The sequence below is a fragment of the Amycolatopsis sp. NPDC041971 genome (assembly GCF_055588925.1).
In genome coordinates, this window is sequence record NZ_JBVJCE010000008.1 from 54,406 (window position 1) to 164,895 (window position 110,490).

At 68.9% G+C, this 110,490-nt stretch carries 119 protein-coding genes, 3 tRNA genes and 1 pseudogene (1 of these 123 only partly in view); 74 read left to right on the forward strand and 49 right to left on the reverse strand.

Annotation, left to right across the window (positions count from 1 at the left end; translation table 11 throughout):
• The first annotated feature begins 201 nt into the window (after positions 1-201).
• Positions 202-912: a hypothetical protein gene (locus tag ACZ6DT_RS17810; protein ID WP_465595838.1), complete on the forward strand. Its 711-nt coding sequence runs from the start codon at positions 202-204 to the stop codon at positions 910-912.
• 7 nt (positions 913-919) lie between these two features.
• Here ACZ6DT_RS17810 and ACZ6DT_RS17815 read toward each other — a convergent pair whose 3' ends face one another.
• Both ACZ6DT_RS17815 and ACZ6DT_RS17820 read right to left on the reverse strand, forming a co-directional pair.
• A complete protein-coding gene (locus tag ACZ6DT_RS17815) occupies positions 920-1,582 on the reverse strand; it encodes a response regulator (RefSeq protein ID WP_465595841.1) in 663 nt (220 codons plus the stop codon).
• Complete coding sequence (locus ACZ6DT_RS17820) at positions 1,579-2,838, reverse strand: sensor histidine kinase (protein ID WP_465595844.1); 1,260 nt, start codon at positions 2,836-2,838, stop codon at positions 1,579-1,581. Before ACZ6DT_RS17820 ends, ACZ6DT_RS17815 begins: the two co-directional genes overlap by 4 nt.
• A 132-nt stretch (positions 2,839-2,970) precedes the next feature.
• Between ACZ6DT_RS17820 and ACZ6DT_RS17825 the strand changes: the two genes are divergently transcribed.
• From ACZ6DT_RS17825 to ACZ6DT_RS17860, 8 genes are all read left to right on the forward strand, one after another.
• The gene (locus ACZ6DT_RS17825) at positions 2,971-3,654 is read left to right on the forward strand and encodes a DUF998 domain-containing protein (RefSeq protein ID WP_465595847.1); all 684 of its coding nucleotides are present in this window, start codon (positions 2,971-2,973) and stop codon (positions 3,652-3,654) included.
• Positions 3,605-4,477, forward strand: a complete 873-nt coding sequence (locus ACZ6DT_RS17830) for an ATP-NAD kinase (protein WP_465595850.1) — start codon at positions 3,605-3,607, stop codon at positions 4,475-4,477. Before ACZ6DT_RS17825 ends, ACZ6DT_RS17830 begins: the two co-directional genes overlap by 50 nt.
• A gap of 71 nt (positions 4,478-4,548) precedes the next feature.
• The gene (locus ACZ6DT_RS17835; RefSeq protein ID WP_465595852.1) at positions 4,549-5,808 is read left to right on the forward strand and encodes a GAF domain-containing protein; all 1,260 of its coding nucleotides are present in this window, start codon (positions 4,549-4,551) and stop codon (positions 5,806-5,808) included.
• Positions 5,809-5,875: 67 nt separating this feature from the next.
• Positions 5,876-5,998, forward strand: coding sequence for a hypothetical protein (locus tag ACZ6DT_RS17840; RefSeq protein ID WP_465595855.1), 123 nt, complete (start codon positions 5,876-5,878; stop codon positions 5,996-5,998).
• 8 nt (positions 5,999-6,006) lie between these two features.
• Positions 6,007-7,134, forward strand: a complete 1,128-nt coding sequence (locus ACZ6DT_RS17845) for a sensor histidine kinase (protein WP_465595858.1) — start codon at positions 6,007-6,009, stop codon at positions 7,132-7,134.
• Positions 7,131-7,769, forward strand: coding sequence for a response regulator (locus ACZ6DT_RS17850; RefSeq protein ID WP_465595861.1), 639 nt, complete (start codon positions 7,131-7,133; stop codon positions 7,767-7,769). Before ACZ6DT_RS17845 ends, ACZ6DT_RS17850 begins: the two co-directional genes overlap by 4 nt.
• Positions 7,770-7,875: 106 nt before the next feature.
• Complete coding sequence (locus ACZ6DT_RS17855) at positions 7,876-9,270, forward strand: hypothetical protein (protein WP_465595864.1); 1,395 nt, start codon at positions 7,876-7,878, stop codon at positions 9,268-9,270.
• Entirely contained in the window at positions 9,270-10,235 is a 966-nt protein-coding gene (locus ACZ6DT_RS17860) for a glutamate ABC transporter substrate-binding protein (RefSeq protein WP_465595867.1), read from the forward strand. The genes ACZ6DT_RS17855 and ACZ6DT_RS17860 overlap by 1 nt, the downstream gene beginning before the upstream one ends.
• 42 nt (positions 10,236-10,277) lie before the next feature.
• Here the strand turns inward: ACZ6DT_RS17860 and ACZ6DT_RS17865 are convergent, their stop codons facing one another.
• The 5 genes from ACZ6DT_RS17865 to ACZ6DT_RS17885 form a co-directional block, all read right to left on the reverse strand.
• On the reverse strand, positions 10,278-11,759 hold the full coding sequence (locus ACZ6DT_RS17865; RefSeq protein ID WP_465595870.1) for a hypothetical protein: 1,482 nt from the start codon (positions 11,757-11,759) through the stop codon (positions 10,278-10,280).
• A gap of 19 nt (positions 11,760-11,778) precedes the next feature.
• Positions 11,779-12,318: a DUF3558 domain-containing protein gene (locus tag ACZ6DT_RS17870; RefSeq protein WP_465595873.1), complete on the reverse strand. Its 540-nt coding sequence runs from the start codon at positions 12,316-12,318 to the stop codon at positions 11,779-11,781.
• Complete coding sequence (locus ACZ6DT_RS17875; protein WP_465595876.1) at positions 12,318-12,869, reverse strand: DUF3558 family protein; 552 nt, start codon at positions 12,867-12,869, stop codon at positions 12,318-12,320. The genes ACZ6DT_RS17870 and ACZ6DT_RS17875 overlap by 1 nt, the downstream gene beginning before the upstream one ends.
• A gap of 11 nt (positions 12,870-12,880) precedes the next feature.
• On the reverse strand, positions 12,881-13,297 hold the full coding sequence (locus tag ACZ6DT_RS17880) for a hypothetical protein (RefSeq protein WP_465595879.1): 417 nt from the start codon (positions 13,295-13,297) through the stop codon (positions 12,881-12,883).
• A 94-nt stretch (positions 13,298-13,391) separates the two neighbouring features.
• Complete coding sequence (locus ACZ6DT_RS17885) at positions 13,392-14,144, reverse strand: ESX secretion-associated protein EspG (protein WP_465595882.1); 753 nt, start codon at positions 14,142-14,144, stop codon at positions 13,392-13,394.
• 186 nt (positions 14,145-14,330) lie between these two features.
• Between ACZ6DT_RS17885 and ACZ6DT_RS17890 the strand changes: the two genes are divergently transcribed.
• Entirely contained in the window at positions 14,331-17,012 is a 2,682-nt protein-coding gene (locus ACZ6DT_RS17890) for a serine/threonine-protein kinase (protein WP_465595885.1), read from the forward strand.
• Positions 17,013-17,079: 67 nt separating this feature from the next.
• Here ACZ6DT_RS17890 and ACZ6DT_RS17895 read toward each other — a convergent pair whose 3' ends face one another.
• The 6 genes from ACZ6DT_RS17895 to ACZ6DT_RS17920 form a co-directional block, all read right to left on the reverse strand.
• The gene (locus ACZ6DT_RS17895; protein ID WP_125787390.1) at positions 17,080-17,664 is read right to left on the reverse strand and encodes a PaaI family thioesterase; all 585 of its coding nucleotides are present in this window, start codon (positions 17,662-17,664) and stop codon (positions 17,080-17,082) included.
• A 9-nt stretch (positions 17,665-17,673) separates the two neighbouring features.
• Complete coding sequence (locus ACZ6DT_RS17900; RefSeq protein ID WP_465595890.1) at positions 17,674-19,089, reverse strand: MFS transporter; 1,416 nt, start codon at positions 19,087-19,089, stop codon at positions 17,674-17,676.
• 213 nt (positions 19,090-19,302) lie between these two features.
• Entirely contained in the window at positions 19,303-19,764 is a 462-nt protein-coding gene (locus ACZ6DT_RS17905) for a hypothetical protein (RefSeq protein WP_465595893.1), read from the reverse strand.
• Positions 19,765-19,768: 4 nt separating this feature from the next.
• Complete coding sequence (locus ACZ6DT_RS17910; RefSeq protein ID WP_465595896.1) at positions 19,769-20,326, reverse strand: SigE family RNA polymerase sigma factor; 558 nt, start codon at positions 20,324-20,326, stop codon at positions 19,769-19,771.
• Positions 20,327-20,677, reverse strand: coding sequence for a hypothetical protein (locus ACZ6DT_RS17915; RefSeq protein WP_465595899.1), 351 nt, complete (start codon positions 20,675-20,677; stop codon positions 20,327-20,329).
• Positions 20,678-20,823: 146 nt separating this feature from the next.
• Positions 20,824-22,062: a L,D-transpeptidase gene (locus ACZ6DT_RS17920; protein ID WP_465596565.1), complete on the reverse strand. Its 1,239-nt coding sequence runs from the start codon at positions 22,060-22,062 to the stop codon at positions 20,824-20,826.
• A gap of 419 nt (positions 22,063-22,481) precedes the next feature.
• Between ACZ6DT_RS17920 and ACZ6DT_RS17925 the strand changes: the two genes are divergently transcribed.
• Positions 22,482-22,685: a cold-shock protein gene (locus ACZ6DT_RS17925; RefSeq protein WP_003097368.1), complete on the forward strand. Its 204-nt coding sequence runs from the start codon at positions 22,482-22,484 to the stop codon at positions 22,683-22,685.
• A gap of 117 nt (positions 22,686-22,802) precedes the next feature.
• Here ACZ6DT_RS17925 and ACZ6DT_RS17930 read toward each other — a convergent pair whose 3' ends face one another.
• Complete coding sequence (locus ACZ6DT_RS17930; protein WP_125779723.1) at positions 22,803-23,222, reverse strand: hypothetical protein; 420 nt, start codon at positions 23,220-23,222, stop codon at positions 22,803-22,805.
• Positions 23,223-23,770: 548 nt separating this feature from the next.
• On the opposite strand from ACZ6DT_RS17930, the gene ACZ6DT_RS17935 reads away from it, so the two are divergent.
• The 6 genes from ACZ6DT_RS17935 to ACZ6DT_RS17960 all read left to right on the forward strand — a co-directional run bounded on the left by ACZ6DT_RS17935 (position 23,771) and on the right by ACZ6DT_RS17960 (position 26,568).
• A complete protein-coding gene (locus ACZ6DT_RS17935; RefSeq protein ID WP_020633070.1) occupies positions 23,771-24,028 on the forward strand; it encodes a hypothetical protein in 258 nt (85 codons plus the stop codon).
• 126 nt (positions 24,029-24,154) lie between these two features.
• Positions 24,155-24,934 carry an SCO6745 family protein gene (locus tag ACZ6DT_RS17940; RefSeq protein ID WP_465595903.1) on the forward strand — a complete coding sequence of 260 codons (780 nt, stop codon included), beginning with the start codon at positions 24,155-24,157 and terminating at the stop codon, positions 24,932-24,934.
• A gap of 145 nt (positions 24,935-25,079) precedes the next feature.
• Positions 25,080-25,152 (forward strand) — tRNA-Glu (locus ACZ6DT_RS17945).
• 28 nt (positions 25,153-25,180) lie between these two features.
• Positions 25,181-25,254 (forward strand) — tRNA-Asp (locus ACZ6DT_RS17950).
• 31 nt (positions 25,255-25,285) lie between these two features.
• Positions 25,286-25,359 (forward strand) — tRNA-Phe (locus tag ACZ6DT_RS17955).
• A 387-nt stretch (positions 25,360-25,746) separates the two neighbouring features.
• Complete coding sequence (locus ACZ6DT_RS17960; RefSeq protein ID WP_465595906.1) at positions 25,747-26,568, forward strand: arylamine N-acetyltransferase family protein; 822 nt, start codon at positions 25,747-25,749, stop codon at positions 26,566-26,568.
• Positions 26,569-26,571: 3 nt separating this feature from the next.
• Here ACZ6DT_RS17960 and ACZ6DT_RS17965 read toward each other — a convergent pair whose 3' ends face one another.
• Both ACZ6DT_RS17965 and ACZ6DT_RS17970 read right to left on the reverse strand, forming a co-directional pair.
• The gene (locus ACZ6DT_RS17965) at positions 26,572-26,871 is read right to left on the reverse strand and encodes a GNAT family N-acetyltransferase (RefSeq protein ID WP_465595909.1); all 300 of its coding nucleotides are present in this window, start codon (positions 26,869-26,871) and stop codon (positions 26,572-26,574) included.
• Entirely contained in the window at positions 26,868-29,645 is a 2,778-nt protein-coding gene (locus ACZ6DT_RS17970) for a sensor domain-containing protein (RefSeq protein ID WP_465595912.1), read from the reverse strand. Before ACZ6DT_RS17970 ends, ACZ6DT_RS17965 begins: the two co-directional genes overlap by 4 nt.
• A gap of 245 nt (positions 29,646-29,890) precedes the next feature.
• Here ACZ6DT_RS17970 and ACZ6DT_RS17975 point away from each other — a divergent pair, with 245 nt between their 5' ends.
• A complete protein-coding gene (locus tag ACZ6DT_RS17975) occupies positions 29,891-30,421 on the forward strand; it encodes a serine/threonine protein kinase (RefSeq protein ID WP_465595915.1) in 531 nt (176 codons plus the stop codon).
• Here the strand turns inward: ACZ6DT_RS17975 and ACZ6DT_RS17980 are convergent.
• Entirely contained in the window at positions 30,418-30,687 is a 270-nt protein-coding gene (locus ACZ6DT_RS17980; RefSeq protein WP_465595918.1) for a solute carrier family 23 protein, read from the reverse strand. The two genes, ACZ6DT_RS17975 and ACZ6DT_RS17980, sit on opposite strands and share 4 nt — an antisense overlap.
• Before the next feature lie 230 nt (positions 30,688-30,917).
• Between ACZ6DT_RS17980 and ACZ6DT_RS17985 the strand changes: the two genes are divergently transcribed.
• Together ACZ6DT_RS17985 and ACZ6DT_RS17990 are read left to right on the forward strand one after the other, a co-directional pair.
• A complete protein-coding gene (locus tag ACZ6DT_RS17985) occupies positions 30,918-32,132 on the forward strand; it encodes an NAD(P)/FAD-dependent oxidoreductase (RefSeq protein ID WP_465595922.1) in 1,215 nt (404 codons plus the stop codon).
• 33 nt (positions 32,133-32,165) lie between these two features.
• Positions 32,166-32,885, forward strand: coding sequence for a Clp protease N-terminal domain-containing protein (locus tag ACZ6DT_RS17990; RefSeq protein WP_465595925.1), 720 nt, complete (start codon positions 32,166-32,168; stop codon positions 32,883-32,885).
• A gap of 96 nt (positions 32,886-32,981) precedes the next feature.
• Here the strand turns inward: ACZ6DT_RS17990 and gndA are convergent, their stop codons facing one another.
• Complete coding sequence (gene gndA, locus ACZ6DT_RS17995; RefSeq protein ID WP_465595928.1) at positions 32,982-34,421, reverse strand: NADP-dependent phosphogluconate dehydrogenase; 1,440 nt, start codon at positions 34,419-34,421, stop codon at positions 32,982-32,984.
• Between the two features lie 192 nt (positions 34,422-34,613).
• Entirely contained in the window at positions 34,614-34,994 is a 381-nt protein-coding gene (locus ACZ6DT_RS18000) for a hypothetical protein (RefSeq protein ID WP_465595931.1), read from the reverse strand.
• A 521-nt stretch (positions 34,995-35,515) separates the two neighbouring features.
• On the opposite strand from ACZ6DT_RS18000, the gene ACZ6DT_RS18005 reads away from it, so the two are divergent.
• Genes ACZ6DT_RS18005 through ACZ6DT_RS18015 form a run of 3 tightly spaced genes read left to right on the forward strand, consistent with a single transcriptional unit; the run spans position 35,516 to position 38,053 of the window.
• Entirely contained in the window at positions 35,516-36,373 is an 858-nt protein-coding gene (locus ACZ6DT_RS18005) for a helix-turn-helix domain-containing protein (RefSeq protein WP_007030807.1), read from the forward strand.
• 1 nt (position 36,374) lies between these two features.
• Complete coding sequence (locus ACZ6DT_RS18010; protein WP_465595934.1) at positions 36,375-37,190, forward strand: SAM-dependent methyltransferase; 816 nt, start codon at positions 36,375-36,377, stop codon at positions 37,188-37,190.
• Between the two features lie 14 nt (positions 37,191-37,204).
• On the forward strand, positions 37,205-38,053 hold the full coding sequence (locus ACZ6DT_RS18015; protein WP_465595937.1) for an SAM-dependent methyltransferase: 849 nt from the start codon (positions 37,205-37,207) through the stop codon (positions 38,051-38,053).
• Positions 38,054-38,059: 6 nt separating this feature from the next.
• Here the strand turns inward: ACZ6DT_RS18015 and ACZ6DT_RS18020 are convergent, their stop codons facing one another.
• Both ACZ6DT_RS18020 and ACZ6DT_RS18025 read right to left on the reverse strand, forming a co-directional pair.
• Positions 38,060-38,320 (reverse strand): hypothetical protein, encoded by a 261-nt coding sequence (locus ACZ6DT_RS18020; RefSeq protein WP_125779696.1) that lies wholly within the window; start codon positions 38,318-38,320, stop codon positions 38,060-38,062.
• A gap of 4 nt (positions 38,321-38,324) precedes the next feature.
• The gene (locus tag ACZ6DT_RS18025) at positions 38,325-38,597 is read right to left on the reverse strand and encodes a hypothetical protein (protein WP_465595941.1); all 273 of its coding nucleotides are present in this window, start codon (positions 38,595-38,597) and stop codon (positions 38,325-38,327) included.
• A 349-nt stretch (positions 38,598-38,946) separates the two neighbouring features.
• On the opposite strand from ACZ6DT_RS18025, the gene ACZ6DT_RS18030 reads away from it, so the two are divergent.
• A complete protein-coding gene (locus tag ACZ6DT_RS18030) occupies positions 38,947-39,201 on the forward strand; it encodes a DUF397 domain-containing protein (RefSeq protein ID WP_465595944.1) in 255 nt (84 codons plus the stop codon).
• A 155-nt stretch (positions 39,202-39,356) separates the two neighbouring features.
• On the opposite strand, the gene ACZ6DT_RS18035 is transcribed toward ACZ6DT_RS18030, so the two are convergent.
• The 7 genes from ACZ6DT_RS18035 to ACZ6DT_RS18065 form a co-directional block, all read right to left on the reverse strand.
• Entirely contained in the window at positions 39,357-39,896 is a 540-nt protein-coding gene (locus ACZ6DT_RS18035; protein ID WP_465595946.1) for a hypothetical protein, read from the reverse strand.
• Positions 39,889-41,022, reverse strand: coding sequence for a hypothetical protein (locus ACZ6DT_RS18040; RefSeq protein ID WP_465595949.1), 1,134 nt, complete (start codon positions 41,020-41,022; stop codon positions 39,889-39,891). Before ACZ6DT_RS18040 ends, ACZ6DT_RS18035 begins: the two co-directional genes overlap by 8 nt.
• 19 nt (positions 41,023-41,041) lie before the next feature.
• Positions 41,042-41,458 carry a FixH family protein gene (locus ACZ6DT_RS18045; RefSeq protein WP_465595952.1) on the reverse strand — a complete coding sequence of 139 codons (417 nt, stop codon included), beginning with the start codon at positions 41,456-41,458 and terminating at the stop codon, positions 41,042-41,044.
• Complete coding sequence (locus ACZ6DT_RS18050) at positions 41,455-42,903, reverse strand: hypothetical protein (RefSeq protein ID WP_465595955.1); 1,449 nt, start codon at positions 42,901-42,903, stop codon at positions 41,455-41,457. Before ACZ6DT_RS18050 ends, ACZ6DT_RS18045 begins: the two co-directional genes overlap by 4 nt.
• Before the next feature lie 130 nt (positions 42,904-43,033).
• Complete coding sequence (locus ACZ6DT_RS18055) at positions 43,034-43,888, reverse strand: oxygenase MpaB family protein (protein ID WP_465595958.1); 855 nt, start codon at positions 43,886-43,888, stop codon at positions 43,034-43,036.
• A complete protein-coding gene (locus ACZ6DT_RS18060) occupies positions 43,885-44,433 on the reverse strand; it encodes a TetR/AcrR family transcriptional regulator (protein WP_465596568.1) in 549 nt (182 codons plus the stop codon). Before ACZ6DT_RS18060 ends, ACZ6DT_RS18055 begins: the two co-directional genes overlap by 4 nt.
• Entirely contained in the window at positions 44,430-45,851 is a 1,422-nt protein-coding gene (locus ACZ6DT_RS18065; RefSeq protein WP_465595961.1) for an amidase, read from the reverse strand. Before ACZ6DT_RS18065 ends, ACZ6DT_RS18060 begins: the two co-directional genes overlap by 4 nt.
• Before the next feature lie 74 nt (positions 45,852-45,925).
• Between ACZ6DT_RS18065 and ACZ6DT_RS18070 the strand changes: the two genes are divergently transcribed.
• The gene (locus tag ACZ6DT_RS18070) at positions 45,926-46,930 is read left to right on the forward strand and encodes a D-cysteine desulfhydrase family protein (protein WP_465595964.1); all 1,005 of its coding nucleotides are present in this window, start codon (positions 45,926-45,928) and stop codon (positions 46,928-46,930) included.
• A 78-nt stretch (positions 46,931-47,008) separates the two neighbouring features.
• Here the strand turns inward: ACZ6DT_RS18070 and ACZ6DT_RS18075 are convergent.
• A pseudogene (locus tag ACZ6DT_RS18075) lies at positions 47,009-47,560 on the reverse strand (DUF998 domain-containing protein); the annotation flags it as partial.
• A 53-nt stretch (positions 47,561-47,613) separates the two neighbouring features.
• Entirely contained in the window at positions 47,614-48,387 is a 774-nt protein-coding gene (locus ACZ6DT_RS18080) for a hypothetical protein (RefSeq protein ID WP_465595966.1), read from the reverse strand.
• 61 nt (positions 48,388-48,448) lie between these two features.
• Here ACZ6DT_RS18080 and ACZ6DT_RS18085 point away from each other — a divergent pair, with 61 nt between their 5' ends.
• On the forward strand, positions 48,449-48,658 hold the full coding sequence (locus ACZ6DT_RS18085; RefSeq protein ID WP_004559389.1) for a sigma factor-like helix-turn-helix DNA-binding protein: 210 nt from the start codon (positions 48,449-48,451) through the stop codon (positions 48,656-48,658).
• Positions 48,658-49,182: a Clp protease N-terminal domain-containing protein gene (locus ACZ6DT_RS18090; RefSeq protein ID WP_465595969.1), complete on the forward strand. Its 525-nt coding sequence runs from the start codon at positions 48,658-48,660 to the stop codon at positions 49,180-49,182. Before ACZ6DT_RS18085 ends, ACZ6DT_RS18090 begins: the two co-directional genes overlap by 1 nt.
• A gap of 13 nt (positions 49,183-49,195) precedes the next feature.
• Here ACZ6DT_RS18090 and yczE read toward each other — a convergent pair whose 3' ends face one another.
• The gene (gene yczE / locus ACZ6DT_RS18095) at positions 49,196-49,906 is read right to left on the reverse strand and encodes a membrane protein YczE (RefSeq protein WP_465595972.1); all 711 of its coding nucleotides are present in this window, start codon (positions 49,904-49,906) and stop codon (positions 49,196-49,198) included.
• A 61-nt stretch (positions 49,907-49,967) separates the two neighbouring features.
• On the opposite strand from yczE, the gene yczR reads away from it, so the two are divergent.
• Positions 49,968-51,422 carry a MocR-like transcription factor YczR gene (gene yczR, locus ACZ6DT_RS18100; protein ID WP_465595975.1) on the forward strand — a complete coding sequence of 485 codons (1,455 nt, stop codon included), beginning with the start codon at positions 49,968-49,970 and terminating at the stop codon, positions 51,420-51,422.
• Positions 51,423-51,938: 516 nt separating this feature from the next.
• Here yczR and ACZ6DT_RS18105 read toward each other — a convergent pair.
• Positions 51,939-53,030 carry a hypothetical protein gene (locus tag ACZ6DT_RS18105; protein ID WP_465595978.1) on the reverse strand — a complete coding sequence of 364 codons (1,092 nt, stop codon included), beginning with the start codon at positions 53,028-53,030 and terminating at the stop codon, positions 51,939-51,941.
• A 365-nt stretch (positions 53,031-53,395) separates the two neighbouring features.
• Here ACZ6DT_RS18105 and ACZ6DT_RS18110 point away from each other — a divergent pair, with 365 nt between their 5' ends.
• Positions 53,396-53,869 (forward strand): RNA polymerase sigma factor, encoded by a 474-nt coding sequence (locus ACZ6DT_RS18110; protein ID WP_465595981.1) that lies wholly within the window; start codon positions 53,396-53,398, stop codon positions 53,867-53,869.
• A 12-nt stretch (positions 53,870-53,881) separates the two neighbouring features.
• Here ACZ6DT_RS18110 and ACZ6DT_RS18115 read toward each other — a convergent pair whose 3' ends face one another.
• Positions 53,882-55,045 carry a pyridoxal phosphate-dependent aminotransferase gene (locus tag ACZ6DT_RS18115; protein ID WP_465595984.1) on the reverse strand — a complete coding sequence of 388 codons (1,164 nt, stop codon included), beginning with the start codon at positions 55,043-55,045 and terminating at the stop codon, positions 53,882-53,884.
• Between the two features lie 29 nt (positions 55,046-55,074).
• On the opposite strand from ACZ6DT_RS18115, the gene ACZ6DT_RS18120 reads away from it, so the two are divergent.
• Positions 55,075-56,373 carry a DUF445 domain-containing protein gene (locus ACZ6DT_RS18120; RefSeq protein WP_465595987.1) on the forward strand — a complete coding sequence of 433 codons (1,299 nt, stop codon included), beginning with the start codon at positions 55,075-55,077 and terminating at the stop codon, positions 56,371-56,373.
• A gap of 419 nt (positions 56,374-56,792) precedes the next feature.
• Here the strand turns inward: ACZ6DT_RS18120 and ACZ6DT_RS18125 are convergent, their stop codons facing one another.
• Entirely contained in the window at positions 56,793-57,293 is a 501-nt protein-coding gene (locus ACZ6DT_RS18125) for a CGNR zinc finger domain-containing protein (protein WP_465595990.1), read from the reverse strand.
• Between the two features lie 61 nt (positions 57,294-57,354).
• Between ACZ6DT_RS18125 and ACZ6DT_RS18130 the strand changes: the two genes are divergently transcribed.
• Genes ACZ6DT_RS18130 through ACZ6DT_RS18140 form a run of 3 tightly spaced genes read left to right on the forward strand, consistent with a single transcriptional unit; the run spans position 57,355 to position 58,799 of the window.
• On the forward strand, positions 57,355-57,723 hold the full coding sequence (locus ACZ6DT_RS18130) for a VOC family protein (protein WP_465595993.1): 369 nt from the start codon (positions 57,355-57,357) through the stop codon (positions 57,721-57,723).
• 33 nt (positions 57,724-57,756) lie between these two features.
• Positions 57,757-58,140, forward strand: a complete 384-nt coding sequence (locus tag ACZ6DT_RS18135; RefSeq protein WP_465595996.1) for a TFIIB-type zinc ribbon-containing protein — start codon at positions 57,757-57,759, stop codon at positions 58,138-58,140.
• A gap of 2 nt (positions 58,141-58,142) precedes the next feature.
• On the forward strand, positions 58,143-58,799 hold the full coding sequence (locus tag ACZ6DT_RS18140) for a P-loop nucleotide/nucleoside kinase family protein (RefSeq protein ID WP_465595999.1): 657 nt from the start codon (positions 58,143-58,145) through the stop codon (positions 58,797-58,799).
• Here ACZ6DT_RS18140 and ACZ6DT_RS18145 read toward each other — a convergent pair.
• Positions 58,764-59,894 carry a methyltransferase domain-containing protein gene (locus tag ACZ6DT_RS18145; RefSeq protein WP_465596002.1) on the reverse strand — a complete coding sequence of 377 codons (1,131 nt, stop codon included), beginning with the start codon at positions 59,892-59,894 and terminating at the stop codon, positions 58,764-58,766. The two genes, ACZ6DT_RS18140 and ACZ6DT_RS18145, sit on opposite strands and share 36 nt — an antisense overlap.
• Positions 59,895-60,045: 151 nt before the next feature.
• On the opposite strand from ACZ6DT_RS18145, the gene ACZ6DT_RS18150 reads away from it, so the two are divergent.
• The 5 genes from ACZ6DT_RS18150 to ACZ6DT_RS18170 all read left to right on the forward strand — a co-directional run bounded on the left by ACZ6DT_RS18150 (position 60,046) and on the right by ACZ6DT_RS18170 (position 63,526).
• On the forward strand, positions 60,046-60,453 hold the full coding sequence (locus ACZ6DT_RS18150; RefSeq protein ID WP_465596570.1) for a helix-turn-helix domain-containing protein: 408 nt from the start codon (positions 60,046-60,048) through the stop codon (positions 60,451-60,453).
• Complete coding sequence (locus ACZ6DT_RS18155; protein WP_465596005.1) at positions 60,450-61,127, forward strand: hypothetical protein; 678 nt, start codon at positions 60,450-60,452, stop codon at positions 61,125-61,127. Before ACZ6DT_RS18150 ends, ACZ6DT_RS18155 begins: the two co-directional genes overlap by 4 nt.
• 86 nt (positions 61,128-61,213) lie before the next feature.
• A complete protein-coding gene (locus ACZ6DT_RS18160) occupies positions 61,214-61,507 on the forward strand; it encodes a DUF2516 family protein (RefSeq protein WP_465596008.1) in 294 nt (97 codons plus the stop codon).
• Positions 61,508-61,520: 13 nt separating this feature from the next.
• Positions 61,521-62,075, forward strand: a complete 555-nt coding sequence (locus ACZ6DT_RS18165; RefSeq protein ID WP_465596011.1) for a YbaK/EbsC family protein — start codon at positions 61,521-61,523, stop codon at positions 62,073-62,075.
• The gene (locus ACZ6DT_RS18170) at positions 62,072-63,526 is read left to right on the forward strand and encodes an aromatic amino acid lyase (protein ID WP_465596014.1); all 1,455 of its coding nucleotides are present in this window, start codon (positions 62,072-62,074) and stop codon (positions 63,524-63,526) included. Before ACZ6DT_RS18165 ends, ACZ6DT_RS18170 begins: the two co-directional genes overlap by 4 nt.
• Here ACZ6DT_RS18170 and ACZ6DT_RS18175 read toward each other — a convergent pair.
• Positions 63,465-64,181, reverse strand: coding sequence for an ABC transporter permease (locus tag ACZ6DT_RS18175; RefSeq protein WP_465596017.1), 717 nt, complete (start codon positions 64,179-64,181; stop codon positions 63,465-63,467). The genes ACZ6DT_RS18170 and ACZ6DT_RS18175 overlap by 62 nt on opposite strands.
• Positions 64,178-64,861 carry an ABC transporter permease gene (locus tag ACZ6DT_RS18180; RefSeq protein ID WP_465596573.1) on the reverse strand — a complete coding sequence of 228 codons (684 nt, stop codon included), beginning with the start codon at positions 64,859-64,861 and terminating at the stop codon, positions 64,178-64,180. The genes ACZ6DT_RS18175 and ACZ6DT_RS18180 overlap by 4 nt, the downstream gene beginning before the upstream one ends.
• Positions 64,862-65,010: 149 nt before the next feature.
• Here ACZ6DT_RS18180 and ACZ6DT_RS18185 point away from each other — a divergent pair, with 149 nt between their 5' ends.
• The 3 genes from ACZ6DT_RS18185 (at position 65,011) to ACZ6DT_RS18195 (ending at position 67,617) form a co-directional block, all read left to right on the forward strand.
• The gene (locus tag ACZ6DT_RS18185) at positions 65,011-65,931 is read left to right on the forward strand and encodes an ABC transporter substrate-binding protein (RefSeq protein ID WP_465596020.1); all 921 of its coding nucleotides are present in this window, start codon (positions 65,011-65,013) and stop codon (positions 65,929-65,931) included.
• 149 nt (positions 65,932-66,080) lie between these two features.
• Positions 66,081-66,515 carry an SRPBCC family protein gene (locus ACZ6DT_RS18190; protein ID WP_465596023.1) on the forward strand — a complete coding sequence of 145 codons (435 nt, stop codon included), beginning with the start codon at positions 66,081-66,083 and terminating at the stop codon, positions 66,513-66,515.
• Positions 66,516-66,618: 103 nt separating this feature from the next.
• A complete protein-coding gene (locus ACZ6DT_RS18195) occupies positions 66,619-67,617 on the forward strand; it encodes an NADP-dependent oxidoreductase (RefSeq protein ID WP_465596026.1) in 999 nt (332 codons plus the stop codon).
• Positions 67,618-67,692: 75 nt separating this feature from the next.
• On the opposite strand, the gene ACZ6DT_RS18200 is transcribed toward ACZ6DT_RS18195, so the two are convergent.
• From ACZ6DT_RS18200 to ACZ6DT_RS18220, 5 genes are all read right to left on the reverse strand, one after another.
• Positions 67,693-68,322: a pyridoxamine 5'-phosphate oxidase family protein gene (locus ACZ6DT_RS18200; protein WP_465596029.1), complete on the reverse strand. Its 630-nt coding sequence runs from the start codon at positions 68,320-68,322 to the stop codon at positions 67,693-67,695.
• A 178-nt stretch (positions 68,323-68,500) separates the two neighbouring features.
• On the reverse strand, positions 68,501-69,385 hold the full coding sequence (gene purU, locus ACZ6DT_RS18205) for a formyltetrahydrofolate deformylase (protein WP_465596032.1): 885 nt from the start codon (positions 69,383-69,385) through the stop codon (positions 68,501-68,503).
• Positions 69,363-70,022: a DedA family protein gene (locus ACZ6DT_RS18210; protein ID WP_465596035.1), complete on the reverse strand. Its 660-nt coding sequence runs from the start codon at positions 70,020-70,022 to the stop codon at positions 69,363-69,365. Before ACZ6DT_RS18210 ends, purU begins: the two co-directional genes overlap by 23 nt.
• Before the next feature lie 63 nt (positions 70,023-70,085).
• Positions 70,086-70,883: a class I SAM-dependent methyltransferase gene (locus tag ACZ6DT_RS18215; RefSeq protein ID WP_465596037.1), complete on the reverse strand. Its 798-nt coding sequence runs from the start codon at positions 70,881-70,883 to the stop codon at positions 70,086-70,088.
• Positions 70,865-71,362, reverse strand: a complete 498-nt coding sequence (locus tag ACZ6DT_RS18220; protein WP_465596040.1) for a DUF2505 domain-containing protein — start codon at positions 71,360-71,362, stop codon at positions 70,865-70,867. Before ACZ6DT_RS18220 ends, ACZ6DT_RS18215 begins: the two co-directional genes overlap by 19 nt.
• A gap of 26 nt (positions 71,363-71,388) precedes the next feature.
• On the opposite strand from ACZ6DT_RS18220, the gene ACZ6DT_RS18225 reads away from it, so the two are divergent.
• The 7 genes from ACZ6DT_RS18225 to ACZ6DT_RS18255 all read left to right on the forward strand — a co-directional run bounded on the left by ACZ6DT_RS18225 (position 71,389) and on the right by ACZ6DT_RS18255 (position 78,847).
• Positions 71,389-72,453, forward strand: coding sequence for a UDP-N-acetylmuramate dehydrogenase (locus tag ACZ6DT_RS18225; RefSeq protein ID WP_465596043.1), 1,065 nt, complete (start codon positions 71,389-71,391; stop codon positions 72,451-72,453).
• Positions 72,454-72,677: 224 nt separating this feature from the next.
• On the forward strand, positions 72,678-73,853 hold the full coding sequence (locus tag ACZ6DT_RS18230) for a L,D-transpeptidase (RefSeq protein WP_465596046.1): 1,176 nt from the start codon (positions 72,678-72,680) through the stop codon (positions 73,851-73,853).
• Between the two features lie 168 nt (positions 73,854-74,021).
• A complete protein-coding gene (locus ACZ6DT_RS18235) occupies positions 74,022-74,834 on the forward strand; it encodes an alpha/beta fold hydrolase (protein ID WP_465596049.1) in 813 nt (270 codons plus the stop codon).
• Between the two features lie 21 nt (positions 74,835-74,855).
• Positions 74,856-76,160 (forward strand): D-inositol-3-phosphate glycosyltransferase, encoded by a 1,305-nt coding sequence (gene mshA / locus ACZ6DT_RS18240; protein WP_465596052.1) that lies wholly within the window; start codon positions 74,856-74,858, stop codon positions 76,158-76,160.
• Complete coding sequence (locus ACZ6DT_RS18245) at positions 76,157-76,672, forward strand: type III secretion system chaperone family protein (RefSeq protein ID WP_465596055.1); 516 nt, start codon at positions 76,157-76,159, stop codon at positions 76,670-76,672. The genes mshA and ACZ6DT_RS18245 overlap by 4 nt, the downstream gene beginning before the upstream one ends.
• Positions 76,673-76,739: 67 nt before the next feature.
• Positions 76,740-77,663, forward strand: a complete 924-nt coding sequence (locus tag ACZ6DT_RS18250; protein ID WP_465596058.1) for a DUF4349 domain-containing protein — start codon at positions 76,740-76,742, stop codon at positions 77,661-77,663.
• 434 nt (positions 77,664-78,097) lie between these two features.
• A complete protein-coding gene (locus ACZ6DT_RS18255) occupies positions 78,098-78,847 on the forward strand; it encodes a phosphoglyceromutase (RefSeq protein ID WP_465596061.1) in 750 nt (249 codons plus the stop codon).
• Positions 78,848-78,916: 69 nt separating this feature from the next.
• On the opposite strand, the gene ACZ6DT_RS18260 is transcribed toward ACZ6DT_RS18255, so the two are convergent.
• Complete coding sequence (locus ACZ6DT_RS18260; RefSeq protein ID WP_465596064.1) at positions 78,917-79,834, reverse strand: hypothetical protein; 918 nt, start codon at positions 79,832-79,834, stop codon at positions 78,917-78,919.
• Positions 79,831-80,478: a DNA-binding response regulator gene (locus tag ACZ6DT_RS18265; protein ID WP_465596067.1), complete on the reverse strand. Its 648-nt coding sequence runs from the start codon at positions 80,476-80,478 to the stop codon at positions 79,831-79,833. The genes ACZ6DT_RS18260 and ACZ6DT_RS18265 overlap by 4 nt, the downstream gene beginning before the upstream one ends.
• A gap of 292 nt (positions 80,479-80,770) precedes the next feature.
• Between ACZ6DT_RS18265 and ACZ6DT_RS18270 the strand changes: the two genes are divergently transcribed.
• From ACZ6DT_RS18270 to ACZ6DT_RS18320, 11 genes are all read left to right on the forward strand, one after another.
• Complete coding sequence (locus ACZ6DT_RS18270) at positions 80,771-82,003, forward strand: sensor histidine kinase (protein WP_465596070.1); 1,233 nt, start codon at positions 80,771-80,773, stop codon at positions 82,001-82,003.
• Entirely contained in the window at positions 82,000-82,689 is a 690-nt protein-coding gene (locus tag ACZ6DT_RS18275; protein ID WP_465596073.1) for a response regulator, read from the forward strand. Before ACZ6DT_RS18270 ends, ACZ6DT_RS18275 begins: the two co-directional genes overlap by 4 nt.
• A 232-nt stretch (positions 82,690-82,921) precedes the next feature.
• The gene (locus ACZ6DT_RS18280) at positions 82,922-83,911 is read left to right on the forward strand and encodes a Ppx/GppA family phosphatase (RefSeq protein ID WP_465596076.1); all 990 of its coding nucleotides are present in this window, start codon (positions 82,922-82,924) and stop codon (positions 83,909-83,911) included.
• A gap of 105 nt (positions 83,912-84,016) precedes the next feature.
• Positions 84,017-85,690 (forward strand): hypothetical protein, encoded by a 1,674-nt coding sequence (locus ACZ6DT_RS18285; RefSeq protein ID WP_465596079.1) that lies wholly within the window; start codon positions 84,017-84,019, stop codon positions 85,688-85,690.
• A gap of 22 nt (positions 85,691-85,712) precedes the next feature.
• A complete protein-coding gene (locus ACZ6DT_RS18290) occupies positions 85,713-86,510 on the forward strand; it encodes a sugar phosphate isomerase/epimerase family protein (RefSeq protein WP_465596082.1) in 798 nt (265 codons plus the stop codon).
• 141 nt (positions 86,511-86,651) lie between these two features.
• Positions 86,652-87,482: a thioesterase family protein gene (locus ACZ6DT_RS18295; RefSeq protein WP_465596085.1), complete on the forward strand. Its 831-nt coding sequence runs from the start codon at positions 86,652-86,654 to the stop codon at positions 87,480-87,482.
• Between the two features lie 24 nt (positions 87,483-87,506).
• On the forward strand, positions 87,507-88,322 hold the full coding sequence (gene proC, locus ACZ6DT_RS18300) for a pyrroline-5-carboxylate reductase (RefSeq protein ID WP_465596088.1): 816 nt from the start codon (positions 87,507-87,509) through the stop codon (positions 88,320-88,322).
• 193 nt (positions 88,323-88,515) lie between these two features.
• Positions 88,516-88,731, forward strand: coding sequence for a helix-turn-helix domain-containing protein (locus ACZ6DT_RS18305; RefSeq protein WP_016330918.1), 216 nt, complete (start codon positions 88,516-88,518; stop codon positions 88,729-88,731).
• Between the two features lie 142 nt (positions 88,732-88,873).
• Positions 88,874-88,975 carry a 30S ribosomal protein bS22 gene (locus tag ACZ6DT_RS18310; protein WP_007030867.1) on the forward strand — a complete coding sequence of 34 codons (102 nt, stop codon included), beginning with the start codon at positions 88,874-88,876 and terminating at the stop codon, positions 88,973-88,975.
• 286 nt (positions 88,976-89,261) lie between these two features.
• Positions 89,262-90,311, forward strand: a complete 1,050-nt coding sequence (locus ACZ6DT_RS18315; protein WP_465596091.1) for an NAD-dependent epimerase/dehydratase family protein — start codon at positions 89,262-89,264, stop codon at positions 90,309-90,311.
• Positions 90,308-91,411: a lysophospholipid acyltransferase family protein gene (locus tag ACZ6DT_RS18320; protein WP_465596094.1), complete on the forward strand. Its 1,104-nt coding sequence runs from the start codon at positions 90,308-90,310 to the stop codon at positions 91,409-91,411. The genes ACZ6DT_RS18315 and ACZ6DT_RS18320 overlap by 4 nt, the downstream gene beginning before the upstream one ends.
• A 302-nt stretch (positions 91,412-91,713) precedes the next feature.
• Here the strand turns inward: ACZ6DT_RS18320 and ACZ6DT_RS18325 are convergent, their stop codons facing one another.
• The 3 genes from ACZ6DT_RS18325 to ACZ6DT_RS18335 form a co-directional block, all read right to left on the reverse strand.
• Positions 91,714-92,616 (reverse strand): HAD family hydrolase, encoded by a 903-nt coding sequence (locus ACZ6DT_RS18325; RefSeq protein ID WP_465596097.1) that lies wholly within the window; start codon positions 92,614-92,616, stop codon positions 91,714-91,716.
• 95 nt (positions 92,617-92,711) lie between these two features.
• Entirely contained in the window at positions 92,712-93,800 is a 1,089-nt protein-coding gene (locus ACZ6DT_RS18330; RefSeq protein ID WP_465596100.1) for a DUF5667 domain-containing protein, read from the reverse strand.
• A gap of 109 nt (positions 93,801-93,909) precedes the next feature.
• Complete coding sequence (locus ACZ6DT_RS18335; RefSeq protein WP_465596103.1) at positions 93,910-94,620, reverse strand: sigma-70 family RNA polymerase sigma factor; 711 nt, start codon at positions 94,618-94,620, stop codon at positions 93,910-93,912.
• A gap of 293 nt (positions 94,621-94,913) precedes the next feature.
• On the opposite strand from ACZ6DT_RS18335, the gene ACZ6DT_RS18340 reads away from it, so the two are divergent.
• The 8 genes from ACZ6DT_RS18340 (at position 94,914) to ACZ6DT_RS18375 (ending at position 103,615) form a co-directional block, all read left to right on the forward strand.
• Positions 94,914-96,398, forward strand: a complete 1,485-nt coding sequence (locus tag ACZ6DT_RS18340; RefSeq protein ID WP_465596106.1) for an AMP-binding protein — start codon at positions 94,914-94,916, stop codon at positions 96,396-96,398.
• A gap of 48 nt (positions 96,399-96,446) precedes the next feature.
• Positions 96,447-96,683 (forward strand): glutaredoxin family protein, encoded by a 237-nt coding sequence (locus ACZ6DT_RS18345; RefSeq protein ID WP_465596109.1) that lies wholly within the window; start codon positions 96,447-96,449, stop codon positions 96,681-96,683.
• 58 nt (positions 96,684-96,741) lie between these two features.
• On the forward strand, positions 96,742-98,277 hold the full coding sequence (locus tag ACZ6DT_RS18350; protein ID WP_465596112.1) for a molybdopterin-dependent oxidoreductase: 1,536 nt from the start codon (positions 96,742-96,744) through the stop codon (positions 98,275-98,277).
• A 177-nt stretch (positions 98,278-98,454) separates the two neighbouring features.
• Positions 98,455-99,282, forward strand: coding sequence for a redox-sensing transcriptional repressor Rex (locus tag ACZ6DT_RS18355; RefSeq protein WP_465596115.1), 828 nt, complete (start codon positions 98,455-98,457; stop codon positions 99,280-99,282).
• Position 99,283: 1 nt separating this feature from the next.
• Positions 99,284-100,594, forward strand: coding sequence for a glutamyl-tRNA reductase (locus ACZ6DT_RS18360; RefSeq protein WP_465596118.1), 1,311 nt, complete (start codon positions 99,284-99,286; stop codon positions 100,592-100,594).
• Positions 100,591-101,538 carry a hydroxymethylbilane synthase gene (gene hemC / locus ACZ6DT_RS18365; RefSeq protein WP_465596121.1) on the forward strand — a complete coding sequence of 316 codons (948 nt, stop codon included), beginning with the start codon at positions 100,591-100,593 and terminating at the stop codon, positions 101,536-101,538. Before ACZ6DT_RS18360 ends, hemC begins: the two co-directional genes overlap by 4 nt.
• A gap of 60 nt (positions 101,539-101,598) precedes the next feature.
• Positions 101,599-103,131 carry a bifunctional uroporphyrinogen-III C-methyltransferase/uroporphyrinogen-III synthase gene (locus tag ACZ6DT_RS18370; protein ID WP_276366159.1) on the forward strand — a complete coding sequence of 511 codons (1,533 nt, stop codon included), beginning with the start codon at positions 101,599-101,601 and terminating at the stop codon, positions 103,129-103,131.
• Positions 103,132-103,267: 136 nt separating this feature from the next.
• Positions 103,268-103,615: a hypothetical protein gene (locus tag ACZ6DT_RS18375; protein ID WP_465596125.1), complete on the forward strand. Its 348-nt coding sequence runs from the start codon at positions 103,268-103,270 to the stop codon at positions 103,613-103,615.
• Positions 103,616-103,704: 89 nt separating this feature from the next.
• On the opposite strand, the gene ACZ6DT_RS18380 is transcribed toward ACZ6DT_RS18375, so the two are convergent.
• Positions 103,705-104,991: an Nramp family divalent metal transporter gene (locus tag ACZ6DT_RS18380; RefSeq protein WP_465596128.1), complete on the reverse strand. Its 1,287-nt coding sequence runs from the start codon at positions 104,989-104,991 to the stop codon at positions 103,705-103,707.
• Between the two features lie 139 nt (positions 104,992-105,130).
• On the opposite strand from ACZ6DT_RS18380, the gene hemB reads away from it, so the two are divergent.
• From hemB to ACZ6DT_RS18400, 4 genes are all read left to right on the forward strand, one after another.
• Entirely contained in the window at positions 105,131-106,102 is a 972-nt protein-coding gene (hemB, locus tag ACZ6DT_RS18385; RefSeq protein ID WP_465596130.1) for a porphobilinogen synthase, read from the forward strand.
• An 82-nt stretch (positions 106,103-106,184) separates the two neighbouring features.
• On the forward strand, positions 106,185-106,730 hold the full coding sequence (locus ACZ6DT_RS18390; protein ID WP_465596133.1) for a hypothetical protein: 546 nt from the start codon (positions 106,185-106,187) through the stop codon (positions 106,728-106,730).
• Positions 106,727-107,179 (forward strand): hypothetical protein, encoded by a 453-nt coding sequence (locus tag ACZ6DT_RS18395; RefSeq protein ID WP_465596135.1) that lies wholly within the window; start codon positions 106,727-106,729, stop codon positions 107,177-107,179. The genes ACZ6DT_RS18390 and ACZ6DT_RS18395 overlap by 4 nt, the downstream gene beginning before the upstream one ends.
• The gene (locus ACZ6DT_RS18400) at positions 107,157-107,540 is read left to right on the forward strand and encodes a hypothetical protein (protein WP_465596138.1); all 384 of its coding nucleotides are present in this window, start codon (positions 107,157-107,159) and stop codon (positions 107,538-107,540) included. Before ACZ6DT_RS18395 ends, ACZ6DT_RS18400 begins: the two co-directional genes overlap by 23 nt.
• Here ACZ6DT_RS18400 and ACZ6DT_RS18405 read toward each other — a convergent pair.
• Entirely contained in the window at positions 107,533-108,024 is a 492-nt protein-coding gene (locus ACZ6DT_RS18405; protein WP_465596142.1) for a TspO/MBR family protein, read from the reverse strand. The two genes, ACZ6DT_RS18400 and ACZ6DT_RS18405, sit on opposite strands and share 8 nt — an antisense overlap.
• A gap of 122 nt (positions 108,025-108,146) precedes the next feature.
• On the opposite strand from ACZ6DT_RS18405, the gene hemL reads away from it, so the two are divergent.
• The 3 genes in view from hemL to ACZ6DT_RS18420 are tightly spaced (each overlapping or abutting the next) and all read left to right on the forward strand, a layout consistent with a single transcriptional unit that may run on beyond the window.
• On the forward strand, positions 108,147-109,451 hold the full coding sequence (gene hemL, locus ACZ6DT_RS18410) for a glutamate-1-semialdehyde 2,1-aminomutase (RefSeq protein ID WP_465596145.1): 1,305 nt from the start codon (positions 108,147-108,149) through the stop codon (positions 109,449-109,451).
• Positions 109,448-110,080, forward strand: coding sequence for a histidine phosphatase family protein (locus tag ACZ6DT_RS18415; RefSeq protein WP_465596149.1), 633 nt, complete (start codon positions 109,448-109,450; stop codon positions 110,078-110,080). Before hemL ends, ACZ6DT_RS18415 begins: the two co-directional genes overlap by 4 nt.
• Positions 110,077-110,490, forward strand: partial view of a TlpA family protein disulfide reductase gene (locus tag ACZ6DT_RS18420; protein WP_465596152.1) — the 5' portion only. 168 nt of this gene lie beyond the right edge of the window; 414 of the gene's 582 nt are visible here — the first part of the coding sequence; its start codon is at positions 110,077-110,079; the stop codon falls past the right edge of the window. Before ACZ6DT_RS18415 ends, ACZ6DT_RS18420 begins: the two co-directional genes overlap by 4 nt.

Here is a 110,490-nt window from a genome sequence, read left to right on the forward strand (position 1 = left end):
TTTTTGTTTTTGGGGTTTTTTTTTTTTTTTTTGGTTCGGGTGTTTCGGGGGACCCCCCCCCCCCCCCCCCCCCCCCCCCCCCCCCCCCCCCGACCCGCGGGCACCCACAGTCCACGCGGTCCCCGATCCTGCCGAAAGTCGGGGCCTCCGCCTGACCTTCGTGCGCTGCCCCGCGTCGCCCTGACCGGCGACGATTCCGCCATGAACGGGAAAACCGGCCGATGGATCGGCGGAGTGGCCCTGATCCTCGCCCCGCTCGTGTGGTTCGCGGGCCTGTTGCTGCGGCATCTGGTGCTCGAGGACTTCACACCGGAGCAAGTCGCTTGGTTCGACCAGCAACCCTTCGCCGCGCCCGGGCAGCTGGCCGCGTACGCCGCGAACCCCGGCTTCGTGACGGCCGCGTACTCGGTCTTCCTGCTCGGAGCGGTTCTCCTGCTGCCGGCTTTCCTGATGCTGGCGAAGATCGTCGCGGCAAAGGCACCGGCACTCGCCGCCTGGGGGTTCCTGCTGCTCGCGTTCGGCCTGTTCGCGCGGGTCTACTTCGCCGGTGTCGACCTGACGGCCTTCGAGCTCGTCGACAAGCTCGGCCTGGACCAGGCGAGGAAGCTGGTGATGGACGACTATGTCGACCTGTCCTACGGGTTGTGGCGGATCCCGGTCACCGCGTCGGTCGGCCAATACGCCGGCGGGCTGTTGCTGGCCATCGGGGCGTTCCGGGCGGGTACCTTCGGCACCGGGCGGGCGCTGCTGTTCCTTTGGCCGTGCACGCTTTGGATGGGGGTGCTCAAGGAAAGCGAGTTCCTGAGCATCGTCACCGCCGTGGCCCTCGGCCTGGCGCTCGTCCCGCTCGGCGTCCGTGTGCTGTCCGATCGGTGGCCCACCGATCGGGAGCCTCGGGCGCTTTCCTGGTAGGCGCCTCTCAGCTGGGGGAGACGAGTCCCGCCTCGTAGGCGAGCACGATCGCCTGTGCCCGGTCCCGTAACCCGAGTTTCGCCAGTATCCGGCCCACGTAGGTCTTGATGGTCTGCGCCGAGAGCACGAGATCCGCGGCGATCTCCGGATTGGACCGTCCTTTCGCGATCAGCCGCAGCACGTCCCGCTCGCGTTCGGTGAGCACGTCGAATCTCGCCGGGGACGGCCGCGGCACCGGTGCGCTCGCCACGAAGTTCGTGATGAGCCGCTTGGTGACCGCGGGGGAGAGCAGCGCGTCACCGGCGGCGACCACTTCGATGGCGTTGATCAGTTCGGCCGACGGCGCGTCCTTCAACAGGAACCCGCTAGCACCCGCCCGCAGCGCCTCGTAGACGTAGTCGTCCAGGTGGAACGTCGTCAGGACGATCACTTTCGGCTTTTCGCCGTCGCCTTCGAGCAGCCGCCTGGTCGCTTCGAGACCGTCCATCACCGGCATCCGGATGTCCATCAGGACCACGTCCGGTGGCGTGGACAGGGCGGAGAGGCCGGCGAGCGCCGCGATTCCGTCGCCTGCTTGGCCCACCACGTCCAGACCCGGTTGCGCGTTCAGCAGACCGGCGAAGCTCTCCCGCACCAAGGCCTGGTCGTCGACGATGAAAACGGTCGTCACGCGTCGTCCACCCCCGGGAGATCCAGCTCGACGGCCACGCGGAAACCGCCGTCGGCCCGCGGCCCGGCCTCGTACGAACCGCCGATCAGCGTAACGCGTTCGGCGATCCCGGCGAGGCCGGTGCCGTCGTTGGAAGTAGACCCGGCAGGCCGTGTCGGCGGCCCGTTTTCGACGAGGATTCCGAGTCCGTCGGGGTCTCGCCGCACCTCGACGTCCACTCGTGCTCCCGGGCTGTGCCGGGCCGCGTTGCTGAGCGCCTCCTGCAGGATCCGGTACGCGGCCAGTTCGATCAGGGCGGGAACGTCGTCGCCGCCGGAGATCTCCGCGCGGATCTCGATCCCGGAGGCCCGGCAGCCGTCGATCAGCGACGGCACCTCCGCGAGCCCCGGCTGCGGTTCGTGCTCCGGCTCGGCGTCGGTGTCACGCAGCACGCCGACCAGCCGCCGGGCCTCGTCGAGCGCTTCCCTGGCCGCGACCCCGATGGCGCGGAACTCCTCCTCCGCGGCCTCGGACACGTCCGGGACGCGGTAGCGCGCGCTGTCGGTCCGCAGCGCGATCAGCGAAAGGTGATGGCCGATGATGTCGTGCAGTTCCCTGGCGATCAACGCGCGTTCCTGCAACGTGGCCCGTTTCGCCCGCTCCTCGACCGTCGTGCGCTCGGCCGCGTCGGCCTGCTCCAGCGCCCGGCGGCGTTGCTGCATCCCGTAGCCGGCCAAGATCGTCGCGGCCACCACGATCAACGACAACACCAAGCTCTTCGTGCCCGCGCGGGGTAGCTGGGCGATGCCGGCCGCGACCGCCAGCGTCACGGCGATGATCGAGATCCCCCGGCCCTGCCCGGGTTTCGTGCGGGCGAGCGTCATCGCGAGCACCGGCAGATACGGCAGGACCTGGACCTGCAACGGCCATTCCGACAAGGTCCGGCCGAACAGCGCGTAGTCGGCGGGGAAGAGGATCGCGATGATCGCGCTGACCATCCCCGCCGCCGCCACCCGGACGGCGGTCAGCGGGAGCTTGACGACCAGCAACGGCGGCACGATCTGCAGGATCAGCAGGAAGAAGATCACCGGCACACTGCCGCCGCCGAGGTAACGCGCCCACGTGCCGTAGGTCAGGCCCAGCAGCACCGCCAGCGCGGTTCCGGCGAGGACGGTCTTGACCCAGACCGGGCCGCGCCACCAAGCCGAGGGCGGTTCCAGATCGGCGTCGCGTCCGGTGAGGAGCGCCCATCCCAGTGAGCCGCCGTACGAGTCCATGATTCGACGCTAACGACGCCGCGGACCGGGCACATCCCCTCGTGGGGGACACCGGGAGTCCCCCACGAGGTGACGCGGACTGCTCGCCCGGGCGGGATGTGCGGGACGGTGGCGCGGGCTCAGGCTCGGCTCATGAACGACATCAGAGGGCTGATCCGGTCGTCCGCGTTCGCGTGGCTGGCCGCGGGACTGGTCATCGCGGTCTACGTCGAGATCGTCAACGCCGGCGCGGTCGATCCGCTCGCCACCACCTTCAGCGAGTACGTCCACGTCGGGCAGGGCGCACGGCTAGTCGGGGTCGCCATGCTGGCCACCGGCTTCGGCGCGCTGACCATCGCGGGCGGCGTCCGTCTCACCGGGGCGGTGTGGGGGGCCAGGCTCGTCGCCTTGTTCGGTGTCGGGCTGTGTGTGCTCGCGGTGTTCCCGCAGGAGCCGATGGACCAGCCGCTGACCTGGCACGGCGCGATCCACCGGTATGTCGCGCTCGCCGCTTTCACCGCGTTGCCGCTGGCAGGACTGGTTCTCGGCGGGGCCCGGCGGTTGTCCTACGCCACCTTGGCCGCGCTGGTGGTCTTCGTGGCGACGTTCCTGGTCGACGCCCGTGCGGTGAGTGGGCTGGCCGAACGGATCCTCCTGATCCTCGAACTCGCGTTGCTGGTCACCTTCGTCCGCGGCGGTGGCTTTGCGATGCAACCTCGTGCAACTCTTCCTTTCGCGGCCTCGACGTCGTTTCCTTGTAGGGACTTGGCGCGGCAGCGGAGGACATGTGGGCGAAGCGGTTGCGGGGATCGTGGCGAACCCCGCTTCGGAGCGTGATATCCAGAGCCTGCGTTCGGCACTGAGAGTGGCCGGGGTCGGCCGTGTGATGGTGTGGACCGAGGCAGGGAAGATCATCGGCACCGTCCGCCGGATGGTGGACGCGGGCGCGAGTGTGCTCATCTGCCTGGGCAGCGAGGGCATGATGCGGGCCGCCGCGGCCGCCTGCGGCGACGTGCCGCTGCTCATGCTGCCCGCGGGGAGCACCGACGAGTCTTCTGTAGCCGGGCTCGCCGCCGGGCTGCTGGCCACCCATCAGGTCGACACGGACCTGGTCACGAATCGCGCGACTGTGCTCGAAGTGGTGACGAAGGCCCGTCGCGAGATCGCGCTGACCGACGTCAGCGTGTGCTCGGAGAGCCGGTGGGATCCCGCGTCGCTGACCGAGCTGTATTGCACGTTCGCCGTCCCGGACGGGGTCGGGTTGTCGAGCATCCCCGGACGGCTGTGCCCCAGCCCCAAGTCCACTGTGGACGGTGTCGCGGTCTCGCTCGGGCCGGTCGACGAGACGCCGTACGTCGTGCAGGCACCGATCGCGCCCGGTGAGGTCCGCGCGGTGGGCGTACGGGGCTGGAGCGTGCTGCACGCCGGGGTCCGCGTCGACCTCGCCGCCGGTGGTGGCTCCATCGCGCTCGACGGGCAGCCGCACTTCGTGCTGAAGCCGGGAGAGAGCGCTTTCGTCGAGCTGAAGCCCGACGGCCCGTGGTGCGTCGACGTCCGCGCCGTGATGGCCGAGGCCACCAGGACCGGTTTGCTCCTCGGCCGGAAGCCGACAGGGTCCTTTCCCGCGACCCACCTGGTGGACGCACGCTTCAGCGGATAAGCCCGCCCTGGTCACAGAGGCCTTCCGCACGCCGGGGCCGCCGGGCACACTGGCCGAAACGGACCAAAGGAGTGGGCCAGGTGCGGTTGGAGGCGGCTTTGCCGGCCGGCGCGGATCCGCGCCGGCACGCGCGCGCCCTCGCCAAGGTGCACGAAGCCGCCCTCTCCGGTCGCGCGCTCCCGAGCCATCCGCGCGCGGTCATCGGCGCGTCCTGGCAGCGTATGCGCCGACTCGGCATGGACCCGGACCGCGGCTCGCCGGTTCCCGCGCTCGCCCCGGAACAGCTGGAAGCCCGCCGTCGCGAGAGCGGCCTCGCCGCCGTCCTGCCCGCCCTGCGCGGCGGCCTGATCAGCCTCGCCGAACAGGCCGCGCACATCGTGGTCGTCGTCGACGCCGGCGGCCGCGTCCTCTGGCGCGACGGCAGCACCGCGGTCCGCCGTCGAGCCGACGGTCTCGGATTCGTCGAAGGCGTCGACTGGCGCGAGAACTCCGTCGGCACCAACGCCATCGGCACCGCGCTGGTCACGAGACATCCGGTGCAGGTCTACTCGGCCGAGCACTACGTCCGTGACCAGCACGACTGGACCTGTGCCGCCGCGCCGCTGCACGATCCGAGGGACGGCAGGCTGCTCGGCGTCGTTGACCTCTCCGGCCCGGCCTCCACCGTGCACCCGACCACCCTCGCGCTGGTCGACACGGTCGCGAAACTCGCCGAAGCGCAGCTGCGCACCACCCACCTCGCCGAGCTCGAACGGCTGCGCGGCTTGGCGTCACCCCTGCTCACCAAGGTGAAGGGCAAAGCGGTGATCGCCGACCCGCACGGTTGGATCGCGGCTTCGGCGGGACTCGCCCCGGTCGGCCGGATCGCGCTGCCGAACGACGCGACCGCGGGCCGGACCTGGCTGCCCACCTACGGGAACTGCCTGCTGGAACCGCTGCCGGGAGGATGGCTCGTCCGGCTCACTGAAGAGGAGGACGCGCCGCCGACGCATGTCGTGCTCGACCTGAGGTCGGCGCGGGAGAGCACGCTGCGCGTCTCGGGCGCGGCGGGCACGTGGTCGCATCGGCTGAGCCCGCGGCACGCGGAGATGCTGTACGTCCTCGCGCGTCATCGCGAGGGAAGGTCGGCTTCGGAACTGTCGCGCGACCTGTTCGGCGACGCCGGCCGCACCGTCACCGTCCGCGCCGAGATGTCCCGGATGCGGCGGCATTTCGGCGGGATCCTGCTGGGCAGGCCGTACCGGTTCGCCGACGACGTCGAGGTCCTCGTCGAGCGGCCCGCCGACGGCGACGTCCTCCCGTATTCCGTCGCGCCCGCCGTCCGCGCCTGAACCTCCACCCCCGGTTCCACCCGGCGATGGTCCCGGTCCACCCCTCGGCGTGCCTAACGTCCGTGTCATGGGAAAGATGAGCCTGAAAGGCCTGGTGGCGCTGGTCGTCGTAGGGGTCGTCGTCCTGCTGGGATTCCTGGCCTACCGGCTGATCCTGGTGGAGATGATCACGCGCCTGAGCGATCACTGAGGGGGGAGATGGCGAAGCGGGAGAGGCCGCTGCTGCCGGACACGATCGCGCCCAGCTGGCTGGTCGTCCAGCTGCTCGGCACGGCCGCGGTCGCGGTGGTGCTGCTGACCGCGAGTGAGTCCAGTGCGTGGATCTGGACGGCCTACGGCGTCTGCGGGGCCTGCTGGCTGGGTTTCGTCGCGGCCTCCCCGCGATTCCCCCTGCCGGCGACCGTCCTGCTCGCGGTGGCGAGCGTCGCGCCGTCGCTCGCGCTCGGCTGGGCGGAGGACTCCTCCGCCATCGTGCTGGCGGTGGTCACGGTCAGCCGGTTCGCCACCCTGACCGAGCCGTCGGTGGCCGCCATCATGGGGGTGGTCGGGCTCGACGCGGGCCTCGCGGCGGTCACCGGCCTGGTCGCGGGTGCGTCCGGGCCGGTGGTGCTCGGCAACGTCGGCGTGCTGCTCGTGCTGATGCTGCTGGGGTTGAACCGGCGGCAGTACGAGGTGCAGGCGGCGCAGGCGGCCGCGCTGCTGGAGCAGACCAGGCTGGCGCAGACCGAACACGCGCGGGCGGCCGCGCTCGACGAGCGCACGCGGATCGCCAGGGAGATCCACGACGTCCTCGCGCATTCGCTGGGGGCGTTGGGAGTCCACCTGGAGGTCGCCGAGGCGCTGCTGGCCGAGAAGTCCGATGTGGACGGTGCGCTCGACAGGGTCCGGTTGTCACGGCGGCTGGCCGCGGACGGGCTCGCCGAGGCGCGGGACGCGGTCGCCGCCTTGCGCAGCGACGTCCCGTCGCTGGCGGAAGCCTTGCGGCTGCTCGCGGACGCGCATCACGACGGAGTGTCCTTCGAGGTCGAGGGGGAGCAGCGGCCACTGCCGTCCGCCGAGGTGGTCTCGCTGGTGGGTGTCGCGCGGGAGGCCTTGACCAACGCGGCCAAGCATGCCGCCGGGCGGCCGGTGTCGCTCCGGCTGCTCTTCGCTCCGGCGGAGGTTCGCTTGCGGGTGTGGAACGAACTCGGCGAAACCAGCCGATCGGCGGGCACCGGCGGATTCGGTCTCACCGGGATGAGGGAGCGGCTCGCGCTCGCCGGTGGCACGCTGACCGCGGGCGCTGACGACGGGCGCTGGACGGTGGAGGCGGTGGTGCGGGCGTGATCCGGGTGGTCGTGGTCGATGACCAGCAGGTCATGCGCGAAGGGCTCGTCGCCCTGCTCGGGTTGATCGACGGCATCGAGGTCGCCGGCTCCGCGGGCGACGGACGGCAGGCACTCGACCTGCTCCGCCACACCGCGGCCGACGTCGTACTGATGGACTTGCGCATGCCCGTCCTGGACGGGGTCGCCGCGACCAGACTGCTCAAACGTGATCACCCGGACATCGCTGTCGTCATTCTCACGACGTACGCGGACGACGCTTCGATCGCCGACGCGCTGCGCGCCGGAGCCCGGGGTTACCTGACCAAGGACGCCGGGCGCGCCGAAATCGGGGCGGCCCTCCGCTCCGCCGCCAACGGCCAGGCGATCTTCGCCGCCGAAGTCTCCGACAGACTCGTCGCCGCGCTCGACGCCAGAACGGTCACGCGGGTCAAGGCCGAACTCCCGGACGGCCTCACCGCCCGCGAAGGCGAAGTGCTCGGCCTCATCGCACGCGGGCTGTCCAATCCGGAAATCGCCGCCGAACTGTTCATCGGCGAGGCCACCGTGAAAAGTCACATCAACCACACCTTCGCCAAGATCGGTGTGCGCAATCGTGCGGAGGCCGTGCGGTACGGCCTCGAAAAAGGTCTTTGATCCGGCCCGGAGATCACGTGCAGATGACACACGCCGGTGTCACTGGCTGCGCTGATCCCGACTCGGATACCTTCTTTGCGGGTAGAACCAATGGGGAGGATCGGCGATGACGAGCACTGTGACCCGGCCGGGGCCGCCGGGGAGCCCCGCGCCGCCCCCCGCGCCGGAGGGCCGCGGCGGGATCGCCGGGCTGCTCGAACTGCCGGGGAACGGGATTCGCGCGATCGTCCGGTCCGCGGCGACCACGCCGGGCAGGCTGTCGGTGATCGCGATCGGGCTCGTGCTGCTGTCGCTGGTCGCGGGGCTGTTCGGCACGCTGGCCGCGCAGGACAAGAAGGACACGATCAACGGCCTGATCGACCACCGCGAACCGCTGGCCGCCGCCGCGCAGCAGGTCTACCGCGCGCTTTCGGACGCCGACGCGACAGCGGCCAGTTCGTTCCTCTCGATCGGCACCGAGCCGCTCCCGATGCGCCAGCGGTACGAACGCGACATCGCGGAAGCCGGTGCGGCGCTGGCGAAAGCGGCATCGGATTCCTCCGGTGTCGACGAAGCCGCCGAGCAGATCAACATCCTCGGCCGTGAGATTCCTGTCTACACAGGACTGATCGAGACCGCCCGCGTCTACAACCGGCAGGGCTATCCCGTCGGTGCCTCATATCTGCGTGAGGCCTCCGAGCTGATGCGGGCGAAAATCCTTCCCGCCGCACAGGATCTGTACCGCATCGACACCGACCGGCTCGCCGCCGAACAGGACGACGCGACCGGATTCCCTTGGCTGGCAACGGCTTTGATGCTCGCCCTACTCGCCGCGCTGATCGTCACGCAGGTACATCTGACGCGGAAGACCAACCGGCTGCTGAACGTCGGGCTCGTCGTCGCGACCGTGTCGGTGGTGGTCGCCCTGCTGTGGGGCGCGGTGGCGCTGATCGTGCAGAGCAGCCTCGTCGGCAGCGGCGAGGAAGACGGCTCGCACCAGGTGGACGTCCTCGTCCGCGCCCGCATCGCGGCGCTGCAGGCACGAGCCGACGAAACGCTGACCCTCGTCGCCCGCGGCGACGGCGCGGCGTACGAAAAGGACTTCGGTGACCTCGCCGCGCAACTCGGCGGGACCGACGGGCAAGGTGGCCTGCTGGGCGAGGCACGCGGTCTCGCGGCGGGCGGCGCGGCCGCCGAGAAGGTGGACGCGGCGATCCAAGCGGCGTCGGCGTGGTTCAAGGCGCATGCCGAGGTGCGGCGCCAGGACGACGACGGCTTCTACCAGGACGCCGTCGGAACGGCCATCCGCGACGACAAGAAGGACGGCGCCGCCGGGGCGTTCCTGCGACTCGACGAGAACCTGGTGGCCGCGATCAACGTGGGACGGCAGGAATTCCTCGACGACACCCGCGGCGCCGAACGCGCGCTGACCCTGCTCCCGCCGGGGATCGCGGTGCTGGCGTTGCTCGCGGCGGCGGGGTCCGCGTTGGGAATCCGTGAACGGCTGAGGGAGTACCGGTGATGCGAAACGGTCTGCGAGGGGCCGTGCTCGGCGCGGTCCTGGTGCTGGTGACGGCTTGCGGCAGCGCGGGGGCGCCGGTCGACCCGGCCCCCGTCGGCGACGTCGCGCCGCCGTTGCCCGCGAACGTCGGCGGCGCCGACAACGCCGGCGGTGGCGGGACGACCGACACGAGCTGTAACCCGTTGGCCAGCCTGCGGCCGACCAACGGCACGTCGATCACCAGCGGCTCGACGATGGCGAAGATCAAGGAGAACGGCAAACTGATCGCCGGCGTCGACCAGACGACGTTCCTGTTCGGTTTCCGGAATCCGACGTCGGGCCAGCTCGAAGGCTTCGACATCGACATGGTCAACGAGATCGCGAAGGCCATTTTCGGCAGCGCGGAAGGCCGCGTGCAGTTCCGGGCGATTCCGTCGAAACTGCGGGAAGAAGTGCTCGAGAAGAAGCAGGTCGACATCGTGGTGCGGACCTACAGCATCACCTGCGGCCGGCTGAAGAAGGTCAACTTCTCGACCGCTTATTACCAGGCGGGGCAACGGATCCTGGTCGAATCCGGCTCGAAGGTCACCCAGCTTTCGGACCTCGGCGGGCGGCGGGTGTGCGCGACCAAAACGTCGACCTCGCTGACGAAGATCGCGTCGGATCCCTCGAAGCCGGTGCCGGTCTCGGTGGACAACTGGTCCGATTGCCTGGTGATGCTGCAGCAGAAACAGGTCGAGGCCGTGTCGACGGACGACGTCATCCTCGCCGGGATGCTCGCGCAGGATCCGACGCTGAAGATCGTGGGGGGCCGGTTCACCGAGGAGAACTACGGCATCGGTATCCCCAAGGAGAACGAGGACATGGTGCGGTATGTGAACGCCGTGCTGGAGAACGTACGCGGTGGCGCGTGGCAGACGATCTACGCGAAATGGATCGGGAACAAACTCGAAGGCGGGACGCCGCCTTCACCGGCGTACAGGTGAGAACGGGCCGTTCGGGATCGCTCCCGAGCGGCCCGCCTCCGGTCAGGGGGACTTGTCGCCGATCACCGGCGGCACCGGCTTCATCTCGCCTTCGTAACCGCCGAACAAGACGTCGGCGTCCTCTTCCTGCAAGTAGTCCGGGGCCTTCTTTTCCTTGTCCTCTTCCTTCTGCCCCTTGCCACCGGGAGCGCCCGCGCCCAGGGCGCCCGGCCCGCCGCTCTTGCCCGCGGCGGCCGCACCACCCCGCGTGACGCGCTCCTCCGGCAGCTTGCCCGCCCCGGACCCGCCACCCTTGCCCGCGAGTTTTTCGGCGTCACCGGCCGAAACCTTGCCACCCGCGAGCCGCTCGGCGACATTGCCCGACCCGCCGTTGCGCCCGAACCCACCGCCCCCGCCACTGGTCAACCGGCTCGCCGCACTGCCACCGGGCCCGCTCGGCGTCCGGCCGGGCTTCCCGCGATACTGCTCGCTGCCCAGCCGTCCGAGACCGGTGGGACCAGGCCCGTTCACCGCCGCCAGCCCAGGCGTCGGCCCCGGCCGGAACGACCCCGGCGGCCCGCTGAACGGCTGATTCGGCCCCGGCACCCCGGTGTGCCCGCCGCCCGTGGTGATCCCCGGCCCCGGCGTCGGCCCGCCCGGACCACCACCCGGCCCGGGCATCCCCGGACCAGGACCACTGTTGGGCCCCGGGCCACCGCTGAAGCCCCTGGCTTCAGTCCCCCCGGAAAACCCGGACGCCGTCGTCGAATCACCCATCTCCGGCGGCGGGGCGAACGTGGGCTGCTTGGAATTGACGTCGAAAAGCGACTGGTCGTAGGTGTGCATCACCTGCGCGGCCTGCTGATGCGCCTGGAACGACTGCTCCTGCTTGGCCGAGATGTTGCCGACCGTGTCCAGCGCACCCGCGTAATTACCCGACGCGAGCTGGCCGAGGGCGTTCTTGTATTCGGTGTTGCGGTCGAAAGGAACCTCTTCGGGCATGGAGTTCTTCGCGGTGGTGGCCGCTGCCGCCGACTGGGAGAAGCGATTGGACGCGAGATACGCGCCGTCGCCCGCGGTGTCGGCCCACTTGCTGATGTTGGTGAAGAAGTCGGTGACCGACTTGGCGCCGTCCCCCTGCCAGTGCTCGCCCTCTTTGCCGATCGCGTCGCGGACGGCGTTGCTGAAGGTGTTCAGGGAGTTGCCCTGGTTGTTCCAGAGCACACCCTTCTCGTCGATGTCCTGCGGATCGAGGTCCTGGGTGACCATGTTCTTCAGTTCGCCATGCGGAACGGCTTCATAGCGCTGTTCCGACGGATTGAGACCGGCACGGAACTGCTGACCCTGCGCGAGCGCCGCGGCCTGGTCGGCCGAGTACTGGCCGGCCTGCGCCTCGGCTGTCAGCCTCGCGGTAACGGAGTTGCCTCCGGGACCGGCGTTGGCCTCGTTGTACGTGTCGGAATACCGCTTGGCCTCGTACGTCCGGCCGGGGTTGCCCATCGCCGAAAACTTGCTGTCGAAGTCGTCTTGCCCGACGTTGACCATGGTCCCTCTCGTTCCGTAGTCAGTTGCCTCTAGGCAGTTTCGGTTCGGCGGCCGTCGCGATCTCCCGGGAGAGCGCGCAGGCTTCTTCGTTGGTTCCTGTTTGTTCGAGCGTCGTCGACGCCGTCATTCGCGCGTCAGGGCCGACGGTTACAGCGACTGTGCAGGCATCGGTTCCCGCGTCGCCTGGGATTTCGACCGCATCACGCCCGTTCACTTTCGCGGGGACTTTGGTTCCTTGTCCAGGCGACAGCTTGTCGATCCCAGCGTCGGGGACAAGGTAGATGCTGACCGAGGCGTAACCGCGTTTTGCGGTCCCACATCCGTTGTCACTCTCGTATCGTTCAATTTCCGGAGCGGCGAAGCCCTTGGGCGTCGTAGTGGGTTCTAGAAGATCGCATGTTTCGAGGTGACCGAATACTTCACCTGACCGGTTGTCCGAGTTCGCCGGTGCCGCGCTCGGTTCCGAGGCGATGGCGCTGCCTGGAAGCTCAGACGAGCAGCCACTCGCCGCAACCGCGAGTACCGCGATCAGCGAACCAAGGCGGACACGGGACGTCATCAGCTTCCCTTGGGCAGTTTCGGTTCAGCGGCCGTGGCGATCTCCCGGGAGAGTGCGCAGGCTTCCTCGTTGGTCCCCTTGTTCAGACCGGTCGATGCCGTCATCCGGGCGTTCGGGGTGACGGCGATCGCCACGGTGCAGGCCTGTTTCCCCGCGTCGCCAGGAATTTCGACGGCGTCTCGTTCGCCGACCTTGGTCGGGATCTTGGTTCCTTGGCCGGCGGACAGTTGGTCGATCCCGGCCTCGGGAACGAGGTAGAGGGTCACCGAGCCGTACCCGTACTTCCGTGTGCCGCAACCGTTGTCGCTCTCGTAGGTTTCCTCGGCAGGTGGGTCGAAGCCCTTGGCTGTGCTCGTCGGCTCCAGCAAGTCGCAGGCTTTCAGCTTTGCGAAGACGTCCTCAGGTGCGGTGCTCGCCGATGCCGACGTACCACCGGGCCGTGTCTGCACAGGTGTGGCGTTGCCGGGTTTCTCTGTGGAGCAGGCGGAAAGTCCCACAGCGAGAAGGGCCGACAAAGAAACGACGAGCAGGCTCTGTGATTTCGTGATCATGTCGATCTTTGTCAGTCCTTTTGAAGAGATTTCAGCTGGTCGGCGTTGGCGGTATCTCGCTGCAAATACTTGGACTTGGCCAAATCGATGGCTTCTTCGGCGCGGTTGAGGACGTCGCGCAGCGCGTCAAGCTGGGTCTTGGCGGACAACTCGTCACCGTCAGCCACCAGGATCGCGTGCTGGCCGACTTGCTGCGCGAATGGGCCAGTACCCAACTTGGGCGTTTCCGTAAGACGTTGGAACCGGATCTGGTTGTATACCCAGTCGGTGATGTATTCGTTGATGGCGGTCTTTAGCGCCTCTCCCGCCTCTTCGCTGACCTTGAAGTCCCCGTCCTTCGCGGCCTTCACCATCCGATCGGCCTGAGCCGAGAAGTCGCCCAGAATGTCCGAGAAGTTGCCCGGCGGTCCGCCGGTGCCGTCAGTCATGGTCTCTCCCCTGTACCAAGTCCCGGTTACTCGTAGCGCTCGTCAGATCACGATATCAGCGGAACCGGCCCCGAAGCCCGCCTTCCGGCGAGGATCACGCGCTGTCGACGCGGGCGGCTTCGACCAGGTCGTGGACCCATCGTGCCAGGTGAGAGCCACTCGTCGGGGTGAACGTGCGGCGGACTTCGCCGTCAGGGAAGCGGTCGGTGGCGAGCATGAAGCGCCCCTGGACGCTGTCGAACCACTGGACACTCTTCTGCAGCGGTTTGCCCCGATCGTCGCGCAGGGTGAGGCTGATCGTGCCGAGTCGCGCGAGCGGGTGCTCGAAAAAGCGGCCGGCCGCGCCGAGGCGGAGGTTGTTCGGGTCCTCGTCGAACGGGTCGTCCGGTCTTTTGGACGGCGGGAGAGTGCTGGACGTCGTCACCCGTCCGGGGAATGGCTGAAGTGACGGCAGATAACCGAGCAGGGTCGCGACGACCTGTTCGGGGTAAACCGGCTCGAAGAGGATGTCGAATCCGCGTTGCTGGCTCACGACGCCCGAACTGCTGTTCCAAACGCCCCGGTAGAGGTATTCGGCGTCCTGCTCGACTTCGTGCGCGTCCAGGGTGACGACGAAGTCCCCGGTGGCCCAGAGCCGGAGCGTCTGTTCGTAGTCGCGCAGGAGTTCGCGGTCGCGGGCGAAGCCTCGATCGGACAGCTCGGCCCAGATCTCTTCGCAGTGCCGCTCGCGTTCCGTGATGGTGGCTCCGACGGTCGGGATTTCGAAGGGCAGCACGAATCTGCCGAGCCCGAGTTTGTCGAGTACGACGTCGAGCTGGGTCATCGACATCGAAAATGACGCAGGCACCGGTCTCTCCCCCTCATCACCTGCTGAATCGGTTCTCTCTCGCACCGTAGCGGGTTCGACCCGGCGCGGGCACGACCTGCCTGCACTTCTAGTCCATCCATACCCCGCCGCCGCCCTCGACAGAGGAGCCGCGCTCCCAGGCCTAGACTGAGTGCGACGCTGTCGCGGGGATTTCGGGAGGTACCAGTGTCGGAAGAGCCGCGCCGTCCTCGGCACGCAGCGCCGGACGACGCCACGCCGGAGCGCGAGGCGGAGTCCGCCTCCTGGACGCCGCCGGCGCCGGTCCGCTGGGAAACGCCCGAACCGTCCATTTCCGGCAGGCTCGATCTGAACGAGCCGCCGCGCCCGAAGCAACGGCCCGAGCCGGAGAAGGACGCCGAGCGCACGATCTATCACGCGCCGGTCCAGCGTCCGCAGACTTCGCCGCGCGGCCGGCAGCGGCCGATCCCCGGCGCCGAGGATCCGACGCGTCCGCCGGGCGACATGGCCCCGGTGAGCCCGCAGACCCAGGTCGTCCGCCCCGCGTGGCAGGTGCCCGCCGGCGCGCCGCAGCCGACCAGCGTGCTCTCCTCGCCGACGCCGGAGACGCAGAGCATCATGCCGCCGACGCCGCGCGTCGACCACGGTCCGGGACCGCTGCCGGACCCGGGTACGGAAAGCGTCCTCCCCGAACGTTCCAGCGAAGGCCGGGGGACCGGCACCGGCACCGGATCGGGCAGCCGGGGTACCGGAACCGGCACGGGAACAGGCACGGGTTCGTTCCCCGGCACCGCACGCCGGACGTCGTCTCGCACCTCGCGCCGCGGCCGTCTCGGCGCCGGGCTCGTCGACGTTCCGCAGGTGCCGTATCGCGACCCGGCGTCAGCGGTCCTCGAGAACCCGATGGTGTCGGAGGAGAAACGCTTCTGCGGCGGCTGCAGTGCCAAGGTCGGCCGCGGCAAGGACGGTGAGCCCGGGGCGCCCGAGGGCAACTGCGAGAAGTGCGGGAACCCGTTCTCCTTCGTTCCGAAGTTGCGGCCGAACGAGATCGTCGGCGGCCAATACGAGGTGCTCGGCGCGCTCGCGTACGGCGGGCTCGGCTGGATCTACCTCGCGCAGGACCACAACGTCAGCGACCGCTGGGTGGTGCTCAAGGGCCTGATCGACACCGGTGACGCCACCGCGATGGCGGCCGCCGCGAACGAGCAGCGGTTCCTCGCCGAGGTCGAGCATCCCAACATCGTCAAAATCCACAACTTCGTGCAGCATCCGGACGGCGACACCGGAAACTCGGTCGGTTACATCGTCATGGAGTACGTCGGCGGCCAGTCGCTGCGCCAGCTCGCGCTCGCGCACCACCGTGAGACGAAGCGCCCGGAGCCGCTGCCGATCGGCCAGGTGATCGCCTACGGGCTCGAGATCCTGCCCGCCATGGGCTACCTGCACAGCCAGAACCTGTTGTACTGCGATCTCAAGCCGGACAACGTCATCCAGACACACGAGCAGCTCAAGCTGATCGACCTCGGCGCGGTCCGCCGCGTCGACGATTACGAGAGCCCGTTGTTCTTCACCACCGGCTACAGCGCGCCCGAGCTGGCGACCCATGGCGCTTCGGTGGCATCGGACCTGTACACGGTCGGCCGGACGCTCGCCGTCCTCAGCTTCGAGTTCTCCGGCTACACCAGCAAGTACAAGACGACCCTGCCCGGTCCGGACGTCGTCCCGTTGTTCGCGCTCTTCGGTTCGTACCACCGCTTCCTGAAGCGTGCCACGCACTCCGACCCGGACCGCCGGTTCATCGCGGCCGAGGAGATGGCCGACCAGCTGACCGGGGTGCTCCGCGAGATCATGGCGCTGGGCACCGGGAAACCGCGCCCCGGCGCGTCGACCGTCTTCGGTCCGGAGACCCGCACGTTCGGTGTCGACATGGTCGTTCCGGAGCACGGCGGGAGTGTGCCGCTGCCGGATCCGGGCGAGGTGGTCTCGGGGTTGCCGATCCCGCAGGTCGACACGGACGACCCGGCGGCGGGCGTGCTCGCGTCGACGGTCGCGCTCGATCCCAAGGGCGCGATCGAGTCGCTGGCCGGGGCGCCGCGCGAGTCGATCGAGGTCCGGTTGCGCATCGTCCGGGCCCGCATCGAGCTCGGTGAGCTGGTCGAGGCGCAGCGGCAATTGCAGGCCGCGCAGTACCTCGCGATCAAGGCCGGTTTCCCGCACGACTGGCGGATCGACTGGTACCGCGGCCTGATCGAGCTCGCCGGTGGACGGTCCCGCGTCGCGCACGTCGCGTTCGAAGCGGTGTACGACGACCTTCCGGGCGAGATCGCGCCGAAGCTGGCTTTGGCCGTCAGCGCGGAAGGGGTCGGCGACTACTTCGGCGCCGCGCGCTACTACGAGCTCGTGTGGCGAACGGACCGGTCATACGTCAGCGCCGCCTTCGGGCTCGCTCGCGTGTACCTCGCGCAGGGCGCCAGGGCCAGCGCGATCGAGGTGCTGGAGGCCGTCCCGGCGTCGTCGTCGCATTACGTCGCCGCGCAGGTGGCCGCGATCAAGATCAAGACCAGGATCAACGGCGGCGGCAAGGACCCGGTGATGGTGTCCGAGCGGGATCTCGTCGACGCCTCGACGCGCCTGGAGCGTTTGCAGCTCGACGCCGAACGCCGCACGCGGTTGTCGGCGGAGGTCCTCGAAGCGGCGTACGGCTGGCTCAACTCGCAGAACCAGCCGACGCCGGGGTCGACGGTGCTGGGCTGCGCGCTGGACGAACGCGACCTGCGGTTCGGGCTCGAGCGCTGCTACCGGACGTTGGCGCGGCTGGCCGGAACGGTCGACCAGCGGGTCGAACTGGTCGACAAGGCCAACGCCATCAGGCCGAGGACGCTCACCTGACCCCGCATTTCGTCCTCTGAACGCGGTAGTTCCGAATACGAACCACCGCGTTCAGAGGACGAAATGCTCAGGGGTTGATGTCCCATTCGCGGGCGCGCTGGGCCTTTTCGTGCGCGGCGGCGAGCTTCTGCAGGGCCTCGGGATCCCCGTGGGTGCTGAAGTGTTCGAACTCGACCCGGACGAACAACGCCCGCGCGCGCACCGCGACGGGGCCGTCTTCGGCGTCGAGCCGTCCGTCGGCGCTCACGTAGATCTTCCGGCCGGCGACGCCGTCCAGCTTCGTGGCGATGTAAAGGGTCGAGCCGACCGGGACCGGCCTGAGGAAGTCCGTCTCCAGTTTCCCGGTGACGGCGGGCCGACGCAGCAGGTTGCCGACGGTCGCGCCGAGCGCCTCGTCGAAGGCGCAAGCCAGCAGGCCGCCATGGGCGAGGCCGGGCGCACCCTGGTGAGCAGAGGTGACGGTGAACTTCGAGTACACCGTCGTCCCTTCGCCCACCGTCGAATGCAGGTGGAGCCCGGCCTCGATCTCGTCGCCGCACCCGAAACACTCACCGTAGTGAATACCGAGGTGGCTGCCCTGTTTCGGGGCTTCCGGGTGGACGGTCGCCGGTTCGACTTCGACCGGCGGCCACGGCTGCGAGATACGGCTCATGGACAGACGTTAACTCGCGGGTAGCTCGGAGGGATCGCCGGGAGTGACCGTTTCCGGCTTTCGGCGTCGCACGATCCGCGAACTCACGATGCCGCGCAGCGACACCCCGGCCGTTTCCGGCAGCAGCAGGATCGGGATGGCCGCGATCGCCGCCGCGCCCATCAAGTAGTAAGCCGGCCACAGGTTGTCGCCCGTCTTGTTCACCAGGGTGCCGATGACGTACGACGCCGTGCCACCGAACAACGCGGTGGAAACGCTGTAACCGATGGAGAAACCGCCGTAGCGTTCCTGCGTCGGGAACATCGCCGGCAGCGTCGCCGCCAGCACGGCGAGGATGAGCACCAGCGGCACCGCGATCATCACCAGGCCGAGCATGAGCTGCCCGGCGTTCCGATCGTCGGCGGCCGCGCCCATCAGCGAGAACGCCGGGATCGGCAGCACCAGGAAACTCGCACAGCTCGCGATCAGGATGGGTTTTCGCCCGATCCGGTCGGACAGCATGCCGATCGGCACGATCAAGATCAGCATCAACGCGATGGTCGCCAGGATGATCAGCAACGGCGTATGCCCGCTGAAACCGACCACGTCCTTGAGATAGGTCTCCAGATACGTGATCACGATGTAGTCGGCCACGTTCAACATCACCACGATGCCGACCAGGTGCAGGATCGACGTCCAGTGCTTCTTGAACAGCGCCTTCAGCGGCGACTTCTCGACCTGCTGCTTCTGTTCGATCTCCTGGAACAGCGGAGTGTCTTCCAGCTTGTTCCGCAGGTAGAGACCGACGATGCCGAGCGGCCCGGCGATCAGGAACGGCAGCCGCCAGCCCCATTCGCGCATGGCCTCGTCGCCGAGGACGACGGTGAAGATCGTGACGAATCCGGCGCCCATCGCGAAACCGACGAGCGTGCCGAACTCCAGCCAGCTGCCCCAGAAACCCCGGCGCCGCGCGGGCGCGTACTCCGCGATGAACGTCGCCGCGCCGCCGTACTCGCCGCCCGCCGAGAAACCTTGGACGGTGCGCAGCAAAATCAGCAGGACCGCCGCCGCCGGCCCGATCGTCGCGTAGGACGGCAACAGGCCGATGATGAACGTCGACCCGGACATCAGGATGATCGTCAGCGCGAGCACCTTCTGGCGCCCGATCTTGTCCCCCAGCGGACCGAACACGAAGCTGCCGAACGGCCGCACGATGAAGGTGATCGCGAGGACCGCGAACGTCGCCAGCGCGCCCTCTGAAGTGCTCGAAGCGTTGAAGAAGACCTGCCCAAGGATCGCAGGCATGAAGCCGAAGACACCGAAGTCGTACCACTCGATGCAGTTACCCATCGCCGCTCCGGCGACGGCCTTTCTGATCTGCTCGGGTGGGGCCTCCGCCGGTTCCCCGTTTTCCTGATGCGCCTCGCTCAGCGCCTCTTCGGCCATGGGTTTGACCTCCCGACCCACCCGTTACTTACCCATCGTCGAGGGTTTGTTCCCCCGACCGTAGGCGTTCAAACGTGCTGATGCGGCGCTGTGAATCGGTCGTGCGAGCGTCGTTCCCCCAACCCGGTGACGAACCACCAGGTGAAGCCGAGGTCGGAGAGTTTCCGATTACTCTGAGTCATAACTCGGGAATCGGATGTTCCGGACAGCAGGTCAGTGCGTCGTGACCGCGGTCGGTGGCTCGCTCGGTTCCTTCGTCGGAGTGGGCCCGCGCGGAGGGACGGCCGTCGTCGTACGGCCGGGCTGCGGGTTCTTCGGTGTCGAGCGCGTCTGATCGTGCTTCGGGGCCGTAACCGGGGCGGACGACGAATTCCCCGGAGTGACCTCGGGGCGAGGAGTCGTCTCGGAAGGCGCCGGTGAGACCGGTAAGGGGGCGATGGTCGACAGGCCAGGGCCGGCGGGTCGCACCGGCGCGGATCCCTCACCGCCGCGGCCACCGACGACGATCGCGCCGAACACGATCACCGCGACCGTCGCCAGCGAACTGCCCGCCACGGCCAGCCGTTTGCGTCGTCGCCGGATCCGGTCACCCTTCTCGATGATGTCCGCCGCCCGGATGCCCAGCGGGGGACCGCTCGCCCCGTGCGAAAGCACGCCCTTGATGTCCTCGTCCATCTCCTCACCTCCCATCGTCGTGCGCTCCGCTCAAGGCCAGTTCGCTGAAATGCGGCCCGAGCCGCTTGCGCAGGGTCGCCAGACCCCGCGCGCTCTGACTCTTCACGTTCCCGGTGCTGCAGCCCAGCGCCGCGGCCGTCTCTTCGACGCTGAGATCTTCGAAATAACGCAGGACGAGGACGGCCCGCTGCTTCGGGGCGATGCCGGACAGGGCATGCCTGACCAGCATCTCCTGCTCCGTGCCGCCCGCTTCGCCCGCGACTTCGGGAAGGTCGTCGGTGAGCTTCTCCCGTTTGCGCCAGACCCGCCGATGCTCGGAGAGGAACGTCCGCAGCACGATCTTGCGCGCGTAGCCGTCGAGCGCGTCGTGCCGGGAGAGCCTCGGCCAAGCCAGGTACAGCTTCAGCAGCGCGGCCTGGGTGATGTCCTCGGCCTGGTGCCAGTCCCCGCACAGGAGGTACGCGGTGGCACGCAGGCTGTGCGCGCGCTCGTCGAAGTACCGGGCGAACTCGCCGTCCCACGGCGAGCCCGTCCCGGTCTTCGACGAGCGGCTCGACGACACCTAGTTACCGGCTCCTTCGACGATGGCGGGGAGGTTCAGATCACCGGTCGGCCCGGCGGGGACGACCTTGGGCACGCGGTGCTCGCCCGGCTTCACGACGCCGGGACCGATCTTCGGCGGAGCCGCCTCCGGACGCGCCGGGGCGGTGGTGGCCCGGGTCGGTTCGCCCGGTGCCGCGGTGGGCGCGTTGGTCGGCTGGGGCGCCTGAGTGGTCGTCGGCGACGGGGCGCTCTGATCGGCCGACGCCAGCGACGTGGTCGCGAAAGCGGCGCCGCCCGCCAGCAGCAGCGCGCCGAGGGAAAGAGCGATACGAGTACGCAAGAGAGTCTCCTCGATCCGGGCGCCGCTCATTGGCCGCGGCGCCTCACGTCGTTAGACATGCGTCCCGCCCGCCCTGGGGTTGCATCGAATCTTTCGCCGGAACCACCAAGGCCGACTGGACCGGCAAGATGACCGGCAGACCGTCTCCCGGGAGCGCGTCAGCGCGACGGGAGACTTCAGCGCAGGGCAGAAAGACGCTGCCACTCTTCCCAGGAGTAGGTCCAGTCGCTGTAGTCGCGCGCCCGGTTGATCTTCACCGTGCTGCCCTCGATCTCGACGGGGTCCCCGACCAGGGCGCCGTCCATGTACGCCTTGGCGTTCGCCGGCGCCAGGTTCACGCAGCCGTGCGAGATGTTCTTCTTGCCCTGCGCCCAGATCGACGGCGCGTAGCCGTGGATGAACTCGCCGTTGGTCGAGAAGCGCACCGCGGACGGGACGACGATGTTCTCGTAGTCGTAGCGCTCGTTGGTCATCGAGTACGTGTCGTGCTTGGACATCACCACGTGCGTGCCGCTCGGCGTGACGCGGCCCGGGTCGGCGTCGAGGCCGTAACTGGCCGCGTAGTCCGCGATCTGCCGGCCGTCACGGATCACCATGAGCCGGTGGGTCTGGGTGTTGCCCTTGACGATCTGCGAGCGGCCGATCGTGAAGCTCGCCGAGCGGTCTTCCTTGCCGTAAACGCCCTCACCGATCTTGACGCCGTAGATCTTGGCGTTGAACTTCACCGTGGTGCCGGGCTGCCAGTAGGCCTTCGGTCGCCAGTGCACCGAGGTGTCGTCATGGACCCACGCCCAGGCCCCCTCGGTCTTCGGCGTGGTCTCGACCGAGAGCGCCTTCTCGACCGCGGCCTTGTCGGTGACCTTGCTCGGGAACGTCAGTGTGATCGGCATGGCGACGCCGTAGGTCTGCCCGTCGAAGACGTTGATGTTCGCGCCCACCTGCTTGCGCGGTTTGACCGTGGTGAACGCCCCGCCGATCTCGACGGGCTTGCCGTCGGTGCCGGTGGCCTTGCCGGACCACGTATACGCCTTACCGTAGCCGAGCTGTTCGGTGGTGGACCAGCTCTTCTTGTCCTCGGTCGGCTGGCCCGCGACCTGTTTGCCTTCAGGATTGGTCAGTACGACCTGGTCGAGGGTGCCGTCGGCGACGCTGACCTTGATGGGCTGGCCCGGCGCGACGTCCTGCGCGCCCGTGGCGGGCTCGTACGTCAATTTGGCGGGGGCGGGCGCCTTCCCGCCGGTGTCGCTGCTGACCGGCCCGCCGCCATCCGGCCCGCTGGCCGAGACGGTCGGCTCGCTGCTGCACGCCCCCAGCGTCAGAACGGCCACCAGCCCCAGTGCCGCGAACGTCGCCCGGCGGCGCGCGGTTTCCGTGAATCTCAAAGCTTCCCCTTTGCTCCCCTGTACACCGACCATGACGTCCGGACCGCCCCATACGTTGACCCGATCGGGAGTGATGCGGGTCACAATCGGGTGAATCGTCGTTCACGATCGGGGCATGACCGACTTCGGTCCGTATTCGGCGAAGACCGGAGGTCGGCGTGCGGCGACAGGCTAGCGAGGGGGTCCGACAGAAGACGGTGCCTTATACGACGTTCCGGTGACCTTGGTACTCGGGGGTGCCCAGAGTCCGATCACGGGCTTCAAATATGGCCAGATCCCGGTACTCTTCCCTCAGGCCGTCGTTTTGCGTGTTCGTGGCTTCACACTCGCGGAACTTCTGACGCGAGCCATGAGCCGGTGACGCTTATCGCTCGACTCGTTGGAACCGCCCGGGACGGTCTGGGTGTCGCTTCGGAGGCACTCGAAGCGGATGTGCAACGAGGAGTACAGCGGTGGCGCAAGGCACTGTGAAGTGGTTCAACGCGGAGAAGGGCTTCGGCTTCATCGCGCAGGATGGCGGCGAGGGCGACGTCTTCGTTCACTACTCGGAGATCGAGGGTCGCGGTTTCCGCACGCTCGAGGAGAACCAGCGAGTGGAGTTCGAGGTCGGTCAGGGCCAGAAGGGCCCGCAGGCCCAGAAGGTTCGCGCGATCTGAGTCCGCCCTTCAGGCGTTGCTCAGACTGATCAGAAAGGCCCCCGGCGATTCGCCGGGGGCCTTTCTCTTGCCTTGAAGGCTACTTCCGGTGTGCTGTTCCGTTCCGGCGCGGCGGGATCAACGGGGGACGGGCTGCTCCCACGCGTTGGCGTCGAAGCGGAATTCGTCGGTGTGGGCTTCCTCGTGGCGGCGCTGCTGGGCCGAGTTGGCCTGCGACTCCCACGAGAGGCGCTCGAGGATCCATTCCTGCGCCAGCGCCTGCGGCGACAGGTTGCGCTCGGCGGCGGCGTCCTTGAGTTGTTCGCAGGCGATGAGGTTCATCCGCAGCTGGAACACCTGCGCTTCGCCGAAGCGCTTACCGGTGCCGGTGCTTTCCGGGTCGTTCTCGGGCGCGAGGGCACGAAGGTAGCTGGTCAGCTCCGTGTCTTCGACGACCGCATCGGCCTCTTTGGTGGCGGAGTTGCGGTGACGGCCCGGGTTGACCGGCTTCAAGTTCGTACGGCTGCCGCTACGACGGCTCAAGGAAGGAAGGGGCACCGGGCCACGATAACGGTTCGGTCTCGGCAAACCAACCACAGTGAGCCACGACACACCCCTTTCTTTTCCCCGAACGGCCCAACGCCCACAAATCAAACGTCACCGATGATCACCAACAGCGATCAAGAACCGAAACGAGACCCTCCACGACACCTGAGATGAGCTACTCAACCGCCACCGGTGCGGGGCTACCAACCCCCGCCGAACGGACCCTGGGGGTCTGGGGGGTGGCCCCCCAGAACACGGAGCGACCCCCGCGCCAGGGGGAGGAACGCGGGGGTCGGAGGGGATCTCCACAGGCGCTGACCGGGGGTGTGTCAGCAAAACGATTGTCGCACGGTTTGCTGAGAAGGGCGAGTGGGCGCGGGCAGAATTCCGGTCGGGGCGCCACCTGTGGTTCGCCTGTGGTTCATGTGGCGCGGGTGTGCGCGTGATCGCTCTGCGTTGTGCGGAGCGTGGCGACAGGTTCACTCTCCGGGGGGCTGTGTGTCGCGGCCGGCTCTGGCTAGCCTCGCGGCCAAGCTGTTCGTTGGCCGTCTGGAGGAACCATGGGTGGGTCTGTGGAAGTTCGACAGTTCCTCCTTCGGTACGAAGGTGCCGATGGGGGAAGCTCTACGACGTTGGCCGGTGGTCTGCCGGCGCAGCGGACGGGTCAGGGGGATGCCCAGCGGGTGTCCGATGACCAGGTGCGGCGTGCCCGGCTGGCCGTGGCCAATGGGGCGCTGGGTGTCGATGACTGTGTCCAGTTGCTGGACATGCTGGGGTTGACGCTGGATGAGGACGGGCAGGCGCCCGTTCAGCGCTGAGATCGTTCGCGAGAGCCCGGTCGTGTGGTGCGTGCACCACGCGGCCGGGCTCTCGTTCGTCTTGGCGAGCCGCACGCCAGTTGTGTAACACTGTTACCAATCAACTGGCGGGAAGGTGTGGCGACTATGGCCGACGAAGCGGCGATCGCGGTGGCCCGGGAGATCCGGGGCGCGGTGCAGGTGCTGGGCGGAAAATTCATGACCTCTCCGGAGCTCGCCGAAGTCGAAGCCGAAGTGGGACTGTCGCCGCGCATGTTGTACTTGCGAGGGCGTTCGGCGGTGCTGGGTGACCCACCGCCGAAGGTGGTCGCGGAGCTGTTCGGCATCTTCCCGTCTTGGCTCTTCGAGTTCGCCCTGCCGCCCGCGATGGCGGCCCTCGACGCGGCCTCCGCGGTCCGCGCCTACTCGCGGTCATCGATGGCCTGGGCGCGCGTCAATCTTTCGGGTGCCGACAACCCCGGCCGCCCGGCCGATCTGCTGTTCCGTCTCGTGGACGCCGCGGACGCGAGCGGTCTCGCGCTGTTCGCCGGATGGCAACTCGCCGAACGCCCGGAAGACGAAGTCGAGCGGCTGGCGTTCGCGCTCATGGTGTTCCGCGAGTTCCGCGGCGGTGTCCACTTCGCGGCCCTTCGCGCCGTAGGCCTGACGGTGCCCGAGGCCGTCGTCGCGGATCCGGAAGGCGGACGCGGCCGCCTCCTGCGCACCGCGTGGTCCGAGGAGGCCGCGGACGCGCTGATCGCCGCTGCGGAGGCCAAGACCGATCTGCGGCAGCGGTGGCGGCACGCCGAGCAGCTGACCGACCAGCGCGTGGCCGAACTCCTCGCCGGCACTCTCACCGACGATGAGCGAGACGAGCTTCGGCGGCGTCTCGGCGCCCTGCGGGACGCCTCGGCCCTGATATCCTGAACTCACCGCGTTCTCGCAGGTCCCAGCCCTGTGAACAACTAGGGGACCCCCTGTGCGGAAGCGGAAACGGGGGTGTCCTATAGTTATGTTCGCTCCCGGGGACACCGGAGAGCGCGGGTCGGTCGGTTCGCCGAAACCGAACCGGGCTCCCATCGTCCAGCGGCCTAGGACTCCGCCCTTTCAAGGCGGCAACGCGGGTTCGAATCCCGTTGGGAGTACGCAGTACAGTTATAAAGCAGTATGCAAGGCCCTGTGGCGCAGTTGGTTAGCGCGTCGCCCTGTCACGGCGAAGGTCGCGGGTTCGAGTCCCGTCAGGGTCGCAAGATCGTTCGGCTCCTTGCCGGCGTTCCCGGCCAGGTAGCTCAGTTGGTACGAGCGTCCGCCTGAAAAGCGGAAGGTCGCCGGTTCGACCCCGGCCCTGGCCACCGCTCGCGAACCGCCTTGACTCAGGTCAAGGCGGTTTTTCCATGTCCGGGGCCGAAATCGATTCCGTCACCGCGCGGTGCGGAAAATCGGCGTTCTACTTGCCGGTCTGTCGCGTGATCCAGTCGGAGAACGCGGTCACGTCGGTGTAGCTGCCCGGCATCTCCGGCAGGCGGTCTGACCGCGGCTGGTGGCGCCGACCAGTGTCCACTTGTCGCCCGCCTTCACCACGGCGTGCCGCCCGAGTCGCCGTGCGCCACGGCGTTGTCGAACTGACGGAAGTCGGTGGCTGTTGCCGGTTACCAGTCGGCTCAACGGGTTCCCGGCGTCCGTGACCGGTCACTGCGCGACCTTGACCTCCAGCAAGGTCGAGGTGTCAGGATCGAGACATGACACTCGCACCTGAACAAATCGACGAATGGACTGTCGACACCCTCGACCTCGACGCGTACCTGGGACGGATCGGCCAGTACCGCGCGAGACCTTCCGCCGCCGCCTTGCGTGAGCTGGCGAAGGCGCACATCCTGGCTGTCCCGTTCGAGAACGTCGACGTCGTTTTGGGGCAGCACAAGGGAATCGCGCTCGAAGACGTGATCGGCAAGCTCGTCCGCCGTCATCGCGGCGGCTATTGCTACGAGCACGGCAGCCTGTTCGCCGCGGCAGCCGAGCAGCTCGGCTACCCCGTGCGCCGCCTGGTCGCGCGGGTGCAACCGCAGAAGAACGGGCCGTACACGCATATGACGCTCGTGGTCGAGGCGGACGGCGTCCCGCATCTGGTCGACATCGGTTTCGGCGCCGGGATGCTGGTGCCGATGCCGCTGGTCGACGGCGCCGTGGTGGATCAGGCAGGTTGGCCGCATCGGCTCGTCGCCGACGGGAGCTGGTGGCGCCTGCAGAAACTGGAGGACGGCGACTGGACCGACCTGCACACTTTCACGCTCACGCCGATGCACCGGATCGACTACGACGTCTACCACCACTACACGTCGACGCATCCGCGATCGCCGTTCACCGGGCAGCTGGTGGTCATGCGCCTGGAGGAAGGGCTCAGCCGCAAACTGGTCGGCGACGAGTTCATCGTCGAACGCCCGGACGGGACCAAGGAGACCACCAAGATCCCGTCCGAGCGGCTCGACGCGACACTGCGCGAGCTGGACGTCGTCCTCACCGAGGAAGAACTCGCGAAACTGCTGACGATCTACCCGGGTTGAGGCTCAGAGTTCGAATTCCGCGCGCTTGTCCTCGGGGACGAGATCCTCGTACTCGCGGTGCTTCGCGATGAACGAGCGCACGTACGGGCAGTAGGGCAGGACGGGCCTGCCCTGCGACCGGACGTCGTCGAGCGCCGCGGTCACGAGCTTGCCCGCCAGTCCCTGGCCCGCGAAATCGTCCGAGATCTCGGTGTGCAGGAACAGGATCGCGTCCGGGCGGGTGCGGGTTTCCAGGAACCCGGCGGGTTTCCCGTCCACGACGATGTCGTAGCGGTTTTCTCCGGCTTTGATCTCGACACTCATTCGACGGCTCCGAAAAGTTCGTCCGGCGGCGCGGGGCGACCCAAATGGAAGCCTTGCGCCTGGTCACAGCGCAACTCACGGAGGACCGCGAGCTGTTCTTCGTCTTCGACACCTTCGGCGACGACGATCAGGTCGACGGCGTGCGCCATCGCGACGATGCTCTTGACGATCGCGGCCGCGTCGCGCGATTCCGCGATGCCGGTGACGAAGGTGCGGTCGATCTTGAGCGTGTCCAACGGGAGCCGTTGCAGCTGCGCGAGCGACGAATAGCCGGTACCGAAGTCGTCGATCGCCAGCGAGACACCGAGATCACGTAACGACGTCAGTACTTCGGCGGCCGCGGCCTGGTCACGCATCAGCGCGCTCTCGGTGACCTCCAAGGTCAGCGCGTGCGGCGGGAGCCCGGTGGTCTTCAGCGCGTCCTGCACGCCCGCCACCAGATGCGGGTCGTCCAGCTGCCGGGCCGACAGGTTGACCTTGAGGTTCAGGTCGATGCCGAGTTGTTCACGCCGCCGGGCGATCTCGCGGGTGGTCGTGCGCAGGACGTGTTTGCCGATCAGGTTGATGAGGTCGCTTTCCTCGGCCAGCGGGATGAACTCGGCAGGCGAGATCGTGCCGTGCGCCGGATGTTTCCAGCGCAGCAAGGCTTCCACGGCGACCATCTCACCGGATTCGATGTCCACGACCGGCTGGTACGCCGTCCAGAGTTCCTCGTTCTGCAGGGCGTCGCGCAGGTCCTGCTCCATGCGCAGTCGCCGCTGCATCCGCTCGCGCAGCTCGACGTCGAAGAACTCGTAGCGCGCCCGGCCGAGCGTTTTCGCCTGGTACATCGCGACATCCGCGTCCCGCAGCAGGTCTTCGGCGGTCCGGGTGTCGTCGTTGGCGGCGGTGACGATGCCGATGCTGGCGTCGATGTGCAGCTGCCTGCCGTTGACGGTGATCGGTTCGGTCAGCGCCTCGCGCAGATGTTCGGCCAGTGCCTTGATCTCGTGCGGTTCGGTGATCTCCGCGGTGACGACGACGAATTCGTCGCCACCGAGCCTGCCGACGAGATCGGTTTCGCCGATTCCCCGGCGCAGCCGTTCGCCCGCGATGCGGAGCACCTTGTCACCGACCGAATGGCCGAGGGAATCGTTGATCACCTTGAACTTGTCGAGATCGATGAACAGCACCGTGGTCAGCTCGGCGCGGCCCGCGCCGGAGAGCGCCTCGGCGAGACTGTCCAGCACCAGCGTCCGGTTCGCGAGTTCGGTGAGGGGATCGTGCGTCGCCTCGTGGGCGAGCCGCTTACCGATGGCGCGGCGTTCGGTGATGTCGGTGAACGAGGCGACCACCGCCAAGGCCGACGGATCCTCAGGGGTCAACAGCCGCGAGGTCAGCGAGATCCAGACGTCTTCGCCGTCGGGCCGCCGTAGCCGCAGCACGAGACCGGTCAGCGTGGCCCCGGTGCGCCGGGTCACCACCGGCGGCATCCGGGCCGGCGGGAGGCGCCCCTGCTCGTCGTACAGCTCCAGCGTCACGCACGGGATGCCGATGAGATCGTCGTGGTCGACGCCGATGATCCGGCACGCCGCGGGGTTGGCCGATTCGATGAGGCCGCCGGGACCGATCACGACCACGCCTTCGTCGAGTGACGCGACCACCGTGCTGTAGTGCTGCTCGGCGCGCCGCCGGGCCGTTTCGTCGGCACAGACCAGGACGAAGCCGTCGTTCATCTCCGCGGCCGAGATGCGAATGGCCAGTGTCGAGCCGTTGCGATGGCGGTGGGTCATCTGCATGACGCCGCCCCGGCGCAGCACCGTTTCCGGGTCGAGCGCGGCGCCGACGAGGTCGCTCACCGTGCCGCCGATCGCCTCGCCGGCCGTCCAGCCGTAGACGTTCTCCGCGGCCGGGTTCCAGCTGGTCACCACGCCGGTCCGGCTGGTCGCGATGATCGCGTCACTGACGTGGCTGATCAGCGCGGCCTGATAGCGAAGCGTCGCCTCGGCGGCCTTCTGCGCGCTGATGTCGCGCATGATGACCTGGAACGCGGGCCTTCCTTCCCAGGTCGTGCGTACCGAAATGCTCTGGACCAGGTATTTCGTGCCGTCGAGACGGAGCATGACGGTGTCGGTGGGAGCGGTCGACGCGCCCTGGCGGTGCAGCGACGCGATCCTGTCCAGCAGGGCGGGCAGTGACTCGTCGGCGACGAAATCCATGATCGGCCGCCCGATCAGCTCGGCGGTCGACGACGCTCCCAGCGCGGTGACGGCGGCCCGGTTGACGTAGATGACAACGCCGGCTTCGTGGACACAGACCGCGTCGGGACTGAGTTCCACCAGAAGCCGGTAACGGTCAGTGAGATCTTCGAGGGCCTGGCGGTTCTCGCGGACGTCGGTCACGTCGGTGGCGATGCCGAGCAGTCCCGTCGAGCCGATGTCGTCGCCGAGGGTGCGGGCGCGCAGGCGAACCCAGCGGACTTCGCCCGCCGGGTTCCGGAACGACTGCTCGAGTTCGAATTCGCGCCAAGCCGGGGAAGTGCGGGTGCCGGAGGTCAACGGGGCCACCAGATCGGCGAGCCTGGACTCGATCTCGGCCTCGGTGAGCGCGGCTCCACCCAGCACATTCTCCAGTCCTGGCAGCCAGGACAGCTTCTCGCCCCCGAAGTCGTACGACCAGATGGCGGCGTGGTCGCCCGCGAGGCCGAGGTCGCCGACCGGCTCGTTTTCGAGCGGGGCGCCCGCCGGACGACCGGAATTCCCGGCTCCGGGCACGGCGAGGGCATCAGCCTCCATGATCCGTCCGAACCCCCTCTTCCGGTGCTGGCACCGTCGATTACACCACCCGAGGAGGGCGCTGTATACGCGAGCCGAACGTCGGCCGACGCCGATATGCGCGAAAGCGTATGAATACACGCTCTGTGACTGGCATACGCTGGCTTGTGCCATGGGGTGAATAATTTTTGGTTAACTTCACCCATTCGGCGGTGAGTTGCGGTAAAACTACTCTTCGCTCGTTCCGGTGCGAAAGGTTTCAGCTGGTGAATGACGACGACGTTTCGGTCGCCGACCTGCTCATTCGCGAGGGCTGGGACGACCACGAGGAGTCACGGGCGAAGTCACGCTGGAGAGTTATCGCGGTGGTGATCGCCGTGGTCGTCGCCTGCGGCGCCGCCGCAGTTCTCGTCGGTTTCGATTCGGATCCCGAGCCGATCGCGCAGCCGAACCAGATCGGCGTGATCGAGATGCCGGCGCGGCCTTCGGAAAACCGGGGAGCCGGCGCGACGTCGGCGGTTCCGGGCACCGAGACGGTCGAAACCGGCGAGGGTGGGACTTCATCCCAGCCCGGCAGGACGACCTCCAGCCGTCGCGCGTCGAGTTCGGCCGTGTCGACGTCCGATTCCCCGGACCCCACCAGGCCGACGTCGCCAACGGCGCCGAACAAGCCCGCCGATCCGCCGCGTACGACCGGGTCCACGGTCGTTCCGCGGCCGTCCAACCCGACCCCGCCGCCGCCCTCCACCACACCCACCGAAGAGTGCAACCTGTGGCCGAAGTGGCTTTTCTGCTAGAGCGCTTGAAGTAGATCCGGCTCTCGGCGTTCGCCGAGGTGGCTGAACAGCAGGTTGAGGGTGAAGGCGACGATCGCGGACGTGACCACCGCGACCGCGCCGATCACCGGTTCCGGCACGGCCGCGACGATCGCGCCGACCCTCGGCATCAGTCCCATCAGCACGAGCAGGCCGCCCGCCATCGCGCCCACCCACCGGCCGCGCACCCCGGTCATCTGCAGGAGGCCGACGTTCTGCGCGTAAGCGGTGTCCGGGAACGAGTTCATCGCGCGCCGAGGATGGCCGAGAGGCCGTCGGTGGGGACACCGCGCGAGGTCGGAGTCCGGTCGGCGGCCGTCCGTTGATCTCACCGGCCGCGACCAGGTCCGCCGAGCAGACCAAAACGCCCGACGCGAGCATCGCGCCGTCGACGGCCGTGAGGATCACGTTGCGGAAGGGCGGTCGAAAGGGCCGGAGCTGTGTTGAATGGACACCGGGTACAACGGAAGGAGCGCCGATGCAGACCGTTCTCGTCGTAGGAGCCGGACAGAGTGGGTTCGGAGTGGCGACCTCGCTGCGGGACAAGGGGTTCGACGGGCGGGTCGTGCTGATCGGGGACGAACCCGGCCTGCCGTATCAACGGCCTCCGCTGTCGAAGGGCTATCTCGCCGGGACGGCGGGTGACGCCCAGTTGCGCTTGCGGCCCGAGGCCTTCTTCGCGGAGAAGGGTATCGAGCTGATTCCCGGCCGTGTCGCGTCGGTGGATCGCGACGGCACGAAGGTGGTGCTCGAGGACGGGAGCGCCCACGAGTACGACCATCTCGTCCTCGCGACGGGAGCGGACAACCGCGTTCTCCCGGTTCCCGGGTCCACTTTGGACGGTGTATTCACCTTGCGCACCAAGGACGACGCCGACGTTTTGCGTACCGCGCTGGAAAGCGCGGCGAACGTGGTCGTGGTCGGGGGCGGGTTCATCGGGCTCGAATTCGCCGCGCACGCCGGGCGGCCCGTGACGATCGTGGAGGCGCAGGGCAGGCTGATGGCTCGCGTCGCGACTCCAGAGGTCTCAGCGTATTTCGCCGCTTTGCATGAGGGAGCAGGGCATACGATCCTGCTCGGCACGGGTGTCGCCGCGCTGCACGGTGACGGCCGCGTGGCCGAGGTGGAGCTGAGCGACGGCAGTCGGCTGCTGGCTGACCTGGTGTTGGTCGGGGTCGGCGTGGAGCCGCGGACAAGGCTCGCCGAGGAGGCGGGGCTCGTCGTGGCGAACGGCGTCGTCGTGGACGAACACCTGCGCACGAGCGACCCGAAGATCTCGGCGGTGGGGGACTGCGCGAACTTCCCGAGTGTCCAGGCGGGCACGGCGACCCGGCTCGAGTCGGTGCAGAACGCCGTCGATCAGGCTCGGGCGGCGGCCTCCGACATCGCCGGCGAACCCGCGCCCTACGACAGCCTGCCGTGGTTCTGGACCGACCAGCTCGGTGCGAAACTGCAGATCGCCGGGCTCCTGACCGGAGCGGACAAGACCGTCGTGACCGGGGATCGGGAGGGCGGGAAGTTCTCGGTGCTGTCGTTCCGCGACGGCGTGCTCGCCGGGGTGGAGTCGGTGAACCGGCCGCCGGATCACATCGCCGCGCGCCGCCTGTTCGCCGCGGATCCGGAACCGCGCTTCGAAACGCTGGAGGCGCACGGCTTCGACCTCAAAGCGACCTTCGCGTCAACCCACGGTTGACGATCGAGCTATCGTCAACCTAAGGTTGACGATATGACGAACCCAGTCCGGCTCGACGACCTCATCTCCCGCATCAAGCAGCAGCATCCCGACGGCGACGTGCTCGGCCAGCTTTCCGACGCGGTCTTCCTCGGCGAGCACCTCGGCGAAGTGGCCGACCACCTGATCGGCCACTTCGTCGACCAGGCGCGGCGCTCCGGCGCGTCCTGGACCGAAATCGGCAAGAACATGGGGGTGTCCAAACAGGCCGCGCAGAAGCGCTTTGTCGACTCCAGCGGGTCTTCGCTCGAAGACCTGGTGAAGGTGTTCGGCCGCTACACCGATCGTGCACGACACGTCGTCGTCGCCTCGCGCGACGAGGCAGTCGCGGCGAAGAGCCCGCAGATCGAGCCCGTGCACCTCGTCCTCGGCCTGCTCGCTGAGCCGGCCGCGCTCGCCGCCGGGGCGATCGTGGCGCAGAAGGTGACGCTTGACGCGGTCCGCGAAGCGGCGGTGGCAAGGTTGCCGGAACCCGCCCCCGAACCGGCGGAGGCGGCGAAGATGGCGTTCGGCGCGCAGGCCAAGAAGGCGCTGGAACTGACCATGCGGGAGTCGCTGCGGCTCGGGCACAACTACATCGGCACCGAGCACATCCTGCTGGCCCTGTTCGAACTCGAGAGCGATTTGCTCGTTGGGCTTGGGCTTACGAAAGAAAAGACCGAGGCGCTGATCCTGCAGGCGCTGACGGAGATCGTCGCGGCGCGCGGGGTATGACACGGGTCGCGCTCACCGTCCTGGTGTTCGTCGCCCTTGTTCTGTTGGCCGCGTGACGGCCCCTTTCCTCACGGTCGGGGGCCGTCACGGAACCCGTCAGGCTGAGGACTCGGGACGGCCGTCGGCCGCCCACGCGGTGTGGAACGAACCCTCGCGGTCGACACGGCGGTACGTGTGGGCACCGAAGTAGTCTCGCTGCCCCTGCACCAGCGCGGCGGGGAGCCGCTCCGCGCGCAGACCGTCGTAGTAGGCCAGCGCGGTCGAGAATCCCGGCGTCGGGATGCCGAGCCGTACCGCCGTGGAGATCACCGAACGCCAGGAGTCCTGTGCGTCCTCGACGGCCTTGCGGAAGCCGCCGGAGGTCAGAAGCGTCGGCAGCGCGGGCTCATCGGCGTACGCGGCCGTGATGTCGTTCAGGAACTTCGCGCGGATGATGCAGCCCCCGCGCCAGATGGAAGCGACCTTGCCGAGGTCGATGTCCCAGCCGTACTCGGCGCCGCCGGCTTGGATCTGGTTGAAGCCCTGGGCGTACGCCACTACCTTCGACGCGTAAAGCGCCTGCTCGACGTCGTCCGCGAAGGTGTCCAAAGCAGACCCTGTCAGCGGAGCGCGCGAGGGACCGCCGAGACCGCGTGAGGCCTCACGCAGGTTCGACGAGCCGGACAGGGAACGCGCGAAAACGGCTTCGGCGATACCGCTGATCGGCACGCCCAGGTCCAGTCCGATTTGGACGGTCCAGCGGCCGGTGCCCTTCTGCTCGGCCTGATCCGCCACGATGTCGACGAACGGCTTGCCGGAAGCGGCGTCGGTATGGGCCAGCACCTGCGAGGTGATCTCGATCAGGTACGAGTCCAGCCGTCCCGAGTTCCAGGTCTGGAAGACCTCGGCGATCTCGGCGGGGGAGTAACCACCCGCGCCGCGCAGCAGATCGAACGATTCGGCGATCAACTGCATGTCGGCGTACTCGATGCCGTTGTGCACCATCTTCACGAAATGCCCGGCGCCGTCCGCGCCCACGTGCGTGCAGCACGGTTCGCCGTCGACCTTCGCCGAGATGTCCTCGAACAGCGGTCCGAGCGACTGGTACGACTCCTTGGATCCGCCCGGCATGATGCTCGGCCCGTGCAGCGCGCCCTCCTCGCCGCCGGACACCCCGGTGCCGACGAAGTGGATGCCCTTCTCGCGCAGCGCTGCCTCGCGGCGCCGGGTGTCCGCGAAGTGCGCGTTGCCCGCGTCGACGATCACGTCGCCCTTCTCGAGAAGCGGGACGAACTCGTCGATCACGGCGTCCGTCGGCGCACCGGCCTTGACCATGATCACGACCTGGCGCGGCCGCTCCAGCGCGTCGACGAACTCCTGCGCCGAGTACGCCGGGATGAAGTCGCCTTCGTCGCCGAACTGTTCGACCAGTTCCTTCGTCCGCTGCTCGGAGCGGTTGTGCAGGGCCACCGTGTGCCCATGCCTCGCCAGGTTCCTGGCCAGGTTGCGGCCCATGACCGCCAGACCGGTGACCCCGATGCTCGCCTTCTTGCTCATCCGCACCCTTCCGCTTCGATTCCCCTGCCGAGCCTATCCCCGTTGAGGGATACGGCGCCGGGGCGAGAGGGGAGCAACGGCGAGTTGTCCACAACTTGGCCTTCCTGTGGACAACTCGGCGCAAGAGCTGGGTCGTGCGTGGTACGGGCAGGGCAAGCGGCCTGGTGGCGGACACCTCAAGAGACCCAGCCCTCAAGAGACCCAGCCCTCAGGAGGAGCACCGGATCGGGGAGCCGTTGAAGGTGACCATGTCCGCCAGCGCGGCCCGAGGTCGATCGGCCCGCCCCACTCGAGACCGTCCAGTTCGGCGTAGGCCCGGTGCAGGTTCGCCGGCAGCCGCTCCTGTTCGGACAGTTCCGCGTAGGGCCCGAGATCCGCTTCGCGGGCGGCTTGCAGGAGCGTCAGTCCGGCGGCCTTCCCGTACGACGCGAGTTTCTGCAGGAAACCCAGGTACCCGTCGACGACGTCGATCGCCTCCGGCCCGCATACCGGGCCGTGGCCCGGCACGATCGTCTCCGGTTCCAGTTCCCGGACCAGGTCCAGTGCCTTGCGCCAGCCGGCGGGAGAACCCATCAGCGCGAAGGGGCTGCCGCCGTGGTGATCCCGGTCGCGACCATCACTTCGCGTGTCTTCCGGCGCCCGACGATCGTCGCGCCGGTCGCCAGGTGGTCACCGGCACCCCGCCCGTCGACTCCGCCGTCGCCAGCAGCGCCCTAATGCGCCCTAATGCGCCGTTCGGTCGAACAAGTGTCGATCACCACGGTGTGATCGCCCGCGGCGACGAAGCCGCAGTTGTTATCCACTACGACCCGTCGGGTGGGACGTACCCGAAGACACCAACGGTGACCTGCCTGGCGAAGGGGGATTGGTCCACCCGGTCACCATGGCCGAGGAAGGTGGCCGAAATGTGACGCGATCGTTCCGCCACCAGGGTGACACAGCAGGTGACTGGTGTTTTCGGCCGTTTCCTGGAACGCTGCGCAATGTCATCATCGAACCCCGCAAGGTGAAGTACCCTGGGTGGGTTCGAACATTCGCGCGCAGGACGGCGGGCAGCCGCGGTCCTGGCTATGTGGTCCGGGAGAGCAAGGCTGATGGCCAGCACCGTCACCTCGCGCCGGAAGCAGCTCGGGAACGAGCTCCGGCATGCCCGCAACGCCGCGCGGATGACACAGCAGCAGGTCGCCGAGGTTCTCGGCTGCACCCAGGGCAAGGTCAACAAGATCGAGTCCGGTGCCGTCGGGGTCAAGCTCGGGGATGTGCGATCGATGCTGAACGCGTTCGGGATCAACGGCGACGAGGCCGACACGCTGATGAACCTGGCCCGCGCCGCGGCCGGGCAGCGCGGCCACTGGTCCGGTTACCGATCCGTGGTGCCGCACTGGTTCCGCACGTTCACCGATCTCGAACCCGCGGCCGCGGAGATCCTCACCTGGCACGGCGAGCGCATTCCCGGCCCGTTGCAGTCCGAGCACTACATGCTCAAGCAGTTCACCGAAGCGGGCGCCACCGACGTCACTTCGCTGGTCCGCAACCGGCTGGACCGCAAGGCCGTCTTCGAACAACAGCAGCCGCCGTACTACCGGTTCATCATCAGCGAAGGCGCCCTGCGCCGCGCTCCCGGCGGCTCCGCCCCGGCGGTGATGCTGGACCAGGTCGAGCATCTGTTGGCGCTGGAGAAGCATCCGCGCGTGTATGTGCACGTGTTGCCGTTCGGCGCGCGGCTCGCCGCCGTGCCCAACGACTTCACCATCATGCGTTTCCCCGATCGCACCAGGGATTTCGTCTACATCGAGCATTCGGCGGGCGGGCTGTACCTCGACGACGTCAAGGACTTCAACATCTTCGTCGATTCCTGGGACCGGTTGCGCGGCGCCGCGCTGGAACGCCAGGAGACCCGGCAGTTCCTCAAGGAGCTCGCCGAGTTGTACCGGACGCAGATGCAAGCCTGAGATGGACCCGAAGTACCTCCCCGAGGGTGTGGATCTCGAGCGGCCCAACGCCGCCCGGATCTACGACTGGGCGCTCGGCGGCACCGCGAATTGGGCGGTGGACAGGGAATTCGGCGAACAGCTGGTCAAGGCCTTCCCGCTCATCCGCACCCTCGCCAGGGCCAACCGGGCCTTCCTCGGCCGCGCGGTGCGGCACTGCGTCGAGAACGGCGTGCACCAGTTCCTGGACCTCGGTTCCGGCGTGCCGACGGTCGGCAACGTCCACGAGATCGCCGGTGAGGTCGACGGTGACAGCCGGTGCGTGTACGTCGACAACGAACCGGTCGCCGTCGCGCACGCCAGGATCCTGCTGGAGAAAAGCGGCGATCCCGCCAGGCACGCGGTGCTGGGCGGCGACCTGCGGGACGCGGACGACATCTGGGAACGCGCCTTCGACACCGGCGTGTTCGATCCGGCGAAACCGGTGGCTCTGCTCACCGTAGCGGTGCTGCATTTCGTGCCGGAGCCCGAACTCGCCGCCGTCATCGCGCGGTACCGCAGACTGCTGCCCGCCGGTTCCTTCTACGTTCTTTCCCATGTCACGATGTCCGGCGTGGCGGGAGCCGAGCTGGAACAGATCCAGCGCGTCGTGAAGCAGTACGAACGGTCGAGCACGCCCGCGTCCTTCCGCGACAAGAAAGAGATCCTCGGTTTCTTCGGGGATTTCGAACTCGTCGCGCCGGGTCTGGTCCCGGTCGGCGCATGGCGGCTGGACGACCCCCGCTCGCCCGCGCTTGACTCCGCCCTCGGCGGGGTCGCCCGCAAACCCGGTTTCTGACGAGGTGTGACGGTATGACGACGCAGCACGACCCCGAAGCTCCCGAAGGTGTCGATCTCGAACGACCCAATGTGGCCAGGGTGTACGACTGGTTCCTCGGCGGTTCGGCCAACTGGGCCGTCGACCGCGAGTTCGGCACGCAGGTCCTCAACCAGTTCCCGGAGGTCAAGACCTTCGCCAGGGTCGGCCGCGACTTCCTCGGCCGCGGCGTGGGATACCTGGCGCGCCAGGGGATCACGCAGTTCCTCGACATCGGCTCCGGGGTGCCCACCGTCGGTAACGTCCACCAGATCGCGAGCGCGATCAACCCCGACTCGCGGGTCGTGTACGTCGACATCGAGCCGGTCGCCGTCGCGCATTCCCAGTTGCTGCTGGAACGCGAAGGGCTGCTCGGGCGGCACGCGGTCCTGCAGGGCGACGTGCGGGATCCCGCCGACATCTGGAAGCGCGCCCTCGAAACCGGCGTGCTCGACCCGCGTCAGCCGATCGGGCTGGTCATGGTCGGCCTGCTGTACTTCCTCGGCCCGGACGAACCCGTCCACGAGATGGTCAAGCGCTACCTCGCCCTGCTGCCGTCGGGTTCGTACTTCCTGTCCTCGCATCTGACCGAAGACGGCGTCACGCGCAAGGAAGGCGACAACCGGGAGAACGTCCAGGAGCTGTACAAGAAGACGAGCGCGCCGTTCCATCTGCGGTCCCGCGCGGAGTTCGCCGCCTTCTTCGACGGATTGGAAATGGTGGAGCCGGGCATCGACTGGATGGCCACCTGGCATCTCGACGAAGCGGCTTCCCTGGCGAGCGACCGGTTCGCGGACGACCCGACCTTCACCGGCGGGCTCGGCGGACTGGGCCGCAAGCCCTGAGGCGGGTCAGGCCCGGCCGGTCAGATGCCCGATCAGGGGCGTCAGCTCGAAATGGCTTTCGAGCGGCCGGCCGGTCCTGATCAAATCCCGGTGCGCGCCGGGCGAATCGATTTCGGAGTTCCACGGTGGCTGCTTGCGCAACGGGGCCTGGATGAGGCTGAACCCGAAACGCTGACGCAGTTCGAGCCCGATGGTGCGGTGGTGCTTCGCCGAAGCCATGCGTTCGTCCTCACGGCGGAACAACAGCGTGGTGAGGCGGACGGCCATGGCGTCACACCCCCCGGCTCGGCCGCGGCAACCGCGTCTGGTCGGCCGAGCCGGCCAGGCCGAGACAACGCTCACAGGGCATCCCCGAACCGACGGGGATCCATTCCAGATGGTCGTAGGGCATCGCCGCGCCACATCGGGAGTGCAGGAATTCGGGGTACGAACCCCTGGAGTGCAAGTCGAAAAGATGCGCGGAGCGGCGGCTTTCGCCCGCTGTTCCGGCCATGAGCCTGCCGACGGCGAGTACCGTCGCCGGCATGGTGTCCTGAATGATCACGCTGATCCTCCCCCACGAGGTCGGCGGTGGGTGTCATGCGCCGCGGGGTGGTGCCCCTGCCGGTCACCTGCCGTCGGTGGCCTGCCGGAACGGTGGAATTCCCGTCGAACGCCGCCCGGTGGCCTCTGCCGCCGAGATCCGCGCGTGCTGCGAGCGATTCACCAACAACCGAGCCCCGGCCGCTGCGATTAATCCTACTCCTGGAATAATCTTCATGTCGAGGGTGGGCGGAGTTGATCACCCACTTGGCCGTGCGGGATAGTCCTGTTGAGGCAGGGAGAAGCTGGGGACGTGACGGTTCGCGCAGGTCGCGTCCCGCACCCCCGACCGACGTTCGGAGGTACGACCAATGGCCGATTATCCATCGGCGGCGGATTACGATCCGACCACGGCCGTGTCGCTGTTCGACGACGCCGCGTGGGAGAAGTCCTTCGCGAGCGAGCCCAACGGAGGGAACTGCGTCGAGGTCAACCTCGGCAGGGAAGGCCTGGTCGGGGTCCGTGACACCAAACTGGACCGGAGTCCCGTCTTCGTCTTCGATTCCGGTGAGTGGAACGCCTTCCTCAAGGCGGTCAAAGCCGGACAGTTCGATCTCAGCCCCTGACTTGACCACAAGGTCTCCCAAGGGCGCTCTGCGCCCGACGGAGACTTCACGTCGCGCGCCTCTTTGAGCCGAAGGCCGACGGAAAACACGATGAAGGGGCGCCTATCTGGTCAACTGGGCGTTGACACAAACGGCGCCCCTCCGGCGGGTTTTCGTCAGTGCGCGACAGAGAGGCGCAGCCTGGATTTGGTGCGCCGCCAGGCGATGGTGATCAGGACGGCGAGCACGATCAGCGGGATCAGGCTGATCGACCAGCTCACCGCCATCGGCGGCCCCGGCTGTTCGAGCACCGCCAGATCACGGAGTTCCCCCGCGCCCTTGCCCGCGGGGCCGTCGATCTCGAACCGGAACGTCCACGAGCCCTCCGTCTGCAGGGCCCGGATGTCCAGTCCCCACACCTCCAGTTTCCGCGGATGCTTCGCCAGCGGCTGACCACGGCCCAGCCGCCCGGTCTCCGGATTGACGAACGCGAGCGTCCCCGACTTCCCGGCGATCCCGTCGTCGGGGATGAACGTGAAGTCCAGCGATTGCATGGCTCGCAACGGCCACGTGCTGAAGCCGACCGTCATCCCGTACGGACCGACCTGTACCCGTTCGGTGTGGACGATGTTCACCGGTTCGTAGGCGTTCGCCGTGGGTGTGGTCGCGAACAGCAATCCGATCGCCGCCGCCAAGGCCAGCAGTGTCTTACGCATGCGCGTTGTCCCCCTTCGCCGGGGCCAGCAGCCTCAGCATCCCGCCGAACCGCCACCCGGCGAACCCGCCGAGCAGCCCGAACACCGTGCCGACGGCGGCCGTCGCGAATACGACCGGCCACCTGACCGAGTCCGCCCCGTAGACGATCGCGTTCTGGATCGGCATGCTCGCGCCGACCAGGAATCCGCCGATTCCGCCCGCCAGCACCGAAACGCGGCCGGCGGACCAGCCACGCCGCGAAAGCAGATACACCGCTTCGAGTACGGCCGCGATCGGCAACAACGCCATCGGCATCATCGAAGGCATCGCGGGCACGCCGTCGATGTAGTCCCGCATCGGCAGGCCGACCGCACTCGCGTACGCCTCGGCGGCCCACGGTGAGAACCACCAGGTGATCGCCTGGATGACCGCCAGCGCGGCGGCGACCCGGATCGCGCCGCCGGGCCGCCCCCAGAATCCGGCGCCCGCCGAGACCAGCAGCACCGAAAGCAGCGCGATGCCGACGGAAACGACGTCGATACCGTCGACGTCGATCTGCTCCAGCCCCAGCACGGTCACCGTGCTGAACGCGATCAGCACGCCGAGGCTGCCGACCACGCCGACGGTGCCCCAGCGGTGCTCCCGCGCGGCCGCGAACACCATGACCGTGCCGATGATGCTCAGCGTGATCGACAGCAGCAGCCCGATGTGCGGCGGCGAGTCGATCACCGCGTCGAAGCCGTACAGGCCGTGCCACCACTGGTCCCACAGGCCGTACAGCAGGAACATCGCCGCGCCGGCCCCGGTCACCAGGTAGCCGGCCGGTGCGGCGAAGACCTTGCCGAAGACGTTGATCGCCCGGCCGCCGACCCGGGCGTCGATCGGACGGCCCGCCCGGCGCGCGACCGTGGTCATCAGCACGACCACGAGGCTCGCGAGCCCGGAGATCGCGCTGCCCGAATACAGGAACAGATGCGGCATCGTGAAGAACGTGTCCGGGCCGACGTCGCCGTGCCACTGGATGTCCCAGGTCAGCCCGACCAGCGAGATCACCGATCCGGCCAGCACCGTGCCCGCCGGTACGAGACCGGTGCGTTCACTTCGTGCCACCGAGGCGACCCTCGCTCCTCCCGCGGTGAGATCCATACCCCCCGACCTCCCTCTCTTACTTGACCAGCAAAGGAAAAACGTGCTGCGACGCGCCGGACGGCCCGCGCAGTGAAACGGTGATCTCCCATTGCCCCGACATCGGCAGCAGAACGTCGCCGGTGCGGAACACCCCCGGTGCCTCCGCGATCGCGGGCGACGGGGCGAGCGCGTGACCCATCTGCGGCATCACCGGTTCGAGGGTGACGACGTCCGGTGTGGCACCGGTGACGGTCAGCGCGAAGACATTCCCGCCCTGGTGCGGATCTTCGACCGACAGCTGCACCGTGTACGGGCCCTGTGTCGAGCGCTGGACCTGGGCGCCGCCGCTGCTCGGCCAGACCAGCCAGGCCACGATCACCACCATGAGCACCGAAACGACGGAAATCAGCAGGACGGGTTTGCGTCTGTCCACTGTGGATCGACCTGTGGTCATCGTGGTGCCCCTTCCGCCGGGACCTCGAGCTGCATGGGCACGGTCAGCACCGTGTACTCTCGCTCGGCCTGGAGCCAGATCCGGTACTTGCCGGGGGTGGCGAAGGTGTAGGTGAACGGGACGTCGGGGCCATACGCGGCGACGGTCTCGTCCGGCTTTCCCGGCATCCCCGGCGATTGCGGGATCATCGAGTGCACGTGAGCCCAGGTCGGCGCGACAGCGGCGACCGCGCCGACCCGGCTGTCGTCGGTGATCGGGCCGACGACGATCAGATGGCCGAGCATGCCCAGCCACGGCTGGAGATCCGCCCGGCCGAACCGCGCGGTGATCGTGGTCGGCGTACCCGGTTTGACGTCGACGTCGATCGGGTTCCCGTTCACGACCCGCTTCCCGGCGCCGCCGGGGACGGGGTCGGCGGGGGAGTCCGTGCCGGCCGCGACAGCCAGTGTCGAGCGGACCAGTTGCACGCCGCCGCCTCGACGGGCGAGTTCCGCGGCGACGGCGTAGGTTCCGGCCTCGGGCGGTGTGAACTTCACCCGATAGTCACCGGGGCCGACGCGCACCGGATGCAGATGCCAGAGCCTGCCCGTCGGCGAAATGACGACGAGATGGATCAAGGCGTTGTCGTGCACCAAAAGGTCGTCGACGGGGCGGCCGGTCGCGCCGTCGGCGATGGCGAGCCGGACGTCGGTGAGGACACCCGATCGCGCGTTCGGGGCACGTACGGCCAGATTCACCGGCGGTCGCGAGAAATCCACAGTGGACATCTGCGCGTTCGCGTACGGGTCGCGGATGTTGTCGATCGTCGGATCCAGGGCGGTGCCCGGCGCGGGCGGTGGCGGGGTCGACGCGGAGAGCATCGCGCCGGTGATCGCGACCGCGAGCGCGGCGACCATCCCACCGGCGGGGATCAGCGCGAGCTGTGGCCGCCGCACGCGCATCGCGACGACGAGACCGAGTACCAGGAACACGCCCGCGGCGACGAATCCGCCGAACGTGGCCTTCTCCCACGGCGGGATGACCCTGGCCGGGACGATGAACGGGATCGAGGCGGTGTCCGTCCCGTCGTCGAGGCCGAGCTCCCACGGCCCCGGCTGGTCGACCCGCAGCCGCGCGGAATGCGCGCCGGGTTTGCCGTCCAGCCGCACGGTGGTTTCGGAAAACGTCGTCCCAGCGGTGGACGCGCGCAATTTCAGCGTTCCCGGCGCGCTTCCGGCGTGCGTGACGACGTCGACGTGCAGCGGTCCTGGCGCGATGTCCATCCGCCGCAGGATGACCGTGAGATCACGGGTGCCGAGCGTCTGCGCGACCTGGACGTCCGCGCCGCTCGACACGCCGTCCGCTCGCGCGGTGCCGCCCAGCAGCAAGGACGCCAGCGCGCAGAGCACGAGTACGCGGGCGATGACCAACGGCGCCGCGCGCCGCCCCCTCGGTGAATTCCCCATCCCGGCTGAAGTTAGCGACGGCGGCGGGGGAAAGCGTCACGGCGCGGGGTGAACCGGGGTCCCCCGTGAAGGGGATGATGACCCTTACCCCAAGTAGGGTCCCCGCATTCAGTCCTCTGAATGCGGGACTTCAGCCGCCCAGGAAACGATACGCCCGCGGATGCGCCCGGAACCAGACGTTGAGCCTGCCGATCCGGCGGACGAGCGAGGAACGCGACGACACCGGCACCAACGTGCCCGCGCTTCGCACCACGGCGCGAAACCGGTCGAATCGGCGCTGGTCCCGGTCTGTCCACTGTAGACCAAGGCGGTTTCGCAGTGCGGGCGGCAGCGTGCCCCGGATGACGAACATCTGCCCCTGGTACTGCCATCGCCGAAGCCGTGTCCAGTGCTTGTCGGGCAGCCATCGCCACGGTTTCTTCACCGTCCGGATCGTTTCGAACAGCGTCGAAATCGTCTCGTTCGGGCCGAAGCCGTCGATCATGTCCGCGTAATACCGCTCGAATTCCGGCCACGTCGGCGGCGTGTCCTGTTCGCGCAGGCCGAGAAGCCGTCCGACGTCGCACATCTGCGCGTAGTACTCGTCCAATTCGGACGGTGTCATCGGGGTTCCGTAGAACCGTTGTGTGTCAACGGGAACCATTACGAGCGTGGCGTGTACCCAGGTGTACGCCCGCGGGTTCAGCGCACTGTACCGGTGGCCGTCGGCGTCGACACCGGTGAACGACCGGTGCAATGCGCGCAGCCTGTCCGCCTCGTATCGCGCGCCCCCCGCGCCGCCGTAGATGTAGATGGACAGCGAAGCGGCCGTGCGCATCAGCCGCGTCCACGGATCCTCGACGTAGTCGGAATGATCCCGCACCCCGGCCGCGACCACCGGATGCGCGACCTGCAGGACCAGCACCTGGCCGGCCAGCAGCCCGGCCCGGAAGTCTCCGAAGTACTTCCACGCCGCCGTCCCCTTGACGATCGGCGGGCCGGTCATGACGCGCCGCGGACGAGCATCATCAACGACTGCGCCACGCCGACGCCGTCGTCACCCGTGGCCAGTCTGCGCAACTGGAGCCCGGCGATCAGCGCGACGACCGGACCGGTCAGCCGCTCCGGGGACGGCACGCCGAGCGTCCGCAGGATCACCAGCGCCAGCTCGTCGTAGGCGGCGAAGCAGCGCGAGGCCGCGTCCTGGAGCCCGGGGTCACGAGCGGCCTGGAGATACAGCTCGTGCGCGCCGAGTTCGTCGGTGCCGAATGGAAGCCGCGCGATGACCTGCTCGACCACCGACGCGGCCTGCTCGACACTCAGCCCCTGCTCGCGGTAGGCGTCGACGAACCCGGTCAGCTTCGTGGTCTCTTCTTCGACGAACAGCAGCATCGCCTCGCGCAGCAACGCGGTCTGGCTGGGGAAGTGGTAGGTCAGCGTGCCGAGCGAGACCTCGGCCTGCCGCGCGATCCGGCGGTTGGTCAGCCCGCCGACGCCCTGTTCCCCGACCACCTTGAGCGCGGCGTGGAGAATGGCCTCGCGGGTGTTCACCAAACGGTCTCGGGTTTGCGGTCCTGCCACCGTTCGACCTCTTCCAGTTGCGCGGCCAGCGAGATCAGCCGTTCCTCGGCGTGCGAGGGGCCGAGCAGCTGTCCGCCGAGCGGCAGGCCTTCGGGGCTCAGCCCGGCGGGGACGTTGACCCCCGGCCAGCCCAGCACGTTCCACGGCCAAGCGTAAGGGCACGCGGCGATCATGGCCTGGTCGGTCTGCCAGCCGGTGAGCTCGTCGAAGGCGCCGATCCGCGGTGGCGGCGTCGCGGTGGTCGGCGTCAGCACGACGTCCACCCGGCCGAACACCGAGCCGATCTGCCGCTGCAGCAACGGTTCCGTGGCGCGGGCGAGGCTCAGCGCCGGCCCGGACAGTGCCGAGCCCTGCCGTGCGTTGGCGCGGGTGCGCGGGTCGAGCCGCGCCTGGTCCGGGACGCGACGGGACCAGTCACGCACGCCGGCGAGTGAACGCGGCAGGAAAGTGAGGCCGATCAGCCGGTAGTCGGGTTCGACCTCGACGATCTCGTGGCCGAGTTCGGCGAACCGCTCCGCGAGCCGGACGACGGCCGTGTGTGCCTGCGGATCGAGTCGGGTTTTCGTTGCGGTGAAAGGGATCCTGGTGGACAATCCGATCCGCATCCGGCCCGGTTCGCGGCGGGCGGCCGCCTGGAACGCGGTCCCGGTCCCGGCCGCGACGTCGAGCAGCAGGGCCGCGTCGGCGACGGTGCGCGCGAGCGGGCCGACCACGGTCAGCCCGTGGAAGAGTTCGCGTTCGGTCGGGACACGGCCGCGCTGCGGTTTGATCCCGACCAGATCGGTCCACGCGGCCGGGATCCGGATCGATCCGGCCCCGTCGGAACCCAGCGCGGCGGCGATCACCCCCGACGCGATGGCCGCCGCCGCGCCGCCGGAGGAACCGCCCGGGGTGCGTTCGGTGTCCCACGGATTGCGGGTCGCGCCGAACGCCGGGCCTTCGGTGAACGGCCACTGGCCGAGTTCCGGGGTGTTGGTCTTTCCGATGAGCACCGCGCCCGCCTTGCGGAGCGCGGCGACGGGCGGGGAGTCCGCCGTCGCGACGGAAAAGTCGCCTTCGCAGCCGAACGCCGTCGGCAGCCCGGTGACGTCGAGGTCGTCCTTGATCGCGGTGGGCACGCCGAGCAGGGGAGCGGTTTCGCCGGAGGCCAACCTCCGGTCGGCCTCCTCGGCCTCGCGAAGGGCTTCTTCGGCGCGAAGGCATTTGAAGGCGTTGAGAACCGGCTGACTTGCCTCGGCCTTTTCGAGCGCCAAACGCGTGAGCTCGACTGAGGTCGTCGCTCCGGTGGCGAGCATCGAGGCCTGTTCGGCCAGGCCGGTGAACGCGAGGTCCGAGGCGCTTTTCGCCGCTGAGGGCCCGTCGACGAGGTCCGGTTTCGAGGTGGTCATGGCTCCCCCTGCACGTCTCGTTCGTTCAAACGAACGATACCACTGGGTAAGGTCGATGTGGTTACGTGACTTTCATGAACCTCGATCGCTTCCCCCGCGTCGACCTCGGCGGCTACCCCACGCCGCTGCATCCGGCACCTCGGCTGGGTGAGGCCCTCGGTCTGCCGAACCTGCTGCTCAAGCGGGACGACGTGCATCCACTCGGCGTGGGCGGCAACAAACTGCGCAAACTCGAGTTCCTGCTCGGCGCGGCGATCGAGAACGGCGCCGACACGGTGATCACCTTCGGCGCGCTTCAGACCAACCACGGCCGTCAGACCGCCGCGGCCTGCGCGAAGCTGGGTTTGCGGTGTGAGCTCGTTCTCACCGCGAAGGTCCCTCGCGACGGCGACGCGTACGAACGGTCCGGCAACGTGTCCCTCGACCATCTCTTCGGCGCGAACGTGCACATCTGCCGTGACGGCGAGGAGACCGGAAGGACCTACGAGCGGCTGATCACCGAGGCCGCGGCCGAGGGGCGCTCGGTGGCCACGCTCCCGGTCGGCGGGTCCGACGGCCTCGGGGCGCTCGGCTACGTGGCGGCCGCGCGGGAGATCGCCGGGCAACTCGCCGACCTGGGCATCACCAAGGCGCGGCTGGTCGCCCCGCACGCCAGCGGCGGGACCTCCGCCGGGCTCATCGTCGGAACGGCGAACCTCGACTGGCTGACGCTCGACATCGCCTGCGTCAGCCATCCGGTCGTCGAGGCCCTCGACAATCTGGCCGATCTCACCATCTCGGCCTCCGTACTGCTGGGGACGGAACCGCCGTCACTCGACGGCCTGCGCATCGACGACCGCACGATCGGCCCCGGCTACGGCGTCCCGACCGCCGGAACGTGGGACGCGGTGCGGCTTTTCGGCCGTACGGAAGGGATCGCGCTCGATCCCGTGTACACCGGCAAAGTGGGCGCCGCGCTGATCGACTGGGCAGCCGAAGGCCATTTCGCGCCCGACGAGCACGTTGTCTTCCTGCACACGGGCGGTCTGCCCGGCCTCTACGGTTACGCGCCCGAATTCACCGACGCGGTGAGCCGCTGACGCGACCTTCAGCATCCCGGCGATCAGGACCACGTGCGCCACCAGCGAAACCCGCTGCATGACACCGACCGGCGCGATGTCGGTCAGGGTCTTGAAGAACGGGATGTCGGACAGGCGCACGAAGATGAAACTGAACCCGAAGACGATCAACCCCGCCGCGCTGCCCCACGCCAGGCGGCCGACGACCCTGGCCGCGGGCGTGCCGCGCAGGTTGTCGCGCAGGGTGAATCCGGCGGCGGGCAGGCTGAGGAACGCGATGAGGCACGCGTACAGGTGGATCTCGCCGCTGACCGGATCCGGAAACTCGGGGTAGCTCGCCGGGAAGATCGCGGCCGCGGCCAGCCCGAGCGACCACAGTACGAACAGCAGTTTCGTGGTGCGGCTGAGCGTGATCCCGGCCGCGGCCAGTGCGCCGAGCGCGGTGAGCGAGCCGATGGACAGGGAAAGCACGCTGGCGCCGAGCATGCCCGTGCCGCGGTCCACGTAGGCGTAACTGGACAACGTGTCGAACACCGGATCGCGTGAGCTGATCAGATGGAGCACGACCATGGTGACCAGTGCCCAGCCGATGGCCGCGCCCGACGCGATCAGCCAGGGCTTGGTCCTCGATCTCTCCCCAGGGAACGTCATGCGTTTAGCGTGCTCGCGCGGGCACGGATTTCCGATCCGGGAAGCCCCCGGTTTTACCCTGGGGCTACCCCGAAGTCGACCAGTACCAGTAGCTGGTCATCGTGCCTTTTCGCCCGGGGCCAGCGCTCGCCGTCCGGGTCCTGTTTCTCCGCCGTGCGCACCGCGTCGAGGACCGCGTCCGGACCACGCTCCCGGCTGATGGCGAGCACCTCCGGCCAGTCGAACAGCTCGTATTCGTCGACCCCGATCGCGACGCCGTCCGTCGCCAGCAGCAGGGCTTCGACCTCCGAGCGCGGCCAGCTCCGGCGCACGGCTTCGGCGGCCGCCTTCGGTTCCGCTTCGGCGACCCAGAAGCCGTCCGGCGCGTTGCGTTTCGCGCGGACGTCGGCGCCTGTGCGGAGCTGGCCGTCTTCGCGCAGCGAGACCAGCCTGTCGTCGGTGAGCGGGTCAGCGCCGGAAGGGCCGAAAGCGATGATCGGGCTGTCGGCGAGTACCAGCCCGTCGACGGTGTCGTCCGTCCAACGCGCGATCGCGACCGTGCTCGACGGCGATCGCCCCGGCTCGAGGCCTTCGCGACGTGCGACGTCGGCGATCGACTCGGCCAGCAGCACCGCGAGATCCGTCTGGGGCTCCGCGCTCAGTGCCCGCGACAGGCTGTGCACGAGCAGACTCGCGTACCAGCCACCGGACGGCAGATCCGGCCGCGGCGCGGTCGCCCCGTCGAGCACCACCACGGCGTTGCCGAGTACGGCGACATGGTCTTCGGTCGGGCGCGTCGCTCCGTCCGCGCCTACTCCGTCCCTTTCCGCCACTGAGATTTCGGGCATGTCCCGACCCTAACTGTCAACCGAGGTTGACGCGGGCGTGATGTCAACGTAGGTTGACGTCATGACCGAAGCGACAGACCTGGCCGCGCGAGCCGGTGACCGCGATCCCCGCGTGGGATTGCGCGCCGTCGCCGCCTTGCGCCGGCTGTTGGAACAACTCGAGGCCGTGCAGGTCCGCAGCGCGCGGGTGCACGGCTGGTCCTGGCAGGAGATCGCGGCCGAGCTGGGGGTCAGCAGGCAAGCGGTGCACAAGAAGTACGGGAGGCACTGATGTTCGAACGCTTCACCACCGAAGCCCGCGAAGTCGTCGTCGAAGCCCAGCGCGTCTCATCGGATGAGGGGTCCGGGAACGTCGACCCGCTGCACCTGCTGACGTCCCTCGCCCGGCACACCGGCGTGCTCACCGCACTGGGCTGCCCGCCGGAGGAACTCGCTGACGACCTTCGGCGAGTACGCCGCCGCGGCGGGATGAGCGACGCCGACGTCGAAGCACTGAGCGGCTTCGGCATCGACGTCGAGCACATCGTCGAGCGGGTCGAGCAGACGCACGGCCCCGGCGCGCTGACCGGCGGCGGTCGTGCCTGGCGAGGCCATCGGCCGTTCACGCCGGAGGCGAAGAAGGTGCTGGAGAAAAGCCTTCGCGAAGCCATCGATGTCGGCAGCAAGCGCATCGAAGGCGAGCATCTCCTGCTCGCGCTGACCGCCATCCCCGGCGTGGCCGCCGACGTCCTCGCCCAGCGGGGCATCGACTACCTCGCCGTCCGCCACCTGCTGGAGCGGCGGGAGGCCAGCTGAGGGCCGTCTTGGGTCACCGTGGTCGTGAGTGGCGTTTCGGGTTAGAAGCCGAGTCGCCACTCACGACCACCTGTACCGAACGGCCACCTTCGCCTGACCCCTCACGAGCCCGCCAGATGACGAACGGCAGGAAGGCTTGCGTCAGCGGCCCGATGGCGAGTGCGTAGAGAACCGTGCCGACGCCGACGGTGCCGCCGAGCAGCCAGCCCGCCGCGAGAACGGTGATCTCGATGAGGGTCCGGACGAGGCGGATCGACTTGCCCGTCCGGGCCGACAGGCCGGTCATCAGTCCGTCGCGAGGACCCGGGCCGAGCCGCGCGCCGACGTAGACCGCGGCGCCGAGACCGTTGAGCACGACACCGGCGACCAGGTTGAGGAGCTGCCAGCCGAGCACGTCCTGGTCGGGCAGGAAGAGCCGCACGAAATCGACGGTGAGCGAGATGACCACGATGTTGGCGACGGTGCCGATCCCGGGCCGCTGCCGCAGCGGGATCCACAGCAGGAGTACCAGGACCGACGCGATCGCGGTGACCGTGCCGAACGACAGGCCGGTGATCTTCATCAGGCCTTCGTGAAGCACGTCCCACGGGTCGAGGCCGAGTCCCGACCTGGTCAGCATGGCCATGCTGCCGCCATAGAGGACGAGTCCGGCGACGAGCTGGATCGAGCGGCGGGTGGTGTCTTGGGAGATGCCGACGGGTCGGAGATCGAGTTTCAGTGCCACGAGTACACCATCGGGGGTAAGTGGCTATCTTGACCATGGCCAATCTGGAACAATTGGCCTCATGGAACCGCTGATCCCGCTGACTGGACGCGTTTCAGGGCCGAAATTGGCCATTTTGCTGGGGAACTGGCGGCAGAGTGGTTCTCGACACGGTGCGGCGGATCTCGCGGCCGCCGTCGAGCTGTTGGTCCTCGACGGCAGGCTCCCGCTCGGCACCAAACTCCCGGCCGAACGGGAGCTCGCCGACGCCCTGGAGGTCAGCCGCACGCTGATCGGGGCCGCGCTGGACAAACTGCGGGCCGACGGCCTGGTCGCCAGCCGTCGCGGGGCCGGTTCCTGGATCGCGTCGCCCGGCGGCCGCGGCCGGGACCCGATCCTGCCGACCGGCGAGGACCTCATCGACCTCGCGCAGGCCTGTCCGCCTGCCATCCCCGGCCTGGTGCCCGCCGTGGACGCCGCGCGGAAGGCGCTTGTGGACCACCTCGGCGAGAGCGGCTATCACGTGCGCGGCCTGCGGATCCTGCGTAAGCGGATCGCCCGCCGCTACACCGAACGCGGACTGCCGACGAACGCCGATCAGGTGATGGTCACCAACGGCGCACATCACGCGTTCGTGCAGGTCCTGCGCATGCTGGCCGGTCCGGGCGACCGGGTACTGGTCGAGCAGCCGACGTACCCGAACTCGCTGGAAGCGATCGGCGCCGCGCACGCCATTCCGGTACCGGTGCCGATGGACCCGGTCACCGGCTGGGACATCATCGGGATCGAGGCCGCGCTGCGGCAGTCCGCGCCGAGGCTCGCGTACTTCGTCGCGGACTTCCAGAACCCGACCGGCCTGCGCCTGGACGCCGTGGGCAGGGAGCGGCTGGCGGCCGCGCTGAGCCGCGCGCGGACCCCGGCGATCATCGACGAGACACTGGTCGAGCTGGATCTCGAAGGCGATCCGGTCGACGGGCCGCCGCCGCTGGGCGCGTTCGCGGGTGATCTCGGCATCACGATCGGCTCCGCGGCCAAGTCGCATTGGGCGGGCCTGCGGCTCGGCTGGATCCGCGCTTCCGAGGACGTCATCGGCAGGCTGATCGCGGCCCGGTTCGCCGTCGACCTGGGGTCGCCGGTCTTCGAGCAGCTCGTCCTCGCCGAACTGCTCGACGACGGCGGGGCCGCGCTGGCGCACCGCCGCCAGGAGACGCTGGCCCTGCGTGACGCGCTGACCGGGGCGTTGAACTGGTATTGCCCGGACTGGACGTTCACCGTGCCGCCCGGTGGGCTTTCGCTGTGGTGCCGTTTGCCGGAGCCGATGAGCACGCGGCTGGCCGTCGCGGCGGCGGGGCACGGGGTACAGGTGGCGCCGGGCTCGCGGTTCGGCGTCCACGGTGGACTGGAGCGCTGGCTGCGGCTGCCGTACGCGCTTCCGGCCGACCGGCTTTTCGAGGCGGTGCGGCGGCTGGGCGCGGCCGCCGCTTCGGTGGCCGCGACACCCACGACGGTCGCCCCGGTGGCCGTTCAGGTCACCTGACTCCCCGCATTTCGTCCTCTGAATGCGGTACTTGCGTATGCAACTACCGCATTCAGAGGACGAAATGCGGAGGTCGGAAACGGAAATAGCCGGTGCGCCGGCGGGGCGGCCGATGCTCCAGGGAGGGCATCGGCGCCGCACGACCGGCGCACCGGCTATCCGGCCCGCCCCGAGGCCGAGACCTCGGGGCGGGCACCGCGGCGGTTACCCGGCACAGCCCCTCGACGTGCCGGGAACCGCCCGCGGTTCAGGCGGGCTTCGAGCTTGGCCGGCTCCTGCTCGGCGCGGTGAGCAGGAGCCCCCGAAGTCCACCCGGTGCTGGTCCCGGCGCCGCAGGGGCAGCGCGGCGCCGGGGCCGGGATCCGAACGGGCCGGGCGCGGTCGGCCGTTCGGAAAGACAAGGGGAATGCCTGAAAGAGGGCAGGCGAAAGCGGCTTGAGCCAGAGGATTCAGCGGACGTCGAAAACCGAAGTTGATCTTGGTTTGGACGTACTTCTCCCCGGCGACCCGGTCAGGTCAGTCGGGGGAGGTGGCGGGAAGCGCGGCTTCCCTGCCGGTGCGCTCGCCTTCGCGGTCGCAGCCGGTTCCGAGGAGTTTCAGCTGCGTGGCGGGGATTCCGGAGTCGAGCACGGCGAGCGGCCCGCGGCCGCCGCCGGCGTTGTCGTGCCCCGGCTGGGCGGTCGTCGTCGGCGCGATCGGGGCCACCGGGGTGTTCGGCAGGCCACCGCCGCCACCCGAGCCACCGCCGCCGCCGGAGGACGCGTGCGTGTCGGATTCGGCGGGCGCGGCCGGAGCGGACTGTGCGTCGGACGACTTGACCCGGACCGGCAGGGTGACGCGGTGGTTCTGGGCCGCCGTCGCCGGAACGGGTGCCTCGGTGGGAGCGGTCGGCCTCGGCGCCGGGGTGTTCGGCGCGGGCGTGTTCGCCGTGGCGGCCTCGGCCGGGACGGCGATGGCGACCGAGCCGCTCGCCGACTCGCCCGAGCCGCCGCCGAAAACGGGGTCGAGCATGTCGCCCGTGCCCGGCAGGATCACCGGGTCACCCGCGGCGCAGCACGGATTCGGCATGAGGATCGGCACGACGACCTGGTCGCCGATGCCGCCGACGACCCCGTTGACGGTTTGGACGACGCCACCGACCGTGTTCGTGACGACGTCCAGCACGCCGCCGATGAGGCCACCCAGCAAGCCATTGGCCGCCTGAGTCTTAGCGGACTTCGTCGCCGGCTCCGGAGAGGAGGTCTTCTCGACGGAACTCGCGCTCGAAACAGCCTCTTCCTGAACAGTGGCCTCGGGCTCCTCGTTCATGACGGGAGCGGGCTCTTCTGCCGGGGGTTCGCTGGTCTTAGGCGGTTTCGGGGTCTCGGTCTCGGTGGAGTCCGAAGTGGACTCCTTCGGAGTAGTCGTTTTCCCGGATCCGGTTTCGTCCGCGGGCTGGACCACGGAGGTCTCCGGCGTTGCGGGAGGCTGCTCGTCGGCCGAAGCCGAGGTGCTCAGGACAGCGCCGAGGATCCAGCTGGAGAGCGCGAGCCCGCCCGCGAAAAGGATTCGCGCCCCGGTCTTCGGTGCCCTGAGGCCGCGACGGTGCACGACTGCCGGACCACTCACAGCACTCACCACCGTCCGCGCCTGAAACCCACGTTCTCCGCGTGAGTTCGATCTTGCTTGGGGTCTCTTCCGGTCAGGTCGCAGTTCCCCCGGGGCTGCACCAGTTTTAGCACCGGAGGGGAGTGTTTCACCTCAGCCGCCGTCGATCCAGCCCGTTAGGCGGAACGACGCAACCGGCTCCGGTGCCTGGAGTACCGAAGTCGATCACTCTGGGTATGTGCCAGGCGGGCATCGGGGGGCGGGTGGAACTACTCAAATCCTCGGTGACCTGACCTTTTCCGGATCCTTGCTGCGGTGAGTGCCGTCGAAGTCGCGTTCGGTGATCGGCGCGGCGGACGCAAGCCGCCGGGAGGGGAGAGTCCGGGATGTGGGACGTGAACGCGGTGTCGGCGGCGGTGCTCAAGGCGCTGAAGACCTACCGCTTGAGTGAAGCCGACGCCAGGGACGTCTGTCAGGACGCCTGGCTGGAACTGCTTCGCGCACCTGGCGCGCTACGCGACGAAGCGAAGCTCGGAGCTTGGCTGGCGACCACCGCGCGGCGCCGCGCGCTCCGGATGATCACCAGGAACAGGCGCGAAACACCGCGTCCGCTCCCCGGTGCGGAGGCGACCCCGGAGACCGAAGTCATCCGGGCCGAACGTGACCGCGCGCTCTGGGCGGCGGTCGATCGCCTCCCGGACTCGCATCGGCGGCTGATCCGCCTGCTCGCACACCGGCCTGAGCTGTCTTACGCCCAGATCGCCGGGGAGCTGGGCATCAGTCCGGCCAGTGTGGGCAGGCTGCGACGACGGTGTCTTGACCGGATCGGCCGGTCGCTCGAGAAGGGCGGCTGGGCGTGAACATCGGACGAGTCACCGGAGTTTGCGCAGACGGGTGACCGCTTCGTCGATGACCTCGTTACGTTTGCAGAACGCGAAACGCAGCAGGTGTTTCCACTCTTCCGGGTGGTCGGTGAACACCTTCACGGGCACGGCCGCCACGCCCACCCGTTCGGGGAGCTCCCAGGCCAGTTCGGCGGCGTCGTCGAAGCCGAGCGGGCGGACGTCGGCGCAGACGAAATACGTCCCGGCGGTCGGCCGGACCGCGAATCCCGCGTCGGCGAGGCCCGCCGCGAGCCGGTCCCGTTTGCCCTGCAGGCTCGTGCGCAGCTCCTCGGCCCACGGCAGTTCGTGGTCCAGCGCGTGGGCGACGGCCGGCTGGAACGGGCCGCCCGAGACGAAGGTGATGAACTGCTTCGCCGCCTTCACCGCCGCGACCAGTTCGGGGCTCGCGCAGACCCAGCCGATCTTCCAGCCGGTGCAGTTGAACAGCTTGCCCGCGCTGGAGATGGAGACGGTCCGTTCGCGCATACCGGGCAGGGTCGCCAGCGGCAGATGCTCGGCGTCGTCGAAGACCAGGTGCTCGTACACCTCGTCGGAGATGGCGATGAGATCGTGCGTCACGCAGAGCGCGGCGACGGCTTCCAGCTCGCCGCGCGTGAACACCGTGCCGGTCGGGTTGTGCGGAGAGTTGATCAGGATCGCCCTGGTCCGGTCGGTCACCGCGGCGCGCAGGCCCTCGATGTCCAGCGCGAACCGGCCGTCACGTTCCACCAGGCCGACGACACGCCGCTCCGCGCCCGCCATGGCGACCGCGGCCGCGTACGAGTCGTAATACGGCTCGATGACGATGACCTCGTCGCCCGCCTGGGTCAGCGCGAGCAACGACGCCGCGATGGCCTCGGTGGCGCCGACGGTGACCAGGATCTCCGTGTCGGGGTCGTACGCGGTGCCGTACCGCAGCCGGTGCCGCGCGATCGCCGCGCGCAGCTCGGGACGCCCCGGACCCGGCGGATACTGGTTCGCGCCGCCGAACAGCGCGTTCTTGGCGGCTTCGAGCATTCCGGCGGGCCCGTCGGTGTCGGGAAAACCCTGGCCGAGGTTGACTGCTTCGTGGCGGACGGCCAGTGCCGTCATCTCCGCGAAGATGGTCGAGGTGAAGGGCTGGAGGCGGGGTACGAGGACAGGTTCGCGCACGATCAGCCATCCTCACGGACAATGGCGGTGTGGAGCAACTGACGCCCGCCAAGGTGACCCCAGCCGATCCCCCCGGTGGAACCGCCGCGGAGGAGGAGAAGCGCCGCGGCCTGCGCAAGATGAAGATGGTCGCGCTGTCGTTCCTGCTCGGCGCGACGGTGATCTTCCTGCTGACCAGCTGGGCCGAGGCCGAGGGCTGGCCGGGCTGGGTCGGCTACGTCCGCGCGGCCGCCGAAGCCGGGATGGTCGGCGCGCTCGCCGACTGGTTCGCGGTGACGGCGCTGTTCCGGCATCCGCTGCGGATCAAGATCCCGCACACCGCGATCATCCCGAACAAGAAGGACGCGCTGGGCAGCAGTCTCGGTGACTTCGTCGGCTCGAACTTCCTGTCCGAGTCCGTGATCCGCGAGAAGCTGAGCCGGGTCGAGGTCTCGAAGCGGCTCGGCGGCTGGCTTTCGCAACCCGCCAACGCGGAGCGGGTGACGTCCGAACTGGCCACCGTCGTGCGGGCCGCGGTCAAGGTGCTCCGCGACGAAGACGTCCAGGCGATCATGGAACAGGCCGTGGTCAAGCGGATCGTGGACAAGCCGTGGGGTCCGCCGCTCGGCAAGATCCTGGAAGGCGTGTTCGCCGACGGGGCGCATCACAAGCTGGTGGACCTGATGTGCGACCGCGGTTACGAGTGGGTGCGGGACAACCACTCGACGATGTTGCGCGTGGTCTCGGACCGGGCGCCGAGCTGGTCGCCGAAGTTCGTCGACGAGATGCTCGCGGACAAGGTCTACGGCGAGGTGCTGTCCTTCGTCTGGGCCGTGAAGACCGACGTCAACCACCCCATGCGGCTGGCGCTGGACAAGTTCCTCGGCGAATTCGCCCTCGACCTGCAGACCAACCCCGAGGTGATGGCGCGCGCCGAACAGGTCAAATCCCAGATGCTGGGCCATGGCGAGGTGCAGAAGCTGATCGGCTCGGCGTGGGCGACGGCCAAGGAGATGCTGCTCAACGCCGCCGAGGATCCGTCGAGCGAGCTGCGGCGCCGGGTGCGGACCGGCCTCGAAGCCCTCGGCGGGCGGCTGGTCTCCGACGACCACATCCGGTCCAAGGTGGACACCTGGGTGGAGGGTGCGGCGGCGTACCTGGTCACCCACTACTCCCAGGAGATCACCACGATCATCACCGAGACCGTGGAACGCTGGGACGCCGAGGAGACCTCGCGCAAGATCGAGCTCCAGGTGGGCCGGGATCTGCAGTTCATCCGGATCAACGGCACGGTGGTCGGCGCGCTCGCCGGACTCGTCATCTACGCGGTCGCGCAGCTGCTCTTCTGAGCGTTGGCGCATATACCACACTTCGGAGCCCTCACCGCGAGTTGTCCACAGGAAGTGGAGTCATCCCCAGGGTTATCCACAGCTTTTCACGTTTTTGGCCTAACGCTGTGCACAATCCCTGGGGGTGACTCGGGGGTGGGTGACCCCAGAAGTTGTGGTCGCGGGATTCGGCGGCGGGCGGTGAAGGAGCGCTTTCGGGGCGGAAAGGATCCGGGGCGGGAGCGGGTGGAGAGGCTCGCACGGCTCCTGCCGACCGGCCGGATCACGCGTGTGCCTGGACGGAAGACGCGTGTCTGGAGCCGGATCTCGCGTGTCTGGAGCCGGAAGACGCGGTGCGATCCGACTGCCTCGGGCGAGTTCCGTCTCCAGTCACGCGAGTTCCGTCTCCGATCACGCGTGTGCGGCCTCCGATCACCGGCTCAGGTCGAGACGTCCGCCGTCCGTGCCCGCCAGGCCCGCGCCTTCTCCCGGTTCCCGCAGGCCCGCATCGAGCACCACGTCCTCGACCGGTTGCGCGATTCGTCGTAGAACGCCCACAGGCACTCGTCCGCCGGGCAGATCTTGAGCCGGATCCATTCGCCGAGCACGGTCAGCCGGGTCGACGCCGCCATCACGGCTTCGGTGACCGTTTCCGCGACCAGGAGCGGACCTTCCGGGCCGAGGATGAGCTCCGCCGGCGCGCGCAGGCCGAGCCGAGGCAGTCTCGGGTCGCCGATCGCGGCGCGCAGCGCGTCCCGGGTTTCGCGTGCGGCCGCGGGGGTATCCGCTCGCAGCCGGTGATCCCTGGCCCAGCGTTGCCAGGACTCCAGATCGTCCAGGAGGTCCGTGCCGCGTTCGACGTTCACCGTGTTCAGAAACTCGACCACCAGGGACGCGTCGGTGTTCACCTCGCCCAGTGTACGGGCGAGACCTGTTGTCATCGGCTCCGATAACCAGCATACTCGATTCACTGGTTATTCGATGATTCCTGGAGGCTGAACCATGGGTGCGGTACCGACCTTCGGCGCGGTGGCCCTCGACTGCCCGGATCCGGTCGCGCTGGCGGAGTTCTACCGCGAGCTGCTCGGCTGGGAGCCGGCCGAAGTCGCCGAAGACGGCCACTGGGTGACGCTGCGGAATCCGGCGGGCGGTGCGCGGCTCTCGTTCCAGCGCGTGCCGGACCATCGGCCGCCGGAGTGGCCGTCCGCGGAGCACCCGCAGCAGGCGCACGTCGATCTCGACGTCACCGACATGGAAGCCGCCCACGAACGGGCGCTGAAGATCGGCGCGAAGCTGCTCGACGACGCCCCGGAGACCTTCCGGGTGTACGCGGATCCGGCCGGTCACCCGTTTTGTCTGTGCGCCTGCTGACCTCGGACCCGAAAAATGCGTAATCTCTGATACGTGATTTGTCCGAAGTGCCAGAACGCCATGAAGACCGTCGACAAGAACGGTGTCCACATCGACCAGTGCCAGGGATGCCGCGGCATCTTCCTGGACAGGGGCGAGCTGGAGGCCATCGCCGGTGCCGAGAACTCGTACTACGGCGGAGGGCATCAGCCGCCCCCGCCGTACCAGGGAGGTGGCCACGCGCCGGCGCCGCACTACGGCCGTCCGGACTCCCCGCGACCGCACCGAGGGGGGTACGCCGACTCGCCGAAGGGCTACCGGGGTGGTGGTTACGGGGATTCGCCGAAGGGCTACCGCGGCCATGCCGACTCCCCGCACGGGTACGGCCACCACGGCAAGCGTCGTAAGGGCGGCTTCCTCGAGGGCCTCTTCGACTGACCGTGGTCCTCGATCTCAAGATCTGCCCGGCCTGCGGTGATCGCGCCGACCGGCCACGAGTCGAGAGCGGGCTGCTGGTGTGCGCGGCGTGCGCGCACCGGTGGCCGTTCCGGCGGCTTCCGCTGTTCGCGCTGACCGGGCCGAGCGGGGCGGGCAAGTCGACGGTCGGGCCGCGGCTGGCGGAACGGCTCGGCGATCTCGCGCTCGTGGTCGAGCAGGACGTGCTGTGGACCGGGGCGCTGCGCGACGACGTCCCCGGCCATCCCGCGTTCCGCTCGACCTGGTTGCGGATGGCGGCGATGCTGCACCAGAACGGCCGTCCGGTCGTGCTCTGCGGCACCGTCGCGCCGCCTGAGTTCGAGCGGCTGCCCGAGCGCGTCTTCTTCTCCGACATCCACTACTTGGCGCTCGTCAGCGAGCCCGACGCGCTGCGCAAGCGTTTGCTCGCGCGGCCCGCGTGGCGCGAGTGGGACGAGGATCGGGTCGAGGAGATGCTCGAGTTCAACGAGTGGCTGCAAGCGGAAGCGCCCTCGATGGATCCGCCGGTCGAGTTGTTCGACACCACGAACCTTCCGGTGGACGACGCCGTCGACCACGTCGAGAAGTGGGTGCGTGGCCTGCTTTCAGGGGCGCAACGGCCAAGTGCGGCCATCGGGTGAATCCAGCCAGATCACCTGGTCCTCGCCGTCGAGGCTGAGCCCGAACCGGTCCCGACCCGGCTCGCCGAGTTCGCGCCATTCCTCGTGCGCGCTTTCGACGATCTCCCACAGCCGCCGCGGGCCGCCTTCGGCCACTTCGAACTCTCGGCCCCTCTGCCGATGTCGCATCCATGAGCCGTCCGGGTGAATCAGGGTGATGCTCTGGCCTTCCCGTGCGGCCGTCACGCCTGGAAGCTGGAGACCGGCGAAGAACTCGAAGCGGCTGCGGACCTCGGTGATCACTTTCATCGGCAGCCGGGTGGGCCGCCAAGTGACGTCGCCTTCGAGCGCCTTCGACGGCTTGAAGCGGTGGGCGCGCAGCGGCATGAAGCGGCCGTCACGGGCGAGCACCCGCCCGTGACCCGTCGCGCCTTCACCGGCGACGATCCGGACGAGCCCGCCGCCGATCGGCCGGTTCAGCGTGGTGACGATCAGTCCGCCGGGCACCGTCTGCTCCAGCCAGGCGGGCGGGATCGACGACACCGAGCACGTGCACAGCACCCGGTCGTAGAGCACGCCCGCCGGATAGCCCTCGGCGCCGTCGGCGGCGGCGCAGGAGGGCGCGAACCCGATTTCCGCGAGCCGCTTGCGTGCGGAGTCGACCAGTTCCGGGTCGATGTCCACTGTGTACACGAGCCCGGAACCGAGCCGATGGCACAGCAGGGCGGTGTTGTAGCCGGTGCCCGTGCCGATCTCGAGTACGCGGTGCCCGTCGGCGACCCGGAGCTCTTCGAGCATGATCGCCATGATCGACGGCTGGCTGGACGAACTCGTCGGCGTTCCCGGCTGCGCGCCGAGATAGCGCGCCCGTTCCCAGAGCCCGGAGTCGTCGTCGAGCTGGACGACCAGCACGTCGGGAGAGTAGACGCGGCGCAGCCACCCCTCGTCGCCGTGCTCCATCGCGGCCCAGCCGTTCGCCGCCGGGACGAAGAACCGCGGCAGGAAGACGTGCCTCGGCACGGAGCGGAACGCGGACATCCAATGCGCGTCGTGCAGCACGCCCTCGGCGAGCAGATGCTCGACGAGGCGCCGCCGCAGCCGCGTCGCGTTCGACATCCCTCCACGGTAGCGGGGTGAGCACCACCACACCCGATGGTTGCAAGCAGAGTGCTTGCAATAGCTAGCACTCGGGCGTAGCGTTGAAGACGTCGCGAGGAGGTGACCGATGTCAGACACCGACCGGGACCAGCCCCCATCGGGCGGGCCGATGGAGAAGGTCGCGGACATCGCTTCCGACATCGGCGAGTACATCCGCCAGCAGCGCAGCAACGCGAAGATCTCCTTGCGGCAGCTGTCGAAACTCGCCGGCGTGTCCAATCCGTACCTGAGCCAGATCGAGCGCGGGGTCCGCAAACCCAGCGCGGAGATCCTGCAGCAGATCGCCAAAGGCCTGCGAATCTCGGCCGAGGCGCTCTACGTGCAAGCGGGCATCCTCGATCTGCCCACGGGCGGCCCGGTCGGCGACGCGATCCGCGCCGACCTCGAGCTGACCGAACGGCAGAAGCAGGTCCTGCTCGACGTCTACGAATCGTTCCGCCGCGAGAACGCCGCCGCGAAGCCAGAGCCGGCGGCGACAACCCCAGAACGAGCCGCCGAAACCAAGGAGTCAGCATGACCACGGCCACGAACAAGACCGACCGCAAGAACACCGCCCTCGACCAGGTCCGCACCCCGCTGCTCGCCGCCCTCGGCGCCGGGAACCTGGCGGGCCAGGCCGTCGTCGACGCCGTGTCGAAGGCCAAGGAGCGCGTCGTCGTGGGCGGCGAGACCGCCCGCAAGAACATCGAGGAGCTGCCGCACGACGTCGAGGGTCTCCGCGAGAAGCTGGACCCGGCCGAGCTGCGCAAGGTCATCGACGAGTACACCGAGGCCGCGCTGAAGCTGTACAACAAGCTGGCCGAGTCCGGTGAGCAGGCGTGGGACAAGATCGCCGCGCAGCCGCAGGTCAAGAAGGCCATCGTGCAGCTCGAGGGCGCCCTGGGCACCGCGCAGGACCGCGTCGAGGACGCCACCAGCGAAGCCCGTGAGCGCATCGACACCGTGCTCACCAAGGTCACCAAGGGCACCCGTTCGGTCGGCGAGAAGGCCGCCCGCAAGGTCTCCGACGCCGCGATCGACATCGCCGGTGAGGTCGAGGAGATCGGCGACGACCTCGCGCACGAGACCCGCTCGGCTTCGCGCAAGGTCGCCAACAAGACCGCGCCGAAGACCACGGCCCCCGCGCGCCGCACCCCCACGAGCCCGGCCGTCAAGAAGCCGGCCACCGCGCCGAAGACCACCGAGAAGTAAAGGTCCGCGTGGACTCCCGGGCCCCTGGCACCGACTTCGGTGCCAGGGGCCCGGGTCATTCGACCGGTTTGACGTAAGCTGACTTCGTGTTCGTTGCCACCTGGATCCTCATCGCCATCCACTGGGGCGGCGCATTCACCGGCCTGTTCGCGTTCGTGCACGCGCTGCTGCAGCGCGCGGACGCGTATTCCGCCGCCGATCGCAAGACCAAGCCCATCTGGATGCTCATCACCGGCGGGGCCACCGTGGTGCTGACCTTCTTCGAGTTCTACGGCGGCGGCATGATCCTGTGGCTGCCCGCACTGGTCGCGGTCCTGGTCTATCTCGTGGACGTCCGTCCCAAGCTCATCGAGGTCCAGCGCGGCGGCCGCAACTGGTGATTATGGTGGCGGTGTGACTGACTGGACCATCGCCGGAACCCTCACCGTCGTTCCCGCCCTCTCCCGCACGGACCTGCTCGCCGAGCCCGTGGCCAAGGCGCTCGCCGCCCTTCCCGATCCGGACGCCGTCGGCGTCGTCGAGATCGACGCGGGCCTGGCCGACACCGCCGCCTTCTGCGAGGCGTACGGCTCACCGCTCTCCGCGTCCGCGAACTGTGTCGTCGTCGCCGGCAAACGCGCCGGCGAGGTCCGCTTCGCCGCCGCGATGATCCTCGCGACCACTCGCGCCGACGTGAACGGCGTCGTCAAGCGCCACCTCGACGTCCGTAAGGCCTCCTTCGCCCCGATGGACGAGGCCGTCTCGCTCACCGGCATGGAGTACGGCGGCATCACGCCGGTCGGCCTGCCGGAAGGCTGGCCGATCCTGATCGACCAGCGCGTCGCGGACGAACCCGAACTCGTCATCGGCAGCGGCATCCGCGGCGGCAAGCTGCTGATCTCGGGCGCGACCCTCGCGTCCCTGCCCGGTGCCGAAGTGCTCGACGGTCTCGCGCGTCCCGTCGAGTGAGACTGTCCACTGAGGACTTCTCGCTGGCTTCGGCGTTCGAGGCCGAATTCCTCGAGATCGACGCCGCGTTGCTCGCCGGCCTCGGTGAGCAACGTGCCCGCGTCCTCGCCGCGCTGTCCGACCGCCCTGTCTACGGAGTGAACACCGGGATGGGGCGGCTCGCGGGAATCGCTTCGCCCGCATCGAGTGCGCACCAGCGGAACCTGCTGATCGGCCGGGCCGTCGGCGGTCCGCCGTGGCTCTCGGCCGACGAAGTCCGGTGGCTTCTGCTGGTGCGCCTGCGGGATCTGCTCGCGCCCGAGGCCGGCGCGAGCCCGGAACTGGTGACGTTCCTCGTCGACCGGCTGAACGAAGGGTTCACGCCCGCCGTGCCGAGGACGGGACTGGGCAGCGCCGGCGAGATCATCCCGCTGGCGCATGCCTTCCAGACCTTCCTCGGCGTCGGGACCGTGCTGGCGGACGGCTTCGAGACACCCGCGTCGGAGGTGCTGGCGAAGCCGTACGAGCCGGGTCTCAAGGAGGGCGCGACCCTCATCCAGGGCTCGCCACTGGCCGAGACCCTCGCGGCCTTCGCGCTCGCCGAGGTCCGGCGGCTCATCGACGCGCAGACGCGGGCCGCCGCGATCGCGATCGACGTTCTCGGTGCGCCGCAAGCGGTCTATCGCCCTTCGCTCGCGGGAGACGATCAGGTTCTCCGCTCGGTCCTTCTCGAAGTGAGCGGACTGATCCAGGGTGCCGTGGAACGACCCGAGGTCGTGCAGGCGCCCGTTTCCGTGCGGGTCGCCCCGCGTGCGATCGCCCATCTGACGCGGGTCGCGGAGGAGCTGGACGAGGTGCTCGGGCGCTGGGCGCCGACCGATTCGCCCGTGTTCCTCGACGGCGAATTCGTGTCCACGACAGGGTTTCACGCCGTCGAACTCGGGCTGCGGATGGACGCGGTGACCGCGGCGCTGGTGCATCTCGGCGAAGTGAGCGTGCAGCGGACGCACCGGTTGCTCGACGAGCGGTTCAGCGGCCTGCCCGCACAGCTCGCGGGGGCTCCGGGGCCGCGGGCGGGGCTGGTGCCGTTGCACAAACGCGCGGTGGGGGAACTGCACGCGCTGCGGCGGCTGGCCACGCCCGCGACCTTGGGATCCGTCGACACTTCCGCCGGACAGGAGGACGTGCAGGCGTTCGCCTGGGCGGCGGGGAATCAGCTTCGCGACGCTTGCGCGCGGATGTTCGCCATCGCGGCCTGCGAGCTGATCACGGGTTCGCAGGCGCGGTGGCTGGCGCCAGGGGAGGGAGCTTCTGAGCTTCGCGCGACCTACGGGTGGCTGCGGGGACTGGTGCCGCCGGTGACCGAGGATCGGTCCTTGGGGCCGGCGGTGGCGGCTTTGGTTTCGGTGCTCAGGAACGGGTTTCCGCGCGGGACTGGATCGCCAGCCCGCGTGGGGTCACCCAGCGAGTGACGAGCGCGAACACGCCCTCGCACACCAAAGCCAGTACGACGACGGCGATGCCGCCCGCCAGGATCTCGCCGTGGCCCGGATCGCCGAGTGCGAAACCGTCCACAATGTACCGCCCGAGCCCGCCGCCGTCATTGACGATCGCGCCGATCGCGACGGTCGCCACCAGTTGCAGGAACGCGACGCGGGCACCCGCGAGGATGACCGGCGACGCGAGCGGCAGCTCCAGGCGCAGCATGATCTGCCACTCGCGGTAACCGGTTCCGCGCGCCGCGTCGACGGTCTCCTGCTCCAGTTGCAGGACGCCCGCGTAGGTGTTCGTGAACAACGGCGGCAGTGCCAAGGCCACCAACGCGAGCATCAGCGGCCAGAACGTCGTGTCGACCCCCAGCCGGGAAGCCAGGAACCAGAACAGGATCACCAGCCCGAAGCTGGGAATCGCCCGGCCGATGTTCACCGCGCTCGTCGCGAGGAACTGCGCGCGACGGTAGTGCGCCAGCCACAACGCGGGCGGGATCGTCAGCACGGCCGAAATCGCCAGCGCCAGCAAGGAGAACTGGAGATGCTCGACCGTCCGGTACGGCACGCCCGCCGGATCGGTCCAGCTCCAGCGATCCGGTTCACCCAGCCACTCGATGGCCTGGTCGATGATGCTCATCGCGCCGCCTTCCGCGACCACGGCGCGAGCGCGCGCCCGCCGAGCCACAGCAGCAGATCCACCACCACGGCCAGTACCACGGAAAGCCCGACACCGACGATGATCGACGTCGGGTTCGGCGTCGCGGTCTGGATCCCGTTGCGGATGAAGTACCCGAGCCCGCCTTTGCCGAGCATGGAAGTCACCGTCACCAGCCCGATCGTGGTCACCGCCGCGACCCGCAGCCCCGCGATCACCACCGGCAGCGCGAGTGGCAGTTCGACCTGCCACAACAACCGCGAACGTGTGAAACCCATGCCTATGGCGGCTTCCCGGACTTCCTGGGGCACTTGTTCGACCCCGGTGACGATGTTGCGGATGAGGATCAGCAACGTGTACGTCGCCAAGGGGATGACCGCGGTGGTGAAGGACGTCAGGCCGGTGAAGGGCACCAGTACGGCGAAGGCGCCGAGACTCGGGATGACGTACAACGAACCCGCCGCGCTCAGCGCGACGACGTAGAACCACCGGCGACGCAGCGAAACCACGGAAACACCGATCGACACCACCAGCCCGATGGCGAGCGCCGCCGCGGTCAACGTGATGTGCTCGCCGAGCCGTTCGAAGATCTCGTCGAGATGGCGGTCCACCCACCGCCACTCGAAGAGCGGCCGTCCGCCTTGGGCGGGAACGGGGAACACGGAGGAGGCTCGCACCGGCTGACCTTACCCCGATCGGGGCGCGGGATTCCGTTCTCTGGGAGCGTACGGGGTGCAACTCTCAAAATGTGGATTCTGTCGTGACCCGGAGATACTGTCCATTCCTCTGAACGAGTCATAGGAGTGTGCACGTGCGCTGGACACGGAATGTTCGAGTGGGCGCGGTGCTCGCCGCCGCCGTCCTCGGTCTGACCGCCTGTGGGGGTGGCGAAGACGCGGCGGCCCCGGCCGCGCAGGGCAAGGGCGGGGCGCCGATCGTGGTCGCCTCCTTCAACTTCACCGACAGCGTGATCCTCGCCGAGCTGTACGCGAACGCGCTGGAGGCCAAGGGCTACCCGATCACCCGCAAACTGAACCTCGGTTCGCGCGAGCTGATCTACCCGGCGCTGAAGTCCGGTGAGATCCAGTTCATCCCGGAGTACCAGGGCGCCGCCATCAGCACCGGGTTCGGCAAGGAAGCCGCGAAGGACGCGCAGGGCGAACACGAGCAGCTCAAGAAGTTGTTCGAGCCCGACGGCATCGCCCTGCTGGAGCAGTCGCCGGCGGAGAACAAGAACACCTACATCGTGAAGGCCGATCTCGCCAAGGAGAAGGGGCTGGCGAAGATCAGCGATCTGTCCAAGGTCGACAGCGTCGTCGTCGCCGGCGCGCCCGAGTGCGCGGAGCGGCTCCCCTGCTTCAAGGGCTTCACCGACGTCTACAAGCTGAAGGCCACATTCCAGACCGTGCAGGAGGCGGGCCCGCGCGTCGAGCAGCTGCGGTCCGGCAAGGTCACCGTCATCCCGGTCGACTCGGTGAGCCCGCTCGTCGGCGACCCGCAATTCGTGGCGCTGGAGGACGACCTCGCCATCGTGCCGACCGAGAACGTCGTGCCCGCGGTGACCAAGAAGGTCCTCGACGAGCGCGGCGCCGACTTCGCGGCCGCCGTCAACGCCGTGAGCAAGACCCTCGACACGGTGCAGTTGCGTGAGCTGAACAAGCGCGTCGAGTCCGATGGCGAGAAGCCGGGCGACGTCGCGAAGGAATGGCTGAAGGAGAAGTCCCTCATCTAGCTCCCGTCGCGCGCTATGAACGGTCCGTTCCTTGCAAATTTCGCAAGGAACGGACCGTTCCTTGCAGCTGAGGGAGGGGCGCCCGCTCCGGCTGCGGGCAGCGGTGGAATCGTGGACGCTGTCTTGCAACACGGGTGAAAGGGAGTGGGATGGGAAAGGTCACGGCCATCGCGGAGCGCACCATCGAGGCGCCGGCGGACAAGGTCAGGGCGCTCGTCGCGGACTACACCGAAACCCGGCCGAAGCTGCTGACGGAGCACTACCGCGATTACGAGGTCACCGAAGGCGGAGTCGGCGCGGGCACGAAGGCGAGCTGGAAGCTTCAGGCGACGTCGAAGCGTGTGCGTGACGTCGCCGCGACGGTGACCGAGCCGTCCGAAGGCACCCTCGTCGAGACCGACGCGAACTCCAGCATGGTCACCACGTGGACCGTCCGCGAGGTGCCGGAGGGCAGTCTCGTCCGGATCGAGACGACCTGGGACGGCGCGGGCGGCGTCGGCGGCTTCTTCGAGAAGACCTTCGCGCCCGGTGGGCTCAAGCGGATCTACGAGGGCGTGCTCGGCAAGCTCGCCGAGGCCGTGTAGCGCTCACCACAATCGGAATGGTCGCCCCGGTTAGCTCGTTGTACCCGGCATGAATACGGGGCGATCGCCCCGCTTGAGGTTCGCAACAGACTTGGAGTCACCCGTGAACGCAACCGAGATCCGGCTCGCCTCCCGTCCGCACGGCGTCCCGACGCTCGAGAACTTCGAAATCGCCGACGTCGAGATCCCGGCCCCGGGCGAGGGGCAGATCCTGGTCCGCAACCAGGTACTGAGCGTGGACCCGTACATGCGCGGCCGGATGAGCAGCGCGAAGTCCTACGCCGAACCGTACGAGGTCGGCAAGGTCATGCACGGCGGCGCCGTCGGTGAAGTGCTCGAGTCCACCGTGGACGATTTCCAGCCGGGTGACATCGTGCTGCACGGCCTCGGCTGGCGCTCCCACGCCGTCGTCGCCGCGAAGCACGCGGTGAAGGTCGACCCCGAGGCCGCGCCGATCAGCGCGTACCTCGGCGTCCTCGGCATGACCGGGCTCACCGCGTACGCCGGACTGCTCGACGTCGCGGAGTTCAAGGAGGGTGACACCGTCTTCGTGTCCGGCGCGGCGGGTGCGGTCGGGTCCGTCGTCGGCCAGCTGGCGAAGCTGAAGGGCGCGAAGCGGGTCATCGGCAGCGCGGGCACCGACGAGAAGGTCAAGTGGCTGACCGACGAGCTGGGCTTCGACGCGGCGTTCAACTACAAGGACGCCCCGGTCGCCGAGCAGCTGCGCGCGACGGCGCCCGAGGGCATCGACGTGTACTTCGACAACGTCGGCGGCGAGCACCTCGAAGCGGCCATCGACTCGATCAACCTGCACGGCCGGATGGCGATCTGCGGGATGATCTCGGTCTACAACAACACCGAACCGGCCGCCGCGCCGCGCAATCTCGCGTCGATCATCGCGAAGCGGTTCACCATGCGCGGCATGCTGGTCGGCGACCATTTCGCGCTGCAGCCGCAGTTCGTGAAGGAGGTCGCGCCGCTGGTCGCCTCCGGTGAGCTCAAGTACTCGGAGACCATTGTGGACGGTATCCGCAACGCGCCGCAGGCCTTCCTGGATCTGCTGGACGGGGCGAACACCGGCAAGATGCTGGTCCGCGTCTGACCCAGCCCAGTGCTATGAACGGACCGTTCCTTGCAAAATTTGCAAGGAACGGTCCGTTCATAGCACGCGCGGGGCTCAGTACTGCGTCGTGAGGGCACCGTGCGTCAGTGCGGCGTCGAGTTCCTCCGCCGCCATGTCCAGCTTCATCTGGTCCCGGAAGATCTGGCCGGCGGTCGGCAGGCTGGACCGCTCCGGCCAGGTCTCCGGCTTCCACAGCGAGGACCGCAGGAAAGCCTTGGGGCAGTGCATGTACAGCTGTTCGACCTCGACCATGATCGCCAGCGCGGGCCGTTTCCCCTTGACCACGAGGTCGTCGAAGAACGGCGCGTCCGCGACCAGTTTCGCGCGGCCGTTGATCCGCAGCGTCTCGTTCATCCCCGGGATCACGAACAGCAGCCCGGCGTGCGGGTTCTCGAGGATGTTGGTCTGGCTGTCGAGCAGCTTGTTGCCGGGGCGGTCCGCCAGCACCAGCGTCTTGTCGTCGAGCACCTTCACGGAACCGGCCGGGTCGCCGCGCGGGGAGACGTCACAGGTCCCGTCGGCCGACGCCGTCGCCAGCAGGTAGAACGGCGAGTGGTCGATCAGCGTGCGCGCGTGCTGGTCGAGGAAGGGAATGATCTTCCCCTTGGTGCGCTCGGCCGGGTGGCCGAGGTGCTCACGGAGCGCTTCGTGCGTCTCGATTACTTTGATCTCTGAGGTCCCCATGGCCACAGTGAACCACTAGGCGCTGTCCTGTGGGTCTGTCCGCGGTCTCCGCGCCCAGGTGGTCCCTGACGGCACGGGCGGACGCGGCCGAGTACGACCCGGTACGAGGCCGATTCGCCCGCACCGCCAGGAACCACCTGGATCACGAAGCCCATCGAACAACCCCACAGGACAGCGCCTAGAAGACGACAGTCCGGTTCCCGTGCACCAGCACGCGGCCCTCGAGGTGCCACCGCAGTCCGCGCGCCAGCGTCACCTTCTCGATGTCGCGGCCCTTGCGGACCATGTCCTCGACCGAGTCTCCGTGGTCGACGCGGATGACGTCCTGATCGACGATCGGGCCCGCGTCGAGGTCGGCGGTGACGTAGTGGCAGGTCGCGCCGATGAGCTTCACCCCGCGCGCGTGGGCCTGGTGGTACGGCCGCGCGCCGACGAAGGACGGCAGGAAGCTGTGGTGGATGTTGAGCGCCCGCCCGGCCCACGCCTCGCACAGTTCCGCGGGCAGGACCTGCATGAACCGGGCGAGGACGACGGCGTGCGGGTCGTGTTCGTCGACCAGTTTCCGCACCTCGGCGAAGGCGGACGCCTTGGCGGTGGCGTCACCGGCGGGGAACGGGACGTGGTGGAACGGGATGCCGTGGGCGCGGGTGATGTCGCCCAGCGACGCGTGGTTGCCGATGACGGCGGCGACGTCGACGTCCAGTTCCCCGGAAGCGACCCGGCCGAGGAGGTCGTAGAGGCAGTGCCCGGCCTTGGAGACGAGGATCACCACGCGGCGGCGCTCGCCGGTGTCGCTGACCTGCCAGCTGGACTCGGCCGAAAGCGACTTCGCGACATCGGCGAAGCGCGTGCGCAGTTCGGTGGCGTCGAACGGGAGCGAGTCGGCGCGGACGACCTGGCGGGTGAAGAACCAGCCGGTGTCCGGGTCGGTGTGGTACGCCGCTTCGACGATCCAACCGCCGTGTTCGGCGAGGAAACCCGAGATCCGGGCGATGATGCCCGTGCGGTCGGGGCAGCCGAAGGAGATCACATAGCGACGTTCAGGGTTCGACACGCACACCATTGTCGCTGGTCCCGGCCGCCGCGCGGCGCCGGGTCAGGATGCGCACACGGACCCGTCGCCCGATCTCGATCGCCGCGACCAGCAACAGGCCGAGCGCGAAGGAGAGCAGGAGGCCCTTCTCCGGCTCGTCCGCGAAGGCCGCTCCGCCGACCAGACCGATGAGGACGCTGTACACCGCCCAGATACTCGCGCCGAGGGCGTCGAGCGGGACGAACTTGCGCGGCGGGTACCCGAGGCTGCCATTGGCGAGCCCGCTCGCGACACGGCCGCCGGGCAGATAGCGGGCGGCGAGGATCAGCAGGACGGCGTTGCGCCGCACCTGGATCTTCGCCCACTCGTAGCGCCGGATCCCGTCCGGTCCGCGTTGCAGGCGGGCGAGCGCTCGCGGGCCCGCGGCCGCGCCGACGGTGTAGCCGAGACAGTCGCCCAGCCAGGCCCCGAGCGCGGCGACCAGCGCGAGCAGCGCCAGCTGGGGGAAGTCCGTGCCGATCAGGACGGCGACGGTGATGACGGTGGTCTCGCTCGGCATGAACGGCAGAAGCGCGTCCAACCCGGACACGAGGAACACGATCACCCACAGCCAGGGCGATCCCAGCGTGCCCTCGAGCAGCTCGGTGACGTACTCCAGCAGTTCCACGGTTCCATCGTGATCACCGCAGGTCGCTTTGGGGTGACGGAGCGGGGTTCGACCGGTGAATTCCTAGCCGGGGGCGACCGACGACCACGGCACGGTGAGTTCACCCAGCCGCCACCGTGACGGCCTGTTCAGCACCGGCCAGCCCCGGGCGGTGAGCAGGTGCACGGTGTGCGCCCAGCGGGCACGGACGCCGAAGTTCTGATGCGGCGCGGCCGTCGCCCAGCAAGTGTCCAGAGTGGACAGTAGTTCGTGGACGCGTTCGCCGGGAACGTTGCGGTGAATGAGGATCTTGGGCAGTCGTTCGGCCACTGTGGACGGACGTTCCAGGCTGGCGAGATGGACCGAAAGGGTCAGGGTGCGTGGCCCGCCGGAGCCGACCGCGACCCAGGTGCTCAGCCGTCCGATCTCGTCGCAGGTGCCTTCGACGAGCAGTCCGCCCGGCGTCATCGCGTCCAGCATCAGCGACCAGGCGCCCGGGACCTCGGCTTCGTCGTACTGCCGCAGCACGTTGAACGCGCGCACCAGCACCGGCCGCGTCCCGGCGAGTTCGAAGCCGCCGCGCCGGAAGTCCAGCCACGGCCGGTCGACGGCGGACTGCGCGACGGCGACCCGTTCGGCGTCCAGCTCCAGGCCCAGCACCCGGACGTCGCGCCGGACCGGGCGCAGCCACCGCGCCATCTCGACCGTGGTGACCGGTGAGGCGCCGTAGCCGAGGTCCACCACGAGCGGTTCGTCCGCGCGGTGCAGCAACCGCGTCACACCGGGGTCGCTCGCGAGCCACCGGTCCACGCGGCGGAGCCGGTTGGGGTTGGTCGTCCCTCGTGTCGGTGCCCCGACCGGCTTCAGCGCTCGGCCAGCCACTTCGCGACGAATTCGGCCTCGCGTTCCAGCAGTTTGGTGACCTGTTCGGCGATCACGCCTTCCAGCTTCCCGCCGACGAACGGGATCCGCACCTTGACCTCGCCGCTGTTGACCAGCGTCGCCTGCCCGCCTTCGCCGGTCAGCGACGTCTTCGCGGTGATCTCGCCCGGCACGCCCGAGACCGACGCCGTCGCGGTGCCGGTGTAGCCGGCTCCGGCGGCCTTCCAGGTCTGCTCGCGCTCGACGACCAGATCGCCTCGGTGCAGCGTCCGCACGGCCGACGGGAGCTTGTCCGAGCTGATGCCCTGACGCAGCCTGTAGCGCACGCCGTCGCCGGCCGGGGCGTACTCCAGCAGCTCCGCGTCGTCGCCGCCGATCTGGTCGAGCCTGTCCCGCAGCGCCGCCTCGCCGGCGACCGCGTCGAACGTGGTCACGACGTCTGCGGAGAACGTTGAGCGGTGCTCGATACGGGAGGCCATGGCGCCAGACAGTACCGTTCACGGGCGTGAGCACTGCCGAAACTCCCACCCAGCACGCCGTCCTCGCCGACCACACCACCCTGCGGCTCGGCGGTCCGGCGCGGCGTTACGCCGAGGCGACCACCGTGCAGGCCCTGGTCGAGGCGGTCCGCGAGGCCGACGAAGCGGGTGAGCCGGTCCTACTGCTCGGCGGCGGTTCGAACCTCGTGGTCGCCGACGACGGCTTCGACGGCGCGGTGCTGAAGGTGGGCAACACCGGCTGGACACGTGACGGAGATCTCGTCGAGGTCGCGGCGGGCCAGAACTGGGACGGTTTCGTCGAGGGGCTGGTCGCCGAGGGCGCCGGCGGGCTCGAATGCCTTTCCGGCATCCCCGGTTCGGTCGGCGCGACGCCGATCCAGAACGTCGGCGCGTACGGCTGCGAGGTGGCCGAGTCGCTGGTCTCGGTCGACCTCTACGACCGCGCCACCCGCGAGATCCGCACGCTGACCGCCGAAGAACTCGGCTTCGGTTATCGCACGTCGATCCTGAAGGGGACCGACGCGGGCGTCGTCCTCACAGTGCGCTTCAAGGTCAGCGAAGACGGTCTCTCGGCCCCCATCCGCTACGCCGAACTCGCCCGCACGCTCGGCGTCGAGATCGGTGACCGAGTCCCGACGGCCGAAGCGCGAGAAGCGGTCCTAGGACTGCGTCGCGGCAAGGGCATGGTCCTGGACGCCGATGATCACGACACGTGGAGCGCGGGCTCGTTCTTCACCAACCCGATCATCGGGGAAGCGCGGCTGGTGAAGGTGCTGGCGGGGATCGTGAAGGTCGTCGGCGAGGACGTGCGCGTGCCGCAGTACCCGGCGCCCGGCGGCACGAAGCTGTCCGCCGCGTGGCTGATCGAGCGGGCCGGGTTCGGGAAGGGCCACGAGGGACCCGGCGGCCGGGTCTCGCTCTCGACGAAGCACACGCTCGCGCTCACGAACCGGGGCAAGGCCTCGACCTCGGACCTCCTCGCCCTGGCGCGCGAAGTACGCGACGGCGTCGAGGCTCGCTTCGGTGTTTCGCTGCACCCGGAGCCGCTGCTCATCAACTGCTCGCTCTAGCCCCTGCCCGCATTTCGTCCTCTGAATGCGGTACTTGCACGCGCAAAGACCGCATTCAGAGGACGAAATGCGGGTGGGTGCACAACCCCGCGCCGGTTCCGTGCGTCTATCCCCAAGAGCGGGGCGGGTGACTTACGTCGCCGCGGGTAACGTCGGAGAGGTTCCCAGCGCTGAGCGAGTAGAGAAGCTCGTGGGGGAGCGGGGATCTTCATGGGAGGTACACGGTGATCGAACGGCGCACGGTTTTCAAGGCCGCGCTCGCCGCGGGGGCGGCCACGCTGGCCGCGGCCTGCTCCAGCAAAGAAGGCGGTGACGCCAAGCCGGAAGGCAGTGGTGGCGAAGAACAGAACGCCGCCCCGGTCGCCAAGATCACCGCCGAACCCGCCGCCGACGCCAAGGACGCCTCCGTGGTGACCCCGGTCGTGGTGAAGGTCGCCGACGGCAAGCTCACCGAGGTCAAGGTCACCGGGGACGGCGGCAAGGACGTCAAGGGCGAACTTTCCCCCGACGGGCTCACCTGGACCAGCTCCGAAGCCCTCGGCTACGGCAAGACCTACACCTACGCCGCGAAGGCCACCGGCAGCGACAACAAGCCCGCCGAGTTCAAGGGCTCCTTCACCACGGTCAAGCCCGCCAAGGAGATTCGCGCCACGCTGAACCCGACCGACGACGCCGAAGTCGGCGTCGCGATGCCGATCAGCGTGAAGTTCGCGTCCCCGGTCAAGGACAAGGCGGCCGCCGAGAAAGCGCTCAAGGTGAAGACCGACAAGGACGTCGAGGGCTCCTGGGGCTGGCTGTCGGACACGCAGGTCGACTGGCGGCCCAAGGAGTACTGGCCCGCCAACATCAAGGTCAGCGTCGAGGCGAAGCTCTACGGCGTCGCGCTCGGCGGCGGCGCGTACGGCAAGGCCGACGTGACCACCGAGTTCAAGATCGGCCGCAACCAGGTCGTCAAGATCAACACCCCGCAGCACGTGATGAAGGTCTACCGGGGCGGGGCGGAGTCGGCGAGCTACCCGTGTTCGAACGGGCTCGACTCCGACGTCCAGCGCAACACCCCCAACGGCACGTTCATCGTGATGACGAAGGAGCCGACGGCGCGGTTCGACAACGAGCGCTACGGCTACACCAACGTCAACAAGAAGTGGGCCTGCCGGATCTCGAACAACGGCGAGTACATCCACGAGAACCAGGACAACGCGGCGAACATCGGCAAGGCCAACACCTCGCACGGCTGCGTGAACCTGCTCGACGCGGACGCGAAGAAATACTTCGACACGGCGATGATCGGCGACCCGGTGGAGATCACCGGTTCGAAACTGGGCAGTCCGACCAAATCGGACGTCAAGGACTGGTTCTACGACTGGAAGTCGTGGAAGGCCCTGTCGGCTGTCAAATAATCGCGCGACCGCGAACGTGTCTACGGGCCGCGACCTGGCATTGACTGCGGCGGTTCCGCGGAGGACGGCCCGCTGCCACGTTCGCGGGGCCTCCCGGCCAAGACGCGCGACTTCGAAAGACGAAAGCGCCTTGGGGCACCGTGGGACCGACCTCATAGGCTTGCGGGCATGAAGACCGAGGTAGTCGGCTACGGCGGAACCCGCATCGGCTTGTGGGTCGAAGGCGCCGAGAACACCCGTCCGATCGTGTTCGTGCACGGCTGGGCCCAGTCCGCCAAGGCCTGGGCGCCGCAGCTGGCCGATCCCGCCCTCAGTGAGCGGTTCCGCCTGGTCGCGATGGATCTGCGCGGTCACGGCGACTCCGAGGTGCCTTCCGCCGGCTACGACGATCCGCGTATCTGGGCGGAGGATCTCGCCTCCGTTCTCGACTTCGCCGGGGACGACGCGATCGTCGTCGGCTGGTCCTACGGCGGGCTGGTGATCACCGACTACCTCCGGGTGCACGGCTCCGCGCGGCTCGCCGGCGTCGCTTTTGTGGGCGCTATCACAGAAATCGGCAAGAACCGGCCCGGTGGCAAGGTCGGGCCCGCGATGCGCGAGGCCCTTCCGGCGGTGCTTTCGGACGATCCGTCGGTCGCGATTCCCGCGTTGGTGCAGTTCAGCGAGCGGATGACCGCCTCCCCGGTGTCCGGCACGCTCACCCAGTCGCTGCTCGGCGCCTGCCTTTCCACCCCGCCCTCGGTGCGTTCCGCGCTGTTCCGGCGCGACGTCGGGAGCGAGGACGTACTTCGCGATCTGGACAAACCGGCACTTATCGTCCATGGTCTCGCGGACGCTGTGATCGATCCGACGTCGGCGGAATACGCGGCCGGGAAGATTCAGGGGGCCGTCGTGCGTTGGCTACCTGAGGTGGGGCATCTGCCGTTCGCCGAAGCGGCGGACGAGTTCGGTGAACTGCTGCGCGGGTTCGCCGATCAGTAGGACTTCGGGAGTGTTGACCAGGTGACGATCCCCCTGCACGGGTTCGATGCCGCGCCCAGGCGCGTCGCGGTGCTGTCGTTGCACACCTCTCCGCTGGAACAGCCGGGTACCGGTGACGCCGGGGGGATGAACGTCTACGTGAGCCAGACGGCCATCGAGATGGCCCGCCGGGGCGTCGAGGTCGAGGTGTTCACGCGTGCGACGTCCTCGGATCAGCCCCCGGTCGCCGAACTGGCGCCCGGCGTGCTGGTGCGGCACATTCCGGCCGGGCCGTTCGAGCCGCTGGGGCGCGACGAGCTGACCGCGCAGCTGTGCGCGTTCACCGCCGGGGTGCTGCGGGCCGAGGCGTTCCACGAGCCGGGCTACTACGACCTCATCCATTCGCATTACTGGCTTTCCGGCCAGGCGGGCTGGCTCGCCCGTGACCGCTGGGGCGTGCCGCTGGTGCACACCGCGCATACGCTGGCCAAGGTCAAGAACGCCGCGCTGGCCGAGGGGGACACCCCCGAGCCCCGCACCCGCGTGATCGGCGAGGAGCAGGTCGTCGAGGAGGCGGATTGCCTGGTCGCGAACACCCGCGTCGAGGCCCGCGAGCTGATCGAGCTGTACGACGCCGACCCGCACTCCGTGCACGCCATCCCGCCCGGCGTCGACCTCGACCGGTTCACCCCTGGCTCCCGCCCGGCCGCGCGCCGGGCGCTGGGTCTGCCGCAGGACGCGATCGTGCTGGCCTTCGCCGGCCGGATCCAGCCCTTGAAGGCGCCGGACGTCCTGCTGCTGGCCGCGGCCGAGATGCTGCGCGAGCGGCCGGAGCTGGCGTCGCGGCTGGTGGTGCTGATCGTCGGCGGTCCGTCCGGGACCGGGCTGGAGCAGCCGCAGGCCCTGCGCGAGCTGGCCGTCTCCCTCGGGATCGAGGAGCAAACCCGGTTCATGCCGCCGCAGCCCGGCCGATCACTGGTCAACGTCTACCGCGCGGCCGACCTCGTCGCCGTGCCGAGCTACAACGAGTCGTTCGGGCTGGTCGCGCTCGAGGCGCAGGCCTGCGGGACGCCGGTGATCGCGGCCGAGGTCGGCGGGCTGCCGGTCGCCGTGCCGCACGGTGTCTCCGGACTGCTCGTGCCGTCGCACGATCCGAAGGACTGGGCGGCCGCGCTCGCGAACGTCGCGTTGCGGCCCGGCCGGCGTGCCGAACTTTCGGCCAACGCCGTCGTCCACGCGCGGCGCTTTTCCTGGCGCCGTACGACGGACCGGCTGCTGGACACGTACGCTCAGGCGACCGGCGCGTTCCGGCGTGCCCTCGAACAGCGCGCGGAGGTGGCGGTTTGACGCTCGACGAGACCTTGCGGTCCTCTTTGGACAACGCGGGCCTGAAATACGAAAGGCGTGGCGAGGGAAAGTACTTCGTCACGTTGCCCGGAACCAAGAAGCTTCAGACCAACTGCTGGCTGGTCGCCGGGGACCACGCCTTCGCCGTCGAAGCCTTCGTCTGCCGCCGCCCCGATGAGTCCCATGAGGACGTTTACCGTTTTCTGTTGCGCCGCAACGCGAAACTGTACGGCGTGCATTACACCGTGGACGCGATGGGCGACATCTACCTGGTGGGCCGATTCGGTCTGGACACGGTCACCGATGCCGAATTGGACAAGATCCTCGGGCAGGTGCTGGAGGCCGCAGACGGTGACTTCAACACACTTCTGGAACTCGGCTTCGCCGAATCGATCAGACGCGAATGGGATTGGCGCGTTTCCCGTGGCGAGTCCCTGGCGAACCTCGAGGCGTTCAAACATCTCGTCGAGCCCTCGAACGGGCACGAACCCGGGGCCTTGACCGACTCGTGACCCGAACGGTGCAACGGGCCTGAGCCCGGCTCCGTCTCTCTCCGCAGCACTGGAGGGAGAAAGACGGATGCGCAAGCGATTGAGATGGGTGACCGCGGCAGGCATCGTGCTGGCGCTCGCGGGCTGCTCGGCGAACGACTCCGGTGGCGAGTCCGCCGCGATGTCGGCCGACACCAGGCAGGCGGCGCCGAACCAAGGGCCGCCGGACAAGGGCAACCCGGAGAGTGGCGACAGCGCCGGTAAACCGGGTTCGGGCAAGGCCCCGGCACCGGTGGGCCAGCCGGGGATCACCGACCGCAAACTGGTGCGCACGGCGAGCCTGGAGCTCACCACGCCGAACGTCGCCGACGTGATCTCGCAGGTCCGCGTCATCACCCAGGGCGCCGCGGGTTACACCGGGCAGGAGAGCACCCAGGCGAAGCGGGCGACGGTCAACGTCGTCGTGCCTTCCGAACGCCTCGACGGCGTGCTGGACCAGCTGGGGAAGCTGGGCAAGCAGGTGAAACGCGAGGTCACCGCGACGGACGTGACCGAGCAGATGGTCGACATCGAATCGCGGCTGGCCACCCAGCGGGCGAGCGTCGAGCGTATTCGCGCGCTGCTCGCGAGGGCGACGTCGGTTTCGGAGATCGCCTCGGTGGAGAGCGAGCTGACGAGCCGCGAGGCCGAACTCGAGTCGCTCCAGAAGCGGCGCGAGAGCCTGGCCGGAAGTGTCGCCATGTCGACGATCTCGCTGCAGGTGAAGGCGGAGACGGTCGCGGCGGAGGAGGAATCGCGCAGCGGGTTCTTCGGTGGCCTGACGAACGGCTGGGACGCTTTCCTGACCTTCGGCGGCGGCCTGCTGACCGTGCTCGGTGCGATGGCCCCGTTCCTACTGGTCTTCGGCGTCCCCGCGGCCGCGCTGGTGTGGTGGCTGCGCAAGCGGCGTCGTCCGGCGGAGCCCGCGATGGCGACCGCTTCGGAGCTGCCGTCCGCGCCCCCGCTGGACTGAAGATGAACAGGCGGGACGGCTCGAGGGAGGGGGGAGTCGCGATCTCGAGCCGCCCCGCTGAAGTTCCCGCCAAGGTGGACCCGGTGACGAGGGGGATGCCAACGGGGCCGGCGGGCGCCGCGACTCGGCAGGGGGGAGACGAGTCGCGGTCATCACCCGCGTCGAGCCGGGGAGTGCGTGGAATCCGGCCGCGCGGGACTTAGTCAACCTGTCAGATCTCCACCTGTAATCACAAGACTACCGGTTACTCTGTTCGAGTGAACTTCGAAATCCACGATAACGGAGTGCAGCTTGTTTTTCGGAGATCGGGACTTGTTGGCGCCCCGTCTTCTGGACGGGTGAGGTGGTACTCGCGGGTAACGCACTCTCTGTAGAAGAAAGGACAATTCCGGCCCTCTGACCGGCCCTTCCGTTCACTCTGGCAGGCTGGGCGCATGGCTGAGCTTGGGACTCTGGTGCTGCTGCGTCACGGGCAGAGCACGTGGAACGCCGAAAACCTGTTCACCGGCTGGGTGGACGTACCGCTGTCCGAACAGGGCGAGCAGGAGGCGCGCAAGGGCGGGCAGCTGCTCGCCGAGTCCGGTCTGCTGCCGGATGTCGTGCACACCTCGCTGATGCGCCGGGCGATCTCGACCGCCAACCTGGCGCTCGACGCCGCCGACCGGCACTGGATCCCGGTGAAGCGCGACTGGCGGCTCAACGAGCGGCACTACGGCGCGCTGCAGGGCAAGAACAAGAAGCAGACCCTGGACGAGTTCGGCGAGGAGCAGTTCATGCTCTGGCGCCGCTCCTACGACACCCCGCCGCCCCCGATCGACCCCGCCGACGAGTTCAGCCAGGTCGGCGACGCGCGCTACGCCGACCTCGGCGACGCCGCCCCGCGGACCGAGTGCCTCAAGGACGTCGTCGCGCGGCTGCTGCCGTACTGGGAGTCCGCGATCGTGCCGGATCTGCGCGCGGGCAAGACCGTGCTGGTCGCCGCGCACGGCAACTCGTTGCGGGCGCTGGTGAAGCACCTCGACGGCATCTCCGACGACGCGATCGCCGGACTCAACATCCCGACCGGTATCCCGCTGCGCTACGACCTGACGGACGACCTCGAGCCGGTCAACGCCGGCGGGACGTACCTGGACCCGGAGGCCGCCAAGAAAGCCGCGGCCGCCGTGGCGAACCAGGGCCGCTAGACCTCCGCATTTCGTCCTCTGAATGCGGTAGTTCGCTCTCGAACCACCGCATTCAGAGGACGAAATGCGTCAGGGCAGGGGCTTGACCAGCTCGATTCCGGCCGCCTTCCAGCCTTCGGGCAGCCGCTGGAGACGCAGGACGATCGGCAGGTGCTTCTTCGTCGCCTGCCCGGCCGCGTCGGTGACGTCGGTCGTCGCGTGGAGCACCACGCTCGCCTTGTCGTCCACGACCTCCATGACCGCGGCGGCGGGATTCGGCGCCAGCGACGCCTTCGCACCCGCGGTCCGGATCTTGTCCACCCCCGTCGCCTTGCCCTGCCGGAACTGCGTCAGGAGCTGCCCGGTCGACACGGACTCGTAGCGGGCGTACGTGCCTTCGGGGTCGGCCGGATCGACGTTCAGCAGGGCTTGCGCGGCGCGCAGGGCGCCGTCGAGGGCGGAATCCCGGACCCGCGCGAGCACCCGGTCACCCGCGCCCGGTTTCTCCGCCGCGGGCGGCGACCCGGCCGGATTCACCTTGACCTCGCCGATCCGCCAGCGGTCGCCTTCGCGCACGGTCGTGAGCAGCACCGACGCGATGCCCTTGCTGGTGGCGCCCGCCCTGGTGCTGCTCTGGTCGAGCACGGTCAGTACCCGCGCCTTGTCCGGTGTCTGCTCGACCGCGGCCGAGACGATCACCCTGGTCACCAGCTTGATCGGCACCGCGGACCTGCTGACCTCGGCGAACAGTTTCGCCATTTCGTCGCGCGCGCCCGGCGTCAGGTTCTCGGCGGTCGCCTTCTCGTGCGCCGGCACGGCCGTGCTGTCGTAGGAGAACACCGCTTCGGTCGCCGTTTTGACCGCTGCCAGCACCGACGCCGTCCGTGCCGGATCGACCAGCGCGAGGTTCGAAGGCGGGGTTTCCGGCTCGGGCCGGGCGGTGCCGGAGACCGTGGTGGTGCAGCCCGCGAGCGCGAGCAGTACGGCGAACCCCGCCCAGCGCTTCACAGGAGGCCGAGCTCCCGCGCCCGCGCGTCGACCTCGAGCCGCGACGTCACCCCGAGCGCCACCAGCAGTTCCGACACGCGCCGCTGATAGGTGCGCACGCCCATGCCGAGGCTCTTCGCGGCCTTCTCGTCCTTGCAGCCGGTGGTCAGGAATTCGAGGATCTGCGGTGCCTCCATCCGGATGTCGGCGAACCGCGCGTCGAACGTCTCCAGGGTCGCGGCCGCCCGCCAGGCGGTTTCGAACAGCGACAGGATGCCCTGCACCAGCTCCGGGCGCGAGATGACGCTGTACGAGCGCACCGCCTTGCCCTCGTCGCCCGCCATGATCGCGACGCGCTCGTCGAGCAGGATCGTCTCGTTGATCTCCTCGGTGCCGATCCGGATCTGCGCGCCGAGACCGGACAAGTGGTGCAGATGCTGCGCGGTCTGCTCGTTCAGCAGGACGCCGGGGCGGTACAGCTTGCGGATCCGCTTGTCGCGCACCAGCCGTTCACCCTGCCGAGTGAGCGACGGCCGGGAAAGAGCCCAGGTGTAGAGGTCATCGGCCGCGCAAACGATGTCGGTCGCCGCGACGAACAGATGAGCCGTCCGGTCGAACAGCTCTTCTTCTCCGCGAATCAGGGAGATGTCACTGACGAGTTCCACGGCGACAGTCTTCCAACATTCCCCGGCAGTCGTGACGGGAACGTCGCTATTCGACGGCGAGTGGGCAGAACACGGTCCGGATAGTCACGACGAAAGTCGGGATCCGGGCACGAGTCGCCGCCGGCGTCCCCGGTTCGGGTGACTCGCCCCACCCAGGAGGTCTCGGCCAGGGGTCGGTCACGTGAACGGGGTCTGACCTGCAGGCGAACAGGGTGTCCCCAGGTGTCATAGGCATCACGAGTACGCGGCCGGGACTAGGCCAAAAGACTACCCGCGCGCTTACGATTCCCCTGTGACCACGCCCGTTGCACTCGCCCTGGCCGTCGGCGGACTGATCGTCGGTGTGGTTTTCGGCTTCCTGATCGCGAGGAGCCGCACCCGCCGCGAGGAACGGCGACCGACCGGGCCCACCGTGGCCGAACTGCTCGAACGCCTCGTGCGGTCCAGCAACAACGGCGTCGTCGTGCTCAACAAGTTCGGCGACATGGTCCTGCACAACCCGCGTGCCTACGAACTCGGACTGGTGAAGGTCAACCAGGCCGATCCGCGGGCCCGCAAGGCCGCCGAGCAGGTGGTCGAGACCGACGACCCGATGGAGATCGACCTCTCCCCGCTGGAGGCGAGGGGCCGTCAGCCCGAGGCCGTCCTCGGTGAGGTCCGCCCGCTCGGCGACGGGTTCACCGTGGTCGAGGCCGTCGATCACTCCGAGGCGGCCCGCCTCGAAGCCGTCCGGCGTGACTTCGTCGCGAACGTCAGCCACGAACTGAAGACGCCGGTGGGCGCGATCGCGCTGCTCACCGAGGCCGTCCTGGACGCCGCGGAAGACACCGACGAGGTCCGCCGGTTCGGCGGCAAGATCCTCCGCGAATCGACGCGGCTCGGCAGGCTCGTCACCGAGCTGATCGCGCTGTCGCGGCTGCAGGGCGCCGAGCGGTTGCCCGATCTGAACGTGGTCGAGGTCGACGCCGTGGTCCGCGAGGCGCTCGGCCGGACGACGCTGTCGGCGGAATCCGCCGAGATCACCATCACCACCGACGCGGCCAGCGGCCTGCTCATCGAGGGCGACCGGACGCTGATGGTGACCGCGCTGTCGAACCTGCTGGAGAACGCCGTCGCGTACTCGCAGCCGGGCAGCCCGGTGTCGATCAGCAGGCGGCTGGTCGACGGCAAGGTCGAGATCGCGGTGACCGACCGCGGCATCGGCATCGCCGAGGACGAGCAGCAGCGTGTCTTCGAGCGGTTCTACCGCGCGGACAAGGCAAGGTCGCGGGCGACCGGCGGTACCGGGCTGGGCCTGGCGATCGTCAAGCACGTGGCCGCCAACCACGGGGGTTCGGTGGGCCTCTGGAGCCGTCCCGGCACCGGGTCGACCTTCACCCTGCGGATCCCCGCGCACATCCCCGCTGAACCGGCCGCGGCCGGGAAACAGGCTCCGCCGGTATCCCGGCCGGAGAAGACCCCCGAGCGGACACCCCGTCTCGTGGCAACAGGGCAAGAAAGCCCCGACCATGGAGGAAACCTGTGACGAGGGTTCTCATCGTCGAGGACGAAGAGTCGTTCGCCGATCCGCTCGCGTTCTTGCTCCGCAAGGAGGGCTTCACCGCCGCCGTCGCCGTGACGGGGCAGCAGGCGCTCGAGGAGTTCGACCGCAACGGCGCCGACATCGTCCTGCTCGATCTCATGCTCCCCGGTATGAGCGGCACCGACGTCTGCAAGCAGCTCAGGCAGCGTTCCGCGGTGCCGGTGATCATGGTGACCGCACGCGACAGCGAGATCGACAAGGTCGTCGGGCTGGAACTCGGCGCCGACGACTACGTCACCAAGCCGTACTCGGCCCGTGAGCTCATCGCGCGGGTGCGTGCGGTGCTGCGCCGCGGCGGCGAGCCGGGCGCCGAAGGCGATCTGGCTCCGCTCGTGCTGGCCGCCGGGCCGGTGCGGATGGACGTCGAGCGGCACGTCGTGACCGTCGACGGCGAGGAGGTCTCCTTGCCGCTGAAGGAGTTCGACCTGCTCGAGTACCTGCTGCGCAACGTGGGCCGTGTGCTCACCCGCGGGCAGCTGATCGACCGGGTGTGGGGCGCGGACTACGTCGGCGACACCAAGACGCTCGACGTCCACGTGAAGCGGCTGCGGTCGAAGATCGAACCGGACCCGGGATCGCCCCGGCACCTGGTCACGGTGCGTGGCCTCGGCTACAAGTTCGAGACGTGATCCCTCGCCTGACGGACTTGGGCTGACCCGGCCACGAGGTCTTCCCTAGGGCGCTCCGCGTCCTCTTTGGGCCGAAGGCCACGAAACCTGCTGAAGGGGCGCTTTCACACCCGACTTGACCTGGTGTGCGATCCGGCGCCCCTTCGCCAGGTTTCGTCAGCGCTCGACCAAGAGACGCAGATCACGGTTACGGTTTCGTGACCTGACGTGGGGGCGGGTACCGTAGGCGCTCGTGCGCCTTGGGGTACTCGACGTCGGTTCCAACACCGTCCACCTGCTCGTGGTCGACGCCCACCGTGGCGCCCACCCGACCCCGATGCATTCCGAAAAGGCCGTCCTCCGGCTCGCCGAGCAGATAACCCGCAACGGCGACCTGAGCCGCGCGGGAGCGGACAGCCTCGTGCGGGCGGTCGAATCGGCGAAGGCGGCCGCGGCCCGGTTCGGCTGTGAAGAGGTCATGGCGTTCGCGACCTCCGCGGTCCGCGAAGCCAAGAACGCCCCGAAAGTGCTGGCGAAGGTCCAGGAACAGACCGGAGTCGAACTGAAGGTGCTTTCCGGGATCGAAGAATCCCGCCTCACCTTCCTCGCCGTCCGCCGTTGGTTCGGCTGGTCGGCGGGGAAACTGCTCGTACTCGACATCGGCGGCGGTTCGCTGGAGATCGCGATGGGCCGCGACGAAGAGCCGGATCTGGCCGAATCGCTGCCCCTGGGCGCCGGCCGGACCACCCGGACGCGGTTCCAGCACGATCCGCCGACCCGTTCGGAGCTCATCGCGACTTCCGCGTGGCTCGAAGAACAACTCGCCCCGCTCGCGAAGAAGGTCGCCAAATTGGGTGAACCCGATCGTGTCGTGGCGACGTCGAAGACGTTCCGGTCGCTCGCCAGGCTGACCGGAGCGGCGCCGTCGGCGGGCGGGCCGCATGTGCGCCGTACCCTGACCGACACCGCGTTGCGCCAGCTCATCGCGTTCATCTCCCGGATGACCGCTCATGACCTGGCGCAACTCGAAGGGGTCAGCGCCGGCAGGTCGCATCAGCTGGTGGCCGGAGCGCTCGTCGCACAAGCCACCATGCGGGCGCTTTCCCTGGAAGAACTGGAGATCTGTCCGTGGGCGCTGCGAGAAGGTGTCATCCTTCGACGGCTGGACCATTCCAACGGTGCGGACGAGACTGTGGGCGGCAGCGCCCGACTGGACTTAGTCGACGGAGAACGGGCACGGTGAAGAGGTGACGGAAATGCGGATGACGGTGGATAGCGCGCGCGACGCCGCCGATGCTCCGTCGCGTGCCGGTTCACAACGGCCGGAGCGCGCATTGGACAGCACAGTATGACGGACGAGACTGAGAGCGGCCGGCCACAGAAGACCGTGGCGGAGCTGCTCGCCCAGCATGGAGCCCAGCCGGAAGGCGGGCGCCGCAGGCGACGCCGCGCGGCCGACGACGAGGACGAGGCCCCCGAGCCCACTCGTGGCAGGCGCGCGCCGTCGGTGAGCGACACCGCGCCGCAGGCGATCATCGACAGGGTGTCCGGCGACACCCCGCCGCCACCCAACCGTCCGCCGCGCCGCTCCCGCCCCCAGGCTCCGCCTGATGGGTTCTCGGCGGAAAAAAGTACCTCGAACCCCGACGCGCGTCCGCTGCCGCAGCAGGATTCCGGCGCGCGTCCGGTTCCGCCGCCGCAGCAGGACTCCGCGCCGCTGCCGGTGCCGCCGGACGTCGCGTCCACCCCGACCCGGCAGACGCCGCCGGTGCGCCCGCCGCAGGAACAGAGCGGCTATCAGCAGCGCCCGCCGCAGCAATCGGGTCAGTTCGTGCGGCCGACTCCGCCGCAGGAGCAGAGCGGTTACCAGCAGCGCCCGCCGCAGCCGCCGCAGCAATCGGGTCAGTTCGTGCGGCCCACTCCGCCGCAGGAGCAGTCCGGCTACCAGCGTCCGCCGGACTCCGAGGGCCTGCCCCCGCGTGGCAGGCCCCGCCCGACAGGCCCGGAGGAGACCCGCGGCGCGGTGCCGCCGGTCCGCCGCCGCCCCGAGCCGCCCGCCGGACCCCCGGCGGCACCACCCTCATCGGGGTTGTCGGCGAGACTCGACGGCGGCCTCGACGCCCCGTCTGAAGACGTGCAGGACCAGCCGGGCCCGATGGCCAGCGGCGGATTCGCGGCCCCGCCCGTCCAGCCGGCGCGGCGCCGTCGTCCGCCGGTCCGTCCCGTCCAGCCCAAGGCCGAGCCGAGCACCGAGCAGTTCGCCGCGGTCGGCGACGAACCCGCGCCCGAACCCGAGGCGTCCGCGCCCGTCGAGCCGCCGTCCCCGCCCGCCGGGCTCGCCGGATGGCGCAAACGCAGGCAGAAGGTGCAGTCCGAGGAAACCGAGATCGGCGGGATCCCGCCGGTGCCGCCCCCGGTCGAACCGGACACCGACCTCGAACCGGATCCGTTCGACGCGGGCCCCCCGACCATGGGTTCTTCCCACCCGCCCCACCCGGCGCCGATGCCGTTCGTGCCGCCGCATTCGCTCGACGACCGCGAGCGGCAGGACAACCTCGACGACTACGAGCGCGAGTTCGCCGACCCGGCGTACCCGGACGGCGGCCCCGACTTGGGCCGCGACGACTACGGCTACCGCGCCGACGAGTACGAGGACGACTACGACGACAGCGCCGAAGACAGCGTTGATCACGTCGATCACGTCGATCACGTCGATCACATCGAGGACGACGAGCCCGCGGCACCCGCCGAGAAAGTCTCGCCGGGGAAGCAATGGCTGGCGTTGGCCGGTCAGCTCGCCCTCGGCGTCGTCGGCGGCGCGGGTGTCTGGCTGGGCTTCAACTGGCTGTGGGTCAACATCCCCGCCGCCGCGCTGGTCGCCGCGCTGCTGGTGATCGTCGCGCTGGTGTGGATCGTCCGGAAGATCCGCAAGGCGGACGATCTCCAGACCCTCGTGCTCGCGGTGCTGGTCGGGCTGGTGGTGACGGTCTCACCGGCCGCACTCCTCTTGGTCGCGCGGTAGCGGACTCGGGAAGAATGCCGGAATGGCTCAGCAGGTTCCGGTAGGCCTTTCGACGGCGTCCGTCTGGCCGTTGGGGGCGGGCACCGCCTTCGAACTGGCCGCCGACCTCGGCTACGACGGCGTCGAGGTGATGGTCTGGGCCGATCCGGTCAGCCAGGACATCTCCGCGCTGCGCCGGTGGTCGCGCCGCACCGGGATGCCGGTGCTGTCGATCCACTCGCCGTCGCTGCTGATCACCCAGCGCGTGTGGTCGCCCGATCCCGAGGTGCGCCTGCGGATGTCCGTGGACGCGGCACAGGAACTGGGCGCGCGCACGGTCGTGGTGCATCCGCCGTTCCGATGGCAGCGCCGCTACGGCGACGCGTTCGGCGACCTCGTCGACGAACTCGAAGACGTCAGTGGCATCGAGATCGCGGTCGAGAACATGTTCAAGGTCCGCCCGCCCGGCGGCTCGCGGACGTCGCGCGTCTCGGCTTTCCGGCCCTCGATCGACCCTACGGACGTAGGGTTTCGTCACTACACGCTCGACCTGTCCCATACAGCGGCAGCCGGGATGGACGCCCTCGCCCTCGCCGATCGGATGGGTTCCGGGCTCGCGCACGTCCACTTGGCGGACGGCACGGGACTCCCGAAGGACGAACATCTGGTTCCCGGACGCGGGATCGAACCTTGCACCGAACTTCTCGAAAAGCTCGTGAACAGCGATTTCTCCGGACAGATCGTGCTGGAGATCAACACCCGGCGGTCGCCGAGCGCGGCGCGACGTTCGCGAGACCTCGCGGAGTCACTCTTGTTCGCGAGGCTGCACCTCGGCCAGTGACAAAGATCGTCTCCAGGTGCGGAGAATCATTCCTCCCTGCGCCCGAGGCGCTGGTACACGTAAAGTTCCGACCGTGAACCAGCTGCGCTTGTTGATCTCCCGCACCCCGATGGATCGGCTTGTGGCCTGGGTCAGTGCTCGGTGAGCGCGGCCGACGAAACGAGCACCTCCTTCGACGCGGCGTGCGCGACGAGATCACTGGGTGACGGCACTTTCACGGCGGTACTCCGTACCGAATGGTCGATCGGCGGACATCCGCACGGCGGCTTCCTGATGGCCCTGATGGCCAGGGCCGCCCTCACATTCCTGCACGAACGCGGCGAACCGCCGTCCGAGCCGCTGGCGATCAGCGCGGAGTTCCTGCACCCGCCGGCGGTGGGGCCGGTGCTGCTGCGCATGGACGTCCGGAAGGTCGGAAGGCGCGCCTCGGTCGTCGCGGTCCTGCTGGAGCAGCGGGGCCGCAGCTGCGTCGAGGCCAGGGTGACCACCGGGCGCCTGCCGATGCGGCGGCCGGAGTGGACCGACGTCCCGGCCATGCCCGTGGAACCGCCGCCCGGCGCGGTCCCCATGACCGGTGAGACGTCCGAAGGCCTGTTCAACCTCGCGAAGGGCTGCGAGGTCCGGCTCGATCCGGCGAGTGTCGGCTACCTGCACGGCCGGATCGGTGACCCGCCGAAGATCCGGCTGTGGGTCCGGCCGCGGCACGGACTCCCGGACCCGTATTTCGCGCTGCTCGCGAGCGACGTGAACCCGCCGGTGGTCTACAACCTCGGCCGGGTCGGCTGGGCGCCGACCGTGCAGCTGACCGCGTTGCTGCGCACCCGGCCGGCGCCGGGCTGGCTGCGGGTGATCGTCCAGAGTCAGTCGGTGCACGAGGCCTGGTTCGACTCGGACGCCCTTGTCGTGGACTCGCAGGGCAGGCTGGTCTGTCAGACGCGGCAACTGGCGCTCGCCCCGGCGCCCGGGGGCTGACGCCGGTTTGGCACGCTGAAGCGCATGACTGTGATCGCGGTTCTGGGTGCCGGGAAGATCGGGGAGGCCCTGCTCTCGGGCCTGCTGCACGGCGGGCACAGCCCCGCCGACCTGCTGTTCACCGAACGCTATCCGGCGCGCGCGGCGGAGTTGACCGAACGTCACGGCGTGCACGCGGTCACCGTCGCGGACGCCGCGCGCCGGGCCGACGTGCTGGTCGTCGCGGTCAAACCGCAGGACATCGAACCGGTCCTGGACGAACTCGCGCCGCTGCTCGGCAAGGAGTCGCTGGTGGTCTCGCTGTGCGCGGGCCTGCCGACCGCCCTGTACGAGCGCAGGCTGGCCGAGGGCGTCCCGGTGGTGCGGGTCATGCCGAACACCCCGATGCTCGTCGGAGAGGCGATGAGCGCGGTCTCAGCGGGCGCGCACGCGACCGCCGAGCACATCGCGGTGGTGAAGGACCTGCTCTCGCACGTCGGGCAGGTCGTCGAGGTGCCGGAGTCGCAGCAGGACGCCGTCACGGCCCTGTCCGGCTCCGGGCCCGCGTACTTCTTCTACCTGGTCGAGGCCATGATCGACGCCGGGATCCTGCTCGGCCTGCCCCGGGCGCTCGCCGGGCAGCTGATCATCCAGTCGGCGGTCGGGGCGGCGAAGATGCTCGCCGAGTCCGACGAACACCCGGTGCTGCTGCGCGAAGCCGTCACCTCGCCCGCCGGGACGACCATCAACGCCATCCGCGAGCTGGAGAAGCACGGTGTCCGCGCGGCGCTGCTGGCCGCCATCGAGGCCGCGAAGGACCGCTCGACCGAGCTGGGCGCCGCCCACGAACCCCGCAGTTAGTCCTCTCGATGCGGTAGTTCGTCGTCTGACTACCGCATCGAGAGGACGAAATGCGTAGTCGTACGGGCCCATCTCGGTGACTCGCGTCGCTTTAGCCACACGTGTCCCGCTACTCTCAAGAGAGCACGTGCGTGTCGATACCACAGGTGGGGAAGCCTCGTGGCGCGACACGTGTCGAAGGACACGGTGAATCATGCCGCCGAACAAGAAAGACGATCTGCCCTCAGTGGGTCAGGTCCAGTTCCTGACGGTCGCCGAGGTGGCCACGCTGATGCGGGTCTCCAAGATGACCGTCTACCGACTGGTTCACTCGGGCGAGTTGCCCGCGGTGCGCGTCGGGAAGTCGTTCAGAGTGCCCGAAAAGGCCGTTCACGAATATCTCCAGGGCGCGTACTTCGACGTGGGCTGAGGCCCGCTTCGAGGCGCACAACGTGCCCGCCCGAGGGCGTCTTCCGGGGCGCGAGTACCCTGGAAGACCGCTCGTGCCTGTGCGCTCCACCCGTTGGACGCTGCGCCGGGCAGCGTGACCGACGACGAAGGAAGGAGCGCTCATGGGCTCTGTGATCAAGAAGCGCCGTAAGCGTATGTCGAAGAAGAAGCACCGCAAGTTGCTGCGCCGGACGCGCGTTCAGCGTAGGAAGGCCGGCAAGTAAGACACAGCCGGTGAATGGCCCGTCCAGAATCTGGACGGGCCATTCCCATTCGGTGGGCGGTTTCCGTCCATCCGAGTGAGACGTGCATCCCCTCCGCGAGCAGCTGGTTAATAGCATGTAAGCGCTGAGTCGACTACCCCTAATGAGCGGTAACATCTCAACGGCAGCCGCGCGATGCTTCCCTTGAGTGCGGGTAAGTGCACACTCGGTGGATCATCTCGCGCTCAAGGTCATCAGGACCCCGTGATCGAAGTCCGAGAACCGTCCGAAAGCCGCAGGGAGTCCTATGCCGTCGAACATCGTGCTCGTGACCGGGGTCGGGGGAGACCTTGGCGGGAAGCTGCTCGCCAGACTCGGCAACAATCCGGAGTTCGAGCGGGTGATCGGCGTCGACACCACGCCGCCGCAGAAGTCCGTCCTGCAGCGTATGGGCCACGCCGAATACGTCCGTGCCGACATCCGCAACCCGCTGATCGCCAAGGTGATCAGCACGGCCAAGGTCGACACCGTGGTCCACGGCTCGTGCACCGCGCATCCGGCGGGCCCCGCCCGTCGCACGGCGATCAAAGAGGTCAACGTCATCGGCACGATGCGACTGCTGGCCGCCTGCCAGCGCTCGCCGCTCGTGCGCAAGCTCGTGGTGAAGTCGACGGCCGCGGTTTACGGCGCCGGAGCGCGCTCCCAGGCCGTCTTCACCGAGGATTCCGAGCTCATCCCCACCTCCACCAGCGGCTACGCGAAGGACGCCGTGGAGATGGAGGGGTACGTCCGCGGGCTCATGCGCCGCCGTCCCGACATCACGACGACGCTGTTGCGGTTCGCCAACATCATCAGCCCCGAGATCGACACCGTGCTCTCGCGCTACTTCGCGCTACCCGTGGTCCCGACCGTCTTCGGCTACGACGCGCGGATTCAGCTGCTGCACGCCTCCGACGCGCTGGCCGTCTTCGAGCAGGCGACGCTGAAGGACGAACCCGGCGTGTTCAATGTCGGCTCGGAAGGGGTACTCACCCTTTCTCAGGCGATCCGGCGGGCCGGCCGGATCCAGCTGCCGATGCCCAGCGGTGTCGTGCCGTCGGTCGGCAAGGTGCTCCGCGGGGCCAGGGTGGTCGACTTCTCGGCCGACCAGGTGCGGCTGCTGAACTTCGGTCGCGTCGTGGACATCACGAAACTCAAGAAGGACTTCGGCTACACCCCACGTTGGACGACGCGGGAAGCGTTCGACGACTACATCACCGGCCGCGGGCTCCGGCCCGTGGTGGACGGCGGCAAGCTCGCCGGACTCGCCGGCAAGGTGCTGGTGGCCGCGGCGACCGGACAGGCGTCGCACCGATGAGCAGGCCTCATGGGAACAACTCCGAAAACTCTCACGAAGGCGAGGCGGAAAACGTGAGCGGCGCTGAAGCGCGGGTCATCCCGTTGCACGGCCCCGGCAGAGAGAAGCCGGACCCGGCCGGTCAAGCGGGTCGGGATCTTCGCGAGTCCGAAGAGGCACAAGAGCGGCTGCGACAGGAACGCCGGGCGGACGCGCCCGTCGTCGATTTCCCCGGGACGGCGCGGGTCTCGCCCGCCCGGACCCGTCCGGCCGACGCGGACCTCCTCCCGGCCTCGCTCAGGACGGCGCTGGGGTTCCTGCGGGACCGGCTGACCGGCGACTACACGGTCGACGAGTTCGGCTTCGACGCCGAGCTCACCGAAACCCTGCTGTTGCCGCCACTGCGCGCGCTGTACGAGAAGTGGTTCCGGGTCGACACCTTCGGCGTCGAGAACCTGCCCGCCGACGGCGGCGCGCTTCTGGTGTCGAACCACTCCGGCACGTTGCCGCTCGACGCGCTGATGACCGCCGTCGCCGTGCACGATCACGCCCCCGGCGGCAGGCATCTGCGCGGCCTCGGCGCGGATCTGGTGTTCCAGGTGCCGCTGATCGGCTCTTTCGCCCGCAAGTCGGGACAGACCCTCGCCTGCAACGCGGACGCGGAACGCTTGCTGCGCAAGGGAGAACTCGTCGGCGTCTGGCCGGAAGGGTTCAAGGGGGTCGGAAAGCCGTTCTCGTCGCGGTACAAGCTGCAGCGGTTCGGACGAGGTGGTTTCGTGTCCGCCGCGCTGCGGACCGGGGTGCCGATCATTCCCGTGTCGGTCGTCGGCGCGGAGGAGATCTACCCGAAAATCGGCGACATCAAGCTGCTCGCGCGGGTGCTCGGCCTGCCGTACTTCCCGGTGACGCCGTTCTTCCCGCTGCTCGGCCCGCTCGGCGCGATCCCGCTGCCGACGAAGTGGAGCATCGAGTTCGGCGAGCCGATCCGCACTGACACCTACGACGCGGACGCCGTCGACGACCCGATGCTGGTCTTCACGCTGACCGACCAGGTGCGGGAGTCGATCCAGCAGTCGCTGTACAAACGCCTTTCGCAGCGGAAGAGCGTCTTCAAGGGCTAGGCGCGTCGGTAATGTCCGGTTGGTGTCATGTGTACGGTTCGCGTGGGGTCTGACCACCCAGCGCAAAACCGTGCAAAGGTCCCAATTCGGGCACCTTGTTCTGGGATAGCGTCCCTTATGGACAGCCAAGGACGCCGGGCCTTCGTGGCGGGTCCGCTCCTCCGCCGCGCCAGACCGCGTAACTCGCGTGATCAGACCCGTAACTCGCGTGCTTGAGGCCGTAACTCTCAAGTTCCGGCTTCAGGCACGCGAGTTCCGGCGGCGAGCACGCGAGTGACGGCTTCAGGCACGCGAGTGAGGGGTTACCGGCGCCGGTAGGCCATGCCGGCCGCGACGGCGCCGGCCACGGCGCCGGCGCCGAGCACCGAAGGCACGCCGATCTTCGCGGCCTTCCGGCCGGTCCGGAAGTCGCGGATCTCCCAGCCGCGGGCCCGCGCGACGTCGCGGAGACCGCCGTCGGGGTTCACCGCGACCGCGGTTCCGACGACCGACAGCATGGGGACGTCGTTCTGCGAGTCCGAGTACGCCGTACAGCGCTTGAGATTCAGCCCTTCGCGTGACGCCAGCGCCCGGACGGCGTGGGCTTTCGCGCGGCCGTGCAGCAGGTCGCCGACGAGGCGGCCGGTGTAGACGCCGTCCCTGGTCTCCGCGACGGTGCCCAGCGCGCCGGTGAGGCCGAGGCGCCGCGAGATGATGGCCGCGAGTTCGATCGGGGTCGCGGTGACGAGCCAGACGCGCTGCCCGGCGTCGAGGTGCATCTGCGCGAGCGCCCGGGTGCCGGACCAGATCTTGTCCGCCATCAACTCGTCGTAGATCTCTTCGCTGATGTCGGTCAGTTCCTGCACGGTGCGACCGGCCACAAAGGACAGTGCGCGCTCGCGATGGGTTTTGATGTCCTCTTTGTTCTCACGGCCGCCGAGCCGGAATTTCACCTGCTGCCAGACGAATCCGGCCAGATCGGCGGAGGTGAAGAACTTGCGCGCGGCCAGTCCGCGGGCGAAGTAGAAGATCGACGCGCCCATCATCATGGTGTTGTCGACGTCGAAGAACGCGGCCGCGGTCAGGTCCGGCGGAGCGGGCGGCGCGGGCGGTTCGAGGGCTTCGGCGGACGCGGTCGCCATGGCGGCCTCGGCCGACGCCTCGCCCGCGAGCTCGGCCAGCCGTTCGAGCTCTTGACTCTTGTCCCTGCCCCGCCAAACTGACACGCACACCGCCTCCGGAATCCCAGGTGCCTACGCACAGCGTAGCGAGCGCACGACCGGTTCGTACCAGGTGTGGCGCCTCCCTCGTCTACAGAGCGTCAGCCGATGATTATCGGCGGTAACCCCGGGATGAGCGGCGGAATCGAAATCAGCGGCGGCGATGCGGTGACGGTCGGCGTCGGCAGGGGCGGCGGGTTCGTCGGGCCGGGGGTGGGCACCACGGGCGGCGGCGTGCCACCGGTGGGTGGCGCGAGCGGACCGGTCGGGGCGGCGGTGTCCACGGCGGACGACGGCGGCGGCACCGACGTCGGTGACGGCGAACCGATCGGCGCGGACGACGGCGAGGGAGCCGGCACCGGCGGCACGACCGCGTCGGGTGAATCGGGATCGCGGGCGCAGTCACCGGCGGCCGGGACCGCGCCCAGTTCGTCGGAAGAGCCCGTGGTGATCGTGTAGCAGACCAGCCGCGAGCCGAGATCCGTCGTGCGTGCCTGGACCCTGCCGAGCAGGACGCGGACCGAGGCGAACTTGTCGCGTGCCTCGGCGGGGGCGTGGCCGACCTGGAGGCCGAGCCGGTCGGACTGCTGCCGCGCCCAGGAGTGGAGTTCGGTCAGCCGGGTCTGGCCGCCTTGATCGGTGACGATCGCCGTCAGCCGCGAGACCCCGGCCCGCAGATCCGTCTCGAAATCGGCGAGGCCGGTGAAATACGCGTCGGTGGGCGCGGCCTGCCGGGTCAGTTTGCCGAGTTCGCCGACGCGGTTCGCGGCGAACTCCAGATGCTTCGTCGCCTTGTCCTGTTCGTCGAAGGTGAGCCCGAGCGCGGCCGATTCACCCGCTCGCTTGATGCCGTACAGCGGATCGCCCGGCAGCGCGTCCTTGGACAGCAGCAGGGTGATGCCGCCCAGCGCCAGTACGAGTGCGACGGCGGCCGCGGCGAGGTTGGCGACGGCGTGACCGCGACGTTTCGGCTCGGCTTCGGCCTCGGCGAGCCGTCCGGCGATCTCCTCGCGGATCCGTTGCCGTGTCTCGGCGTCGGGGGCACCGCCGACGCCCAACTCGCGCAAGCCGCCGACGAGGACGAGCTCGCGCGCGAATTCGTCGTCCGCCGGGGACGCGGTGCCGTCGACAAGGCCGGCGAAGCGGTCACTGTCCGCCCGCTCCCGCGCGAACCATCCCGGCACGCCCACGGCGAAGTCTCCATCTGCTCAGCCCGGTCCTGACACCGGTCTGGCTGGGAAAACGAGCGGGGACGCCCTAGGGTTACGGCAAGGCCCGGTGAGGGATAAATATGGAACCTTAACGCAATCCCGTGGGCAGAAGTTGTGCCAAACGGCGTACCGCGCGGTGCTGAAGGGCCTTGATGGCGCCTTCGTTGCGCTTCATGATCGCCGCGGTCTCGGCGACCGAGAGCCCCTGCATGAACCGGAGCACGATGCACTCGCGCTGGTCTTCGCCGAGTTCGGCGACGCAACGCAACAGTTCGGCGCGGGTCGCGCGGCTGATGGCCTGCTGTTCGGGACCGGCGACGGCCTGCACGCCGACGTTGCCGATCGGTGCCCCGTTCGGCTCCGCGACCTCGTCGGTGACGACCTCGAGGCGGAACCGGCTCGACTTCACGTGGTCGAGGATGATGTTGCGCGCGATGGTGACGAACCAGGCGCCGACGTCACGCCCCTGGTAGCTCACCGACGTGATGCGGCGCAGGGCGCGGAGGAAGGTCTCGCTGGTGACGTCCTCGGCGAGGTCCCGGTCGCCGAGGCGGAACACGACATAGCGGTAGACGACGTCGACGTAGCGGTCGTAGAGCCTGCCGAAAGCGGAGGTGTCGCCGCCCTGCGCGGCGCTGACCAGCTCCCAGGCTTCGGCCTTCGCGGCTTCGGCGGCGGCGTCCGAATCCTCGGTGACGTCGCCGGTCTTGGGCCGGGACGACGGAACCGCGGGGAAACCACTCCGGCGGAGGATGTGACCCGCCAGCATGGAGACGGGATTCGGCGCGGGAAGGGTCATCGGGCACCTCCCGTTCCGGGCAGAGGAGACCGGCGCGCATGTCCCACCGCCGCGTGGGCCTGCAAGATCTGCACGTCCGGACTCCCTTTCTCACCATCGAGTGATCAACACCACTCGACGATGACCAGCAGCATACGTGTAGTTACCGCGAAGTAGGTAGCGGTGCCGGGGTCACGGAACTGCGACGAATGCGAGTGGCACCCATGACGGTGGCCGAGATGACAAACTGACAACGCCGTTCATCCCAGGGAAGAGGTTCGCAGTTGAGCGCGGAGCAGGTTGCCGAAGGAAGCGTGCCCACCTTGCTCGTCGAGGCCGCCCGCCAGTGGCCCCGCAAGGCGGCCGTCCACGAGACCGGGGGTGGGGTCGCGCTGACTTGGGCGCAGCTCGACGACGCCGCCCACGCGCTGGCCCGCGCCCTGCTCGACGCGGGAATCGAACGCGGCGACCGGGTGGCGTTGCGGCTGCCGACGTCGGCCGCGTTCGCCGTCTCGCTGTTCGGCGCGCTCCGCGCGGGCGCGGTGGTCGTCCCGATCTCGCCGCAGGCTCCGGCGGCGGAGCTGAACGGGCTGCTGGAGCACAGCGGCGCGCGGCTCGTCCTCGAACGCGAACAGACCGAGGGGCTCCCGGACGGAGTGACGAGCCTCTCACCACCTGTTACCTCGAATGGAGCAGCCGAACCGGTCGACGCCGCCGGGGCCGGTGAGGACATAGCGGTCATCTCGTACACCTCCGGCACGACCGGTCCGCCACGCGGCGTGATGCTGTCGCATCGGGCACTGCTGGCGAACCTCGACCAGCTGAGCCGGATCGTGCCAACGCCGCTCGTGCACGGCGACCGCGTGCTCATCACCATCCCGTTGTTCCACGTCTACGGCCTGGGCCCGGGCCTGCTGCAGACCACGGCGGTCGGCGCCACGGCGATCCTGTCGGAACGTTTCCTCGCCGAGCGGACACTGGCCGACTGTGCCGAGTACCGGGTGACCTCGATCGCCGGTGTGCCCGCGATGTACGCCGAATTCGCCGCGATGGACCCTGAGGAGCTCGGGCAGGGCCTTTCCACCGTCCGGCGGATGACGTCGGGCGCGGCGCCGTTGCACCCCAAGATCCTCGCCGCGCTCCGCGGCGCCACCGGACTCGACGTCTACGAGGGCTACGGCCTCACCGAATGCGCGCCCGTGGTCACCACGACCCTGGTCACCGGCTACCCGAAGCCGGGTTCGGTCGGGCGCCCGCTGCCCGGCGTCGAGGTCCGGCTGGTCGACAGCGACGGCGACGCGACGCCCGTCCCGCAGGACCCTGACGAACTCGGCGACGCCTTCGACGAGGACGGCGGCACCGGGCTGGTGTCGATCCGCGGCGCGAACCTGTTCTCCGGCTACTGGCCCGACGGCTCGCACGGTCCCGACGAGGACGGCTGGTTCCGCACCGGCGACGTCGGCTACCTCGACACCGACGGCGACCTGCACCTGGTGGACCGCGCCAACGACCTGATCATCGTCAACGGCTTCAACGTCTTCCCGCACGAGGTCGAGAACGTGATCTCGCTGCTGGACGAGGTCGTCGAGGCGGGTGTCGTCGGCGTCGTCGACGAGCGGACCGGCGAAGCGGTCAAGGCCGTCGTAGTCCCCGCGCCCGGCGCTTCGCTTTCGGAGCAGCAGGTCGTGGAGCACTGCGCGGAGCACCTGGCCGGGTACAAGGTGCCGCACACCGTCGAGTTCGCGGAATCGCTGCCGCATTCGGCCACCGGGAAGCTCCGGCGGATGCGACTGCGCTGATGAGCCCTCGGTGGGAAAGAGTGCCTCGGACTGGGTAAGGATGTGGCCATGGCGCACCACGTGACCGTCATGACCCGCGCGGGTTGCCACCTGTGCGAGGTCGCGGAACAGGACATCGAGCGGATCTGCGGCGAACTGGGCGTCGCCTGGTCGGCACAGGACGTCGACGGCGACCCCGAATGGCGGGCCGAATACGGCGACCGCGTGCCGGTGATCCTGATCGACGACGCCGAACACGGCTACTGGCGGGTCGAAGAGGACAGGCTCCGGAAGGCACTGGCGTAACACACTCGTAAGGGGCGATCGGCCGACCTCCGGCCCTGTCGCTGACGAAGATGGAGTCGTGGACGACGAACGCAGGCTCAGCTTCCCGCAAGCCGCACTGACCGGGCTCCTGTCACTGGCGGCCGCCCTCGGCGTCGGACACCTCGTGGCGGGCTTCGTCGGGTACACGGCTTCGCCGTTCGTCGCGGTGGCGAACTTCGTGATCGATCACAGTCCGCACGCCGTCGTGGCCTGGGCCGAGCAGACGCTGGAGACCTGGGACAAGCTCGTCCTCAAGATCGGCCTGGCCGTGGTGCTGGCGCTGTTCGCGGTCCTCGCCGGACGGCTCTCGCGCCGCAAGCCGCTGCCGGGGCAGGTGATCGTCGGCGTGCTCGGTGCGGCTGGCGTCGCCGCCGTTTTCGTGCGCACCGATCTCGGCCAGATCGCGCTGCTGGCGCCCGTGGCCGCCGTGGTCGCCGGGCTCACCGTGTTCACCTGGCTGCACCGGTTCTTCCTGCCGAACGTGCTGTTCGACGTCCGTGAGGGCGAGGGGCCGGACCGGCGGAAGGTGCTGATCACCGGCGCTTCCGTCGCGGCCGGTGCCGGTGTCGCCGCGCTGACCGGTCAGCTCGTCGGGACCAGGAAGAACGCGGAGGAGTCACGAGCCGCCGTCGGCAGGCTCGTCGCGGCGAGGACGGCGCCGCCGATCCCGCCGGACGCGGACTTCGCGAAGCTCGGCACCCCGCCGTATCTCACTCCTTCGAAGGATTTCTATCGGATCGACACGGCGCTGGTCGTCCCGCAGGTCCGCACCGAGGACTGGAGCCTGCAGATCCGCGGGATGGTCGATCGGGAAGTCACCTATCGGTATGAAGACCTCCGCTCACGGCCGCTGATCGAACGCGACGTCACCCTGTGCTGCGTCTCCAACGAGGTCGGCGGCCCGTACATCTCCAACGCGCGCTGGATCGGCATCGACCTGCGAGACCTGCTGAACGAGGCGGGCGTCAAACCCGGTGCCGAGCAGATGTTCGCGACCAGCGTCGACGGCTGGACCTGCGGGACCCCGGTCGAAGCCGCCCTCGATCCGCGACGCGGCGCGATGCTCGCCCTCGGCATGGACGGCGAACCGCTCCCGATCGAGCACGGCTTTCCCGCGCGGATCGTGATCCCCGGCCTGTACGGCTACGTGTCCGCCACGAAATGGGTGACCGAGCTGGAGATCACCACCTGGGAGGAGCGCCAGGCGTACTGGCTCGACCGAGGTTGGGGCAAGGAAGGACCGGTGAAGACGCAGTCGCGGATCGACGCGCCCGGCTCGGCGGTGAACGCGGGGAAGGTCGTGGTGTCCGGGATCGCGTGGGCGCAGCACACCGGCGTCGCGAAGGTCGAGGTCCGGGTCGATCAGGGGCCTTGGCAGGAGGCCGTCCTGTCGACCGAGACGTCGAAGGACACCTGGCGGATGTGGTGGACCGAGGTGCAGGTCGGCCCTGGTCAGCACGAGATCGCCGTCCGGGCGACGGACCAGTCGGGCTACCCGCAGACGCCGGAGCGCGCCGGAACCGTCCCGGACGGTGCCACCGGCTGGCACACGGTGTCGGTCAACGCGCGCTAGAGAGACTGACCACAGCGTTCACCTGTGACTTTGTGCCTGCGTTCACAAATGGCTACCGTAGATACGTCGCCTCCGAAAGCGCCCGGCATCGAACCGGACTCAGCGCGGCGGGTCAAGAACCGATTTCCAGGTTCAGGCGAATCATGTCGTCAGCAGGGACCAGAGGAGCGGACAAGCGTGGTGTCGCAACGAGGCCGGCGCACCCGGGTGACACCGGACGCCGACAACGCGCCCACCGCGGAGATGCCCGCCGTCGAGGCCACCGCCGAGCCGGAAGCCGTCCGCGCGAAGTCGATCCCCGAGGCCGCCGTCGCCCGCCTCGCCGTCTACCTCCGTGTCCTCTCCGGGCTGGCCGAGCAGGGCGCGACGACGATCTCCAGCGAGGAACTCTCACAGGCCGCGGGCGTCAACTCCGCGAAACTGCGCAAAGACCTGTCCTACCTCGGCTCGTACGGCACCCGCGGCGTCGGCTACGACGTCCAGGTGCTGGTCAGCCAGATCGAGCGGATCCTCGGCCTGACCCGCAAGCACAAGGTCGCCGTGGTCGGCATCGGTAACCTCGGGCACGCGCTGGCCAACTACGGCGGGTTCCCCGGCCGCGGTTTCCCGGTCGAGGCGCTGTTCGACCTCGACCCGGATCTGGTCGGCGTGCCCGTCGGTGGCCTCCCGGTCTCACATCTCGACGAGATCCCCAAAGTCTGCGCCGAACGGCAGATCTCCATCGGCGTCATCGCCACTCCGCCCACCGCCGCGCAGTCGGTCTGCGACCGCCTTGTCGCCGGTGGCGTGCAGTGCATCCTGAATTTCGCCCCGGTGGTGCTGCAGGTTCCGGCACATATCGAGGTGCGCAAGGTCGATCTCGCGGTCGAACTGCAGATCCTGTCGTTCCACGTCGCTCGCCGCGCGGATCTGGCCGCTCATGGCAACGGCGGAGGAGACGCCGGCCCCGCGGCGGCCGAGAATGGCAGCATGAACGGTCCCGAGCTCGGAATGGTGGTGCGCTGAAATGAGCGTGTTGGCGGTCGGGCTCTCGCACCGCAGTGCCGAGCTGAGCACCCTGGAGCGCGTCGCGGTCCCCGCGACCGACGTGACCAAGGTGCTCCACGAACTGCAGCAGGCCGAGCACGTCAGCGAGGCGATCCTCGTCTCGACCTGCAATCGCATCGAGGTCTACGCGGTCGTCGAGACCTTCCATGGCGGCCTGAACGACGTCTCCGACGTGCTCGCCCGCCAAGCCGGGATGCAGCCCGCGGACCTCTACGACTCGCTGTACGTGCACTACGCGGGCGCCGCGATCGAGCACCTGTTCTCGGTCACCTCCGGCCTGGACTCGATGGTCGTCGGCGAGACGCAGATCCTCGGCCAGATCCGGTCCTCCTACGCCACCGCGCGCGAGGCGGGCACCGTCGGCCGCACACTGCACGAACTGATCCAGACCACGTTGCGCGTCGGCAAACGTGTGCACACCGAGACCGGGTTGGACCAGCTCGGCGCGTCGGTCGTCTCCGAGGCGCTGGCTGCGGCCGGGGACATCGCGGGCAAGCACGCGCTGATCGTCGGCGCCGGTTCGATGGGTGCGCTGACCGCTTCCCAGCTGCGTAAATCCGGGATCGGCGAGATCACCATCGCCAACCGCACCGAAGCACGGGCCGCCCGTCTCGCCGCCGCGAGTGTCGAGCAGGGAGTGCCCGCGAAGGCCGTTCAGATGAGCGGGATCGCGGACGCGGTCGCCGAGGCGGACGTCGTCGTCTGCAGCACCGGCGCGCAGGCCGCGGTGTTCACCACCGCGCACGTGCCCGCCCGCGCCGGGCGCCCGCTGGTCGTCTGCGACCTCGGGCTCCCGCGTGACGTCGAGCACGAGGTCGCCGAGCTGGCCGACGTCACCGTGGTCGACCTCGAGACCATCCAGCGCCGCATGCGCGACAAGGGCACCCCGACCACCGACCGGCAGACCGCGAAGGCCACCGGCATCGTGCTCGACGAGGTGCGCGAGTACCTCGCCGGTCAGCGCAGCGCCGAGGTCACCCCGACCGTGACGGCGCTCCGGCGCCGGGCGGCCGAGGTGGTCGACGCCGAACTGCTGCGGCTGGACAACCGCCTGCCGGACCTCGAAGCCGGGGTCCGCGAGGAGGTCGGCCGCACGGTCCGCCGAGTGGTCGACAAGCTGCTCCACGCGCCGACGGTGCGGGTCAAGCAGCTGGCCGCCGAGACGGCCGACACCGACTACGCCAACGCGTTGCGCGAGCTGTTCTGCCTCGACCCGCAGGCGCCCGCCGCGGTGGCGAGTCCCACCGCTACGAAAGACAGTGATCAGTGAGCAGAGTCATCCGCATCGGGACGCGCGGCAGCAAACTCGCCCTCGCGCAGACCGGCACCATCGCCGACGCCCTGCGCGCCACCGGCGCCGAGGTCGAGCTCGTCACCGTGACGACGCCTGGCGACCGATCGTCCGCGCCGATTCCGACGATCGGGGTCGGCGTCTTCACTTCCGCGCTGCGCGAAGCGTTGCTGCGCGAGGAAGTGGACGTCATCGTGCACTCGTACAAGGACCTGCCGACGAAGCCGGAGCCGGGCATCACGCTCGCCGCCGTCCCGCGCCGCGAGGACCCGCGTGACGCGCTGATCGCCCGTGACGGGCTGACGTTGGGCGAGCTGCCGCCGGGTTCGACCGTCGGTACCGGCTCGCCGCGGCGCACCGCGCAACTGCGCGCGCTGGGTCTCGGTTTGGAAATCGTGCCGATCCGAGGCAATATCGACACCCGCATGCGCAAGGTGAGCGACGGAGAGCTCGACGCCGTCGTCCTGGCGCGTGCCGGACTGGTCAGGATCGGCCGGGCGGAGGAGATCACCGAAACCCTCGACCCGATCCAGATGCTGCCCGCGCCCGCGCAGGGTGCGCTGGCGGTGGAGTGCCGGACCGGTGACGTGGACATCGAGCACCTGCTCGGGTCATGCGTGGACGACGAAGGCACCCGCGCCGTGGCGACCGCCGAGCGGGCGTTGCTCGCGGCGCTGGAAGCCGGGTGCAGCGCACCGGTCGGAGCGCTGGCGGAGATCGTCGAAGACCTGGACGCCGAAGGGCGGGTCGTCGAGCGGATCTCGCTGCGGGGCACCGCCGCCGTCGAAGAGGACGGGAAAGCGGTCGACATGGTGCGCGCTTCCGCGCTCGCCGACTTCCGCGATGCCGAACAACTCGGCCGGACACTGGCCGCCGAACTGCTCGACCTGGGGGCCGGCGCACTGTCCGGCCCCGCCCAGTGAGTCAGAACGTCGAAGGTAGGGCCGCGCTCGACCGCGGCCGCTCAAGAGGAGAACGCACAGATGACCCCCGCGCGTAAGACCACCGGGCGAGTCGCCTTCGTGGGCTCGGGCCCCGGTGACGCCGGTCTGCTGACCGTCCGCGCTCAGGAGCTGCTCGCCAAGGCCGAGGTCGTGGTGACCGACCCGGACGTCCCTTCGGGCGTCCTGGCCTTCACCGCCGAGGGCGCCGAAGTGCGCCCCGCCGTCGGCGAGGCCACCGAGGTCGCCAAGGACCTGGTGAACGAGGCCAAGGCCGGACGGCTGGTGCTCCGGCTGATCGCCGGTGACCCGCTGACCCAGCCCGCCGTCGTCGCCGAGGTGCAGGCCGTTTCCCGGACCAGCGCCGTCTTCGACATCATCCCGGGCGTCTCGCCCGGCGCGGCCGTCCCGGCGTACGCCGGCGTCGCGCTCGGCGGGACGCACACCGAGGTCGACGTCCGCGGCGACGTCGACTGGGCCGCACTGGCCGCCACCCCTGGCCCGATCGTGCTGCACGCGACGTCGGCGCACCTGGCCGAGGCCGCGTCCGCGCTGACGGAGCACGGCCTGGCGCCGACCACCCCGGTCGCCGTTACGTCGAACGGGACCATAAATACCCAGCGCACCCTGGACACCACGCTGGCCACCGTCGCGAACGAAGCGGGCGAGCTCGTCGGCCCGCTCATCGTGACCATCGGCCAGGCCGTCGGCCAGCGCTCGAAGCTGTCGTGGTGGGAGTCGCGCGCACTGTACGGCTGGAAGGTCCTGGTGCCGCGCACCAAGGAGCAGGCCGGCGAGATGGCGGAGCGGCTTCGCGGCCACGGCGCCACCTCGCACGAGGTCCCGACCATCTCGGTCGAGCCGCCGCGCAGCCCCGCGCAGATGGAACGTTCGGTCAAGGGTCTCGTCGACGGCCGCTACCAGTGGATCGTCTTCACCTCGACCAACGCCGTCCGCGCGGTGTGGGAGAAGTTCGAGGAGTTCGGGCTCGACGCCCGCGCCTTCTCCGGCGTGAAGATCGCCTGCGTCGGCGAATCGACCGCCGCGAAGGTCCGCTCCTTCGGCATCATCCCCGAGCTGATCCCGGAAGGTGAGCAGTCCTCGGAGGGCCTCCTCGCCGAGTTCCCGCCGTACGACGACGTCCTCGACCCCGTCGACCGCGTGCTGCTGCCGCGGGCGGACATCGCCACCGAAACCCTTTCGGCCGGCCTGCGTGAACGCGGCTGGGAGATCGACGACGTGACCGCGTACCGCACGGTGCGTGCCGCGCCGCCGCCCGCCGAGACCCGCGAGATGATCAAGACCGGCGGGTTCGACGCCGTCTGCTTCACCTCGTCCTCGACCGTGCGGAACCTCGTCGGCATCGCCGGCAAGCCGCACACCCGCACGCTGGTCGCGTGCATCGGCCCGAAGACCGCGGAGACCGCCGTGGAGTTCGGGCTGCGGGTCGACGTCCAGCCCGAGAAGGCCGACGTCCCGCACCTGGTCGACGCGCTCGCCGAGCACGCCGCGCGGCTCCGCGCCGAAGGTGCGCTCCCGCCGCCTCGCAAGGCGAAGCGGGCCCGCCGCTCCTGATTCGCTTGATTCGTTGAAAGCCCCCTTCCCACGTTTCGTGTGGGAAGGGGGTTTTTTCGATCCTCAGTGAAACTTCGCCGTATGCGTAGCGGCCGGGCATAGCCTCGGTGATTCCGACAAGCACTGGGGAGTGATCATGAAATCTCTTGGCTTCACCGTCGCCGCCCTGGGTGTACTGGCCCTCGGTTTCCCGGGTACCGCGGCCGCCGCCACACCCTTCGAAGTGTGCAGTCCGCTCGGGTGCGCGGCGCAAAGCGTCCGGGGCACCGTCGATGGAGGGCAGATGGTGGTCACGGTGTCCGACAGTTCTCCGGTCTCGGCGCTCACCGCGCGGTTCGCCGTGTCCCCGCAGGGCGTGCTGACCCAGATCATCGTCGATGACGGGGTGCGGCGGGCGATGGTCAGGTTGCCGGTCGGGGCGAACCAGTTGACCGTGACGGCCTGCGGAGGCGGAGGCTGCAACAGCAAGTCCATTCCGCTGTAGGTGGTGTCCGGCGGACGGCACGCGTGTCGTCTCTCCCATCACGTGTGTCGTCCATCCGGACACGCGAAACCGCCACACTCACGAGCGGTTCAGCTGAAGAACTTCACGACCTCCGTGTACGCCAGGTACGCGAACATCGCCAGGCAGACACCCAGCAACCCGTTCGAGAGCCACCGTGAGCGTCCCTCCCGCGGCACCCGGGACGTGTTCAGCAGCACCAGCAAGGTCGCCGCCAGGAACGGCATGAACAACGCGCCCAGCACCCCGTAGATCACGGTGAGCTGGAAGGGCTGGTCCAAAAACAGCAACGCCATCGGCGGGAAGGTCAGCCACAACACGTATCCGCGATACGCGACACTGCGTTCTCCCGCCTTTTTCTCATACGCCTCAACGCTTTCCGTCGTGTTCGCGGGCAGCCGCAGAATGCGCCACCAGTCCGCGAAGAGCAGGCTCACGCCGTGCCAGACGCCGATCACGGACGTGAACGAGACCGCGAAGAAGCCGATGAGGAACGGGATCCGCGCCCACTGCCCGTAATCCGCGGCGAGGGTGTCACCGAGGAACAGCAGTCCCTTGTCGCCCGAGATGATCTTCTGGCCCATCAGCAGTTCCGCGCCGACGATCAGCATCGCGATCACGAAGATCCCGGTCATGACGTAACCGACGGCGTTGTCGGTACGCATCATCGGCAGCCACTTCGCCGAACGCCAGCCCTTCGCGAGCGTCCAGTAGCCGTAGGCGGCCATGGTGATCGTGCCACCGACGCCACCGATCAGGCCGAGGAGGTAGACGAGCGAGCCGTCGGGCAGGGTCGGGACGGCGCCCTTGAACAGTTCGGCGAAGTTCGGCGCGACGAGGATCGCGGTCCCGACCACCGTCACGAACATGATCCCGACCAGGACGGTCATCAGCTTCTCGATGATCGCGTAGCGTCCGAACCACACCAGCGCGAAGCCGAGCAGGCCGCAGATCATCCCCCAGTACCGCACCGAAAGCGCGGGGAAGAGCGCGTTCAACGGCAGGCCCGACGCGGACATCGCGGTCGCGCCGTAGACGAACCCCCAGATCACCGCGTAGATCCCGAAGTAGATCAGCGCCCAGATCCCCAGCGTCCGCCAGCCTGCCAATATCGTCCGGCCCGACGTCAGATGCCAGCGGCCGACGGCTTCGGCCAGCGCGAGTTTGAAGATCGTGCCGACGAGCACCGCCCACAGCAGCGTGTACCCGAAGCGCGATCCGGCCACCATCGTCGCGACGAGGTCGCCCGCGCCGACCCCGGTCGCCGCGGCCATGATCCCTGGCCCGACCTGGCGCAGCCGTGTGCGCCAGCCGACGGGCGGTTCTTCCAGTTGGTCGGTCACCGTTGAGCTCGACATGAGGGGAAAGGTAACCCACGTCACAGCTCGGAGGAATCGGACAAAGCCGACTCTTTACCGTCCCTTAGGGAAGGCTCGCCCGTGCGGCCCAACGAGGCTGCGGACCGCGTCTCGAGCGAGCGGGAGTACCGTCGTAAGGGTGTTTCCCGAACATCGTCCCCGCAGGCTCCGCACCACTCCGGCCATGCGCAGGCTGGTCGGTGAGACGACGCTGCGGCCGCGCCAGCTGATCCTCCCGATGTTCGTGGCCGAGGGCATCGACACACCCCGCCCGATCGCGAGCATGCCCGGGGTCGTCCAGCACACCCGCGACACGCTGCGCAAAGCCGCCGTCGACGCGGTCAACGCCGGTGTCGGCGGCCTGATGCTGTTCGGCATCCCGAAGACCCGGGACGCCGAGGGCTCCGGCGCGATCGACCCGAACGGCATCCTCAACGTCGCCTTGCGCGATCTGAAGGCCGAACTCGGCGATTCGACGGTCCTGATGGCGGACACGTGCCTCGACGAATTCACCGATCACGGCCACTGCGGCGTACTCGACGCCGACGGTGGTGTCGACAACGACGCGACCCTGCGCGTGTACGCGGAAATGGGTCTGGCGCAGGCGGAAGCGGGCGCGCATCTGCTCGGGCCCAGCGGCATGATGGACGGCCAGGTCGGCGTCATCCGCGCCGCGCTCGACCGCGCCGGGCGCACGGACGCCGGCATTCTCGCCTATTCGGCGAAGTTCGCCAGCGCGTTCTACGGCCCCTTCCGCGAGGCCGTCGACTCGCAGCTGAAGGGCGACCGGAAGACCTACCAGCAGGATCCGGGCAACGTGCGTGAAGCGTTGCGCGAGATCGAGCTGGACATCGCCGAGGGCGCCGACATGATCATGGTCAAACCCGCGCTGTCCTATTTGGACGTCATCAGGGCCGCCGCCGAGGCGTCGCCGGTTCCCGTGGCGGCGTACAACATCTCGGGTGAGTACGCGATGGTCGAGGCCGCCGCGGCGAACGGCTGGCTGGAGCGCGAGCGCACGATCCTCGAGGTGCTGACCTCGATCCGCCGCGCGGGCGCGGACATGATCCTCACCTACTGGGCCGCCGAAGCGGCGGGTTGGCTGGACTAGGCTGCGTCTCTCGAAGCGCGCGCGCGTGTCCTCACCCAACCTGCCCACTTCAGTTTGGGAGACACGCCCTAGGCTGCCTCGCGTGAGCGACAGCGAAGCCGGCGAAACGGACGACGAGCGCCGCAAGCGGGGACGGGCACCCGACCCGATCCTGCCTGGTCAAGAGGCGCCGAAGCACGTCGTGCCGAAGCCTGTCGCCCTCTCGTTCTGGTTGTGGATCGCGACCGGTCTCGCCCTGATCGCCGGACCCGCCTATCTGCTGATCGGCAGGCAGACGGTGATCGACACGTACCTGAAGCAGAACGCCGAACAGCGTGACCCGGCGCTGAGGGTCGACCCGGCGCGGATCATCGACGGCGTCGACGGGCTGATCCTGAACCTGTTCGTCGGCGCGATCACGTTCGCCGTGCTGTTCGCCATCTTCGCCTACAAGGCCCGCGAAGGAACGCGTTCGGCCAGGGCCGTGCTGACCGGCCTCGCGGTCTTCCTCGCCCTCGTCGGACTCTTCGTCCTCGGTGGCGCGCTTTTCGTCGTCATCGCCACGCTCATCGCGGTGATCGCGCTGATCTTGATGTACCTGCCCAGCGTGGCCGACTACTTCCCGAAGGTCGGGCGCAAGCTGCCATGACGCCGGAACCCGCCCTCTACGCCGAACCAGGCGTCGGCTGGACGGCGTTGCTGTGGGCGCCGCTGTTCTCCCTCGCCGGGCTGCTCGCGGAGCTGGCGACCGGCGGGCCTGTCCACTGGCTGGCCTGGCTCCTGGTCGCGGCGGGGCTGGTGGCGATCACCGTGCCGTGGGTGTACGCGCGCCGCCGGTACCTCTCGCTCGAAGTCACCGCGGACGGCTACCGCCAGGGCAGGGAAACCCTCGAGGCGGCCCAGATCGCCGAAGTTCTCGAAGACGACGCCCCGGTGGGAGCGCGGGTCCTCGGTGGCGGCTGGACGATCCCCAAGAAGCACGGCGAAGTCGGCTTGAAGCTCGAAGACGGCGTTTTCGTCCGCGCCTGGGCCAAGGATCCGGACGCCCTCCGCGACGCTCTCCAGGATTTGGTGCGTGCTCGCACCACAGAGTCATGAGAAGCTGCTCACTGTGATCGACCTTCCCCAGCCGACCGGGGCCGACCTGTGGCCACCGGAGGACGCCCGGCGAGAAGCCCGGCTGCACAAACCCCTGCGCGCCGTGGTGGGAGCCGTCGAACTGATCCTGGCCGCGCTCGCGGTGTGGGGTGCTTTCGCTTGCTGGAAGGCCGGTGTCGTCCCGGTCGCCATCACCTACGGCGAAACGACGCTGGATTCGCAGCGGTATTTCGGCGGTCCGCTCGCCGGCGCCATCGGGCTGGGCGTGCTGGCCGCGATCCTGGTGGTGGACGCGATCCGCCAGTTCCTGCTCGCCGTCCGGGTCAAGGGACGCAAGCCCAAGGAACCGAAGCTCAGTTGAGCCAGACGACGGCGGCGTTGACCGCGGTCGAGAACAGCAACCACAGCAGATACGGCACGAGCAGCCAGGCCGCGAGTTTCGACCGGCGACCGAACTCCATCATCGTGACCGGCACCACGAAGTCCAGCACGACGACGTCGGCCAGCGCCAGGACGTGCGCGCCGCCGGCGAAGAACAGCGGCGTCCACAGCAGGGTCAGCAGCAGGCAGACGCCGTAGAAGGCGAAGCCGCGCGTTTCGCCGTCGGTGCGCCAGTAGTACCAGCCCGCGACGGCGACCAGGAGGAGCAGGACCGACCACATCGGGCCGTAGAGCCAGCCAGGCGGCGCCCACGACGGGCGGGCCAGCGCGTTGTGCGTTTCGGAGCGGGTGGCGACCGCCAGTCCGGCCACGATCCCCACGATCGCCGACAGGGCGAGGAATCCGGCCAAGGCCTGCCAGCGCAGGCGACGGTGGTGGGTCGGTGGTGACGGCACCGTGGACACGTGGATTCCTCCGCGAGGGTTTCGACGGGAGTTCTCCCACCCTAGTGGGCCTGCTCACGCCGCGCCCGGAACGGCGAGGACTCAGCGGCGGGTGTCCTCGGCGGATTTGCGAGACTGGGGAGGTGACTACCGGAGTCGATCAGTCCAAGGCATGGTTCGAACGAGCGAAGGCCGTGGTCCCGGGTGGGGTGAACTCCCCGGTGCGGGCCTTCAACTCCGTCGGCGGCACCCCGCGGTTCATGGTGCGCGGCGAGGGCCCGTACCTCTGGGACGCCGACGACAACCGCTACGTCGATCTGGTCTCTTCATGGGGGCCGATGATCCTCGGGCACGCGCATCCGGACGTCGTCTCCGCCGCGCGCGAAGCGGCCGTCAACGGACTGTCGTTCGGCACGCCGACGCGTGGCGAGGTCGAACTGGCCGAGGAGATCATCGGCCGGGTCGAGCCGGTGGAGCAGGTCCGCCTGGTCAACTCCGGCACCGAGGCGACGATGAGCGCGATCCGACTGGCCAGGGGGTTCACCGGCCGGGCGAAGATCATCAAGTTCGCGGGCTGCTATCACGGTCACGTCGACGCGTTGCTCGCCGAAGCGGGCTCCGGCGTCGCGACCCTCGGCCTCCCGACGTCGCCCGGTGTCACCGGCGCGCAGGCGGCCGACACGATCGTCCTGGCCTACAACGACCTCGACGCGGTCCGGAAGTCCTTTGTGGACAATCCGGACTCGATCGCCGCGATCATCACCGAAGCCGCCGCGGGCAACATGGGCGCCGTCGCGCCGATCGACGGCTTCAACGCCGGCCTCAAGGAGATCGCGCACGAGCACGGCGCGCTGTTGATCATGGACGAGGTGATGACCGGGTTCCGCGTCTCGAAGGCGGGCTGGTTCGGCCTCGAAGGCGTCGCCGGTGACCTGTACACCTTCGGCAAGGTGATGTCCGGCGGGCTGCCGGCCGCGGCCTTCGGCGGCCGCGCCGACGTGATGGCGAAGCTGGCTCCGGGCGGGCCGGTGTACCAGGCGGGGACGCTGTCGGGGAACCCCGTCGCCGTCGCCGCCGGGCTCGCGACGCTGCGCGCGGCCGACGACGCCGTGTACGCGGCCCTCGACGCCAACGCGAAGCGGCTCGGCGACCTGTTCGACCGATCGCTGACCGAGGCGGACGTCACGCACACCGTGCAGTACGCGGGCAACCTGGTCAGCGTGTTCTTCAGCGCGAACCCGGTGACGAACTACCCGGGCGCGCAGGCCTCGGAGACCTGGCGGTTCCCGGCGTTCTTCCACGGGCTGCTGGACAACGGCGTGTACGCGCCGCCGAGCGCGTACGAGGCGTGGTTCGTCAACGCGGCCATGGGCGACGCCGAGTTCGAGATCATCGAAGCCGCGTTGCGCGTCGCCGCCCGCGCCGCCGCCGAGGCGGTCCAGGCGTGAGCGAGACGACGATCGTGCACCTGCTCCGCCACGGTGAGGTGCACAACCCGGACAAGATCCTGTACGGCCGCCTGTCCGGCTTCAAGCTCTCCGACCGTGGCCAGCGCCAGGCGCTGACGGTCGCTGAAGCCGTCGCGAAGCACGACATCACGTACGTCGTCGCTTCGCCGCTTCAACGCGCGCAGGAGACCGCGGCGCCGATCGCCGCCGCGCACCGGCTCGACGTCGACACCGACGAACGGCTCATCGAGGCGGACAACCAGTTCGAGGGTGAGCGGGTCGCCGTCGGCGATGGTGCCCTTCGCCAGCCGAAGCACTGGCCGAAGCTGGTCAATCCGTTCCGGCCGTCTTGGGGCGAGCCGTACGTCGAGATCGCGCACCGCATGCTCGGCGCGATCCACCGCGCGCGGCGGGCGGCCGAGGGGCACGAGGCGCTGTGCGTCTCGCACCAGCTGCCGATCTGGACCGTGCGGCGCTTCCTGGAGGCGAAGCGGCTCTGGCACGACCCGCGCAACCGGCAGTGCTCGCTCGCGTCGCTGACCAGCCTGGTCTTCGAAGGCGAGGAACTCGTGCGGATCGTCTACAGCGAGCCCGCCGGCACGACCGACCCGAAGGTGACCGGCGCATGAAGCGACTCGTGGCGGCCGTCGTCGGGCTGGCGCTCGTCGTCACGGGCTGCACCACCGGCAAGGACGCCGTCGTCACCGGCGGCTCCTTCAACTTCGTCTCGCCGGGCGGGAAGGTCGACATCACCTACGACGTCGCGGACCGCCAGCCGTCGCCGACGTTGTCCGGCGACGATCTGATGAACGAGGGCGAACAGCTTTCGATCGCGGACTTCCCCGGTAAGGTCATCGTGCTGAACCTCTGGGGTCAATGGTGCGGTCCGTGCCGGGTCGAGGCGCCGGAGATGCAGAAGGTCTACGACCAGACCAAGGCGTCCGGCGTCCAGGTGGTCGGCATCGACCTGCGGGACAACGACCGTGTCCCGGCGCAGGACTTCATGCGGGACCGGAAGCTGACGTACCCGTCGATCTAC

Bases quoted from the DNA above. Each gene is read 5' to 3' on its own strand.
- ACZ6DT_RS17810 (WP_465595838.1), top strand. From the start codon at position 202: ATGAACGGGAAAACCGGCCGATGGATCGGCGGAGTGGCCCTGATCCTC.
- ACZ6DT_RS17820 (WP_465595844.1), bottom strand. From the start codon at position 2,838: ATGGACTCGTACGGCGGCTCACTGGGATGGGCGCTCCTCACCGGACGC.
- ACZ6DT_RS17825 (WP_465595847.1), top strand. From the start codon at position 2,971: ATGAACGACATCAGAGGGCTGATCCGGTCGTCCGCGTTCGCGTGGCTG.
- ACZ6DT_RS17840 (WP_465595855.1), top strand. From the start codon at position 5,876: ATGGGAAAGATGAGCCTGAAAGGCCTGGTGGCGCTGGTCGTCGTAGGG.
- ACZ6DT_RS17845 (WP_465595858.1), top strand. From the start codon at position 6,007: ATGGCGAAGCGGGAGAGGCCGCTGCTGCCGGACACGATCGCGCCCAGC.
- ACZ6DT_RS17855 (WP_465595864.1), top strand. From the start codon at position 7,876: ATGACGAGCACTGTGACCCGGCCGGGGCCGCCGGGGAGCCCCGCGCCG.
- ACZ6DT_RS17860 (WP_465595867.1), top strand. From the start codon at position 9,270: ATGCGAAACGGTCTGCGAGGGGCCGTGCTCGGCGCGGTCCTGGTGCTG.
- ACZ6DT_RS17865 (WP_465595870.1), bottom strand. From the start codon at position 11,759: ATGGTCAACGTCGGGCAAGACGACTTCGACAGCAAGTTTTCGGCGATG.
- ACZ6DT_RS17870 (WP_465595873.1), bottom strand. From the start codon at position 12,318: ATGACGTCCCGTGTCCGCCTTGGTTCGCTGATCGCGGTACTCGCGGTT.
- ACZ6DT_RS17875 (WP_465595876.1), bottom strand. From the start codon at position 12,869: ATGATCACGAAATCACAGAGCCTGCTCGTCGTTTCTTTGTCGGCCCTT.
- ACZ6DT_RS17880 (WP_465595879.1), bottom strand. From the start codon at position 13,297: ATGACTGACGGCACCGGCGGACCGCCGGGCAACTTCTCGGACATTCTG.
- ACZ6DT_RS17895 (WP_125787390.1), bottom strand. From the start codon at position 17,664: ATGAGCCGTATCTCGCAGCCGTGGCCGCCGGTCGAAGTCGAACCGGCG.
- ACZ6DT_RS17900 (WP_465595890.1), bottom strand. From the start codon at position 19,089: ATGGCCGAAGAGGCGCTGAGCGAGGCGCATCAGGAAAACGGGGAACCG.
- ACZ6DT_RS17905 (WP_465595893.1), bottom strand. From the start codon at position 19,764: ATGGACGAGGACATCAAGGGCGTGCTTTCGCACGGGGCGAGCGGTCCC.
- ACZ6DT_RS17915 (WP_465595899.1), bottom strand. From the start codon at position 20,677: ATGAGCGGCGCCCGGATCGAGGAGACTCTCTTGCGTACTCGTATCGCT.
- ACZ6DT_RS17920 (WP_465596565.1), bottom strand. From the start codon at position 22,062: ATGGTCGGTGTACAGGGGAGCAAAGGGGAAGCTTTGAGATTCACGGAA.
- ACZ6DT_RS17935 (WP_020633070.1), top strand. From the start codon at position 23,771: ATGGGTGGGTCTGTGGAAGTTCGACAGTTCCTCCTTCGGTACGAAGGT.
- ACZ6DT_RS17940 (WP_465595903.1), top strand. From the start codon at position 24,155: ATGGCCGACGAAGCGGCGATCGCGGTGGCCCGGGAGATCCGGGGCGCG.
- ACZ6DT_RS17960 (WP_465595906.1), top strand. From the start codon at position 25,747: ATGACACTCGCACCTGAACAAATCGACGAATGGACTGTCGACACCCTC.
- ACZ6DT_RS17965 (WP_465595909.1), bottom strand. From the start codon at position 26,871: ATGAGTGTCGAGATCAAAGCCGGAGAAAACCGCTACGACATCGTCGTG.
- ACZ6DT_RS17970 (WP_465595912.1), bottom strand. From the start codon at position 29,645: ATGGAGGCTGATGCCCTCGCCGTGCCCGGAGCCGGGAATTCCGGTCGT.
- ACZ6DT_RS17980 (WP_465595918.1), bottom strand. From the start codon at position 30,687: ATGAACTCGTTCCCGGACACCGCTTACGCGCAGAACGTCGGCCTCCTG.
- ACZ6DT_RS17985 (WP_465595922.1), top strand. From the start codon at position 30,918: ATGCAGACCGTTCTCGTCGTAGGAGCCGGACAGAGTGGGTTCGGAGTG.
- ACZ6DT_RS17990 (WP_465595925.1), top strand. From the start codon at position 32,166: ATGACGAACCCAGTCCGGCTCGACGACCTCATCTCCCGCATCAAGCAG.
- gndA (WP_465595928.1), bottom strand. From the start codon at position 34,421: ATGAGCAAGAAGGCGAGCATCGGGGTCACCGGTCTGGCGGTCATGGGC.
- ACZ6DT_RS18000 (WP_465595931.1), bottom strand. From the start codon at position 34,994: ATGGGTTCTCCCGCCGGCTGGCGCAAGGCACTGGACCTGGTCCGGGAA.
- ACZ6DT_RS18005 (WP_007030807.1), top strand. From the start codon at position 35,516: ATGGCCAGCACCGTCACCTCGCGCCGGAAGCAGCTCGGGAACGAGCTC.
- ACZ6DT_RS18010 (WP_465595934.1), top strand. From the start codon at position 36,375: ATGGACCCGAAGTACCTCCCCGAGGGTGTGGATCTCGAGCGGCCCAAC.
- ACZ6DT_RS18015 (WP_465595937.1), top strand. From the start codon at position 37,205: ATGACGACGCAGCACGACCCCGAAGCTCCCGAAGGTGTCGATCTCGAA.
- ACZ6DT_RS18020 (WP_125779696.1), bottom strand. From the start codon at position 38,320: ATGGCCGTCCGCCTCACCACGCTGTTGTTCCGCCGTGAGGACGAACGC.
- ACZ6DT_RS18030 (WP_465595944.1), top strand. From the start codon at position 38,947: ATGGCCGATTATCCATCGGCGGCGGATTACGATCCGACCACGGCCGTG.
- ACZ6DT_RS18035 (WP_465595946.1), bottom strand. From the start codon at position 39,896: ATGCGTAAGACACTGCTGGCCTTGGCGGCGGCGATCGGATTGCTGTTC.
- ACZ6DT_RS18040 (WP_465595949.1), bottom strand. From the start codon at position 41,022: ATGGATCTCACCGCGGGAGGAGCGAGGGTCGCCTCGGTGGCACGAAGT.
- ACZ6DT_RS18045 (WP_465595952.1), bottom strand. From the start codon at position 41,458: ATGACCACAGGTCGATCCACAGTGGACAGACGCAAACCCGTCCTGCTG.
- ACZ6DT_RS18050 (WP_465595955.1), bottom strand. From the start codon at position 42,903: ATGGGGAATTCACCGAGGGGGCGGCGCGCGGCGCCGTTGGTCATCGCC.
- ACZ6DT_RS18055 (WP_465595958.1), bottom strand. From the start codon at position 43,888: ATGACCGGCCCGCCGATCGTCAAGGGGACGGCGGCGTGGAAGTACTTC.
- ACZ6DT_RS18065 (WP_465595961.1), bottom strand. From the start codon at position 45,851: ATGACCACCTCGAAACCGGACCTCGTCGACGGGCCCTCAGCGGCGAAA.
- ACZ6DT_RS18070 (WP_465595964.1), top strand. From the start codon at position 45,926: ATGAACCTCGATCGCTTCCCCCGCGTCGACCTCGGCGGCTACCCCACG.
- ACZ6DT_RS18080 (WP_465595966.1), bottom strand. From the start codon at position 48,387: ATGCCCGAAATCTCAGTGGCGGAAAGGGACGGAGTAGGCGCGGACGGA.
- ACZ6DT_RS18085 (WP_004559389.1), top strand. From the start codon at position 48,449: ATGACCGAAGCGACAGACCTGGCCGCGCGAGCCGGTGACCGCGATCCC.
- ACZ6DT_RS18090 (WP_465595969.1), top strand. From the start codon at position 48,658: ATGTTCGAACGCTTCACCACCGAAGCCCGCGAAGTCGTCGTCGAAGCC.
- yczR (WP_465595975.1), top strand. From the start codon at position 49,968: ATGGAACCGCTGATCCCGCTGACTGGACGCGTTTCAGGGCCGAAATTG.
- ACZ6DT_RS18110 (WP_465595981.1), top strand. From the start codon at position 53,396: ATGTGGGACGTGAACGCGGTGTCGGCGGCGGTGCTCAAGGCGCTGAAG.
- ACZ6DT_RS18125 (WP_465595990.1), bottom strand. From the start codon at position 57,293: ATGACAACAGGTCTCGCCCGTACACTGGGCGAGGTGAACACCGACGCG.
- ACZ6DT_RS18130 (WP_465595993.1), top strand. From the start codon at position 57,355: ATGGGTGCGGTACCGACCTTCGGCGCGGTGGCCCTCGACTGCCCGGAT.
- ACZ6DT_RS18145 (WP_465596002.1), bottom strand. From the start codon at position 59,894: ATGTCGAACGCGACGCGGCTGCGGCGGCGCCTCGTCGAGCATCTGCTC.
- ACZ6DT_RS18150 (WP_465596570.1), top strand. From the start codon at position 60,046: ATGGAGAAGGTCGCGGACATCGCTTCCGACATCGGCGAGTACATCCGC.
- ACZ6DT_RS18155 (WP_465596005.1), top strand. From the start codon at position 60,450: ATGACCACGGCCACGAACAAGACCGACCGCAAGAACACCGCCCTCGAC.
- ACZ6DT_RS18175 (WP_465596017.1), bottom strand. From the start codon at position 64,181: ATGAGCATCATCGACCAGGCCATCGAGTGGCTGGGTGAACCGGATCGC.
- ACZ6DT_RS18190 (WP_465596023.1), top strand. From the start codon at position 66,081: ATGGGAAAGGTCACGGCCATCGCGGAGCGCACCATCGAGGCGCCGGCG.
- ACZ6DT_RS18200 (WP_465596029.1), bottom strand. From the start codon at position 68,322: ATGGGGACCTCAGAGATCAAAGTAATCGAGACGCACGAAGCGCTCCGT.
- purU (WP_465596032.1), bottom strand. From the start codon at position 69,385: ATGGTGTGCGTGTCGAACCCTGAACGTCGCTATGTGATCTCCTTCGGC.
- ACZ6DT_RS18220 (WP_465596040.1), bottom strand. From the start codon at position 71,362: ATGGCCTCCCGTATCGAGCACCGCTCAACGTTCTCCGCAGACGTCGTG.
- ACZ6DT_RS18235 (WP_465596049.1), top strand. From the start codon at position 74,022: ATGAAGACCGAGGTAGTCGGCTACGGCGGAACCCGCATCGGCTTGTGG.
- ACZ6DT_RS18250 (WP_465596058.1), top strand. From the start codon at position 76,740: ATGCGCAAGCGATTGAGATGGGTGACCGCGGCAGGCATCGTGCTGGCG.
- ACZ6DT_RS18255 (WP_465596061.1), top strand. From the start codon at position 78,098: ATGGCTGAGCTTGGGACTCTGGTGCTGCTGCGTCACGGGCAGAGCACG.
- ACZ6DT_RS18285 (WP_465596079.1), top strand. From the start codon at position 84,017: ATGACGGACGAGACTGAGAGCGGCCGGCCACAGAAGACCGTGGCGGAG.
- ACZ6DT_RS18290 (WP_465596082.1), top strand. From the start codon at position 85,713: ATGGCTCAGCAGGTTCCGGTAGGCCTTTCGACGGCGTCCGTCTGGCCG.
- proC (WP_465596088.1), top strand. From the start codon at position 87,507: ATGACTGTGATCGCGGTTCTGGGTGCCGGGAAGATCGGGGAGGCCCTG.
- ACZ6DT_RS18305 (WP_016330918.1), top strand. From the start codon at position 88,516: ATGCCGCCGAACAAGAAAGACGATCTGCCCTCAGTGGGTCAGGTCCAG.
- ACZ6DT_RS18310 (WP_007030867.1), top strand. From the start codon at position 88,874: ATGGGCTCTGTGATCAAGAAGCGCCGTAAGCGTATGTCGAAGAAGAAG.
- ACZ6DT_RS18315 (WP_465596091.1), top strand. From the start codon at position 89,262: ATGCCGTCGAACATCGTGCTCGTGACCGGGGTCGGGGGAGACCTTGGC.
- ACZ6DT_RS18320 (WP_465596094.1), top strand. From the start codon at position 90,308: ATGAGCAGGCCTCATGGGAACAACTCCGAAAACTCTCACGAAGGCGAG.
- ACZ6DT_RS18335 (WP_465596103.1), bottom strand. From the start codon at position 94,620: ATGACCCTTCCCGCGCCGAATCCCGTCTCCATGCTGGCGGGTCACATC.
- ACZ6DT_RS18345 (WP_465596109.1), top strand. From the start codon at position 96,447: ATGGCGCACCACGTGACCGTCATGACCCGCGCGGGTTGCCACCTGTGC.
- ACZ6DT_RS18360 (WP_465596118.1), top strand. From the start codon at position 99,284: ATGAGCGTGTTGGCGGTCGGGCTCTCGCACCGCAGTGCCGAGCTGAGC.
- ACZ6DT_RS18370 (WP_276366159.1), top strand. From the start codon at position 101,599: ATGACCCCCGCGCGTAAGACCACCGGGCGAGTCGCCTTCGTGGGCTCG.
- ACZ6DT_RS18375 (WP_465596125.1), top strand. From the start codon at position 103,268: ATGAAATCTCTTGGCTTCACCGTCGCCGCCCTGGGTGTACTGGCCCTC.
- ACZ6DT_RS18380 (WP_465596128.1), bottom strand. From the start codon at position 104,991: ATGTCGAGCTCAACGGTGACCGACCAACTGGAAGAACCGCCCGTCGGC.
- ACZ6DT_RS18395 (WP_465596135.1), top strand. From the start codon at position 106,727: ATGACGCCGGAACCCGCCCTCTACGCCGAACCAGGCGTCGGCTGGACG.